The 112,662-nt window shown below is 72.0% G+C and carries 100 protein-coding genes, 1 tRNA gene and 6 pseudogenes (2 of these 107 running past the window's edge); 43 read left to right on the top strand and 64 right to left on the bottom strand.

Annotated elements, in window-relative coordinates; genetic code table 11:
• The 4 genes from ACIHEJ_RS13455 to ACIHEJ_RS13440 all read right to left on the bottom strand — a co-directional run.
• Positions 1–764: the beginning of a TerD family protein gene (locus ACIHEJ_RS13455; RefSeq protein WP_400134940.1), read on the bottom strand. Its footprint begins 1,228 nt before the window's first position; 764 of the gene's 1,992 nt are visible here — the first part of the coding sequence; the start codon lies at positions 762–764; the stop codon falls past the left edge of the window.
• 56 nt (positions 765–820) lie between these two features.
• Positions 821–1,399, bottom strand: coding sequence for a TerD family protein (locus tag ACIHEJ_RS13450; RefSeq protein WP_400134939.1), 579 nt, complete (start codon positions 1,397–1,399; stop codon positions 821–823).
• A 156-nt stretch (positions 1,400–1,555) separates the two neighbouring features.
• The gene (uvrB, locus tag ACIHEJ_RS13445) at positions 1,556–3,694 is read right to left on the bottom strand and encodes an excinuclease ABC subunit UvrB (RefSeq protein ID WP_400134938.1); all 2,139 of its coding nucleotides are present in this window, start codon (positions 3,692–3,694) and stop codon (positions 1,556–1,558) included.
• Positions 3,695–3,734: 40 nt separating this feature from the next.
• Entirely contained in the window at positions 3,735–4,613 is an 879-nt protein-coding gene (locus ACIHEJ_RS13440) for an MHYT domain-containing protein (protein WP_400134937.1), read from the bottom strand.
• Positions 4,614–4,892: 279 nt separating this feature from the next.
• On the opposite strand from ACIHEJ_RS13440, the gene ACIHEJ_RS13435 reads away from it, so the two are divergent.
• Both ACIHEJ_RS13435 and ACIHEJ_RS13430 read left to right on the top strand, forming a co-directional pair.
• Positions 4,893–5,765 carry a glycerophosphodiester phosphodiesterase gene (locus ACIHEJ_RS13435; protein WP_400134936.1) on the top strand — a complete coding sequence of 291 codons (873 nt, stop codon included), beginning with the start codon at positions 4,893–4,895 and terminating at the stop codon, positions 5,763–5,765.
• Between the two features lie 41 nt (positions 5,766–5,806).
• The gene (locus ACIHEJ_RS13430) at positions 5,807–6,361 is read left to right on the top strand and encodes a methylated-DNA--[protein]-cysteine S-methyltransferase (RefSeq protein WP_400134935.1); all 555 of its coding nucleotides are present in this window, start codon (positions 5,807–5,809) and stop codon (positions 6,359–6,361) included.
• 10 nt (positions 6,362–6,371) lie between these two features.
• Here the strand turns inward: ACIHEJ_RS13430 and ACIHEJ_RS13425 are convergent, their stop codons facing one another.
• Positions 6,372–6,803, bottom strand: coding sequence for a VOC family protein (locus ACIHEJ_RS13425; RefSeq protein WP_400134934.1), 432 nt, complete (start codon positions 6,801–6,803; stop codon positions 6,372–6,374).
• A gap of 101 nt (positions 6,804–6,904) precedes the next feature.
• Here ACIHEJ_RS13425 and ACIHEJ_RS13420 point away from each other — a divergent pair, with 101 nt between their 5' ends.
• Positions 6,905–7,813 (top strand): pseudouridine-5'-phosphate glycosidase, encoded by a 909-nt coding sequence (locus ACIHEJ_RS13420; protein WP_400134933.1) that lies wholly within the window; start codon positions 6,905–6,907, stop codon positions 7,811–7,813.
• Complete coding sequence (locus ACIHEJ_RS13415; RefSeq protein WP_400134932.1) at positions 7,810–8,874, top strand: carbohydrate kinase family protein; 1,065 nt, start codon at positions 7,810–7,812, stop codon at positions 8,872–8,874. Before ACIHEJ_RS13420 ends, ACIHEJ_RS13415 begins: the two co-directional genes overlap by 4 nt.
• A 157-nt stretch (positions 8,875–9,031) precedes the next feature.
• Here the strand turns inward: ACIHEJ_RS13415 and ACIHEJ_RS13410 are convergent, their stop codons facing one another.
• Entirely contained in the window at positions 9,032–9,826 is a 795-nt protein-coding gene (locus tag ACIHEJ_RS13410) for a methyltransferase domain-containing protein (protein WP_400134931.1), read from the bottom strand.
• Between the two features lie 177 nt (positions 9,827–10,003).
• On the opposite strand from ACIHEJ_RS13410, the gene corA reads away from it, so the two are divergent.
• On the top strand, positions 10,004–11,131 hold the full coding sequence (corA, locus tag ACIHEJ_RS13405) for a magnesium/cobalt transporter CorA (protein ID WP_400134930.1): 1,128 nt from the start codon (positions 10,004–10,006) through the stop codon (positions 11,129–11,131).
• Between the two features lie 75 nt (positions 11,132–11,206).
• Here corA and ACIHEJ_RS13400 read toward each other — a convergent pair whose 3' ends face one another.
• The gene (locus ACIHEJ_RS13400) at positions 11,207–11,839 is read right to left on the bottom strand and encodes a uridine kinase (protein ID WP_400134929.1); all 633 of its coding nucleotides are present in this window, start codon (positions 11,837–11,839) and stop codon (positions 11,207–11,209) included.
• Positions 11,840–11,847: 8 nt separating this feature from the next.
• On the bottom strand, positions 11,848–11,979 hold the full coding sequence (locus tag ACIHEJ_RS13395; protein ID WP_400134928.1) for a hypothetical protein: 132 nt from the start codon (positions 11,977–11,979) through the stop codon (positions 11,848–11,850).
• A gap of 144 nt (positions 11,980–12,123) precedes the next feature.
• Here ACIHEJ_RS13395 and ACIHEJ_RS13390 point away from each other — a divergent pair, with 144 nt between their 5' ends.
• The 3 genes from ACIHEJ_RS13390 (at position 12,124) to ACIHEJ_RS13380 (ending at position 15,263) form a co-directional block, all read left to right on the top strand.
• Complete coding sequence (locus tag ACIHEJ_RS13390) at positions 12,124–12,819, top strand: DUF2293 domain-containing protein (protein WP_400134927.1); 696 nt, start codon at positions 12,124–12,126, stop codon at positions 12,817–12,819.
• 176 nt (positions 12,820–12,995) lie between these two features.
• Positions 12,996–13,475 carry a DUF1772 domain-containing protein gene (locus tag ACIHEJ_RS13385; RefSeq protein WP_400134926.1) on the top strand — a complete coding sequence of 160 codons (480 nt, stop codon included), beginning with the start codon at positions 12,996–12,998 and terminating at the stop codon, positions 13,473–13,475.
• A gap of 300 nt (positions 13,476–13,775) precedes the next feature.
• Positions 13,776–15,263, top strand: a complete 1,488-nt coding sequence (locus tag ACIHEJ_RS13380; protein WP_400134925.1) for a glutamate synthase subunit beta — start codon at positions 13,776–13,778, stop codon at positions 15,261–15,263.
• A gap of 315 nt (positions 15,264–15,578) precedes the next feature.
• Here the strand turns inward: ACIHEJ_RS13380 and ACIHEJ_RS13375 are convergent, their stop codons facing one another.
• Positions 15,579–16,094, bottom strand: coding sequence for a carboxymuconolactone decarboxylase family protein (locus ACIHEJ_RS13375; protein ID WP_400134924.1), 516 nt, complete (start codon positions 16,092–16,094; stop codon positions 15,579–15,581).
• Between the two features lie 46 nt (positions 16,095–16,140).
• On the opposite strand from ACIHEJ_RS13375, the gene ACIHEJ_RS13370 reads away from it, so the two are divergent.
• Positions 16,141–17,562, top strand: coding sequence for a PLP-dependent aminotransferase family protein (locus tag ACIHEJ_RS13370; RefSeq protein WP_400134923.1), 1,422 nt, complete (start codon positions 16,141–16,143; stop codon positions 17,560–17,562).
• Between the two features lie 176 nt (positions 17,563–17,738).
• Here ACIHEJ_RS13370 and ACIHEJ_RS13365 read toward each other — a convergent pair.
• The 3 genes and pseudogenes from ACIHEJ_RS13365 to ACIHEJ_RS13355 all read right to left on the bottom strand — a co-directional run bounded on the left by ACIHEJ_RS13365 (position 17,739) and on the right by ACIHEJ_RS13355 (position 19,758).
• Positions 17,739–18,547, bottom strand: a pseudogene (locus ACIHEJ_RS13365) (SAM-dependent methyltransferase).
• Between the two features lie 95 nt (positions 18,548–18,642).
• Complete coding sequence (locus ACIHEJ_RS13360; protein ID WP_400134922.1) at positions 18,643–18,897, bottom strand: DUF397 domain-containing protein; 255 nt, start codon at positions 18,895–18,897, stop codon at positions 18,643–18,645.
• Positions 18,898–19,758 (bottom strand): helix-turn-helix domain-containing protein, encoded by an 861-nt coding sequence (locus ACIHEJ_RS13355; RefSeq protein WP_400134921.1) that lies wholly within the window; start codon positions 19,756–19,758, stop codon positions 18,898–18,900. It lies immediately after the preceding gene.
• 199 nt (positions 19,759–19,957) lie between these two features.
• On the opposite strand from ACIHEJ_RS13355, the gene ACIHEJ_RS13350 reads away from it, so the two are divergent.
• The 3 genes and pseudogenes from ACIHEJ_RS13350 (at position 19,958) to ACIHEJ_RS13340 (ending at position 22,843) form a co-directional block, all read left to right on the top strand.
• Positions 19,958–20,665 carry an ATP-binding protein gene (locus tag ACIHEJ_RS13350; protein ID WP_400134920.1) on the top strand — a complete coding sequence of 236 codons (708 nt, stop codon included), beginning with the start codon at positions 19,958–19,960 and terminating at the stop codon, positions 20,663–20,665.
• A 356-nt stretch (positions 20,666–21,021) separates the two neighbouring features.
• A complete protein-coding gene (locus ACIHEJ_RS13345) occupies positions 21,022–21,423 on the top strand; it encodes a hypothetical protein (protein ID WP_400135144.1) in 402 nt (133 codons plus the stop codon).
• A 245-nt stretch (positions 21,424–21,668) separates the two neighbouring features.
• A pseudogene (locus ACIHEJ_RS13340) lies at positions 21,669–22,843 on the top strand (ATP-binding cassette domain-containing protein).
• A gap of 53 nt (positions 22,844–22,896) precedes the next feature.
• On the opposite strand, the gene ACIHEJ_RS13335 reads toward ACIHEJ_RS13340, so the two are convergent.
• From ACIHEJ_RS13335 to ACIHEJ_RS13310, 6 genes and pseudogenes are all read right to left on the bottom strand, one after another.
• Positions 22,897–23,073: a hypothetical protein gene (locus ACIHEJ_RS13335; RefSeq protein ID WP_400134919.1), complete on the bottom strand. Its 177-nt coding sequence runs from the start codon at positions 23,071–23,073 to the stop codon at positions 22,897–22,899.
• Positions 23,074–23,225: 152 nt separating this feature from the next.
• A pseudogene (locus ACIHEJ_RS13330) lies at positions 23,226–23,913 on the bottom strand (DUF899 domain-containing protein).
• 89 nt (positions 23,914–24,002) lie between these two features.
• Positions 24,003–25,169 carry a cytochrome P450 gene (locus tag ACIHEJ_RS13325; protein ID WP_400134918.1) on the bottom strand — a complete coding sequence of 389 codons (1,167 nt, stop codon included), beginning with the start codon at positions 25,167–25,169 and terminating at the stop codon, positions 24,003–24,005.
• 20 nt (positions 25,170–25,189) lie between these two features.
• On the bottom strand, positions 25,190–26,542 hold the full coding sequence (locus tag ACIHEJ_RS13320; protein ID WP_400134917.1) for an amidohydrolase: 1,353 nt from the start codon (positions 26,540–26,542) through the stop codon (positions 25,190–25,192).
• Between the two features lie 15 nt (positions 26,543–26,557).
• Positions 26,558–28,321, bottom strand: a complete 1,764-nt coding sequence (locus ACIHEJ_RS13315) for an FUSC family protein (protein WP_400135143.1) — start codon at positions 28,319–28,321, stop codon at positions 26,558–26,560.
• 219 nt (positions 28,322–28,540) lie between these two features.
• Complete coding sequence (locus ACIHEJ_RS13310; protein WP_400134916.1) at positions 28,541–29,305, bottom strand: nucleotidyltransferase family protein; 765 nt, start codon at positions 29,303–29,305, stop codon at positions 28,541–28,543.
• A 237-nt stretch (positions 29,306–29,542) separates the two neighbouring features.
• Here ACIHEJ_RS13310 and ACIHEJ_RS13305 point away from each other — a divergent pair, with 237 nt between their 5' ends.
• On the top strand, positions 29,543–29,998 hold the full coding sequence (locus ACIHEJ_RS13305) for a GNAT family N-acetyltransferase (protein WP_400134913.1): 456 nt from the start codon (positions 29,543–29,545) through the stop codon (positions 29,996–29,998).
• Between the two features lie 102 nt (positions 29,999–30,100).
• On the opposite strand, the gene ACIHEJ_RS13300 is transcribed toward ACIHEJ_RS13305, so the two are convergent.
• From ACIHEJ_RS13300 to ACIHEJ_RS13280, 5 genes are all read right to left on the bottom strand, one after another.
• Positions 30,101–30,796, bottom strand: coding sequence for a uracil-DNA glycosylase (locus tag ACIHEJ_RS13300; RefSeq protein ID WP_400134911.1), 696 nt, complete (start codon positions 30,794–30,796; stop codon positions 30,101–30,103).
• 135 nt (positions 30,797–30,931) lie between these two features.
• Positions 30,932–31,570, bottom strand: a complete 639-nt coding sequence (locus ACIHEJ_RS13295) for an RNA-binding S4 domain-containing protein (protein ID WP_400134909.1) — start codon at positions 31,568–31,570, stop codon at positions 30,932–30,934.
• A 149-nt stretch (positions 31,571–31,719) separates the two neighbouring features.
• On the bottom strand, positions 31,720–32,169 hold the full coding sequence (locus ACIHEJ_RS13290; protein ID WP_400134907.1) for a DoxX family protein: 450 nt from the start codon (positions 32,167–32,169) through the stop codon (positions 31,720–31,722).
• Between the two features lie 102 nt (positions 32,170–32,271).
• Complete coding sequence (locus tag ACIHEJ_RS13285) at positions 32,272–32,964, bottom strand: class I SAM-dependent methyltransferase (RefSeq protein WP_400134905.1); 693 nt, start codon at positions 32,962–32,964, stop codon at positions 32,272–32,274.
• A gap of 62 nt (positions 32,965–33,026) precedes the next feature.
• Positions 33,027–33,938: an acyltransferase domain-containing protein gene (locus ACIHEJ_RS13280; protein WP_400134903.1), complete on the bottom strand. Its 912-nt coding sequence runs from the start codon at positions 33,936–33,938 to the stop codon at positions 33,027–33,029.
• Between the two features lie 86 nt (positions 33,939–34,024).
• On the opposite strand from ACIHEJ_RS13280, the gene ACIHEJ_RS13275 reads away from it, so the two are divergent.
• Complete coding sequence (locus ACIHEJ_RS13275) at positions 34,025–34,348, top strand: DUF6343 family protein (protein ID WP_400134901.1); 324 nt, start codon at positions 34,025–34,027, stop codon at positions 34,346–34,348.
• Positions 34,349–34,386: 38 nt separating this feature from the next.
• On the opposite strand, the gene ACIHEJ_RS13270 is transcribed toward ACIHEJ_RS13275, so the two are convergent.
• The 3 genes from ACIHEJ_RS13270 to ACIHEJ_RS13260 are packed head-to-tail and all read right to left on the bottom strand — an operon-like array spanning position 34,387 to position 36,413.
• Positions 34,387–34,767, bottom strand: coding sequence for a tetratricopeptide repeat protein (locus tag ACIHEJ_RS13270; protein ID WP_400134899.1), 381 nt, complete (start codon positions 34,765–34,767; stop codon positions 34,387–34,389).
• 50 nt (positions 34,768–34,817) lie between these two features.
• Complete coding sequence (gene coaE, locus ACIHEJ_RS13265; RefSeq protein WP_400134897.1) at positions 34,818–35,429, bottom strand: dephospho-CoA kinase; 612 nt, start codon at positions 35,427–35,429, stop codon at positions 34,818–34,820.
• Positions 35,430–35,474: 45 nt separating this feature from the next.
• A complete protein-coding gene (locus ACIHEJ_RS13260; protein ID WP_400134895.1) occupies positions 35,475–36,413 on the bottom strand; it encodes a PAC2 family protein in 939 nt (312 codons plus the stop codon).
• Positions 36,414–36,616: 203 nt separating this feature from the next.
• On the opposite strand from ACIHEJ_RS13260, the gene ACIHEJ_RS13255 reads away from it, so the two are divergent.
• Positions 36,617–37,579, top strand: coding sequence for a right-handed parallel beta-helix repeat-containing protein (locus ACIHEJ_RS13255; RefSeq protein WP_400134893.1), 963 nt, complete (start codon positions 36,617–36,619; stop codon positions 37,577–37,579).
• Between the two features lie 158 nt (positions 37,580–37,737).
• Here the strand turns inward: ACIHEJ_RS13255 and rpsA are convergent, their stop codons facing one another.
• Complete coding sequence (gene rpsA / locus ACIHEJ_RS13250) at positions 37,738–39,228, bottom strand: 30S ribosomal protein S1 (RefSeq protein WP_071375501.1); 1,491 nt, start codon at positions 39,226–39,228, stop codon at positions 37,738–37,740.
• Positions 39,229–39,530: 302 nt separating this feature from the next.
• On the opposite strand from rpsA, the gene ACIHEJ_RS13245 reads away from it, so the two are divergent.
• Both ACIHEJ_RS13245 and hrpB read left to right on the top strand, forming a co-directional pair.
• A complete protein-coding gene (locus ACIHEJ_RS13245; RefSeq protein ID WP_400134890.1) occupies positions 39,531–40,418 on the top strand; it encodes a class I SAM-dependent methyltransferase in 888 nt (295 codons plus the stop codon).
• Between the two features lie 138 nt (positions 40,419–40,556).
• A complete protein-coding gene (gene hrpB, locus ACIHEJ_RS13240) occupies positions 40,557–43,082 on the top strand; it encodes an ATP-dependent helicase HrpB (RefSeq protein ID WP_400134888.1) in 2,526 nt (841 codons plus the stop codon).
• Here the strand turns inward: hrpB and ACIHEJ_RS13235 are convergent.
• The 3 genes from ACIHEJ_RS13235 to ACIHEJ_RS13225 all read right to left on the bottom strand — a co-directional run bounded on the left by ACIHEJ_RS13235 (position 43,072) and on the right by ACIHEJ_RS13225 (position 46,153).
• Complete coding sequence (locus tag ACIHEJ_RS13235) at positions 43,072–44,064, bottom strand: DUF3068 domain-containing protein (protein ID WP_400134886.1); 993 nt, start codon at positions 44,062–44,064, stop codon at positions 43,072–43,074. The two genes, hrpB and ACIHEJ_RS13235, sit on opposite strands and share 11 nt — an antisense overlap.
• A 28-nt stretch (positions 44,065–44,092) precedes the next feature.
• The gene (locus ACIHEJ_RS13230; RefSeq protein WP_400134884.1) at positions 44,093–44,227 is read right to left on the bottom strand and encodes an SPW_0924 family protein; all 135 of its coding nucleotides are present in this window, start codon (positions 44,225–44,227) and stop codon (positions 44,093–44,095) included.
• Positions 44,228–44,401: 174 nt separating this feature from the next.
• The gene (locus ACIHEJ_RS13225; protein WP_400134882.1) at positions 44,402–46,153 is read right to left on the bottom strand and encodes a lytic murein transglycosylase; all 1,752 of its coding nucleotides are present in this window, start codon (positions 46,151–46,153) and stop codon (positions 44,402–44,404) included.
• Between the two features lie 315 nt (positions 46,154–46,468).
• On the opposite strand from ACIHEJ_RS13225, the gene ACIHEJ_RS13220 reads away from it, so the two are divergent.
• Complete coding sequence (locus ACIHEJ_RS13220) at positions 46,469–47,359, top strand: DUF4184 family protein (RefSeq protein ID WP_400134881.1); 891 nt, start codon at positions 46,469–46,471, stop codon at positions 47,357–47,359.
• Positions 47,360–48,121: 762 nt separating this feature from the next.
• Here ACIHEJ_RS13220 and polA read toward each other — a convergent pair.
• Positions 48,122–50,848, bottom strand: coding sequence for a DNA polymerase I (polA, locus tag ACIHEJ_RS13215; RefSeq protein WP_400134879.1), 2,727 nt, complete (start codon positions 50,846–50,848; stop codon positions 48,122–48,124).
• A gap of 222 nt (positions 50,849–51,070) precedes the next feature.
• Between polA and ACIHEJ_RS13210 the strand changes: the two genes are divergently transcribed.
• The 7 genes from ACIHEJ_RS13210 to ACIHEJ_RS13180 all read left to right on the top strand — a co-directional run bounded on the left by ACIHEJ_RS13210 (position 51,071) and on the right by ACIHEJ_RS13180 (position 60,592).
• Positions 51,071–53,395, top strand: a complete 2,325-nt coding sequence (locus tag ACIHEJ_RS13210) for an FdhF/YdeP family oxidoreductase (protein WP_400134877.1) — start codon at positions 51,071–51,073, stop codon at positions 53,393–53,395.
• Positions 53,396–53,443: 48 nt separating this feature from the next.
• Entirely contained in the window at positions 53,444–53,935 is a 492-nt protein-coding gene (locus ACIHEJ_RS13205) for a hotdog fold thioesterase (protein WP_400134875.1), read from the top strand.
• A gap of 782 nt (positions 53,936–54,717) precedes the next feature.
• The gene (locus tag ACIHEJ_RS13200) at positions 54,718–55,941 is read left to right on the top strand and encodes a branched-chain amino acid ABC transporter substrate-binding protein (protein WP_400134873.1); all 1,224 of its coding nucleotides are present in this window, start codon (positions 54,718–54,720) and stop codon (positions 55,939–55,941) included.
• Between the two features lie 111 nt (positions 55,942–56,052).
• A complete protein-coding gene (locus ACIHEJ_RS13195; RefSeq protein ID WP_400134871.1) occupies positions 56,053–56,991 on the top strand; it encodes a branched-chain amino acid ABC transporter permease in 939 nt (312 codons plus the stop codon).
• A 5-nt stretch (positions 56,992–56,996) separates the two neighbouring features.
• Positions 56,997–58,787 carry a branched-chain amino acid ABC transporter permease gene (locus ACIHEJ_RS13190; RefSeq protein ID WP_400135142.1) on the top strand — a complete coding sequence of 597 codons (1,791 nt, stop codon included), beginning with the start codon at positions 56,997–56,999 and terminating at the stop codon, positions 58,785–58,787.
• Between the two features lie 6 nt (positions 58,788–58,793).
• Positions 58,794–59,879, top strand: a complete 1,086-nt coding sequence (locus tag ACIHEJ_RS13185) for an ABC transporter ATP-binding protein (protein ID WP_400134869.1) — start codon at positions 58,794–58,796, stop codon at positions 59,877–59,879.
• Positions 59,876–60,592, top strand: coding sequence for an ABC transporter ATP-binding protein (locus ACIHEJ_RS13180; RefSeq protein WP_400134867.1), 717 nt, complete (start codon positions 59,876–59,878; stop codon positions 60,590–60,592). Before ACIHEJ_RS13185 ends, ACIHEJ_RS13180 begins: the two co-directional genes overlap by 4 nt.
• 65 nt (positions 60,593–60,657) lie before the next feature.
• Here the strand turns inward: ACIHEJ_RS13180 and ACIHEJ_RS13175 are convergent, their stop codons facing one another.
• Complete coding sequence (locus ACIHEJ_RS13175) at positions 60,658–61,314, bottom strand: ANTAR domain-containing response regulator (RefSeq protein ID WP_400134865.1); 657 nt, start codon at positions 61,312–61,314, stop codon at positions 60,658–60,660.
• A gap of 101 nt (positions 61,315–61,415) precedes the next feature.
• Between ACIHEJ_RS13175 and ACIHEJ_RS13170 the strand changes: the two genes are divergently transcribed.
• Both ACIHEJ_RS13170 and ACIHEJ_RS13165 read left to right on the top strand, forming a co-directional pair.
• Positions 61,416–61,490, top strand: a tRNA-Leu gene (locus ACIHEJ_RS13170).
• A gap of 106 nt (positions 61,491–61,596) precedes the next feature.
• Positions 61,597–62,372, top strand: a pseudogene (locus tag ACIHEJ_RS13165) (transcriptional regulator).
• Between the two features lie 34 nt (positions 62,373–62,406).
• Here the strand turns inward: ACIHEJ_RS13165 and pyk are convergent.
• The 6 genes and pseudogenes from pyk to ACIHEJ_RS13135 form a co-directional block, all read right to left on the bottom strand.
• Complete coding sequence (pyk, locus tag ACIHEJ_RS13160) at positions 62,407–63,843, bottom strand: pyruvate kinase (protein ID WP_400134862.1); 1,437 nt, start codon at positions 63,841–63,843, stop codon at positions 62,407–62,409.
• 134 nt (positions 63,844–63,977) lie between these two features.
• Positions 63,978–65,381, bottom strand: a complete 1,404-nt coding sequence (locus ACIHEJ_RS13155) for a lysine N(6)-hydroxylase/L-ornithine N(5)-oxygenase family protein (protein WP_400134860.1) — start codon at positions 65,379–65,381, stop codon at positions 63,978–63,980.
• Positions 65,378–66,796 (bottom strand): pyridoxal phosphate-dependent decarboxylase family protein, encoded by a 1,419-nt coding sequence (locus ACIHEJ_RS13150; RefSeq protein ID WP_400134858.1) that lies wholly within the window; start codon positions 66,794–66,796, stop codon positions 65,378–65,380. Before ACIHEJ_RS13150 ends, ACIHEJ_RS13155 begins: the two co-directional genes overlap by 4 nt.
• A gap of 753 nt (positions 66,797–67,549) precedes the next feature.
• Positions 67,550–70,078 carry an aminopeptidase N gene (pepN, locus tag ACIHEJ_RS13145; protein WP_400134856.1) on the bottom strand — a complete coding sequence of 843 codons (2,529 nt, stop codon included), beginning with the start codon at positions 70,076–70,078 and terminating at the stop codon, positions 67,550–67,552.
• Between the two features lie 126 nt (positions 70,079–70,204).
• Positions 70,205–70,552 (bottom strand): chorismate mutase, encoded by a 348-nt coding sequence (locus ACIHEJ_RS13140; RefSeq protein ID WP_400135141.1) that lies wholly within the window; start codon positions 70,550–70,552, stop codon positions 70,205–70,207.
• 45 nt (positions 70,553–70,597) lie between these two features.
• Positions 70,598–71,476: pseudogene (locus ACIHEJ_RS13135) on the bottom strand (helix-turn-helix domain-containing protein); the annotation flags it as partial.
• 99 nt (positions 71,477–71,575) lie between these two features.
• On the opposite strand from ACIHEJ_RS13135, the gene ACIHEJ_RS13130 reads away from it, so the two are divergent.
• The 3 genes from ACIHEJ_RS13130 to ACIHEJ_RS13120 all read left to right on the top strand — a co-directional run bounded on the left by ACIHEJ_RS13130 (position 71,576) and on the right by ACIHEJ_RS13120 (position 74,880).
• Positions 71,576–73,333 carry a beta-galactosidase family protein gene (locus ACIHEJ_RS13130; protein WP_400134854.1) on the top strand — a complete coding sequence of 586 codons (1,758 nt, stop codon included), beginning with the start codon at positions 71,576–71,578 and terminating at the stop codon, positions 73,331–73,333.
• A 58-nt stretch (positions 73,334–73,391) separates the two neighbouring features.
• On the top strand, positions 73,392–74,273 hold the full coding sequence (locus ACIHEJ_RS13125; RefSeq protein WP_400134852.1) for a hypothetical protein: 882 nt from the start codon (positions 73,392–73,394) through the stop codon (positions 74,271–74,273).
• A gap of 139 nt (positions 74,274–74,412) precedes the next feature.
• Positions 74,413–74,880, top strand: a complete 468-nt coding sequence (locus ACIHEJ_RS13120) for a MarR family winged helix-turn-helix transcriptional regulator (protein ID WP_400134849.1) — start codon at positions 74,413–74,415, stop codon at positions 74,878–74,880.
• A gap of 32 nt (positions 74,881–74,912) precedes the next feature.
• Here the strand turns inward: ACIHEJ_RS13120 and ACIHEJ_RS13115 are convergent, their stop codons facing one another.
• From ACIHEJ_RS13115 to ACIHEJ_RS13100, 4 genes are all read right to left on the bottom strand, one after another.
• Positions 74,913–75,638 carry a vWA domain-containing protein gene (locus ACIHEJ_RS13115; protein ID WP_400134847.1) on the bottom strand — a complete coding sequence of 242 codons (726 nt, stop codon included), beginning with the start codon at positions 75,636–75,638 and terminating at the stop codon, positions 74,913–74,915.
• Between the two features lie 112 nt (positions 75,639–75,750).
• A complete protein-coding gene (locus ACIHEJ_RS13110) occupies positions 75,751–77,214 on the bottom strand; it encodes a glutamate synthase subunit beta (RefSeq protein WP_400134845.1) in 1,464 nt (487 codons plus the stop codon).
• Positions 77,207–81,805 carry a glutamate synthase large subunit gene (gltB, locus tag ACIHEJ_RS13105; protein WP_400134843.1) on the bottom strand — a complete coding sequence of 1,533 codons (4,599 nt, stop codon included), beginning with the start codon at positions 81,803–81,805 and terminating at the stop codon, positions 77,207–77,209. Before gltB ends, ACIHEJ_RS13110 begins: the two co-directional genes overlap by 8 nt.
• Positions 81,806–82,274: 469 nt before the next feature.
• Entirely contained in the window at positions 82,275–83,006 is a 732-nt protein-coding gene (locus ACIHEJ_RS13100) for a VIT1/CCC1 transporter family protein (RefSeq protein WP_400134841.1), read from the bottom strand.
• Positions 83,007–83,268: 262 nt separating this feature from the next.
• Here ACIHEJ_RS13100 and ACIHEJ_RS13095 point away from each other — a divergent pair, with 262 nt between their 5' ends.
• The 7 genes from ACIHEJ_RS13095 to ACIHEJ_RS13065 are packed head-to-tail and all read left to right on the top strand — an operon-like array spanning position 83,269 to position 91,169.
• A complete protein-coding gene (locus ACIHEJ_RS13095; RefSeq protein ID WP_400134839.1) occupies positions 83,269–84,522 on the top strand; it encodes an ADP-ribosylglycohydrolase family protein in 1,254 nt (417 codons plus the stop codon).
• Positions 84,519–85,652, top strand: a complete 1,134-nt coding sequence (locus tag ACIHEJ_RS13090; RefSeq protein WP_400134837.1) for an ADP-ribosylglycohydrolase family protein — start codon at positions 84,519–84,521, stop codon at positions 85,650–85,652. Before ACIHEJ_RS13095 ends, ACIHEJ_RS13090 begins: the two co-directional genes overlap by 4 nt.
• A gap of 8 nt (positions 85,653–85,660) precedes the next feature.
• Complete coding sequence (locus ACIHEJ_RS13085; RefSeq protein WP_400134835.1) at positions 85,661–86,866, top strand: ADP-ribosylglycohydrolase family protein; 1,206 nt, start codon at positions 85,661–85,663, stop codon at positions 86,864–86,866.
• Positions 86,854–88,224, top strand: a complete 1,371-nt coding sequence (locus ACIHEJ_RS13080; RefSeq protein WP_400134833.1) for an ADP-ribosylglycohydrolase family protein — start codon at positions 86,854–86,856, stop codon at positions 88,222–88,224. Before ACIHEJ_RS13085 ends, ACIHEJ_RS13080 begins: the two co-directional genes overlap by 13 nt.
• A 31-nt stretch (positions 88,225–88,255) precedes the next feature.
• Positions 88,256–89,149 carry a ribokinase gene (gene rbsK / locus ACIHEJ_RS13075; protein ID WP_400134831.1) on the top strand — a complete coding sequence of 298 codons (894 nt, stop codon included), beginning with the start codon at positions 88,256–88,258 and terminating at the stop codon, positions 89,147–89,149.
• Complete coding sequence (locus ACIHEJ_RS13070; RefSeq protein ID WP_400134829.1) at positions 89,146–90,360, top strand: CaiB/BaiF CoA transferase family protein; 1,215 nt, start codon at positions 89,146–89,148, stop codon at positions 90,358–90,360. The genes rbsK and ACIHEJ_RS13070 overlap by 4 nt, the downstream gene beginning before the upstream one ends.
• Entirely contained in the window at positions 90,357–91,169 is an 813-nt protein-coding gene (locus ACIHEJ_RS13065) for an HpcH/HpaI aldolase/citrate lyase family protein (RefSeq protein ID WP_400134827.1), read from the top strand. Before ACIHEJ_RS13070 ends, ACIHEJ_RS13065 begins: the two co-directional genes overlap by 4 nt.
• 87 nt (positions 91,170–91,256) lie before the next feature.
• Here ACIHEJ_RS13065 and lgt read toward each other — a convergent pair whose 3' ends face one another.
• From lgt to hisI, 11 genes are all read right to left on the bottom strand, one after another.
• A complete protein-coding gene (lgt, locus tag ACIHEJ_RS13060) occupies positions 91,257–92,252 on the bottom strand; it encodes a prolipoprotein diacylglyceryl transferase (RefSeq protein WP_400134824.1) in 996 nt (331 codons plus the stop codon).
• 82 nt (positions 92,253–92,334) lie between these two features.
• Entirely contained in the window at positions 92,335–93,117 is a 783-nt protein-coding gene (locus ACIHEJ_RS13055; RefSeq protein ID WP_400134822.1) for a thioredoxin domain-containing protein, read from the bottom strand.
• Between the two features lie 97 nt (positions 93,118–93,214).
• On the bottom strand, positions 93,215–94,033 hold the full coding sequence (gene trpA, locus ACIHEJ_RS13050; protein ID WP_400134820.1) for a tryptophan synthase subunit alpha: 819 nt from the start codon (positions 94,031–94,033) through the stop codon (positions 93,215–93,217).
• A complete protein-coding gene (gene trpB / locus ACIHEJ_RS13045) occupies positions 94,030–95,313 on the bottom strand; it encodes a tryptophan synthase subunit beta (protein WP_400134817.1) in 1,284 nt (427 codons plus the stop codon). The genes trpA and trpB overlap by 4 nt, the downstream gene beginning before the upstream one ends.
• 162 nt (positions 95,314–95,475) lie before the next feature.
• Positions 95,476–95,667: a tryptophan biosynthesis modulator TrpM gene (gene trpM, locus ACIHEJ_RS13040; protein WP_400135140.1), complete on the bottom strand. Its 192-nt coding sequence runs from the start codon at positions 95,665–95,667 to the stop codon at positions 95,476–95,478.
• A gap of 25 nt (positions 95,668–95,692) precedes the next feature.
• On the bottom strand, positions 95,693–96,502 hold the full coding sequence (trpC, locus tag ACIHEJ_RS13035; RefSeq protein ID WP_400134815.1) for an indole-3-glycerol phosphate synthase TrpC: 810 nt from the start codon (positions 96,500–96,502) through the stop codon (positions 95,693–95,695).
• Between the two features lie 134 nt (positions 96,503–96,636).
• Positions 96,637–97,113, bottom strand: coding sequence for a DUF2752 domain-containing protein (locus tag ACIHEJ_RS13030; RefSeq protein WP_400134813.1), 477 nt, complete (start codon positions 97,111–97,113; stop codon positions 96,637–96,639).
• 120 nt (positions 97,114–97,233) lie between these two features.
• Entirely contained in the window at positions 97,234–97,497 is a 264-nt protein-coding gene (locus ACIHEJ_RS13025; protein ID WP_400134811.1) for an HGxxPAAW family protein, read from the bottom strand.
• A 179-nt stretch (positions 97,498–97,676) separates the two neighbouring features.
• Positions 97,677–98,315 (bottom strand): TIGR02234 family membrane protein, encoded by a 639-nt coding sequence (locus tag ACIHEJ_RS13020; protein WP_400134809.1) that lies wholly within the window; start codon positions 98,313–98,315, stop codon positions 97,677–97,679.
• A 71-nt stretch (positions 98,316–98,386) separates the two neighbouring features.
• Complete coding sequence (locus tag ACIHEJ_RS13015; protein WP_400134807.1) at positions 98,387–99,865, bottom strand: anthranilate synthase component I; 1,479 nt, start codon at positions 99,863–99,865, stop codon at positions 98,387–98,389.
• 11 nt (positions 99,866–99,876) lie between these two features.
• Positions 99,877–100,329, bottom strand: a complete 453-nt coding sequence (gene hisI, locus ACIHEJ_RS13010) for a phosphoribosyl-AMP cyclohydrolase (RefSeq protein ID WP_400134804.1) — start codon at positions 100,327–100,329, stop codon at positions 99,877–99,879.
• A gap of 83 nt (positions 100,330–100,412) precedes the next feature.
• On the opposite strand from hisI, the gene ACIHEJ_RS13005 reads away from it, so the two are divergent.
• The gene (locus tag ACIHEJ_RS13005; RefSeq protein ID WP_400134802.1) at positions 100,413–101,048 is read left to right on the top strand and encodes a TIGR03085 family metal-binding protein; all 636 of its coding nucleotides are present in this window, start codon (positions 100,413–100,415) and stop codon (positions 101,046–101,048) included.
• Positions 101,049–101,059: 11 nt separating this feature from the next.
• Complete coding sequence (locus ACIHEJ_RS13000; protein ID WP_400134800.1) at positions 101,060–101,458, top strand: VOC family protein; 399 nt, start codon at positions 101,060–101,062, stop codon at positions 101,456–101,458.
• Positions 101,459–101,556: 98 nt separating this feature from the next.
• Here ACIHEJ_RS13000 and ACIHEJ_RS12995 read toward each other — a convergent pair.
• The 9 genes and pseudogenes from ACIHEJ_RS12995 to hisD all read right to left on the bottom strand — a co-directional run.
• Positions 101,557–101,718 (bottom strand): annotated as a pseudogene (locus ACIHEJ_RS12995) (winged helix-turn-helix domain-containing protein); the annotation flags it as partial.
• A gap of 76 nt (positions 101,719–101,794) precedes the next feature.
• Positions 101,795–102,550 (bottom strand): imidazole glycerol phosphate synthase subunit HisF, encoded by a 756-nt coding sequence (gene hisF / locus ACIHEJ_RS12990; protein ID WP_400134798.1) that lies wholly within the window; start codon positions 102,548–102,550, stop codon positions 101,795–101,797.
• 6 nt (positions 102,551–102,556) lie between these two features.
• A complete protein-coding gene (locus tag ACIHEJ_RS12985) occupies positions 102,557–102,949 on the bottom strand; it encodes a RidA family protein (protein ID WP_400134796.1) in 393 nt (130 codons plus the stop codon).
• Entirely contained in the window at positions 102,946–103,671 is a 726-nt protein-coding gene (gene priA, locus ACIHEJ_RS12980; RefSeq protein ID WP_400134794.1) for a bifunctional 1-(5-phosphoribosyl)-5-((5-phosphoribosylamino)methylideneamino)imidazole-4-carboxamide isomerase/phosphoribosylanthranilate isomerase PriA, read from the bottom strand. Before priA ends, ACIHEJ_RS12985 begins: the two co-directional genes overlap by 4 nt.
• Positions 103,672–103,674: 3 nt before the next feature.
• Complete coding sequence (gene hisH, locus ACIHEJ_RS12975) at positions 103,675–104,319, bottom strand: imidazole glycerol phosphate synthase subunit HisH (protein ID WP_400134792.1); 645 nt, start codon at positions 104,317–104,319, stop codon at positions 103,675–103,677.
• Positions 104,316–104,480 (bottom strand): hypothetical protein, encoded by a 165-nt coding sequence (locus ACIHEJ_RS12970; RefSeq protein ID WP_400134789.1) that lies wholly within the window; start codon positions 104,478–104,480, stop codon positions 104,316–104,318. Before ACIHEJ_RS12970 ends, hisH begins: the two co-directional genes overlap by 4 nt.
• A complete protein-coding gene (gene hisB, locus ACIHEJ_RS12965; RefSeq protein WP_055710051.1) occupies positions 104,477–105,070 on the bottom strand; it encodes an imidazoleglycerol-phosphate dehydratase HisB in 594 nt (197 codons plus the stop codon). The genes ACIHEJ_RS12970 and hisB overlap by 4 nt, the downstream gene beginning before the upstream one ends.
• Positions 105,067–106,173, bottom strand: coding sequence for a histidinol-phosphate transaminase (locus ACIHEJ_RS12960; RefSeq protein ID WP_400134787.1), 1,107 nt, complete (start codon positions 106,171–106,173; stop codon positions 105,067–105,069). The genes hisB and ACIHEJ_RS12960 overlap by 4 nt, the downstream gene beginning before the upstream one ends.
• A complete protein-coding gene (hisD, locus tag ACIHEJ_RS12955; protein WP_400134786.1) occupies positions 106,170–107,495 on the bottom strand; it encodes a histidinol dehydrogenase in 1,326 nt (441 codons plus the stop codon). Before hisD ends, ACIHEJ_RS12960 begins: the two co-directional genes overlap by 4 nt.
• Before the next feature lie 171 nt (positions 107,496–107,666).
• Here hisD and ACIHEJ_RS12950 point away from each other — a divergent pair, with 171 nt between their 5' ends.
• From ACIHEJ_RS12950 to ybaK, 4 genes are all read left to right on the top strand, one after another.
• Positions 107,667–109,244 carry an oxidoreductase gene (locus tag ACIHEJ_RS12950; protein WP_400134784.1) on the top strand — a complete coding sequence of 526 codons (1,578 nt, stop codon included), beginning with the start codon at positions 107,667–107,669 and terminating at the stop codon, positions 109,242–109,244.
• 136 nt (positions 109,245–109,380) lie between these two features.
• Positions 109,381–110,466, top strand: a complete 1,086-nt coding sequence (locus ACIHEJ_RS12945) for a hypothetical protein (protein WP_400134782.1) — start codon at positions 109,381–109,383, stop codon at positions 110,464–110,466.
• A gap of 11 nt (positions 110,467–110,477) precedes the next feature.
• Positions 110,478–111,218 (top strand): LON peptidase substrate-binding domain-containing protein, encoded by a 741-nt coding sequence (locus tag ACIHEJ_RS12940; RefSeq protein WP_400134780.1) that lies wholly within the window; start codon positions 110,478–110,480, stop codon positions 111,216–111,218.
• Between the two features lie 16 nt (positions 111,219–111,234).
• The gene (gene ybaK, locus ACIHEJ_RS12935; RefSeq protein ID WP_400134778.1) at positions 111,235–111,738 is read left to right on the top strand and encodes a Cys-tRNA(Pro) deacylase; all 504 of its coding nucleotides are present in this window, start codon (positions 111,235–111,237) and stop codon (positions 111,736–111,738) included.
• Positions 111,739–111,820: 82 nt separating this feature from the next.
• On the opposite strand, the gene ACIHEJ_RS12930 is transcribed toward ybaK, so the two are convergent.
• Positions 111,821–112,462, bottom strand: coding sequence for an AAA family ATPase (locus ACIHEJ_RS12930; RefSeq protein WP_400134776.1), 642 nt, complete (start codon positions 112,460–112,462; stop codon positions 111,821–111,823).
• 34 nt (positions 112,463–112,496) lie between these two features.
• On the bottom strand, positions 112,497–112,662 hold the end of the coding sequence (locus ACIHEJ_RS12925; RefSeq protein ID WP_400134773.1) for an ABC transporter permease. It continues 656 nt past the right edge of the window; only the last 166 of its 822 coding nucleotides appear in the window; its start codon lies beyond the right edge, outside the window; its stop codon occupies positions 112,497–112,499.

Here is a 112,662-nt window from a genome sequence, read left to right as displayed (position 1 = left end):
TGCCGGTCGACGCCCGCCGCCTGGGAGTCGTACGGGCTGCGGTCGCCGTACGGGCTCTGTGCGTCGGCGGCTGCCGGCTCCGGGTGCTGGGCGTCGTACGGCGCTGTCGGCTCCGTGTTCAGCGGGGTGTACGAGCGGGTCGGCCCGGCCGTCCCGTGCGGCGGAGCGTCCTGGGGTGCGGGCGCTGTGGGCGGTGCGGGGCGTGCCCGAGCCTGGCTCGGGGCCACGGCCTCCTGCACGGCCGCGGCGAGGTCGGCGGCCTCACGCAGACCCCGGTCGGCGAGGAGCGCGCCGAGTCCGCCCGCGTAGCCCTGGCCCGTCGCGCGCACCTTCCAAGCGCCCTGTCTGCGGTACAGCTCCAGGGCGACCACAGCCGCCTCGGCGTCCAGGCCGGTGAGCGTGTAGCAGGCGAGTTCGGTGCCGTCCGGGCCCTCGACCCTGGTGTGCGGGGCGGCGACGGCACCGAATCGGAGGGGGCCACCGGTCCTGGTGGGCAGGGCGAGGAACACGTCGACGCGGTGCACGTCCTCGGGCAGGGCGCCCAGGTCGACGGCGAGGCGGTGCTCGGCCGAGGCCCGGCGGGGCACCTCGATCCCGGGCAGGGCCGGGGCGCCGGGGTGGGCCACTCCTTGGGGGCCGAGTACCGAGCCGCTCTCGTCGCCGAGCGTGGCCCCGGCCAGGACCGGCACTCCGGCCGAGATCCGGATCACCAGCCGGATCTGGGTCAGCGGGTGGTTCTGTCCCCGCACCAGCTCGGCCGTCATCGCCGTCGCCCCCTGTGTCGTGTCGTCGTGCCTGCCCCGCCCGGCGAATCCGGGATCTACAGGTGCGGCAGGATCGCCGGCATCAGGTCCTGGAAGGTACGGCCGTTGGCCGCCGTGCCCAGAGCGGTCATCGTCCAGCCCGAGCCCGCCCGGTGCACCTTGGCCATGATCTGGGCGGTGTAGTCGCCGCCGCCGTCCAGCGTGTAGCGGGCCAGTTCCTGACCGTTGGTCTCGTCGACGAGGCGGCAGAACGCGTTCTGCACCTCCTGGAAGGTCTGGCCGGTGAAGGAGTTCACGGTGAAGACGATCTGGTCGATGTGGACCGGCACGCGCTGCAGGTCCACCAGGATCGCCTCGTCGTCCCCGCCCTGGCCGACGCCGCCGACCAGGTTGTCACCGGTGTGGCGCACGGAGCCGTCGTCGCTCACCAGGTGGCGGAAGAAGACGACGTCGACCGGCTGCTTCTCGGCGAACAGCACGGCCGAGGCGTCCAGGTCGATCTCCTTGGTGCGCGAGCCGAACAGGCCGCGCCGCTTCGCCGCCTGCCAGCCGAGCCCCATGCGGACCGCGGTCAGGGTGGCCCCGTCCTTCTTCTCCAGGCTGATGGCCTGACCCTTGCTCAAGTTGACGGACACCGCTGATTCCCCTCTCGATGGTCCCCTGTTGCCGCGCACTGCGCGGTTGAAAAGAACCCTACGCAGCGGCACCGACAGGGCCGAACCCCGGCCCGCGCTTTGTGTCGGTGTTGCAACACTTGGCGCATATGCCGAGGTCCGGCGGGTGACGAGGGCTCAGGCGAGGCCGGCCTCCCGCATTTGGCGCAGCTCCTTCTTCATCTCGGAGACCTCGTCGCGCAGCCGGGCCGCGATCTCGAACTGCAGCTCCGCCGCGGCGGCGCGCATACGCTCGGTCATCTCCTCGATCTGCTCGGCGAGTTCGGCTGCCGGGCGGTCGGTGGGCGCCGCCTTGCCCTTGGTCGCCTTGCCGGCCTTCGCGCCCTTGGCCGCCTTGTCGCCCAGCGACGGAACCGGTGCCTTGGCGCCCTTGCCGTCCTTCGTCCTGCGGTAGCCGGAGCCGAGGAGCTGTTCGGTGTCGACCTCCTCGCGGGCGATCTGCGCGACGATGTCGTTGATCTTCTTGCGCAGCGGCTGCGGGTCGATGCCGTTGGCCTTGTTGTAGGCGATCTGCTTCTCCCGGCGGCGGTTGGTCTCCTCGATGGCCTTCTCCATCGCCGGGGTGATCTTGTCGGCATACATGTGGACCTGGCCGGACACGTTACGGGCGGCGCGGCCGATGGTCTGGATCAGTGAGGTGCCGGAGCGCAGGAAGCCCTCCTTGTCGGCGTCCAGGATGGCCACGAGGGACACCTCGGGCAGGTCGAGGCCCTCGCGGAGGAGGTTGATGCCGACCAGGACGTCGTACTCGCCGGCGCGCAGTTCGCGCAGCAGCTCGATGCGGCGCAGGGTGTCGACGTCGCTGTGGAGATAGCGCACCTGGATGCCCAGTTCCAGGAAGTAGTCGGTGAGGTCTTCGGCCATCTTCTTGGTGAGGGTGGTGACGAGGACGCGCTCGTCCTTCTCGGTGCGCTTGCGGATCTCGTGCACCAGGTCGTCGATCTGGCCCTCGGTGGGCTTCACCACGACCTCGGGGTCGACCAGGCCGGTGGGGCGGATGATCTGCTCCACGACGCCGTCGGAGCGCGACATCTCGTAGGTGCCCGGGGTCGCCGAGAGGTAGACGGTCTGGCCGATGCGCTCCTGGAACTCCTCCCACTTCAAGGGGCGGTTGTCCAGGGCGGAGGGCAGGCGGAAGCCGTGGTCCACCAGGGTGCGCTTACGGGAGGCGTCACCCTCGTACATGGCGCCGATCTGCGGGACGGTGACATGCGACTCGTCGATGACGAGCAGGAAGTCGTCCGGGAAGTAGTCCAGCAGGGTGTTGGGCGGGGAGCCGGGCAGACGGCCGTCGAAGTGCATCGAGTAGTTCTCGACGCCGGAACAGGTGCCGATCTGGCGGAGCATCTCGATGTCGTACGTGGTGCGCATCCGCAGGCGCTGGGCCTCCAGGAGCTTGCCCTGCTTCTCCAGCTCGGCGAGGCGCTCCCCCATCTCCTTCTCGATGTCGTTGACGGCCCGCTCCATGCGCTCGGGGCCGGCGACGTAGTGGGAGGCGGGGAAGACGTACAGCTGCCGGTCGTCGCTGATGATCTCGCCGGTGAGCGGGTGCAGCGTGGACAGCGCCTCGATCTCGTCGCCGAACATCTCGATGCGGACGGCCAGCTCCTCGTAGACCGGGAAGATCTCGATGGTGTCGCCGCGGACGCGGAAGGTGCCGCGGCTGAAGGCCATGTCGTTGCGCGTGTACTGGATGTCGACGAAGCGGCGCAGCAGCTCGTCCCGGTCGATCTCGTCGCCGACTCTGAGCGGGACCATCCGGTCCACGTACTCCTGCGGCGTGCCGAGACCGTAGATGCAGGACACCGAGGCGACCACGATGACGTCGCGGCGGGTGAGCAGCGAGTTGGTCGCCGAGTGGCGCAGGCGCTCGACCTCCTCGTTGATCGAGGAGTCCTTCTCGATGTAGGTGTCCGACTGCGGAACGTAGGCCTCGGGCTGGTAGTAGTCGTAGTACGAGACGAAGTACTCGACCGCGTTGTTCGGCAGCAGCTCGCGGAACTCGTTGGCCAGCTGGGCGGCCAGCGTCTTGTTCGGCGCCATCACGAGGGTGGGGCGCTGGAGCTTCTCGATCATCCACGCGGTGGTCGCGGACTTGCCGGTGCCGGTCGCGCCGAGCAGGACGACGTCCTTCTCACCGGCCTCGATGCGCTTGGCCAGGTCGGCGATGGCCGTCGGCTGGTCGCCGCTGGGCTGGTAGGGGCTGACGACCTCGAAGGGCGCCACCGTGCGTTCGATGTGGGAAACGGGCCGCATGCCATCAACCGTACGACCCCCCACTGACAACGGGTCCGGGTCAGCGGTTCTGCGGGGTCCGGGCAGCGTGGTGCTCGGGTCGGAGGACCGGACGGCGCTCCTGGTGGAGGGCGGGTCGGCGCTCGGTGCGGGGGGCGACGGCAGCGGCCGGGACTCCGGGTTTGTGTTCGACGGGCCGGAAGCCGGGCCGGCCCGTGACCATCAGCGGATCGAAGATCACCACGACGCCCGCGATGAGCAGGAAGGCGAGCGGCCCGATCAGCATGGGCGCGAGCAGGGACGGCTCCGGAGCGCCTCCGCCGCCGTGGGCTGCGCCGTCGAGGTGGACGCTGAGGGCGGCCATGCCGGTGTAGTGCATACCGCTGACCGCGAGTCCCATGACGAGGCTCGCTCCCACGCTCCACAGGAAGCCGCGGACGCGTCCGGCGGCCCACAGGGCGGCGGTGGCGGCGACGACGCCTATGACGACGGAGGCGCCGACGGTGAGGGTGTTGTACGTGAACCGCCCGTGGAAGCGCATGCCCGCCATGCCGAGGTAGTGCATCGAGGCGACGCCCAGACCGGTGATCGTGCCGCCGGTGAACAAGGAGGTGCCGGTGGCGCCCCGGTAGCCGACGATGAAGACCCCCACGCCGACCATGACGACGGCGAGGGCGAGGCTGGCATAGGTGATCGTCTTGTCGTAGTGGATCGGCGCCTCCTTGATGGAGAAGCCCATCATGGCGACGAAATGCATCGTCCAGATGCCGGAGCCGATCGCCGCCGAGCCGAGGGCCAGCCAGGCGGGGCGCCGGGAGTGGGTGACCAGCAGGGAACGGGTGGTGCAGCGCAGGCCGAGGGCACCGCCGAGGCAGGCCATCGCATAGGCCACCAGTGGGGTGACGGCCCCGTAGCTGAATCCGTCGACCGTGCCTTGCATCCGCGGCTGCCCTTCCGCCCTCTTACGTCCCGGAATACCTGAAATGCGCCCCCGTCCCACGACCGCGGAGGCGGTCGGGGTTTTCGCAGAGAGTATGACCCCCACCGGAATGGTCGAACGATTTTCCGGCAAAGAAACACGGTCTTGCCCCACTTGTGCGGCACCCGTGAGCAGCCTCTGTCGTCCCCGTTCCAGGGATGGCGATCGTGCGCCCGGGTGTCGTCGACTCCCTGCTGTCAGTCTGGTGCTGACCGTATTCGCTCGACGCGAGGAGTCTGCATGCACGCGCGCGTAGTCGCTGCCATCGCCGCCGCGGTCCTGGGGACGGCGGCGATCCTGCTGAGTCCCACCTCCGACGCCCGGGCGGGCGAGGCCGGCGAGGTCACCGTGGTCGCCCACCGAGGTGCCTCGGCATACGCCCCCGAGAACACGCTGGCCTCGATCGACAAGGCGGCCCAGCTGGGCTTCACCTGGGTCGAGAACGACGTCCAGCGCACCAAGGACGGCAAGCTGGTCGTCATCCACGACGACAGTCTGCAGCGCACCACGAACGTGGAGGACGTCTTCCCCGGCCGGGCGCCGTGGAAGGTGAAGGACTTCACCGCCGCCGAGATCGCCCGGCTCGACGCGGGCAGCTGGTTCTCCCCCGCCTGCACGGGCACACGCGTGCCGACGCTGCAGCAGTACATGCGCCGGGTCGAGCACAACCACGAGAAGCTGCTCCTGGAGATCAAGAACCCGGAGCTGTACCCGGGCATCGAGCAGCAGACCCTGAAGCTCCTGGCCAACGAGGGCTGGCTGGACCACGCGCACGTGGGGCGGCTCGTCGTGCAGAGCTTCAGCGCCGACAGCGTGCGCACGGTCCACGAGCTGAAGCCGGCGGTCGTCACCGCCTTCCTCGGCATGCCCAGCATGGCCCAGCTGCAGCGGTACGCATCGTTCGTCGACCTGATCAATCCCTCGTACGGCTCCCTGTCGCAGGGCTACGTGGCGGCCGTGCATGCCTTCGACGGGCCGCACGGCAGGCCGCTCGGCGTGTTCGCGTGGACGGTGAACGACGCGGCCACCGCCCGCAAGGTCGCCGGGCTGGGAGTGGACGGGGTGATCACCAACAAGCCCGACGTGGTGCGGGCGGCACTGGGCTCCGACTGAGCCGGGCGAGCGTTGTCAGTGGCGGGTCGTACCGTGGGCGCATGGACAGCCATGGGCAGGATGAGCAGCGGGTCGTATGGGCCGTCGTCGACAGTGACATCGGCCCGCTGATGCTGGCGGCGACCCGTGAGGGCCTGGTCAACGTCGTCTTCCACGCCACGGACGCGGTGCGCGACCGGGCGCTGGAGCGGCTGGCGGCCCGGCTGGGCGGCGAGCCCGTGGAGGATCAGGACTCACCGCTGCTGGCCGAGGCGATACGTCAGCTGCGGGCCTACTTCGCGGGCGAGCGGCACGACTTCGACCTGCCGCTGGACTGGTCGCTGATCTCCGGGTTCAACCGGCAGGTGCTGCGCGAGCTGGCGTCCGGCGTGCCGTACGGCGCGGTGGTCGGATACGGCGATCTCGCGGGGCGGGTCGGGCAGCCCGGGGGCGCCCAGGCGGTGGGTGCCGCGATGGGCGCCAATCCGTTGCCGGTCGTCGTGCCGTGTCACCGGGTGGTGGAGAGCGACGGCGGTATCGGCGGTTTCGGGGGCGGGCTGGAGACGAAGCGCAAGCTGCTCGCCCTGGAGGGCGTTCTGCCCGAACCGCTGTTCTGAGCCGGCTCGGCTACGCGTCGTAGTGCCGGGCCTCGAAGACGTTGCCGTCGGGGTCCCGGAAGTAGAAGCTACGGGTGGCATTGCCCCGGGCGCCGTACGAGTCGTGATCGATGTCGCTGATCGGGACACCGTGCTCGGTCAGCCGGGCACGCAGGGCGTCGAAGGAGCCGGCCGACAGGGACAGGCAGACGTGGTTCACGGGATGACCCGCGCTGTCGGCCGAGCCGGGCAGCATTCTCATGCGCTCCGCGAGCGTGCGCGGGGCGAGGTCGAGGATCGTCTCCTCGTTGACGCGGACGGAGGGGAAGGAGACCTTGCCTCCGGTGAACTCGTCGACCCTCAGGGGCTCCAGCCCGACGATCTCCTCGTAGAAGCCGGCCGCTGCGATCGGATCGGCGACCCACAGGACTACGTGGTCGAGCCGCGTGCTGTTGTTCGTCATGCACCCCAGGCTGGTGGTGTGCCCCACAGGCCGCAAGCGTTTATCCGCGTCTGCGACCCGCCAGAGATGTCAGGAAGGACCGACGGACAGGAGGCGGGCACGTGGTGCTGTTGGTGTCGGAAGAGGTCCGGGAAGCGATCGACGCGCGGCGGCCGGTGGTGGCCCTGGAGTCCACGATCATCGCGCACGGTCTGCCCCGCCCGCGCAATCTCCAGGTGGCGCTCGAGCTGGAGGACGCGGTGCGCCGGGAGGGCGCGGTACCGGCGACCGTCGCGGTGCTCGACGGACGTCCCCAGGTCGGCCTCGACAAGGAGCAGCTGGAGCGGGTGGCCAACGAGGACGGCATCCGAAAGCTGGGCCACCGTGACCTGCCCCTGGCCGTGGCGGCGGGAGCGAGCGGAGCGACCACGGTGTCGGCGACGGCACAGCTGGCCGCGCTGGCCGGTGTCCGGGTGTTCGCCACCGGCGGGCTGGGCGGCGTGCACCGGGAGTGGACGGTGACGCAGGACGAGTCGGCCGATCTGGGACTGCTGGCGCGGACACGGATCACGGTGGTGTGCGCGGGCGTGAAGTCGATCCTGGACGTGCCGGCGACGCTGCAACGGCTGGAGACGCTCGGCGTCGCCGTCGCCGGATACGGCACGGACCGGTTCCCCGGCTTCTACCTGTCCGACTCGGGTCATCCGGTCGACTGGACGCTGCGCAGCCCGGAGCAGGTCGCGGACGTCATGCGGGCCCAGGACGCCCTGGCCGCGCCGGAGACCGCGCTGATCGTCGCCAACCCCGTCCCGGAGGCGGAGCAGCTCGACCCCGAGCTGCACGCACGCGTGCTCGCCGACGCGCTGACCGCCTGCTCGGAGCGGGGCGTCACCGGTCAGGCAGTGACCCCGTTCCTGCTGGACTACCTGGTCCGCCACACGGACGGCGCCTCCCTGAGCGCCAATCTGGCCGCGGTGCGGGGCAATGTGCGGCTGGCGGCGCGGATCGCCACGGCCTGGTCCCGGGGATGACCGGCCGAGGTGTGGCCGGGGGTGCGGACGCGGGGCGGCGGGACGGTGCGCTCCTTGTCGTCGGGGACGTGGTCACGGATGTGGTCGCCCGGCACCGGGGGCCGCTCGCGGCCGGCACCGACACGGCCGCCGCGATCAGGACGCTGCCGGGCGGGGCGGGCGCCAACGTGGCCTGCTGGGCCGCCCATGCGGGCTGTGCGGACGTACGGCTGCTCGGACGGGTGGGCGCGGACGCGGCCGCGTGGCACGAGCGGGAACTGGTCGTGGCCGGGGTGCAGCCCCGGCTGGTGGTGGACCCGGAGGCGACGACGGGCACGGTGATCTGTCTCGTCGACACGGGTGCTGCGGCCGAGCGCACGTTCCTCACCGACAGCGGGGCGTCCCTGCGGCTCGAGCCGGCCGACTGGTCCGACGCGCTGCTCGACGGGGTCGCCGGGCTGCATCTGTCGGGCTATCTGCTGTTCACGGAGCCGAGCCGGGCGCTGGCCCGGGTGGCGCTCGCGGCGGCACGCGCGCGTGGTGTGCCGGTCAGTCTGGATCCGGCGTCGGCGGGGTTCCTGGCGCAGCTCGGGGTGGACCGCTTCCTGGCGTTCGCGGAGGGGCTGGACGTGCTGCTGCCCAGCCGGGACGAGGCGTGTCTGCTGACGGGGCTGGCGAAACCGGCGGACGCGGCGGCCGAGTTGAGCCGTCATGTGCCGCTGGTGGTGGCCAAGGCGGGGGCGGACGGCGCGCTGGTGGCCCGTTCCGGTGCCGTGCTCGCCCGGGTCGCGGCGGCCCCCACGACGCCTCGGGACACCACGGGCGCCGGCGACGCCTTCACCGGCGCGTTCCTCGCCGCCCTGCTCGCGGGCGCGGACCCGGAGGAGGCGGCGGCGCAGGGCTGCCGGGCGGGCGGGGAGGCGGTACGGCGGGTGGGCGGGCGGCCGCCGCATCGGGAGCAGGAGAGGCGAGGGGAAGCCGGCCATCGGGTCGGGAGGGGCGAGCGGACCGCCGTCTCGGGGCGGGGTGGAGCCGCCACCGTATCCGGGGACGGGGGGTCGGCCACCCTGCAGGCGCCGTGAGGAGAAGGCCTACGGCCAACGGGCGCCATGAGAACGAGGCCGACGGCCACCCGGAGGGCACAGGCCGAGGACCACCCGCCGGGCACAGCACCCGGACGGCGACCGCCCGGCGCGCCACCAGCCCTCCCGGCTCCCAGCCCCGGCTCGCGGCTCCCGGCTACGCCTTACGCCCCCACGCCGAGATCATCGGGGCGGTGGTCAGGTCCATGGTGCCCGCCTCGACGCTGACCAGGTGCCGCTCGATCTCCTCGTCGGTGGCCAGGCCGGCGGCGACGAGGCGGTCCCGGATCTGGCGGACCGTCGCCGCCTCCAGGGCGGTGCAGGCGGGTGAGGTCACGGGGAAGTACGCGTCGGCCTCGACCCCCTGCAGTCCGGCCTCGCGCAGCAGACGCGGGAGCTTGCGACCGTACGACAGGTCGGCGCCCCGGTCGGCGAGCAGTCTGCGGAAGCCCTGCCGCAGCCGGTTGGCGAGCCGCTGTTCGGGGCCGTGCTCGTCGGGACAGATCAGGGGCTGCAGGGCGGGGTCGGCATCCTCGATCAGCAGCAGCCCGCCGGGGCGCAGGGCCTGGATCATGGACCGCAACGCCCTGTCCCGGTCCGGGACATGGACGAGTACCAGCCGGGCGTGGACCAGGTCGAAGCCGTCCCCTGGCGGCTCATCGGCGCCCACGTCGTGGACGCGGACCTCGACCGGCGGCCGGGCCACCGCGCCGAGCAGCGAGGCGTCGATGTCGGTGGCGACGACCTTGCCGGTCGGGCCCACCTTCTCGGCGAGCCAGGACACCACGGAGGTGCCGCCGGCCCCGACTTCCCAGCAGCGCCAGCCGGGCGCGACACCGAGATCCTCGAGGTGCCGGAACGTGGTGGGATCGAAGAGGGTGGCGAAGGCGTCGAAGCGCTGACCGGCCTCGTTCTGCCGGTTGTCCAAGAGGTAGCCGTCGGATCGCGTCATACCGGAATCGTCCCAGCGACCCGGATCGCACGGATCGACCGACGCCTTGTCCACAGGCGGGAACCAAGCGGAAGGCGCTGTTCCCACAGGCTTGCCCGCGCCTTGCTCCCGGCTGGCAGACTTGCGGAGCAAGACGCGGAAGCGTTGAGCACGGAGGTCCACGCGAGGGGGATCCAGATGTCCATGGCAGGGAATCTGCGCAAGGTCACAGGGTTGGGCAGGGTTGGTGGTCTGCGCAAAGTGGCGCGGCTGACCCGGCGGCGACCGCGCGTCGACCTGAGTCACCCCGCCAGGTCTCCGCTGGGTTCGTCGGTGGTGAACTGCGTCACCTACCAGGACGGCGCGCGCGTACCGGAGTGCACGGATCTGGTGGACGCCGTGCGGCTGGTACGCAAGAGCGGCGAGGGCTTCGTCTGGCTGGGACTGCACGAGCCGACGGACACGGAGTTCGCGGGCATAGCGGAGCTTTTCGACCTGCACCCGCTGGCGGTGGAGGACGCGGTCGAGGCCCATCAGCGCCCGAAGCTGGAGCACTACGGGGACACGCTCTTCGCGGTCTTCAAGACCGTCTGTTACGTGGAGCACGAACGGCTCACGGCGACCAGCGAGGTGGTGGACACCGGCGAGATCATGGTGTTCGTCGGCGAGGACTTCGTGATCACGGTCCGGCACGGCCGGCACGGCTCGCTCGGGCCGCTGCGCGAGGAGTTGGAGGCGGATCCGCAACAGCTCGCCAAGGGGCCGGCGGCGGTGCTGCACGCGATCGCCGACCATGTCGTGGACGACTACCTCAACGTCACTGACGCGGTGCAGGCCGACATCGACCAGGTCGAGACAGAGGTGTTCTCGGAGGGAGGCGCACAACTCGATCCCGGCCGCATCTATCAGATGAAGCGTGAACTGCTGGAGCTGAAGCGGGCGGTGGTGCCGCTGGGCCGCCCGGTGGAGGACCTGGCCACCCGGCCCATACGGGTCGTCGCCCCGGAGATACAGGCCTACTTCCGGGACGTGCTCGACCATCTGATCCGGGCGAAGGAACAGATCGCCGCGTTCGACGAACTGCTCAACTCCATCCTGCAGGCCCATCTGGCGCAGGTGACCGTCGCGCAGAACGAGGACATGCGGAAGATCACGGCCTGGGCCGCGGTGATCGCCGTGCCGACGATGGTGTGCGGGGTGTACGGCATGAACTTCGACCACATGCCGGAGCTCCACTGGCAGTTCGGGTATCCGCTGGTCATGACGGTGATGGGGGCGGCCTGTCTGGCGCTGTACCGGGGCTTCAGGCGCAACGGCTGGCTCTGAGCGACGGCCACACCGGCGACGGCGGCGGTCAGCTGGGGGGATCTTCCCGCCACCCCGCCTGGACCGGCTGCCCGGTCAGCCGCTCCAGGCGGGGTGGCGGGGGTCGTCGGCACGAACCAGCACGTCCGCCGTCCCGGCGGGATCGGCCTCGGACTCGTAGCGCTCGAAGGCGGGGAGCGTCCAGTGGTCCGCCTCCGGAGTACGGCGGCGCAGGGCACCTGCGGAGAGGAGGACGTGCACGCTCAGATCGAAGGGGAACCAGTGGCGCAGCAGAAGGGGGCCATGGAGCAACAGAACGGCGCCCGCCGGGAGTTGGACGTAGGGGCTGCGGGTGGCCCGGTCGGTGGCCGGATCCCACAGGTCGGGTAGGACGCGCCCGCTGCCTCCTGGATCGAGCGGGCCGAAGACCTCGCGCCACAGGGCGCCCGTGTCGAACCATCCGCCGTAGTACGACTCGGCGTCCCGCCGCCCGTGCTCCAGGCGCAGCGAGGCGGGCCGCAGAAAGCCCTCGGCGCCGACCACCAGCGAGGGCCTACCGCGCACCCGCAGCGCCTCCCCGACGCGCTCGGCGAGGTCGCCGGGGCGGGCGGCCGGTGCCCCGTCGAAGCCGACGCGCACCCAAGCGCCCGCGTCGGCCGTCCGCAGCCCCGCCAGCCGGTCGGCGAGCAGCTCGGCGAGCCGGTCCCAGGTGATCGCTTCGAGTCGCACAGGCCCCATCATGCCGGGTCGGCGGGGAGCGGCTGCCCGGTGGTCACGATGCCGGTGGTGGCGGCACCGGCGAGCCGTGGCTGTCGTACGCCGATCTCGCCGTAGGGATGGCGGACGAGATCCAGGCCCCCGTGCGGCACCGTACGCGCGTGTCGGTGCCAGCCGGCGAGGAGAAGGAGGGGGCGTCCGGCCGCCGGATCAGGAGGAGGAGCAGGAGGAGCAGGAGCTGGAGCAGGAACAGGCCGACAGGGGAGCCGTGGGCGGGGAAGGGGAAAGTACCGCGTATGGCGCTTCCCTCGACTCCCCACTCCCCCGGCCGACTTGTCGTGATCCAGTCCTTGAAGCGCAAGCGGTGCAGCGCCTGCCGACGTGGGCCGCTGTCACTGCTGGTGCTGGAGAACGGGGCACCGCGCTGCCTGGACTGTGCCGATCTGGGGCACCTGGTGTTCCTGCCGCGCGGTGACACGGCTCTGACCCGCAGATCGCGGGAGGAGAGCACGCTGTCGGTGGTGGTGGTGCGGTTCAACCGGCGCAAGAGCCGCTACGAACGGCAGGGCGTGCTCGTGGAGGAGGCCGCGCTGGCCCGGGCCGAGGCCCGTTGTCTGGCGGACGCGGAGGCGAGGCGTCGGCGGCGGGCACGGGACGCGCGGCGCAGGACCGCTGAGGACGAGCGGTTCGCGGCCGCGTTCGGGGCCGAGATCCTCCGGCTGTTTCCCGGCTGCCCCGCCGAGCGGGCCCGGGCCATCGCGGCGCACGCGTCGGTGCGGGGCAGCGGACGGGTCGGGCGCAGCGCGGCCGGGCGGGCGCTGACCGAGGGGGCGGTGATCTCGGCGGTGGTGGCGGCCGTACGGCATATGGACACGCCGTACGACCAGCTGCTGATGGCCGGGGTGGCGCGCTACGAGGCCCGGCGCCGGATCGCCCCGGCCGTGGAGGGCGTGCTCCGGGACTGGCAGGGGGCCGCGGAGGACGCCGGGTGAGAGGGGCGGGAAGGGCGAGAGGGAGAGGGGGCAGGGGAAGGCGAACACGGACGGACGGCGAGGGCACGGGCGCGGCGCGGTGTCACGGTGCGGCCGGAGGAATCCCGAGGAGCATGGGAGTGACGGTGGTGTCCCGGGCGGCGGCCCGGGACCAGTGTGAGAGAGGGGGGCGTGGCGTGATCGACGGTCCGTACTTCGTACTGGTCGTGCTCGGGGTCCTCGGCACCGGGCTGGTGGCCGGGGTCTTCTGCGGGTTCTCGACCTTCGTGATGCGGGGGCTCGCCGCGTTGCCGCCCGCGCAGGGCGTCGCGGCGATGAACGCGATCAACGTCGCCGCGGTCCGGCCCGCCTTCATGGCGGTGTTCACCGGTTCGGCGGTGCTGAGCGCGATGATCGCGGTGGTGACGTTCGTGGTGTGGCCGGACGCGGGGAAGATACAGCTGTTGCTGGGCAGCGCGCTGTACCTGTTCGGGGCGTTCGGATCGACGATGGTCGCCCATGTGCCCCGCAACGACCGGCTGGCGCAGCTGACCCCGGGCACCGCGGAGGCAGCCGCGTACTGGCCGGCGTACGTGCGTGAGTGGACGTTCTGGAACCACGTCCGCACCGCCGCCTCCGCCGCGGCCGCCCTCGGCTACGTCCTCGCGCTCGCCTGAGCATGCCCCTGGGCGGCGTCCCGGAGCGTCTCGAAGGGGCCTCGGAGAGCCTCGGAGAGCATCGCTGAACCTCCCCGAGGACGCACCTGAGCACCCCCGGAGCTCAGATGCGGAGCCGTCCGGGAGCATGCTGGGAGAGGCCCGTCAGCAAGCGCTGTCCGCCACCCTGCGCGGCCGTCGGCGGGGACGTATCGTGGCCGGAAGAGTGCCGAGATCAGCAGTGCGGACAGGTGCCGCCCGATGACGCACGGCCCGTCGTACACCCGGTGCCTCCGGCGCCCGTACGCGAGGGAGTCGACCATGGCCGATCCCAAGGGGTTCATGACCACGCCGCGCCAGGAGTGGCCGCGGCGGCCCGTCGAGGAGCGGGTGCGGGACTGGGACGAGGTGTACGTCCCTGGCGCTCTGCTGCCCATCATCAGCAAGCAGGCCGATCGCTGCATGGACTGCGGCATCCCGTTCTGCCACCAGGCCTGTCCGCTGGGCAACCTCATCCCCGAGTGGAACGACCTGGTGTCACGGGAGGACTGGCGGGCTGCGAGCGACCGGCTGCACGCCACCAACAACTTTCCCGAGTTCACCGGGAGATTGTGTCCGGCACCGTGCGAGGCGGGATGTGTGCTGGCGATCAACCAGCCGGCGGTGACCATCAAGAACGTCGAGTGCGCGATCGCCGACCGGGCCTGGGAGGAGGGCTTCACCCCTGCGCGGCCCCCCGAGCGGCTGTCGGGGAAGACGGTGGCCGTCATCGGCTCCGGGCCGACCGGACTCGCCGCGGCCCAGCAGCTGACCCGGGCCGGGCACACGGTCGCCGTGTACGAGAAGGACGACCGGATCGGCGGCCTGATGCGGTACGGCATCCCCGAGTTCAAGATGGAGAAGCGGCATCTGGAGCGGCGGATCGAGCAGATGCGGGCCGAGGGGACGAAGTTCCGTACGTCGACGGTGGTCGGGCGTGATGTCGGGGCGGTGGAGTTGCGGGGGCGCTACGACGCCGTCGTCCTCGCCACGGGCGCCACGGCATGGCGGGAACTTCCGGTGCCCGGTCGGGAGTTGAACGGGATACACCAGGCGATGGAGTATCTGCCGCTGTCCAATCGGGTGTGCGAGGGGGATCTGGCGGTCTCGCCGATGTCGGCGGCCGGCAAGCATGTGGTGATCGTGGGCGGTGGGGACACCGGGGCGGACTGTCTGGGGACGGCGGTGCGCGAGGGGGCCGCGTCCGTGACCCAGCTGGACATCTACGCCCAGCCGGGTGCCGAGCGTGACGAGGACACCGAGCCGTGGCCGACGTACCCCAAGGTCTACCGGCTGTCGGCCGCGCACGAGGAGGCGCGTGACCTGCGTACGGCACCGGCCGCGGACGCGGACGCGCGGCTGTTCGCGGCGTCCACGCTGCACTTCGCCGGGGACGGGAGCGGGCACGTACGGTCGCTGCACCTGGTGGAGGTCGACGAGCGGCGGGAGCCGGTGCCGGGCACCGGCCGGACGCTCCCCGCCGACTTCGTGCTGCTCGCACTCGGGTTCTCCGGGCCCGATCAGGGGGACGGGCTGATGGAGCAGCTAGGGCTGGCGCTGAATCCGCGGGGCACGATTGCCCGGGACGACGGGTTCGCGACGAACGTCCCCGGGGTGTTCGCCGCCGGGGACGCGGCGCGCGGGCAGTCACTCATCGTCTGGGCGATCGCGGAGGGGCGGGCGGTGGCGGCGGCGGTCGACCGCTACCTGACGGGGAGTTCACGGCTGCCGGCGCCGGTCTCTCCGAGGGATCGGCCGATGCGGGTGTGAGAGCGTCGCCGGTCTCTCCGAGGGGTCGGCCGTCGGAGGTCTGAGAGCGGCGCCCTGGCCGGGCGGTTCCGAGCGGTTCGACACCGCCCGGCCAGGGCGCCCGGTCGGACGCCGTCGCAGTCGGTCGCCGTCGTGGTCGGTCGCCGTCGCAGTCGGTTCCCCGTCGTGGTCGACCGCCCTCGCGATCGGTCGCCGTCGCAGTCGGTCGCCGTCGCAGTCGGTTCCCCGTCGTCGTCGACCGCCCTCGCGATCGGTCGCCGTCGTAGTCGGTCGCCGTTGCGAGGGAGTGAAGCGAGGGGGCCGGGAGCAGCGGGCTCAGCGCCGCTCGTCCGTGCCCGCCACCTTCCCCGTGGACAGGGCCACGCGGTTCCATGTGTTGATGGTGAGGATCAGGGCGAGGACATGGGCCAGTTCCTCCTCCTCGAAGTGGGCGGCGGCCTCGGCGTACACCGCGTCGGGGACGCCGGCGTCGGCGACCAGGGTCACCGCCTCCGTCAGAGCGAGGGCCGCCTGCTCCTTCGCGGTGAAGAAGTGGCGGGCCTCGCGCCAGACGGCGACCATGTGCAGCCGGTCCTCGCTCTCGCCGGCCTTGCGGGCGTCATTGGTGTGCATGTGCAGGCAGTAGGCGCAGTGGTTCAGGTGCGAGGCACGGATCTGGATCAGTTCGACCAGTGCGGGGTCGAGGCCCGCGCGGGCGGCGGCGTCGAAGCCGACGAGGGCGCGGAAGACCTTGGGAGCCGCCTTCGCGAAGTCCAGGCGGGTGCGGGCGGCGTCGGCCGCGGCGATCCGGGTGGTGGTGCCGGCCGCCGTGGTGGTCGTGTTCGTCGTCATGGCTTCACGTTATGGTCCCGAAAGACCCGCTGTAGGGTGCATTTCCATGACGGAATCGTGGGTCAATTCCGCGGAGCGCATCGGCGCCGATCTGCATCTGGAGCTGTCCGGCCCGGGCGGTCGGCGGGCTGCGTTGATCCGGGCGCTGCGGGAGGCCGTGCGCGGCGGACGCCTGGCACCCGGCACCCGCCTGCCGCCCTACCGCTCGCTCGCCGCCGACCTGGGCGTGGCGCGTAACACCGTGGCGGACGCGTATGCCGAGCTGGTCGCGGAGGGCTGGCTGACCGCTCGGCAGGGTTCGGGGACCCGGGTCGCGGAGCGCGCGGAACCGCTGCGCCGCACCGTACGGACGCCCGTGAAGGCACCCGCACGCGCGCGTGGGCCGCGGCACGATCTGCGGCAGGGCACGCCGGACGCGTCGGCGTTCCCCCGGGCGGCCTGGGCGGCGTCGTACCGGCGGGCGCTGCAGGCGGCGCCGAACGAGGCGTTTGGGCCGGGAGATCCTGCCGGGCGCAGGGAGCTCAGGGAGGCGCTGACGGAATACCTGGCACGCGCGCGTGGCGTGCGGACCGAGCCCGACCGGATCGTCGTCTGCTCGGGCTTCGCGCACGCGCTGCGCCTGCTGTTCGGTCAGGGAGCGGGCGGGATGCTGCGCGGGCCGCTGGGCGTGGAGGCGTACGGGCTGGACTTCCACCGGGGGCTGCTCGCGACGGCCGGAGTGCGCACCGTGCCGCTGCCGCTGGACGAGCACGGCGCCCGGGTGGACCTGCTGGGGCGGGAGCGGGCCGTGCTGCTCACGCCCGCGCACCAGTTCCCGACCGGCGGCCCGCTGCAGCCCGAGCGCCGGTCGGCCGTGGTCGACTGGGCACGCGCGCGCGGGACGGTGGTGCTGGAGGACGATTACGACGGCGAGTTCCGCTACGACCGCAAGCCCGTCGGCGCGCTCCAGGGCCTCGACCCGGAACGGGTGATCCACGTCGGTTCGGTCAGCAAGAGCCTGTCACCGGCGCTGCGACTGGGCTGGATGGTGCTGCCGGAGCGGTACGTCGGGCCCGTGCTCGCGGCGAAGGGCGAGCGGGAGGGGTGGGCTAGCGTGCTGGACCAGCTGGCGCTCGCGGACTTCGTGGTCTCGGGGTCGTACGACCGTCATGTGCGGCGGATGCGGCAGCGGTACCGGCACCGGCGCGACCGGCTCGTCACCGCGCTCGCCGCGCACGCGCCGCACATCGAGGTGACGGGCATCGCTGCCGGGCTGCACGCCGTACTGCGGCTGCCGCCCGGCAGCGAGCGGTCCACGGTGAAGGCTGCCGCGTGGCAGGGCGTCGCCCTCGACGGCCTCGCCGCGTTCCGGCACCCGGAGGCGGCCGCCACGGCGGGCGACGGCCTGGTGGTGGGGTACGCGGCCGCCGCCGAGCACGCCTACGGCGCAGCGGTCGAGGCGCTGTGCGGGGTGCTGCCGCCGGGGTGACGGACGCCGGAGCGTCGTCATCGCGAGCACCGTACGGGCCACCGGGCCACAGCCACGGGTCTACCACTGGGGTACCACCGGGCCACCGGGCCACGGCCACGGGTCTACCACTGGCGGGCCACCGGGCCGCACCCGGGGATCTACCGCTCGCGGGCCACCGCGCCACGGCCACGGATCTACCGCTCGCGGGCCACCGCGCCGCACCCGGGGATCACGCCGTCGTCCTGGCCCGGTACCGGTTCGCCCAGTTCGGGGTGCCACTTGTGGACGATCTCGACGCCGGGCTCCACCAGGTCGAGGCCGGTGAAGAAGCGGGCGAACTCCTCGCGGGAGCGCAGGGCGAGGGTGATGCCGGCCGCCTTGAGTTTCCCGGTGGCCGCCGCCGACTCCTCGGGTGTGAGGTCGGCCGTGGCGTGGGTCATCATCAGGTAGCTGCCGGAGGGCAGTTCGCGAGCTGGCGGGCGACGAGGTCGTGTGCGCCGTCCTCGTAGGGGACGAAGTGCAGCAGGGCGACGAGGGAGAGGGCGACCGGGCGGCCGGGGTCCAGGACGCGCCGGGCGCCGGCGATGATCGCGTCCGGGTCGCGCACGTCGGCCTGCAGGTACTAGGTGGCGCCCTCCGGCGTGCTGCGCAGCAGAGCCGCCGCGTGGGCCGGCACGATCGGGTCGTTGTCGCAGTAGACGACCCGGGCGTCGGGGGCGACCTGCTGGGCGACCTGGTGCAGGTTCGGCTCCGTGGGTATGCCGGTGCCGACGTCCAGGAACTGCCGTACGCCCCGATGGGCGAGCCAGCGCGTGGCCCGGTGCATGAACGCGCGGTTGACCCGGGCCATCACCGGCACCCGGGGGTCGACGGCCAGCATCTGCCGGCCCATCCCTTCGTCGACGGGGCGGTTGTCCTTGCCGTCGAGGTACCGGTCGTACATCCGCGCGGGATGGGGCTTGCTGGTGTCGATCGCCCCGGCCGTCGGGCCCTCCCCTGTCATGCGGCACTCCATGAGTGTCATGGGCGTCTGACGCAATGAATGATCAAGTCGGTACCACGATGAGGAAGTTGAGAAAAAACAACACACGGTCCGGATCAGGACAGCAGGAAGTCGGCCACCCCCGCCTTGGCGCCCTCGATGAACGCGGTCATCTCGTCCGTGGTGCAGATCAGCGCCGGGCCGTCCGGGTCGGTCGACTGGCGCACGGCGATCCGGCCGTCGGCGAGCTTCATCGCCTCCAGGCAGTTTCCGCCGTTGCCGCCGCTCCAGGGCTTGTGCCAGCCCTCGCTGCCCAACTCCCGCGCGGGCATGCCGTTGTAGACGCGTCCGCGCGGCTTGATGCGGTCCATTCACAGCTCCTTGCGGAGATCCCGCAGGATCTCCTTCGTGCGTTGTGCCGTCGCGGCCTGTGCCGCCATGCGGTCCATGACCTCGAGATGGGTCGCCACCTCGGTGCGCGCGTCGAGATAGACGGCCCCGGTCAGGTACTCGCTGTAGACCATGTCCGGCAGTTCTGACATGGCAAATCGGAACAGCACGAAGGGCCCGTACGTCCCCGGGTGCGGCCCGCTCGCGAACGGGGCGACCTGGAGCGTCACATGGGACAGCTTCGTGGCCTCGAGCAACTTGTCGATCTGCGCGCGCATCACCTCCTGTCCGCCGACCGGGCGGCGCAGGGCGGTCTCGTCCATCACCGCCCAGAAACGGGGGGCGTCGGAACGGGTGAGCAGGTCCTGACGTTGCATGCGCAGGGCGACGTGCCGCTCGATGTCCTCCGGGCTCGTCTGGCCGACGGCGCCCGACCTGAGCACCGCGCGCGCGTAGTCCTCGGTCTGCAGCAGGCCAGGGACGAAGTGGGGCTCGTAGGAACGGATGAGGCTTGCCGCGCCCTCCAGGCTCACGTACATCGAGAACCAGTTCGGCAGGATGTCGTGGAACCGCTGCCACCAGCCCGGCCTGTTGGCCTCCTCGGCCAGCTGGACGAAGACCTCGGCCTCTTCGTCGGGGACGCCGTAGGCCTTCAGCAACAGCTGCATGTACGGGATTTTGAGGGCGACCTCGGCCATCTCCATGCGGCGGACGGTGGCGGGGGCGACGCGCAGGACGCGGGCGGCGTCCTCGCGCTTCAGTCCGGCGCGTTCCCGCAGGTCCAGCAGGCGCCGGCCGAGGACCACCTGGCCCACCGTCGGCGCGGACCGCGGTTCGCTCACGCTCCCACCTCCAAATGAATCCCGACAGCCCTGCGGCGCCATTCGAAGGTGCATTCGAAGACCGACTCGGTCTCCGAGGACTTCAATTGGCGCCGCGCGTGGTGCTGTTGCGAGCAGTGTGCCACGGCCCTTCACCGAGTCACACCGCACTCTGCAATTTTCAGAGTGACGCTTGCCAAGTGTTCACGGCGGGGAGATAGTGGCAAGCGTGATTCCGTCCGTGCCCTTAGGAACAGACGCCGCAGACCGTCCCGGTCTCGGTGCCGTACCGGAAGCAGCCCCTCGGTGGGATGCTTCCGGGCGCCGGTTCCGGTTCGAGCTGGCCGCGCATCCGGGTTCCGTCGCTCGGGCAAGACGCCTGGCGCACGCCCGGCTGAGCGGTTGGTCGGTGTCCGCGGATACCTGCGACAGCGCGGCTCTGGTCATCTCCGAGCTGGTCACCAACGCGGTCGTGCACACGGCGAGCAGCCGGGTCGTGTGCGAGCTGCACGACCACGACGACATGGTGCGTATCGCCGTACGTGACGAGGGCTGTGCCCCCGGCGAACCCCATCCGTCCCCGCAGCGGCCCGACGAGGAGCACGGGAGGGGATTGTTCCTCGTCGACGCGCTGTGCAGGGCCTGGGGGGTGCAGGAGCACGGTCCCGGGCTGCTGGTCTGGGCCGAGCTGGCCCGTCAGACCGACGCGGCCCACGACACCGCCGAGCCCCGTAACGACCTGGGCTGGGGCGCGCGCCCCAAGCCCGGCCGCCCCGACGACCCGGACGAGGGCGACGGAACGGAAGCGCACCGCCGCGGGGGGCCCGGGCGGTACGGGGCCGGGGAGCAGCACCCGGCCGACGATCAGCACCGCGCCGGGGACCGGCGCCGCATCGGCGAGCAGCGCCGTGCCGGAGAGCGGCCGTGACCGGCGACACCGGCTCCGACCGGCAGCGTGGCGACAGCTACGACCGCCGGGACGGGAGCACCACCGGTCCACAGGACCCGAACCGCCTCGACCGACCGGACACCGGCACCTCACGGCGGCAGCAGCCCAGCCACCCCGGCCGACCGGACACCAGCCCCGCCGGGCAGCAGGACCCCGGCCTCCCCGCCCCACGGGCCGCCGGCCGCCGTCGGCACAGCATCAGCGGCTGCGGCCGCTACGACACGACCGGCGCCGGCCGGTCCCCCGCACCCGCATCCGGCCGATCCGCCGCCTCCGCACCCGGCCCCGCCGCTGCTCCCGTCCTCGGCCCCAGTCCCCGCAGCAGCCCCGAGCAGGTGATCGGTCTCGACACCCTGGTGCGGTTGCAGCGTCGGCGGTCCGTCCAGGGCACGGCCCAGCGGCTGCCCGTACCCGACGGCATGACCGCCCCGCTCGGTTGTGACGCCGTGGCCGTGCCCGACCGCCTCGGCCCTCTCGTCGTGCCGCTGCTGCCACGGCTGGGATGTGTGTACACCGACGGCGCTCAGTGGTGGTGGATCGTCCCGTCGGACTCCGACTACGCCCTACCCTGGCCCTCCCCCGCCCACTACGTCCCCGGAGCCTTGGTCACCGGCACCGCCCGGCTCATCCACCGGCCGGAGGGGACGGTCCCGTACACCCCGCCGATCCCGCTGTACCTGGCCCTGTGCCGGGTGACCGGGACGGCCCCGGACTGGTCCCGGGCCGTGCCGGCGTAGCGCCGGGGCCGCCCGGCGGCACGCCCGCTCGGGCGACACCAGGGACGGCACCGGCCGGCACCGGCTGACACCACCCGGCACCGGAGCAGTCCGCCCGCCCCCTCTCCGGTCCCTCCTCGCCCTCTCCCTCCTCCCCGACCCGCACCGCGCCCCTTCTACGCCCCCTCCGACTTCGCTCGCGCCCTGCCCAGAGGGTGCCCTCCGCCCGCGACAGTGGCCGTTCCGTCGTGGTGCGGGAGGTCGCGGTGAGCAAGAGGCGGGGGGCGGCCGAGCCCGTGGTGTCCGGTTCGGAGCGGCTGCTGTTCGGGGGGCCGCTGCGCTACGACGTGGGCTGGAACGAGCGCGCGGACGCCTTCCTGGAGCTGAGCTTCCGGGCGATCGTCGTCCGGCTGCCCGGCATGCCGGCCTTCAGCCTCCGGCTGGCCCGGCAGGCCGACGCCGGGGCCGCGCGGACCGTGCCGGCCGCCGAGGTGGGCCGGGGCATGGCCCAGGCGGTCGGCCTGCTGGCCGTGCACAGCGCGCGCGGCAGGCTGCTCACCGGCCCCGGCATCGGCCGTCCTGCATCCGGTGCTGCTGCCACTGCTGGTCACCATGACCCTGCCCAGCGCCTGGGGTGCGCTGACCAACGCCCGGCGCCGCTACGAGTCGTTCCACACCTGGGTCCAGCACGCCCGGGCCGGCCGGCTGATCAGCGGCCTGCTCACCGAGCCCGCCGCCGCCCCGGAGATCCGGGTGCACCGGGTCGGCCCGTTCCTGCTGCGCCACTTCCGGTCCATGTCGGAGACCGCGGAGTCGGAGCAGGCCCGGCTGTCCCGGCTGGCCGCCCGTACCGGTCTGGTCGCGGGGACCTGGACGGGCCTCGCCACCCTGGCGACGTACGCCACGCTCGGCGCACTGCTGCTGGCCGGTGCGATGGCCCTGTCGGTGGCGGGTACGGCGGCGATCGCGGTCCGTACCGGCGCGTCCAGCCTGGACACACTGGTGCTGGAGATCACCAGTTGCACGGGAGGCCCTTTTCGTGGGGGATCTGCAACGGCTGTACATGGAGGCGGCCGAGCGCGGCGGGTACGAGCTGTCCGGCGGGCAGTGGCAGCGGCTCGGCATCGCCCGGGCCGCGTACCGGCGCGGGCGCGTCCTGATCGTGGACGAGCCGACGGCGGCGCTGGACGCGCGGGCCGAGCTGGAGGTGTTCGAGAAGATCCGGGCACTGGCGGGCAGCGGGCAGACGGTCGTCCTGATCACCCACCGGCCGGCCTCGGTCCGCCACGCCGGCCTGGTGCATGTGCTGGAGCACGGGCGGCTGGTGGAGTCCGGTACCCCGGAGGAGCTGCCGGCCGGGGGCGGTGTGTACGCCGAGTTGTACAGGCTTCAGGCGGAGCGGTTCACCGCGCCGAAGGTGCCGGCGGCGAAGCCGGCCTGAGCCGGCTCACCCGGCATCCGCGCGTCCCGCACACCGCGCACCGCGCACGCGGCTCACTCGGCGGCCTCGCCCCCGCGCACGATCACCAGGAACGTGTCCGTCGCGAGGTCCATGACGACCTCCGCGGGCAGGCCTTCCAGTCGCCGTGCGTGCGCGAACTCCTCGGCGGGCCAGGAACCCCGCGGGTTACCGGCGGGAAAGCGCTCGAGCACCGTTCGCCCGTTCACCATCTCGCACCTCCAGAAACGTCGTACCTAGGGGAGTTAACGCCCTGGAGGAGGGAATCGCCTCGCTCAGTCACCCGACTGAGACATTGTCGACACCGAGTCGGCGCGGACCGTGAGAATCCGTTCACGTTGTGACACGAACCGCACGGTCCGTGTCAGTACTCGTACTCGTCGTGCAGGCGGAGCCGCTCGCCGCCGACGGGGCTGCGACCGAGCGCGGTCGAGCAGACCGGCGAGGGTGCCGAGTCCGTCCAGCGCGTCGTCGTACGCCGAGTAGGTGTGGAAGACCCGGTCGTGGTCACGCAGGAAGCAGCTGATGCCCGGCCGCTCGACCAGTTCCCCGCCCGGTTCCGCACCGGCTTCCCCGCCCGGCTCCCCGTCGGCCTCCCCGCCCGGCCTCGCGGTCGCCTCGAAGTCGCGGTTGAAGTCGCAGTGGGACGAGGAGTACCAGGGCACCGCCCAGCCCATCCGCGCCTTGAACGGCAGGATGCGGGTGAAGGGCGCCCTGGAGACCGCCGCGAAGGAGGTGTTGCGGGCGCGCAGATGGGCGAGGTGGCCGACCTGGTCGAGGAAGGCCGAGCAGCAGGGGCAGCCGGTCTCCCACTCCGGAGCGAACATGAAGTGGTGCACGACGAGCTGGGCCCGCCCCTCGAAGAGGTCGAGCAGGGTGGCCTTGCCGTCGCCGCCCTCGAAGACGTAGTCCGGGTCGACCTCGACCATCGGCAGCCGCCGCCGCTCGGCGCCCAGTGCCTCGCGCGCCCGTCTGACCGCCTCCTCCTTGCGCAGCAACTCCTCGCGCGCCGCGCGCCACCGCTCAGGCGAGACGATCTCGGGAAGCGACATGAGCCCTCCTGTCCGACGGTCGGTTCGGGGTGGTGACCGTCGGCGGGAGCGGAACTCATCGCTGAGCCGGGATTTTTTTCGGTACGTCGTCAGTACGTCACCGGGAGCTCCACCAGGCCCCGCGCGCGCAGCGAGGGACGCCACCGCAACGCGCCCTCCGCGAGCGCCAGATCGGGGAACCGCTCCAGCAGGGCCGCGAGGGCGATCTCGGTCTCGGCGCGGGCCAGGGGTGCGCCGAGGCAGTAGTGGATGCCGTGGCCGAGGGCGAGATGGCCTCCGGCGTCGCGGGAGAGGTCGAGGCGGTCGGGGTCGGGGAAGCGGGCGGGGTCGCGGTCTGCGGCGGACAGCGACACCCAGACGGTCTCACCGGCCGGGACCGTCACCCCGGCGATCGTCACGTCCTCGACCGGGAAGCGGCGCATGGCGAGCAGCATGGGTCCCTCGTAGCGGGCGAACTCCTCGACGGCGGCGGGGAGTCGTCCCGGGTCCTTGCGCAGGGCGGCGAGCTGGTCGGGGTGACGGAGCAGGGCGAGTACGGCGTTACCGATGAGCTGGACCGTGTTCTCGTACCCGGCGAAGAGGATCAGGAAGGCCAGTGACATCAGCTCGTCCTCGCCGAGCCGGTCACCCTCGTCGCGTACGGCGATCAGGTCGGAGAGGAGGTCGTCGGCGGGGGCTTCCCGCTTGGCGGCGAGGAGGCGGGTGAGGAAGCCCAGCATGGCCCGCATCGCCTCCTTCGAGGCGTCCGGGCGGGCCGGGTCGGGGGCCGTGAGGCTGTCCGTCCACACCCGGAAGTCGAGCCGGTCCTCCTCCGGGATGCCGAGCAGGTCGCAGATGACGGTGATCGGCAGCGGGGCGGTGTAGGAGGCGACCAGGTCGGTCCTGCCGTGCGGGCCGAGCGCGTCCAGCAGGCGGTCGGCGGTACGGCGGATGGGCTCGCGGAGCTGCTGGATGCGACGCGGGGTGAAGGCGCGGCCGACCAGGCGCCGGATGCGGGCGTGGTCGGGCGGGTCCATGTTGAGGAGGTTGGCGTCGAGGGCGGGCGGCAGGGACAGACCCTTGTACGTTCCCGGCGTGCCGTGTCGCTTGTCCAGGGAGAGCCGGGGGTCGGCGAGGGCGGCACGGACGTCCTCGTACCGGGTCACGAGCCAGGCGGGGGTGCCGTCGGGGCCGGTGATGCGGTGCACGGGCGCGGTGTCGCGCAGGCGCCGGTAGACGTCGTAGGGGTGGTCGATGAGGCCGCGCGCGAGGTCCATGGCCGGCAGCCTACGCGGGATCAGGTGTCGTAATCCTGGATGCGCCGCCCGTGGCCGCGGTCGGTGACGGCGGCCAGCCGGCCCGTCAATTCCCGTACCACGGACGGGAGATCGAGGGTGAGCAGACGGCGGTCCCGCATCAGGATCCGTCCGTCCACGACGGTGGTGCGGACGTCGCAGGAGCGGGCGCTGTGCACGAGGGTGGCTGCGAGGTCGTGGACCGGCTGGGTGTGCGGTCCTGTGAGGTCGACCAGGACGAAGTCGGCGCGCCGGCCGGGCGCCAGGATTCCCACGCTGTCTCCCAGGCCGACCGCGCGGGCGCTCTGCACCGTGGCGTGGTGCAGGGCCTGGCGGGCCGTGAGCCAGCGGGGATCGCCTTCGGCGGACTTCTGGACGAGGGAGGTGAGTGCCATCGACTCCCACACGTCGAGGGAGTTGTTGGAGGCGGCGCCGTCCGTGGCGAGGCCGACGGGGACACCGGCCGCGCGCAGGGCCCGTACCGGGGTGGTGGTCGGCCAGGCGAACTTGAGGTAGCCGCGGGGCGCGGTCGCGACCGCCGTACGTCCGCCGGTGCGCTCCAGCAGGGGAAGGTCGCGCTCGACGATGCCCGTGCCGTGGGCGATGAGCAGGTCGGTGCCGAGGAGGCCGGTGCGGTCCAGGACCTCGACGGGGGTGAGGCCGTGGCGGGCGACGCTGATGTCGGTCTGGGCGCGGTTCTCGGCGGCGTGGATGTGGACGGGGAGGCCGTGGGCGCGGGCGAGGTCGGCGGTGGCGGTGAGGTCGGCGTCGGTGACGGTGTAGGGGGCGTGCGGGGCGAGGGCGGTGGTGATCCGGCCGTCGGCGGTGCCCCGGTGCCGCAGCGCGAACTCCAGTGCCCCCTCCCGTCCTCGCGGTCCCTGGCTGGAGAAGTAGGCCTCGCCGAGGTGGGCGCGCAGCCCGCACTCGGCGACGACGGCGGCCACCCGGTCCATGTGGAAGTAGTGGTCGGCGAAGCAGGTCACCCCGGCGCGGATCATCTCGGCGCAGGCGAGCCGGGCGCCCAGCTCCACGTCCCGCGCGGTGAGGCTGGACTCGGCGGGCCAGACGACGTCGTTGAACCACTCCTCGGTCGGCAGGTCCTCGGCAAGGCCGCGCAGGGCCACCATCGGGGCGTGCGTGTGGCAGTTGATCAGTCCCGGCATCGCGACCTGCCCGCGCGCCTCGATGCGCTCGCGGGCCGGCAGGTCCCGCGCGGACGCGGCACCGGTGACCGACTCGATGACCCGGTCGCGTACGACGATCGCCGCGTCCGGGCGGAAGGCGACCTGTTCCCGCTCGTCGTGGACGAGCACGGTGCAGCCGGTGACGACGAGGTCGGCGGGGGTGGCACGCATGGGCCCACCGTACGGCTACGCGTCTGCGGGCAACGGCACCTCGCCCTCCTGGAGCCGCAACTCGGCCAGGGCGTCCCGCAGTTGGTCTACGTGCCGGGGCGTGAGGCGACCTGTGTCATCGAGGTGGACGGCGCACGCCGTGGTCGTGTCGACAAGTCGCTCCAGAACCTCCGCGACGGCGTCCGTGCCCTCGGTGTGCCGGGCCAGTGCGGGCAGTTCGGCGGAGGCGACCGCGATGGCGGCACGGGCCTCGGCGAGGGTGCGGTAGGCCTCGCGGCGCAGCGCCCAGCGCTCGGCGCGGTCGGCGGACTCGCCGAGGACGTGGACCAGGTAGGCGTGCGCGGCGCCACCGGCGGCGGCGAGCCGGGCCCGTACCCCGCCGCCGCGCCCGCCCGGCATCGGCAGGTGCCCGACGATCAGCACGAGGGCGCAGGCGAGCAGCGTCTCGCCGATCCGGCCGGCGGAGGCCTGCGGCTCCCCGCCGGCCATGACCAGGGCGAGGACGAGCACGGTGACGACGGCGGTCAGTGCGGCGAAGTGCCGGGTGGCGACCGGGACGAGCGCCCCGCAGACCGCCACGAGCGCGATCAGCCCCGCGGGCCGGGGCAGCAGTGGGGCGAGCCCGGCGAACACCACGGCTCCCAGCACGGTTCCGGCGGCCCGGCACAGCACGCGGGAGGCGAGCGGGCCGAGGTCGGGTTTGACGAGGAAGACGGCGGTGGCGGGCAGCCAGTACCAGTGCTGGTGCTGGCCGTGCCAACGGGAGTGGTGCAGGGCCTGGGCGATGGCGGCGCCGGTCCCGAAGCAGAGGGCGACACGCAGCCCGTACTCGCGTCCGCCGCTGCCGAACGCGGCCCGCACGGCGTCCTGGGCACCGCGGCGCCGGGTGAGCAGCCGCCGCTGGGCACCCTCGGCCCGGTCGAAGGCCTCGGCGGCGCGCAGCAGGGCGTCGTCGAGGGCCCGCAGGGCGGGCGCCGACCGGTGCGGTGCGGGCAGGGGGCCGGTGCCGGTGTCACCGCGCACGGCCGCGGCCAGCCGGCGCGGCCCCTCGGCGGCCCGTGCCGGGACGGGCTCCGCCGTCCAGAAGAGGGCGGTGGCGGCCTCGGCCAGGGGCAGCGCGGCGGCGAACCGGGCGTGCAGCCGGCGCTCGGCGGCGGAGCCTGAGTGCCGGCGCAGCCGGGGTCCGGCGAGTGCGTCCTGGGCGTGGTCGAGGGCGGCGGTGAGGGCGGCCCGCCGGGCGGTGGCGTGCGGAGTGCCCACGGCATCGAGGAGCGCGGCGACGGCGTCGTACACGTCGGCGACCGCTTCCCGCTCCCCGTCGAACCGGAAGTCCCCGGTGAGCGCGCCGGGCGTGGGCAGCACCAGCCGCAGCAGGAGCAGCCAGCCGGCCCCTGCGAGGAAGGCGAGGGCTCGCTGCCAGCCGCTCTCGGCCGCCGGCATCCCGGCGCCGACGGCGGCGGTGACCAGCAGTTGCGTGCCCGCGGCGGAAGCGACGGGCCCTACGGCGCTGACGCCCCCGGCGACGAGCCCGAGCAGGGTGAGCACCAGGGTGAGCGGTACGGCTTCGAGCAGCTGCCCGGCGTACGACCCCACGGCCAGCCCGAGCGCCCCGGCCAGCGCGGGCACTCCGAGCCGCTGGACGGAGGCGCGCCGGCTGCCGGGCCGGTCGTTGATGCCGGCGAGCATCGCGGCGATGGCGGCGAGGACGCCGGAGGCGAGCCGGCCGGCCGCGAGACCGGCGAGCAGCAACGGGCCGGCCGCGAGCGCGCCCCGGGTCATCGCGCTCCAGGGAACGGGACCGCGCTGGGCACGGAGGGCATGGGCGAGCCAGGGCGGCGCGGCGGGCCGGGACACGGGGCTCCTGTCCGTTCGAGGGCGGGGGTGGGCCTTCGGACGACTGTGGCCGGTGGACCGTGTGTCCACGGTAGGTGGCGTTCCCGGTGGGAGCGGGACGATCACGTTTCACGCAGGTGAAACCTGCCGGGGACGGCGGCTTCTTTATGAACGCAATGCCCCGAGGAGCCCTTCGGCCTCGGTGACGGCTCGCACCAGGACACGGGGCTCGGCCCGCAACGCGCCCACGATCGCGTCGACACCCCGCAGCCCGGCCCGCTCCAGCAGCCGCTTCTCGTTCGTCACCCACTCCCCGCGGGCCGCCAGCACTCCGTGCGCCGCCTGCACGGCGGCCACGGCTAGGGCGCCGGCGGTCTCGGTGAGGCGGCCGTGCGGAGCGTGGTTGACCTTGGCGTAGGAGAGGGTGGCGCGGGCGGTGCCGTGCCAGTGCTCGGCGGCGGCGTGGCGGAGCTTGTCCGGGTAGGCGGCCGGGCGGGGCAGTGCACCGCGGAGCACCTGGTTGACGGCCAGCTCGGCCACGATCAGGTAGGTGGGGATGCCGGCCAGATGGAAGAGCAGCGACTCGACCCGGAACCGTCCCTCCCGCGCCTGCGCCAGCTCGTGCTCGACCACGTCGAGGTCCCGGTAGTGCACGTCGACCCGTCGTCCGTCGACCGTGAGCCAGGCGCCGCCGTTGAAGACACCGCCGCCCCAGCCACCGACCTCGGACACCTCGCCCTCCCAGCCGACGGCCCGCAGATCGTCCGGGTCGAAGGGGCCCCGGTAGTAGACCGCCATGTCCCAGTCGCTGTCGGGCCGCTGCGTCCCCTGCGCCCGCGAGCCACCGAGGGCCACCGCCCGGACGGTGGGGAGGGCGGCGAGGCGGTCGGCGGTGGCGTTGAGGAAGTCGGCGTCGGACAGGTCGGGCATGGGCGCTGCTCCCAGGGTCGCTTCCGGGTGGCTCATGGGTGCGGGCGGAAAGCCTAGGGCGTGGGCGGGTGGGCGGCGAACGGTTTGCCGCGCCCGGCAGGGGCCGCGCCTTTCGCGTCGCCCGGTGTCTCCGTCGCCCGGTGTCTCCGTTGCCCGCTGTCTCCTGTCCCGGGTATACCGGGCAGTCGGAGGAGTTCGCGGCCACGGCCGTGGTGCCGTGAGTGGGGGGAGAAGCCGGTGACGGACGAGGTCGTGCTGCGCCGGGCCGTGGCGGTGGACGCGGGGGCCGCCGCCGATGTGTATCTGCGGTCCTTCGACGCCGCCCTGCCCACGGTCGTCCGGCCGCGCACCGACGACGACGTGCGGGACCACATCCGGGACGTCGTGGTGCCGTCGCGCGAGACCTGGGTGGCGGAGGCGGCCGGCGCCGGGATCGTCGGGCTGATGGTCCTGCGGGACGATCTGCTCTCCCAGCTGTACCTCGCCCCCGAGTGGCGGGGGCGAGGCATCGGTGACCGGTTCGTCGCGCTGGCCAAGGAGCGCAGCCCGGGCGGGCTGACCCTGTGGACGTTCCAGGTCAACAGGCCCGCCCACCGCTTCTACGAGCGCCACGGGTTCGTCGCCGTCGAGTACACCGACGGCAGCGGCAACGAGGAGCGGGAGCCGGACGTCCGGTACGTCTGGCGGCCCTGAGGGAGGCGGCGGCATCACCGACTGAGCGGGGCGCCTGCCGGGTTGCGCCGAGACCTGTCGCGCACGGCGCCTGCTCGGAGCCGACCGGGCTGTGGCGGCTCGCTACGGCAGCCCCGCCGCATCCGCCGCCGCGCGCAGCACCTCGCGCAGCATCTCGGCGGTGAGCCGGCCGGTGAAGGTGTTGCGCTGGCTGACGTGGAAACAGCCGAAGAGGTCCAGGCCGTCGAGGGCGACCCGAGTGCCGTGCGCGAAGGCCGGGCGGGGCCGGGGCACCGCCCAGCCCGCCTCGCCGAACGCGGGCAGTGCGGCCTGCCAGCCGAAGGCCCCGAGGACGACCGCGGCCTTCAACGTGGGGCGCAGCAGCTTCAGCTCCTGGACCAGCCATGCGCGGCAGGTGTCACGCTCACCGGGGGTCGGCTTGTTCGCGGGCGGGGCGCAGTGCACGGGCGCGGTGACGCGGACCCCGTACAGCGCGAGACCGTCGTCGGCGCTGACCGAGGTGGCCTGCGAGGCGAGCCCCACGTCGTACAGCGCCTGGTACAGCACGTCTCCGGAGCGGTCACCGGTGAACATCCGGCCGGTGCGGTTGCCGCCGTGCGCGGCGGGGGCCAGCCCGATGATCGCCAGCCGGGCGTCGGCCGGACCGAAGCCGGGCACCGGCCGGCCCCAGTACGTCCAGTCGGCGAACGCGGCCCGCTTGGTCCGGGCCACCTCCTCACGCCACTCGACCAGCCGAGGGCAGGCCCGGCAGTCCACGATCCGCCGATCGAGCCGCTCGAGGGCGCCGCTGTCGTCCATACGGCCACGGTATGCCCCTGGACGGCCATGCCATGCCTGGCACCTGCCCCGCGGACAAGCGCCGTCCACGGTGATCAATACCGTGGACGGGCGCACGCGATGATCGACGTCCGAGGGTGAGCACCTCCCAGTCGATCAACGCCCGCGGGAGCCTCCGGGCCTCCCGGATCCACCAGGTCCGCCAGGCCTACCAGGGCCGCCCAGCCCACCGAAGCCGCTGAAGCCACCGGGTCCGCCCTGGCCGCCGGCAGCACCGCGCAGGCGTTCCATTTCGCGGCGGTCCCGCTTGGTCGGGCGGCCGGCGCCGCGGTCGCGCAGACCGGCCGGAGCGACGGCCTCGCGGGGCGGGGGCGGGGGCGAGTTGTCGACGTAGCACTGGACGGCCACGGCCGCGCCGACCCGCTTGCGGATCAGCCGCTTGACGATCACGACCCGCTCCCGGCCCTCGTTTCGCAGCCGCACCTCGTCGCCGATGCGCAAGGAGTAGGCGGGCTTGACCCGCTCGCCGTTCACGTGCACATGTCCACCCCGACAGGCGGCGGCACCCAGAGACCGCGTCTTGATCAGGCGTACGGCCCAGATCCAGCTGTCGATCCGGACCGTCTCGCCGTTCCCCGGCCCCGCGGCCTCGGCGGCGGCCACCGCGGCGGCGATCTTGGGGTCGAGCGGCTGGCCGGCGGAGGCACCGGAGCCCTCGGCAGCCGCGGCAGGGCTCGCCCCACCGGATCCGCCGGTCCCACGGTTCACGCCCTCGTCCGCATCCTCGGAAGCCATGTTCCGACCCTAACGCTCCGGGGCGGCGGACCTGGACACGATTCCCCGGGGGGACCGATGCCGTCGGGAGGCAAGGCCGGCAGGCTCCTCAGGAGTGACAGGCTCCCTCACAGCGGCAGGCTCCCCGGAAGCGGCGGTCTCCCCCGAGGTCACCGCCGCAGCGCCCGTCGCAGCAGATCCCCGTTGTGTGCGCGTCGGGTCCAGGCGATCAGGAGCAGCGGTGCCATCAGGATCAGTGGTGTCGCCGCGTTCTGCCCGTCGAAGGCGGTGAGCTGAACGACGAACGCCCCCACCATGAGCGCGCTGAGCGCCAGGGCCGCCACCGACTGCAGCACCGGGATCAACAAGGCCGCCGCCCCGGCGAGTTCGAGCACACCGATGGTGTACATGGCGCCGCTGCCCCAGCCGATCCTGTCGAAGGACTCGACGGCCGAGGGGTGCGCGATGAGCTTGGGAAGGGCGCTCGCGACGCCGTAGAACAACGCGAGCAGCACCTGCACCGAGCGCAGGGCGATCCTGGCCGGTCGCCTGCAGCCGCTGAGGAGGCCGTCGGAGGCGGCCGGAGGGGTGGAGGTGGCGGGAACAGTGGTCTCGGACATCGGGAACTCCCGGGTGTTGCGCGCCGGTTGCTTTCACCGAGGTAGACCGGTCATGGTCCGGGAACTCATCGCTCTCGGGCGATCCAGTGCGCTCCGGTGCCGCTATGCCTTGGGCACTGCCCGCACCCACACCGCGTCCGGTGTCAGACAGGCGTCCACCTCCAGTCCCGCTTCCGCGAGCGCCGACTCGAACTGCTCTTCGGTCAGGGGCCGGGCCAGGAACGTCTGCGTCCAGGTCGCGTCCGGGAAGAGGTACTCGACGTGGACCGAGTTCACCCCGCCCCCGACCGGCTCCGACGAGGCGATCCGGACGGTGAAGCCGCCCGGGTTCACCCGCTCCCGGGGTACGTCGGTGTGGTAGTCCGCCCCCTCCCGCTGGATGAGCACGCAGCCGTCCTCGGCCACATGCCGGGCACAGGTGCGCAGCATCCCTCTGCGCACCTCCTCGTCACCGGCGTGGACGAGGAACGACGCGAGCATGACCACGTCGAATTTCTCACCCAGGTCCAGGGCCTCGATGGCGCCGCATATCGTGCGCGCCCCGCGGACCCGGGACAGCATGTCGGCGGACTCGTCGACCGCCGTGACCGTGAAGCCACGCTCCAGCAGGGGGTGCGTCACCCGGCCCACTCCGCTGCCCAGCTCCAGGATGTGCGCCCCGGCCGGTACCGCCGCGGCGATGATCTCCGGTTCGTCACCCACCGGCAGCCGCTCGTACAGCTCGACCGCGCAGCCGTCCGGGGTGATCGCACCGGGCCCCGTACCCTCGTGTCCCTCGCGCATTCCGATCGTCATGCCCGAACAACGGATCGTCCCCGTACCGCCGTTCCCGTTCGACGCCAGTCCACCCGTTCGAGTCATTCGGCCCGGAACGGGAACCATCCGTGCCCGATGTACCAGTGTCCGCCCGCTCGCAGATGGTCCCCCACGGCCCGCTCCACGGACGTTCGCCGGGGCAGCTGTGCGAGCGGCAGGCCGGGGTCACCGAAGACGAACTGGACGGGTTCGGTGTCGGCCGGCTCGGTGTCCTCTCGGACGGTGCGGAAGCGCTCCTGGAAGCGGACGATGTGGGAGTCGGCCGTCAGGTACCGCTTCAACTGCGGGTCGAGCAGCCAGGAGTGACACAGCGCCGCCACCGGATGTTCCTCGGGGAAGTGCCGGGCGAAGAACCCGCGGGCGAGGGCCAGGGAGCGGTCGCAGGCCGCCGGGGTGAGGGGGCCGTGGAAGTCGGGAATGTGCAGGTTCAGGCAGCGCGTACCGGGAACGGCGTCCAGTCCGGCCGCCGCGATCACCGGTGCCGAGCGCAGGCCGAGCCGCGCCCGCTCGAACTGCAGCCGGCCCAGCTGGTACAGCTCGCCCCGGAAGTGCCGGACGAGCCAGCCCCGCGCCTGCACGCCGGTCGTACCGTGCCGTCGCCGGTGCACCGCCATCTGACGGCCCAGGTCGGCCAGGGTGCGCCGGGAGATCTCGGCCGGAATGCCGCGTTCCCGGTGCCGGGCGCGGGTGTGCGGGAGCGCGGCGACGAAGACGTACACGGGGAAGGCGGCGGCCATCTCCGGCGGCACCTCGTCGAAGAGTTCGGCGAGGCCGGGTGGGTGGCCGGACCCCTCCGGGCCGCGGAACAACGCCTCGACGCACTCCTCCAGGAGCCTCAGCGCGCCCGGGTCCCCGGTCACCCCGCCGCGGAGGGCGACCAGTTCGTTGACGTCCTCGTGCGGCACGGCCAGGTCGAGGAGCACTTCGGGCAGGTCGTCGGCGTCCGGCAGCAAGAGATCCCCCTTCGACGAGCGACGCTCGGGTGCCGCTGGTGAACGTCGTCGTCGAAGAGTACGTTGCAAGGAGGAGTGGTGATCCGATGCGTACGGGCAGTGAACCGGCGACCGCGCGCAGTGCTCTGCGGGCGCGCTTCTGGCTGAGCGTGTGGGGGCTGGTCTGGGCGGTCTTCGGCACGGCGGCGTTCGCGCTGGCCGGGCGTCCCGGCTGGGCGGCGGCGTGCGGGGTGCTGTGGCTGGTGGTCACCGTCGACATGGCAGTGATCGTCAGACACATCCGCCAGGGCCCGCACTACCAGCCGGGCCGCGACGTGCCGCCGTACCGGCCGGTGGACGACGAACTGTCGTACCGGAGGCCGGCGAGGCACCGGCCTCCCTGGCACGGAATGCGGCACCGGCACCCGTGACGGAAGGCCCCGGACCCGGCGCCCCGATGCACGAGCCCTCAGTCGTCGAAGCGTGCCGCCTTCAGGTACTCCGGGTTGGGGTCGAGGGCTGCCGCCAGCCGGAAGTGGCGCTTGGCCTGGGCCGGGCGGCCCTGGCGCTCGTAGGTGCGGGCCAGGGCGAAGTGCGCGAACGCGTTGTCCGGCTCGCGTTCCAGCACGATGGTGAACTCAAGCTCTGCGGGCCGCAGTTGCGCCGCGGCGAAGAAGGCACGGGCGCGGAGCAGACGGGCGGCGGTGTTCTCGGGGTGCACGGCGATCACCTCGTCGAGCAGCTTCACCGCGCCCCGCGGGTCCCGCGCGTTGAGCAGCTGCTCGGCGGCACGGAAGTCGATGACATGCGTTTCCGGAGTACGTCCGGCGGAACCGCTGGTCTCGGGCACGGCTGAGTCCTTCCCTCACTGGGTCCGTTCAACGCCCGGTCGGCGGCCCGCTATTCCGGCGAAACCGCGCGGGCCCGCCGTGCGAGGTCGTCCCACACCTCGGCGACGCGCTTCTCCAGCGCGTCCAGCGGTACGTCGTTGTCGATCAGGATGTCCGCGATCTCCCGGCGCTGCTCGCGGGTCGCCTGCGCGGCCATGCGCGCGCGTGCGTCCTCCTCGGTCATCCCGCGCAGCCGGACCAGCCGGTCGAGCTGGGTCGCGGGGCTCGCGTCCACGACGACCACGAGGTCGTAGAGCGGCGCGAGGCCGTTCTCGGTGAGGAGGGGGACGTCGTGGACGACCACGGCGTCGCCGGCCGCCGCGCTCTCCAGTTCGCGGGAGCGCGCGCCGACGAGGGGGTGCACGATCGCGTTGAGGACGGCGAGCTTCTCGGGGTCGGCGAACACGATGGCACCGAGCCTGGGCCGGTCCAGGCTGCCGTCGGCGGTGAGGACGTCCGTGCCGAAGGCCTCGACGACGGCCGCGAGGCCGGGGGTGCCGGTCGCCACGACCTCGCGCGCGATGCGGTCCGCGTCGATCAGCACGGCCCCGTGCTCCACGAGCAGCCGCGACACCTCGCTCTTGCCGGCGCCGATCCCACCGGTCAGGCCCACTTTCAGCATGAGCGGTAGCTTAGGCCCTACCGCCGACGGCGGAGGCGGGGCAGGTCAGTTGTCGCCCTCCCGCTCCGCCAGGAACCGCTCGAACTCGAGCCCGATCTCGTCGGCCGAGGGGATGTCCACCGGCTCGGCCAGCATGTTCCCGCGGGTCTCGGCGCCCGCCGCGGCGTCGTACTGGTGCTCCAGGCCCTGGACGAGCGCGGTCAGTTCCTCGTCGCCCTCCTGGATCTGCCGGTCGATCTCGGTCTGCGTGCGGTGCGCGTCCGTGCGCAGGGAGTGCGCGACGCCGGGCAGGACCAGACCGGTGGCGGCCGTGATCGCCTCGAGGACGGTCAGGGCGGCGTCCGGGTACGCGGAACGGGCGATGTAGTGCGGGACGTGCGCGGCGACGCCCAGGACCTCGTGTCCGGCCTCCATGAGGCGGTACTCCACCAGCGACTCGGCGCTGCCCGGCACCTGGGCCTCCTCGAAGGGACTGCGGTGGCCAGGGACGAGGTCGGTGCGGTTGCCGTGCGGGGTGAGGCCCACCGGCCGGGTGTGCGGGACGCCCATGGGGATGCCGTGGAAGTTCACGGACAGGCGGACGCCGAGCCGCTCCACGATCTGCCGCACCGCCGCCGCGAACCGCTCCCACTCCACGTCCGGCTCGGGGCCGGACAGCAGCAGGAAGGGGGCGCCCGTGGCGTCCTGGACGAGGTGGACCTCGATGGCCGGGACCTCGTAGTCGGTCCAGCGGTCGCGCTGGAAGGTCAGCAGGGGGCGCCGGGCCCGGTAGTCCACGAGCCGGTCGTGGTCGAAGCGCGCCACGAGCTGGTGGGGCAGTGAGTCGAGCAGCCGGTCGACGATCTGGTCGCCGGTCTCGCCCGCGTCGATGTATCCGTCGAAGTGGTAGAGCATGACAAGGCCGGCCGACTCCTGGGCGAGCGCCATGTCGACCACGGCGAGACCCTTCGGCTCCCATGCGTACAAACCCTGCGGATCAAGCACTGTGACCGCTCCTCCTCGTGTTCCTCCTCCACAACGCGCCCTGGAGCGTGGGAATTCCCGCGACACGCCGCTGATCAGGGATCTCGCACGGGACACCTTGACGCCCCGTCACCTGGTCCGTACCTTCACGAGCACTGGCGTTCACAAGGACATCCATCGTTCATGTATGAGATCACCCGTCCGTACGACAGGAAGGCACCCCCATGCGCACGCGCACGCTGCTCACCTCCCTGCTCGCCGCGGCCACCGCCACCGGCGGCCTGCTCCTCGCCGCCCCGGTCCCGGCCTCGGCCGCCTCCACCGTCGAGGTGACGACCGCGGCCCAGCTGAAGACCGCTCTCACGGCAGCGAAGCCGGGCGACACGATCCACCTGGCGGACGGCACCTACACCGGGAACTTCAAGGCCACCACGCCGGCGACGTCGTCCGCCCGCATCACCCTCACCGGCTCGGCCGGGGCCGTCCTCACCGCCGGCGGCGGCTACGGCCTGCATCTGGACGGCGCCTCCCACTGGACGGTCAGCGGGCTGACCGTGACCGGCGGCCAGAAGGGCATCGTGATCGACGCGGCGAAGGGCGTGATCGTGGACGGGGTCACCGTGCACGGCCTGGACATGGAGGGCGTGCACTTCCGCAACTCCAGCACGGACGGCGTGATCAGGAATGCGCGGATCTACGACACCGGGAACGACGGCCGCGGCATGGGTGAGGGCGTGTACGTGGGCACCGCGAACACCCTGTCCGACCGGAGCGACCGCATCCAGATCCTGGACAACACGATCGGCCCGGACGTGGGCGGCGAGAACGTCGACATCAAGGAGGGCACCACGGGTGCGCAGATCATCGGCAACACGTTCGACGGCAGCGGCCTGACCGGCGCTAACTACGACGATTCCTGGGTCGACGTGAAGGGCAACGAGGTCCTCGTCCAGGACAACGCCGGCACCCGCACCAGCAACGACGGCTACCAGACCCACACCCAGCAGCCGGGCTGGGGCTGCGGCACGGTCTTCAAGGACAACAAGTCGACTTTGACGGGGGCGACGGGGGCGACGCAGCTGGCGATCGACGTCACCAACTTCAGCAGCGGATGCAGGACCACGGTCACCAGCACCAACACGGTGACGGCCGGCAAGGGGCTGACGAACATCCCGGTCACTTCCTGACCAGGGGCGCGGAGACTCCTCAGGGCGCGCGGAGATTCTTCGACCGGGACCGCCCCGCACCCGGACGACCACCGGGACCACCCCGGAAAACCCTGAGGGGCCGCACCTCGAAAGGTGCGGCCCCTCAGCAGCTATCAGCTACGCCTCAGCGGCAGCGTTCAGCTCTGGCCACCGGCGAGCTTCTCGCGCAGCGCGGCCAGCGCCTCGTCCGAGGCCAGGGCACCGGAGGTGTCCGCGCCCTCGGAGGAGTACGAGCCACCGGTCGCGGCCGGAGCCGCAGCCTCGCCGCCCTCGGCCGCGGCAGCGGCGTCGGCCTCGCGGGACTTGATGACCTGCTGCTGGTGCTGCTCGAAGCGGGCCTGCGCCTCGGCGTACTGGCGCTCCCACTCCTCGCGCTGCTTCTCGTAGCCCTCGAGCCAGTCGTTGGTCTCGGGGTCGAAGCCCTCGGGGTAGATGTAGTTGCCCTGGTCGTCGTAGGACGCGGCCATGCCGTACAGGGTCGGGTCGAACTCGACCGAGGCCGGGTCGGCACCGAAGGACTCGTTGGCCTGCTTCAGCGAGAGGCTGATGCGACGACGCTCGAGGTCGATGTCGATGACCTTGACGAAGATCTCGTCGTTGACCTGGACGACCTGCTCCGGGATCTCCACGTGGCGCTCGGCCAGCTCGGAGATGTGGACCAGACCCTCGATGCCCTCGTCCACGCGGACGAACGCACCGAACGGAACCAGCTTCGTGACCTTACCGGGCACGACCTGGCCGATCTGGTGGGTGCGGGCGAACTGCTGCCACGGGTCTTCCTGGGTCGCCTTCAGCGACAGGGAGACGCGCTCGCGGTCCATGTCGACGTCGAGAACCTCGACGGTGACCTCCTGGCCGACCTCGACGACCTCGGACGGGTGGTCGATGTGCTTCCAGGACAGCTCGGAGACGTGGACCAGACCGTCGACGCCACCCAGGTCCACGAAGGCACCGAAGTTGACGATCGAGGAGACGACACCGGAACGGACCTGACCCTTCTGGAGGGTCGTGAGGAACGTCTGGCGGACCTCGGACTGGGTCTGCTCCAGCCAGGCACGGCGGGACAGGACCACGTTGTTGCGGTTCTTGTCCAGCTCGATGATCTTGGCCTCGAGCTCCTTGCCCACGTAGGGCTGGAGGTCGCGGACGCGGCGCATCTCGACCAGGGAGGCCGGGAGGAAGCCACGGAGGCCGATGTCGAGGATGAGACCACCCTTGACGACCTCGATGACGGTACCGGTGACGATGCCGTCCTCTTCCTTGATCTTCTCGATGGTGCCCCAGGCACGCTCGTACTGGGCGCGCTTCTTCGAGAGGATCAGGCGGCCTTCCTTGTCCTCCTTCTGGAGGACCAGGGCCTCGATCTCGTCACCGACGGCGACGACCTCGTTGGGGTCGACGTCGTGCTTGATCGAGAGCTCGCGGCTCGGGATGACACCTTCGGTCTTGTAACCGATGTCGAGCAGGACCTCGTCCCGGTCGACCTTCACGATGACGCCGTCGACGATGTCGCCGTCGTTGAAGTACTTGATCGTCTCGTCGATCGCGGCGAGGAAGGCTTCCTCGTTACCGATGTCGTTGACCGCAACCTGCGGGGTGGTGGCGGTGGTCTCGGTGCTGCTCGTCATGTGGGAAAGGGCTCCGGTACGGACATTGAAGTCGTAGGTACTGCTACGCCGGGAGCCCGTATCGCTCTGATGAAGCCGGACAGCCAAGGAAGCGCCTCACCAGAAACTGGTGAGGGCGCCTCGAGAACCGAGGGGACATACAACAGATGCGAGCGCAGCCTGCTACGTCTGAGGTGCGCAGGCCCGCAGCGCAACTTGTAGCATACGGGGGCAGCCGGACAGGGTCAATGCGCGAAGGCGCACACCCGGGACAGATCGCCGCACAAAAGGCAGAAGATTCGCCCCAGGAGGCCACGCGGGCCATGGGAACCTTCCGCGGCGGACCCCGGCGGGTTGGACGGAAGAGTACGACGAGGGAGCCGATCATCCAAGAGCCTGGACCGCTCGAACCGGAGGGGTTCGAGCCCGAAGCCACCCGACGTGACGCCGATGTCGCGGAGAGCAGCCGGGCCAACCGGGGCTGGTGGGACCGCAACGCGGACGAGTACCAGATCGAGCACGGCACGTTCCTCGGCGACGACCGCTTCGTGTGGGGTCCGGAGGGCCTGGACGAGGTCGAGGCCGAGCTGCTGGGCCGACCGGAGGAACTGAAGGGGAAGGACGTCCTGGAGATCGGCGCCGGCGCGGCGCAGTGCTCGCGCTGGCTGGCCGCCCAGGGCGCCCGTCCGGTGGCCCTGGACCTCTCGCACCGCCAGCTCCAGCACGCGCTGCGCATCGGCGGATCGTTTCCGCTCGTCTGCGCCGACGCCGGTGCGCTGCCCTTCGGGGACGGCTCCTTCGATCTGGCGTGCTCCGCGTACGGGGCGCTGCCGTTCGTCGCGGACCCGCGGCTGGTGCTGGGCGAGGTGCGTCGGGTGCTGCGACCGGGGGGCCGGTTCGTCTTCTCGGTGACGCACCCGATCCGCTGGGCGTTCCCGGACGAGCCGGGGCCCGAGGGCCTGTCGGTGTCATCCTCCTACTTCGACCGCACGCCGTACGTGGAGCAGGACGAGCAGGGCCGCGCGGTCTACGTGGAGCACCACAGGACGGTCGGCGACCGGGTCCGGGACATCGTGGCCGCGGGCTTCCGGCTGGTGGACCTCGTGGAGCCGGAGTGGCCGGCCTGGAACACCGCGGAGTGGGGAGGCTGGTCGCCGCTGCGCGGGAACCTGATCCCGGGGTCGGCGATCTTCGTCTGCGAGCGGGACTGAGCGGGCACCGGCTCGAAGACTCCGATGGTTCCGTGCGTGCACGCGCGCGCGAGGGGCGTTCCGTACATGCGCGCGAGGGTGATCTGTACGTGCACGCGCGCGTGAGGGCCTCTGTCGCCGTCGTACGACACTAGGGACGTGATCCGTGACGACGCCCTGGACGCGCTGCCCGTACGTTCCGCCCTGCCCGCGCTGACCGAGGCTCTGGAGGGTGCCGGCACCGCCGTGCTCGTGGCGCCGCCCGGCACCGGCAAGACGACGCTGGTGCCGCTCGTGCTGGCGGGGCTCGTGGGCGGCGGGCCGTCGCGGCGGGTCGTGGTGGCCGAGCCGCGCCGGATCGCGGCCCGGGCGGCGGCCCGGCGGATGGCGTGGCTGCTGGGCGAGAGGCCCGGCGACAGCGTCGGCTTCACGGTGCGCGGGGAGCGGGCCGTGGGGCGGCACACGCGCGTGGAGGTCGTGACGACCGGGGTGCTGCTGCAACGGCTGCAGCGCGACCAGGAGCTGGCGGGCGTGGATCTGGTGGTGCTCGACGAGTGCCATGAGCGGCATCTGGACGCCGACACGGTGGCCGCGTTCCTGTGGGACGTGCGGCAGGCGCTGCGGCCGGAGCTGCGGCTGGTGGCCGCGTCGGCGACCACGGACGCGGAGGGGTGGGCGCGGCTGCTGGGCGGGGCTCCGGTGGTCGAAGCGGCGGGGGTGACGCATCCGGTGGAGGTGGTGTGGGCGCCGCCGGCGCGTCCGGTGCGGCCGCCGCACGGGATGCGGGTGGATCCGGTGCTGCTCGCGCACGTGGCGTCGGTGGTGCGGCGGGCGCTGGCCGAGCGGGAGGGGGACGTGCTGTGCTTCCTGCCCGGTGTGGGCGAGATCGCGCGCGTGGCGGGGCAGCTGGGGGGCCTGGGGGCGGTGGACGTGCTCCAGGTGCACGGACGGGCACCGGCCGCCGTGCAGGACGCGGTGCTGGCGCCCGGGGAGCGGCGCCGGGTGGTGCTGGCGACGTCCGTCGCGGAGTCGTCGCTGACGGTGCCCGGGGTGCGGGTGGTGGTCGACTCGGGGCTGGCGCGGGAGCCGCGGGTGGATCACGCGCGCGGGCTGAGCGGCCTGACGACGGTACGGGCGTCGCGGGCGGCCGGGCGGCAGCGGGCGGGGCGGGCCGGGCGTGAGGCGCCGGGTGCGGTGTACCGGTGCTGGTCCGAGGCCGAGGACGTCCGTCTGCCTGCGTTTCCGGCGCCGGAGATCAAGGTGGCCGACCTGACCGCGTTCGCCTTGCAGGCGGCCTGCTGGGGCGACCCGGACGCCTCGGGGCTGGCGTTGCTGGATCCTCCGCCCGGTGGGGCGATGGCGGCGGCGCGGGAGGTGCTGTCGGCCGTGGGCGCGGTGGACTTCGCCGGTCGGGCGACGCCGGTCGGTGCGCGGCTGGCGCGGCTGGGCGTGCATCCTCGGCTGGGGCGGGCGTTGCTGGACACCTCCGGTGCGGGGGCCGAGGTGATCGCCCTGCTCTCCGAGGAGGTGCCGCGGGAGTACGGCGATGATCTCGCCGGGGCGTTGCGTCGGGCCCGGGGAGGGGGTGACGCCTACGCCGCGCGGTGGGCTGCGGAGGTACGGCGGCTGCGGACCGTGTCCTCGGGGTCCTCCCACCCGCCTGCTCGTGAGGCTCGGCCGGGAGGCGCCGGGCAGGCCGGGTCGCACACCGGCGACGACAGACTCGCCGGGCTGGTTGCCGCCCTCGCCTTTCCCGAGCGTGTCGCCAGGCTCGACGGCGGGTCGTACCTCATGGCTTCCGGGACCCGGGCCGAGCTGGGGGACGGGTCCGCGCTGCGGGGCGCCGGCTGGGTCGTCGTCGCCGTCGCCGATCGGGCTGCGGGCAAGGGGCACGCGCGTGTGCTGCTGGGGGCCGCGGTGGACGAGGACGTGGCGCTCGCCGCCGCCGGGGCGCTGCGCGCGGAGCGGGACGAGGTGCACTGGGCCGACGGGGACGTCGTGGCCCGGCGTGTCGAGCGCCTGGGGGCCGTCGAACTGGCGGTGCGGCCCCTGAAGGACGTCGAGCCGGCCCTCGTACGCACCGCCCTCCTCGAAGGGCTGCGGCAGGAAGGGCTCGGGCTGCTGCGGTGGACGGCCGACGGCGAGTCGCTGCGGCAGCGGCTGGCGTTCCTGCGGGCGCGTCTCGGGGAGCCGTGGCCGGACGTGTCCGACGACGCGCTGCACGCGCGCGTGGACGAGTGGCTGGAGCCCGAGCTGAGCAGGGCCCGGCGGCGGGCCGATCTCGGCCGGATCGACGCCGGGCAGGCGCTCACGCGGCTGCTGCCCTGGGCGGGCGGGGAGGCGGGCCGGCTGGACGAGCTGGCGCCCGAGCGGATCTCCGTACCCAGTGGGTCCAGAATCCGGATCGACTATCGGGACCCCGAGCGGCCCGTGCTCGCGGTCAAGCTGCAGGAGATGTTCGGGCTGCGGGAGACACCCGCGGTGGCGGGGGTGCCGTTGCTCGTGCACCTGCTCTCCCCCGCCGGGCGGCCCGCCGCCGTCACGGCCGACCTCGCCTCCTTCTGGCGGGACGGCTACAAGGGCGTACGAGCGGAGCTGCGCGGGCGCTATCCGAAGCATCCGTGGCCGGAGGACCCGGCGGCCGCCGAGCCCACCCGGCACACCAACGCACGGCTCAGGCGCTGATCGGTTCGGGTTCCGGCGTTCCGGTGGCCGCCGGGCCCTCGGGGCGGCGGGCGCGGGCCTCCAGCCACAGGGAGAGGGCGAGGAGCAGCACGCCCACGGTCAGGGAGCCCCAGGGGACGTACGAGGTGAGCATCAGGACCAGGGTGCGGTTGTGCTTGACGAGGGCGACCGTGTGCTCGATGTAGTCCTCGCGCATCTTCACGTCCCCGGCGAACGCCGTGACCTTGGCGCGCCCGCCGAGCAGGGTGCCGCCGCGCAGTTCCTCCCGGTGGGCCTCCTCGCCGTAGACAGGTGCCCCGGTGACCGGTTCGACCCAGAACCTGCGGACGGTGGTGTACCAGCGGGTGGTGCCGGTCCTGGCGACGGACTCCGGGGTGATGCCCTGGACGGGCATGGACTTCGGCATGGGCACCTTGGTCCAGGGGACGGTCTGTTCGAAGTAGTAGACCTTCAGCCCCCGGAAGGTGCGGGTGCCCCGGTAGTGGATGGGGTTGGTGGTGCGGGTCTGGGCGTCGAAGTACTCGTAGTCCCGTTTCTGCGTCAGGAACGGCCACTTGAACTCGATGCCCTTGCGGGTGACCGGGTCGCCGTCGACCGTCTCCCCGGTGGCGTGCACGGGGTCCTGGCTGTGGGCGTCGAAGATGTAGCGCTCGGGGATCTTGGAGACCATCTTGCCGTCGGGGCCTTGCACGTAGGACAGGCCGTCCCAGACGACGACCGGCCGTCCCGCCGTCCGCCCGATGTTCTTCGCGGCCGCCACGTCGCCCTTGAGGGTCTGCACGACGGTGACCTTGGAGACCTTCTTGGCGCGCATGGTGCCGTAGTCGAGGAGGGTGGCGCCCTTGGCCTCAAGGACCATGTCCTGGTACTGGTTCGCGGGGATGCGGGCCAGCCGCGGGAAGGCGTACCAGCGCAGCAGCGGGGACAGCGCCGCGCAGAACACCGCGCAGGCGAGCAGGACCAGGCTTGCCTTGCGGCGCATTCCGACTCTCCCTCCCGGACGGGCGCGGCTAGGGGTGCGCGGGCACCGTCGTCAGCAGTGGTTTGGGGGACGTCCGGCCCGACGGCGAGCCCATCGCGCTGATCGTGAGGACGAGGGCGAGCGCGAGGGCGAGACCGGTCGCGGCGGCGATCAGGGCGCGCATGCGGGGCCTCCCGGGCGGACGGTCGGTGTCCTGACGCATTTCTGATACATCGTCAGGTCGGGCACCGTAGCAACGGGCGGGCGAGATGAGAACAGCGGTGCACGCACGAACGAGGGCGCCCTCCACCGCCGCGGCGGTGGAGGGCGCCCTCGGGTGCGCTCGGCCCGTGCGCTCTCAGGAGGAGGCGGACGGGCTCGGGGACGGGCTCGCCGAGGAGTCGGCGGCGGCGACCTTCAGCTCGACGGTGAGCGTCGCGCCGCCGGTGGTGGTGACGCGGAGCAGGAAGGTGCCGGTGGTGTCGTCCGCGTACAGCTTCGGCAGCGTCAGCAGGCCCTTGTCGTCGGTCTGGAGGCCGGTGAGGGTGCGGACGGTCTTGCCGTCGGCGTCCTTGAAGTAGGGGCCCTTGTCGTTCTCGGCGGCGTCGGTGTCGGACTTGATCAGGGTGGCGGTGGCCGCGACCTTGTCCGCCACGGCACCCTTGTACGTCGCCTTGACCTGGAGCTGCTCGGCGAACTCGCCGCCCGGGGTGCAGGTCAGCGCGGTGTCGCTGGTGCGGGCCAGGGTGTCGGCGGCGCGCGCGGTGACGCTCGCCGTGTAGCCGACGCCCTTGACGGAACGGCCCACGACGGCCGTGGTCACCTTGAAGTCGCCGGTCTTCTCGCCCGCCTGGAGCGCCGGGGCGGTCGCCACGCCCTTGGCGTCGGTGGCGACCGTGGCGACGGTCTCGCCGCCGGCGAAGGTCGCGTCGGTGTCCCCGGTGATCGTGAACCTGATCCTCACCTTGGCGACCGACTTGCCGACCTTGTTCTCCGCGCGAGTGCTGATCCGGGCGGTGAAGGCGTCGCCGGCCATCGCAGTGAGCTCGGCCGTGCCCGCGTCCTGAAGGTGGTCCACGGTGTCGGTGGGGGTCTGCGGGGGCGTCGGCGGGGTCGGCGGCTTCGGCGGGGTCGGTTCGGGGCTCTCGTTGCCGCCGCCGGGCTTGTCGGGCTTGGGGTCCGGCTTGGGGGCCGGCTTGGTCTTCGGCGGGGTCGAGGGCTTGGGGTGCGTCGTGTGCGGCGCGGTGTCGCCGGTGCCGTGGCCCGTGCCGTTGTCGCTGCGGTGGCTCGGCAGGTCGCCGGTGCCGTCGGGCACGGAGTGGGTGCCCTTGCGGTAGTACTCGAGCCAGTTCAGGACCAGGTTCAGGTAGTCCTGCGAGTTGTTGTAGCTGAGGATCGCGCTGTGCAGTCCTGCCTGCTGCGACAGGTCCCAGTCGTTGCGGCACAGGTAGTGGCCGGCGGCGAGGGCGGCGTCGTAGACGTTGTTGGGGTCCTTCTTGCCGTCGCCGTTGCCGTCGCGGCCGGCCCAGGCCCACGTGGACGGGATGAACTGCATGGGGCCGACGGCCTGGTCGTACCGGGTGTTGCCGTCGTACGCGCCGTGGTCGGTGTCCTTGATGAGCGCGAAGCCGTTGCCGTCGAGCGCCGGGCCGAGGATCTGGCTCAGCGTGGTGCCGTCGGCATCGACCCGGCCACCGCGGGCCTGGCCGGACTCGACCTTGCCGATGGCGGCGAGCAGCTGCCAGGGCAGGTTGCAGCCGGGCTTGGCGGAGCGCAGTTCGGCCTCGGCCTTCTTGTAGGCGTCGAGGACCGTCGCCGGGATGGCGGCCTCCGCCGCGCCCTGGGCGACGGGTGTGCCGGCGGTCGACGAGGGGCTGGGCTCGGGGCTGTTCAGCGGCGGCAGGTCCGTGTAATAGGGCGAGTCGCCGGTGGCGTTGCCGTCGGAGGAGGCGTCGGGTACGGGGGTGGAGGTGCCGGCCGTCGTCTGTCTGCCGGGGTCCTCGCCGGTCGCTCCCGGAGCCTGGGACGCGGACAGAGCCGCTACCGCCGCCGCGGCCACGGCGGTGGTCGCCGCCCCCTTGCGCAGCCGCCTGCCGAAATGCGCCGCCATAGAGTGAACCCCTCCCGTGGACGTTGTGCGTCCGTCTCCGTCTGTGTGCCTCGCTGTGGTGTGACGGCTGACCCGGTGTTCTGGTTGCCCCTGTGCCGCTCTTCCGCCTGTGTGACGTGTGTTCGACCGTGCGCTCGGCACGCGCCGCAGGTGACCCTACGACAACTTGCTTGACGTCGGGACCCGTTCACGTCCGTTTTTCACCAGTTGGCCAACTGTCGTTGCCGAGAACGCCCCGGACGGCGGGTCCCGCATACTGAACGGACCTGATCACCGGCTCGTGGCCCTGGCCGACGAGTGCTCGAGGGGGCCCTGTTGCCGTTCACGCTCAGCCATGCGGCGGCCGTACTGCCCGCCGTCCGCCGGGACGGGACCGGCCGGGGCCGCCTGGTGCCGTCGTTGCTCGTCGCGGGCTCCTTCGCACCCGACATGCCGTACTACGCGGCGAGTGTGCTGCCCGGCGGAATGGAATTCGGTGCGGTCACGCACGCGTTCGCCGGGGTGGTCACGGTCGATGTGTTCATCGCGGGGGCGCTGGTGGGGCTGTGGCTGCTCGTCCGGGAGCCGTTGCTCGGGCTGCTGCCCCGGAGGCGGCAGGGCCGGCCGGCCGCCCTGCTGGGCTGCGGAGTGCCACGCGTGCGCGTGCGGGCCGTCTCGGTGCTGCGGTGGTACGTCTCCGCGGTGCTGGGTGCGCTGACGCATGTGCTGTGGGACGCCTTCACGCACCACGACCGGTGGGGGACCCGGCTGATTCCGGCCATCGGGCGGGACCGCCCGGCGGGCATGCCGCTGTACTCGTGGCTCCAGTACGGCTCGTCCGTGACCGGCGCGGTGGTGATCACGGCCTTCCTGGTACGTGCGCTGCGGCGGGCGCCCCGCCGGGAGCCGCTGGGGGTGCCCCTGCTGTCCGCGCGGGACCGGTGCTGGGCCGGGGCCGTGATCGGCGGCTGCGCGCTGGCCGGGGCCGTGCAGCGGGTGGCGCGGTGGTGGGCGTTCGGCGGGGCGCCGGCGCGGCCGTGGGAACTGGTGCCCACGCTGTGCTTCGGGGTGGGCGCCGGGCTGGTCCCGGGGCTGCTGCTGTACGCCGTCGGGGTCAGGGTGTGGCGTCGTCCGGGCCCGGCCGCGGGCGGTCCTGGGGGGCCTGCGGTTCCCGGGGGTCGCGGTGCGGCCGTGGACTCGCGCCGGGAGCGGCCGGTCGGTCGGTGAAGGAGGCGACGAAGACCGTGAGCGTGGGCCGGGGGCGTGAGCTCGGGAGCAGGGTGAGCGCGAGCGCGAGATAGCCGCGGGCCAGGTCGGTCCACTGGCACCAGCCCGGCAAGTGGCCGGTGCGGGTGGTCACGCCGGCGAGCGTGCGCCGCAGGTCCCTGGCGGCCCTGCGGACGGTATCGGTGGCGTCGACGGGGATGCGGGCGGTGCTTGCGTCGGCCGCGAGGGCCGGGACCGGCGAGGCGGGCAGTGCCTGCGCCGAGGCGGTGTCCGCCCAGGCCCGGGTGTCTGCCTCGGGCGTCCGGCGGTGAAGCATGCGTATACCCATGCCCGCAGTTTTGCGGCTGCGGGGGGTGGGGGGCGTTTTGGCGGGGGCCACGTGAGTGACGGGTCCCTCCGTTGGTTCGCCGAACGAGTGTGCGGGGCGGAGGGGGTGGCGGGGGCTGTCGGGTGGGTTGCGGGGGGCCACCGGGCAGGAACCGCCGGAAGGGCGCGGCTGGGCCGGCACCACCGGGGACACACCGTTGGCACACCACCGCCGGGGACACACCGTTGGCACACCACCGCCGGGGACACACCGTTGGCACAGCACCACCAGGGAGGCGCCGTTGGGGCGGCACCGCCGGGCACAGACCGTGGGCAGGTGCCGTTGCGGCGGAGATCCGTGTCGGGCGGGATTTTTCGCGGCTCCTGGCCGGGGCGGTGAGGGGGCGTGGTCGCCGGGCTTCGCCGGGAACGCCCCCTCCGGCCGTGTGCCGTGGGCTAGTGCGCCGCGGACTCCCAGTCCGGGCCCACGCCCACCGAGACGTCCAGGGGGGCGCGGAGCTGGACGGCGCTCGCCATTTCGCGGCGGACGATCTTCTCCACGGCCTCGCGCTCCCCGGGGGCGATCTCCAGGACGATTTCGTCGTGGACCTGCAGCAGCATGCGGGAGGTGAGGTCCGCCTCGCGCAGCGCCCGGTCGACATGGAGCATGGCGATCTTGACGATGTCCGCAGCCGTGCCCTGGATGGGCGCGTTGAGGGCCATGCGCTCGGCCGCCTCGCGGCGCTGGCGGTTGTCGCTGTTGAGGTCGGGGAGGTAGCGGCGGCGGCCGAACAGCGTCGCGGTGTAGCCCGTCGCCCGCGCCTCGTCGACCACCCTGCGCAGATAGTCCCGCACGCCGCCGAAGCGCTCGAAGTAGGTGTCCATCAGGGCGCGCGCCTCGCCTGCCTCGATGTTCAACTGCTGGGAGAGGCCGAACGCCGACAGGCCGTAGGCGAGGCCGTACGACATCGCCTTGATCTTGCGGCGCATCTCCGCGTCCACCGCGGACCGGTCCACCGAGAAGACCTGGGAGGCGACCGTGGTGTGCAGGTCCTCGCCCGAGGTGAACGCCTCGATCAGGCCCTCGTCCTCGGAGAGGTGGGCCATCACGCGCAGCTCGATCTGGCTGTAGTCGGCGGTCATCAGGGACTCGTAGCCCTCGCCGACCACGAAGCCGCGGCGGATGGCCCGGCCCTCGTCCGTGCGGACCGGGATGTTCTGCAGGTTGGGGTCCGTGGAGGAGAGGCGGCCGGTCGCGGCCACCGTCTGGTTGAAGGTGGTGTGGATCCGGCCGTCGCCCGCGATGGTCTTGATCAGGCCCTCGACGGTGACGCGGAGCTTCGCCTGCTCGCGGTGGCGGAGCATGATCACCGGGAGCTCGTTGTCCGTCTGGGCGGCGAGCCACGCCAGGGCGTCGGCGTCCGTGGTGTAGCCGGTCTTGGTCTTCTTGGTCTTCGGCAGCGCCAGCTCGCCGAAGAGGACCTCCTGGAGCTGCTTGGGCGAGCCCAGGTTGAACTCGTGGCCGGCCGCCGCGTGGGCCTCCTTCACGGCCTGCTGCACCGCACCCGCGAACATCTGCTCCATCGCTTCGAGGTGCGCGCGGTCGGCCGCGATGCCGTGGCGCTCCATGCGGGCCAGCAGGGCGGAGGTGGGCAGCTCCATGTCCCGCAGGAGGTCGGCCGCGCCGACCTCCTCCAGACGGCTCGCGAACGCCTCGCCCAGGTCGAGGACGGCACGGGCCTGGATCATCAGGGCCTCGGCCTCGGCGCCCTCGTCCGCGCCGAAGGCCAGCTGACCGTCGGCCGCGGCGGCGGGGGCCAGCTCGCGGTGCAGGTACTCCAGGGACAGCGCGTCCAGGTCGAAGGAGCGGCGGCCCGGCTTGACCAGGTAGGCGGCGAGCGCGGTGTCCATGGCCACCCCCTCGACGGACCAGCCGTGCTCGGCGAAGACGCGCATGGCGCCCTTGGCGTTGTGGAGCACCTTCGGGCGGCCGACATCGGCCAACCAGGCCGAGAACGCGTTCTCGTCGGTCTCGTCCAGCTCCGTGGGGTCGAACCAGGCGGCGGCTCCGTCGGCCGCGGCGAGAGCGATCTCGGCGACCGAGCCCGCACCCAGCGCCCAGGTGTCGACCGTGGCCACGCCCAGGGTCCCGGTGCCGTGCTCGGCGAGCCAGGGGGTCAGCTCGCCGGTGCGCAGGACGGTGCCGTCCACTTCCACGCCCTCGGCGGCGATCGGCGTGCTCTCCGCCTCCTCCCCACCGGGGTCGACGGCGAAGAGACGCTCACGCAGGGACGGGTTGCGGATCTCCAGGGTGTCCAGGACCATCGCGACGGCCTTGCGGTCGTACGGCGCCCGCTCCAGGTCGGTGACCGTCCTCTCCAGCTCGACCTGGCGCTCCAGCTCGGTGAGGACGCGGTTGAGCTTGACCGACTCCAGGTGGTCGCGGAGGTTCTGCCCGGCCTTGCCCTTGACCTCCTCGACGCGCTCGACCAGCTCCGCGAACGAGCCGAACTGGTTGATCCACTTCGCGGCGGTCTTCTCGCCGACCCCGGGGATGCCGGGGAGATTGTCGGACGGATCGCCGCGCAGCGCCGCGAAGTCCGGGTACTGGGCGGGCGTCAGTCCGTACTTCTCGAAAACCTTCTCCGGGGTGAACCGGGTCAGCTCCGAGACGCCCTTCGTCGGGTAGAGCACCGTGGTGTGCTCGGTGACCAGCTGGAAGGAGTCCCGGTCGCCGGTGACGATCAGCACCTCGAAGCCCTCGGCCTCGGCCTGGGTGGCCAGCGTGGCGATGATGTCGTCGGCCTCGAACCCCTCCACGGCGAAGCGCTGGGCGTGCATCGCGTCGAGCAGCTCACCGATCAGCTCGACCTGCCCCTTGAACTCGTCCGGGGTCTTGGAGCGGTTCGCCTTGTACTCGGTGAACTGCTCGGAGCGCCAGGTCTTGCGGGAGACGTCGAAGGCCACCGCGAAGTGGGTCGGCGCCTCGTCACGCAGGGTGTTCGCCAGCATCGACGCGAAGCCGTAGATCGCGTTCGTCGGCTGACCGGTCGCGGTCGTGAAGTTCTCCGCGGGCAGCGCGAAGAACGCGCGGTAGGCCAGCGAGTGCCCGTCCATGAGCATCAGCCGGGGACGGGTGCCGCCGGGGGTCTTGTCGGTCTGCTTCGATGCTGTCTCTGCCACGCCCCCGATCCTGCCACGCCCCACTGACACTCCGGGCCGCGCGCCTCCGCCGGATGTGAGCCCCGGCACAGTGACCGGGGGCCGGGTGATCGCAGCACGGGCCCCGCACCGCACCGCGAGCATTGCTCGCGCTTCCCCCCACCTGCCGGGACTCACGGTTGTCAGCGGCTCATGGGAGGATCGGCGTCGTACTTCTCACACGCAGTCGAAGGGGACCGTGCGATGGCGACGAAGCCGCCCAAGGGTGATCCGGTTCAGGACGCGCCGCAGGTCGCGGAGCCGAAGCACGCGGCGGCGGGGTTGCCGGCCATCGGGCACACCCTGCGCATCGCCCAGCGGCAGATGGGCGTGAAGCGCACCGCACTGACGCTGCTGCGGGTGAACCAGAAGGACGGGTTCGACTGCCCGGGCTGCGCCTGGCCGGAGCCGGACCACCGGCACAAGGCGGAGTTCTGCGAGAACGGCGCGAAGGCGGTCGCCGAGGAGGCCACCCTGCGCCGGGTCACCCCGGAGTTCTTCGTCGAGCACTCCGTCGCCGACCTGGCGACCAGGAGCGGGTACTGGCTGGGACAGCAGGGCCGGCTCACGCACCCCCTGTATCTCCCCGAGGGAGCGGAGCACTACGAGCCGGTCACCTGGGAGCGGGCCTTCGGCATCGTCGCCGAGGAGATCGCCGCGCTCGGCTCCCCCGACGAAGCCGTGTTCTACACCTCCGGCCGGACCAGCAACGAGGCCGCGTTCCTGTACCAGCTCTTCGCGCGCGAGCTGGGCACGAACAACCTGCCGGACTGCTCGAACATGTGCCACGAGTCGTCCGGCTCGGCGCTCAGCGAGACCATCGGCATCGGCAAGGGCAGCGTCCTGCTGGAGGACCTGTACCGGGCGGACCTGATCATCGTCGCGGGCCAGAACCCCGGGACGAACCATCCGCGCATGCTCTCCGCGCTGGAGAAGGCGAAGGCGAACGGCGCGAAGGTGATCAGCGTCAATCCGCTGCCCGAGGCCGGTCTGGAGAGGTTCAAGAACCCGCAGACCCCGCAGGGCATGCTGAAGGGCGCCGCGCTCACCGACCTGTTCCTGCAGATCCGCATCGGCGGCGACCAGGCCCTCTTCCGCCTCCTCAACAAGCTCGTCCTCGAGACGGACGGGGCGGTCGACGAGGACTTCGTCCGCGAACACACCCACGGCTTCGAGGAGTTCGCCGACGCGGCCCGGGCGGCCGACTGGGACGAGACGCTGCGGGCGACCGGTCTGACGCGCGGGGAGATAGAGGAAGCCCTGCGCATGGTGCTCGCCTCGAAGCGGACCATCGTCTGCTGGGCGATGGGTCTCACCCAGCACAAGCACGCCGTCCCGACCATCCGCGAGGTGGTCAACTTCCTCCTGCTGCGCGGCAACATCGGCCGGCCGGGCGCGGGCGTGTGCCCGGTCCGCGGTCACTCCAACGTGCAGGGCGACCGCACGATGGGCATCTTCGAGCGGCCCGCCCCGGCCTTCCTGGACGCGCTGGAGAAGGAGTTCGGGTTCGCACCGCCGCGCGAGCACGGCTTCGACGTCGTACGGGCGATCCGCGCGCTGCGCGACGGCGAGGCGAAGGTGTTCTTCGCCATGGGCGGCAACTTCGTCGCCGCCTCCCCCGACACCGAGGTCACCGAGGCCGCGATACGGCGCGCGCGGCTGACCGTGCACGTGTCGACCAAGCTCAACCGCTCGCACGTCGTCACGGGCGCGCGTGCCCTGATCCTGCCCACGCTGGGGCGGACCGAGCGCGATCTGCAGGACGGCGGCGAGCAGTTCGTGACCGTCGAGGACTCGATGGGCATGGTGCACGCCTCGCGCGGACGGCTCGCGCCGGCGAGCCCGCACCTGCTGTCGGAGCCGGCGATCGTGTGCCGGATGGCGCGCCGGGTGCTCGGCGACAACAGCGTCGTGCCGTGGGAGGAGTTCGAGAAGGACTACGCGACGATCCGGGACCGCATCGCACGCGTGGTCCCCGGCTTCGACGACTTCAACGCGCGCGTGGCCCGCCCCGGCGGCTTCACGCTGCCGCACGCCCCGCGCGACGAGCGCCGCTTCCCGACCGCCACGGGCAAGGCGAACTTCACGGCCGCACCGGTGGAGTACCCCGAACTGCCCGAGGGCCGGTTGCTGTTGCAGACCCTGCGCTCGCACGACCAGTACAACACCACGATCTACGGCCTCGACGACCGCTACCGCGGCATCACGGGCGGACGCCGGGTGGTGCTGGTGAACCCCGAGGACGCACGGGCGCTCGGCACCGCCGAGGGCTCCTACGTCGACCTGGTGAGCGAGTGGAGGGACGGCGTGGAGCGGCGGGCACCCGGCTTCCGGGTGGTGCTCTACCCGACGGCCCGGGGGTGCGCGGCGGCGTACTACCCCGAGACGAACGTACTGGTCCCGCTGGACGCCACCGCCGACACCAGCAACACCCCGGCCAGCAAGTCCGTCGTCGTACGTCTCGAAGAGCACCTCCAGGACCACGAGGACCGCGCTCAGGACCGTCTGGAACAATCGGCAGCCGACTGAGCGTTCGCTCAGCGAAGAGACAGCTGGACGATGAACGGAGCCGGGCCGATGGGCGAGCAGCAGCGAGTGAAGTTCCCGCAGGAGATCATCGACGAGTACGCGGCGCTCGGTGTCGATTTGCCCGCCCTGTTCTCGGCCGGACACCTGGGCACGCGCATGGGTGTGCAGATCCTGGAGGCCTCCGCGGAGAAGGTCGTCGGGACCATGCCGGTGGAGGGCAACACCCAGCCGTACGGTCTGCTGCACGGCGGTGCCTCGGCGGTGCTGGCGGAGACCCTGGGCTCGGTCGGCTCCATGCTGCACGGCGGCAGCTCGAAGATCGCGGTCGGTGTGGACCTCAACTGCACGCACCACCGCGGGGTCCGCTCGGGGCTGGTGACCGGCGTGGCCACCCCCGTGCACCGGGGCCGGTCTACGGCGACGTACGAGATCGTGATCAGCGACGAGGAGGGCCGCCGGGTGTGCAGCGCCCGGCTGACCTGCCTGCTGCGGGACGTGAACAAGGACGACGCGGCCCGCGTCCAGGGCGAGCGCGCCTGACGGCGATGCGGCGGGGCCGCCCGGCCCCGCCGACCAACCGGCCGCTAGCCGCGGGCAGTTGGCACCCCGCCAGGACGCGCGGGGCTCTCATCTGGCCCGCCCGGCACACGGACACCCGGCCCCTGCCCCTCCCCCGTCCCGACGAGCGCGCCACTCTTCGCGCCCCCATGCGCCTCCCACCCCCGTGTGCACCCCCGCGTCCCGCACCCCCCGGCTCCCCCGCCCCGCCGTGCCCTTCGCGCCCCCGCCTCGCCGGCGCCCCGCCCCTCCGGCCCCGCCGCCGCACGCCTCCGGGGGGTCTCTCCCGGGCGGCACCCCTGCGGCGCGCGCCCCCATGCGGAAACGCGAGGGAGCTCCAAGGACTTGACTTCCTTTCCTCCGCGTAACTCAGCGTAATACGCGTGCAATATACATTCGTCGTTTCACCCCCTCCCTCCTGCTGCGTACAACTCCCCCCGGAGGGCCCGGAAGTAGCCCGCAGCAACGGTGAGGCGTAATCACCAAAACCCCCGAGACGCCTGAACGCATTGTCGTGAGTCCTGCAGGTTCTCAGAATGCGGACGGGGTGAATCGGCCTGAATTCCTGTTTTCCCCCCACGCTGCACCGCTCTGCATTACCGCGTGTCATAACAAGAGCGTCACAGCCTTGGTCAAGCACTCCTCCACGTTCCCCACACACGCTTAGAGTCACGGCCAGTCACCGCTCCATCGGGAGTTCGGTACCGGCGCGGCACCCGTCGTTCCCCACAGGGGGGCGAACGTGCCTGCGGAAAGGATCGATTGTGCGACAGCGTTCTCTGGTGATTCTTACCTCCGTGCTGACCACCGGAGCTCTGACCCTCACCGCGTGTGGCTCCCGCGACAAGGACAACAAGGGCGGCGACAGCGGCAACGTGACGGTCACGATCGGCGTCGATGCCCCGCTGACCGGCCAGAACTCCGCGACGGGCCTGGGCATTCAGTACGGCGCCCAGATCGCCGTCGACGATGCCAACAAGAACAAGACCGTCCCGGGCGTCACCTTCAAGATCAAGGCGCTGGACGACAAGGCGATCCCCGCCACCGGCCAGCAGAACGCCACCCAGCTCGTCCAGAACCCGAGCGTCCTCGGCGTCGTCGGCCCGCTCAACTCCGGTGTGGCCACACAGATGCAGCAGGTCTTCGCCACCGCGAACCTGGTGCAGATCTCCCCGTCCAACACCGCCCCCGAGCTGACCCAGGGCAAGAACTGGCAGACCAGCAAGTCCCGCCCGTTCAAGACCTACTTCCGCACCGCGACCACCGACGCCCTGCAGGGCGCCTACGCGGCGGACTACGCCTTCAACGGCATCCACAAGAAGAAGGCTTTCGTCGTCGACGACAAGCAGACCTACGGCGCGGGCCTCTCCAAGATCTTCAAGGAGCAGTTCGTCAAGCAGGGCGGCAAGATCGCCGGCACCGACCACGTCAACACCGGTGACCGCGACTTCTCCACGCTGGCCACCAAGATCAAGAACTCGGGCGCCGACATCCTCTACTACGGCGGCCAGTACGACGAGTCCGAGGTGCTGACCAAGCAGCTCAAGGACGCCGGCGCCAAGATCCCGCTCTTCGGCGGCGACGGCATGTTCACCCCGACCTACATCAAGACCGCCGGCAAGGCCGCCGAGGGCGACCTCGTGACCTCCATCGGCGTCCCGGTCGACACCCTGCCCGCCGCCAAGAACTTCGTGGACACCTACAAGGCCAAGAAGTACCCCGGCGACTACGGCACCTACGGCTCGTACTCCTACGACGCCACCACCGCCATCATCAAGGCCGTCGGCCAGATCGTGAAGGACGGCAAGCTCCCCGACGACGCCCGCGCCCAGGTCGTCGACGGCGTCCAGAAGACCTCCTTCGACGGCATCTCCGGCAAGATCTCGTTCGACGAGTACGGCGACACCACCAACAAGCAGCTGACCGTCTACCAGGTCACCAAGGGTGAGTGGAAGTCCGTCAAGAGCGGTACGGCCAACCCGAAGTAGACCCATCGCAGCACATCGCACCACCAGGGCCGCGCGGCGCAGACCACCGTCACCGCGCGGCCCGCTCTCTACCGCCCACCTTGACTCTCCCCACCACATGGAGGCCACGCGGTGAACACCTTGCCGCAGCAGCTGGCCAACGGGCTGTTCCTCGGCTCGATGTACGGGCTGATCGCCATCGGCTACACGATGGTGTACGGCATCGTCCAGCTCATCAACTTCGCCCACGGCGAGATCTTCATGACCGGAGGTTTCGGCGCCCTCACGGTCTACCTCGTCCTGCCGGACGGCATATCCATGTGGATAGCCCTGCCGGCGATGCTCATCGGCGGTGCACTGGTCGCCGTACTCATCGCCGTCGGCGCCGAGCGATTCGCCTACCGCCCCCTGCGCGGCGCGCCACGCCTCGCCCCGCTGATCACCGCGATCGGCCTGTCACTCGCCCTGCAGCAGGCCGTCTTCAACTGGTACCAGGTCGACGGCGACGCCAAGTCCGCCCGCGTCTTCCCGCAGCTGCCGTTCGGCCCGCTGCACCTCGGATCCGTGACCGTGCAGAGCGGTGACGTCTTCCTGATCATCGCCGCCCCCCTGTGCATGGCGGTCCTCGCCTTCTTCGTCCGCCTCTCCCGCACCGGCCGCGCCATGCAGGCCACCGCCCAGGACCCGGACACCGCCCAGCTGATGGGCATCGACACCAACCGCATCATCGTCATCGCCTTCGCCATCGGCGGCTTCTTCGCAGCCGTCGCCGGTGTCTCCTACGGCCTCAAGTACGGCTCGGTCTCCTACGACATGGGCTTCATCGCCGGCCTGAAGGCATTCACCGCGGCCGTCCTCGGCGGCATCGGCAACATCTACGGCGCCATGCTCGGCGGTCTCGTCCTCGGCGTCGCCGAGGCCATGGCCACCGCCTACATCTCCGACATCCCCGGCATGCACCAGCTCGGCGGCGGCAGCTGGGCCCCGGTGTGGGCCTTCGTCCTCCTCATCCTCGTACTCCTCTTCAGGCCACAAGGCCTGCTCGGCGAACGCGTCGCGGACAGGGCGTGAGCAGCATGACCGACACCACCACCGAGACGACCGCCACGTCCCCGGAACCAGCCGCACACGGGCCCGTCCCGCTCCCGCAGGCCGCCGCCCGCCTGCTCATCGTGACCGGCGCCATCGGCACCATCGCCAGCGCCTTCCTCAGCTGGACCTGGACCCCCGACTTCCCCGGCGACCTGACCGTCTACGGCTACCCCGCGGGCCTGCAGACCATCGCCCTCGTCGCCGGCGCCCTCACCCTGGTCTTCGGGCTCGGCCTGTGGAACGTACCCGGGCTGGGCTGGATCAACCCGGGCAGAGCCACCACCCCGGTGTTCCTGATCGCCCTCTCGGCCTTCGCCGTCTGCTGGTTCACCGGCATCGCCATCGCCGTGGACCTCGGCGGCCTGGTGAACCTGGACCCCGGCGCCTTCGTGGCCATGGCGGCCTCCGCACTCCCCGTCGTCGGCGCACTCGCGCTGCCCCACCCGGCCCCCGGCGCGGGCCTGCGCGGCTACCTCACCAAGCCCGACCAGCCACGCCCCGGCACCCTCTCACCGCTCGCCGAGCGCCTCGTCATCACCGTCGCCACCGCACTTGCCCTCGTCGTCTTCAGCTACGGCATCGGCATCAACGACGACGACAGCGAAACCTTCATCGGCTTCCTCCTCGTCCTCGTCTTCGGCGCCTGGGGCCTGCTCCACACCGGCCTCCTCGACCGGTACACGACGATGTCCACCCGGCACAAGGGCTTCGCGACCACCCTCGCCTTCGTCGCCGCCGCCCTCTTCCCCTTCACCCAGAACGACGACCACAACGCCAACATCGGCGTGAACATCCTCATCTTCGCCACCGTCGCCCTCGGCCTGAACATCGTCGTCGGCCTCACCGGCCTCCTCGACCTCGGATACGTCGCCTTCCTCGGCGTCGGTGCCTACGCGGCCGCCCTCGTCTCCGGATCCGAATACTCGCCCTACAACGTCCACTTCCCCTTCTGGGCCGCCGCCCTCACCGGCATGGCCGCCTCGCTGGTGTTCGGCGTCCTCATCGGCGGCCCCACACTGCGCCTGCGCGGCGACTACCTGGCCATCGTCACCCTCGGCTTCGGAGAGATCTTCCGCATCACCGTCAACAGCCTGGACGGCGACTCCGGACCCAACGTCACCCGCGGCCCCAACGGCATCACCCAGATCCCCGACATCCAGCTCTTCGGGTTCAACCTCGGCAACGCCCACGACGTGGCCGGATTCAGCCTCGGCCGCTTCGCCAACTACCTCATCCTGATGCTCGTCATCACGGCGATCGTCGTACTCGTCTTCACCCGCGCCGCCGACTCCCGCATCGGCCGCTCCTGGATCGCCATCCGCGAGGACGAGACCGCCGCCACCGCCATGGGCATCAACGGCTTCCGCGTCAAGCTGATCGCCTTCGCCCTCGGCGCCTCCCTCGCCGGCCTCGCCGGCACCGTGATGGCCCACGTCAACTACAGCGTCAACCCCCAGCCCTACCAGTTCGCCGGCGCCGCCCCGCCCAACTCCGCCTTCCTGCTCGCCGCCGTCGTCCTCGGCGGCATGGGCACCGTCAGCGGCCCGCTGCTCGGCGCGAGCGTCCTCTACCTGGTCCCCGAAAAGCTCCAGTTCCTGCAGAACTACGAGCTCTTCGCCTTCGGCCTCGCACTGATCCTGCTGATGCGCTTCCGGCCGGAGGGCATCATCGCCAACCGCCGCCGCCAGCTGGAATTCCACGAGACCGACCAGCTCGACGTACCGGCACAGAAAACGCTCACCGACGAACCGGCCGTCACCAAGGCAGGGGCGTAAGGAACCATGACGACACCTGTACTCGAAGCCCGTGACGTCACGATGCGCTTCGGCGGCCTGACCGCCGTCCGGTCCGTCGACTTCACCGTCAACAGCGGCGAGATCGTCGGTCTCATCGGCCCGAACGGCGCCGGCAAGACCACCTTCTTCAACTGCCTCACCGGCCTGTACGTCCCCACCGAGGGCACCGTCTCCTACCAGGGCAAGGTACTGCCGCCCAAGCCGCACCTGGTGACGCAGGCAGGCATCGCCCGCACCTTCCAGAACATCCGGCTCTTCGCCAACATGACCGTCCTGGAGAACGTCCTCGTGGGCCGCCACACGCGGACCAAGGAGGGCCTGTGGTCCGCGCTGCTGCGCGGCCCCGGCTTCCGCAAGGCCGAGAAGGAGTCCGAGGCGAAGGCCATGGAACTCCTGGAGTTCGTCGGCCTCGCCGCCAAGCGCGACCACCTCGCGCGCAACCTGCCCTACGGCGAGCAGCGCAAGCTGGAGATCGCCCGGGCACTGGCGAGCGAACCGGGTCTGCTGCTGCTCGACGAGCCGACGGCCGGCATGAACCCGCAGGAGACCCGGACCACCGAGGAACTGGTCTTCGCCATCCGGGACAAGGGCATCGCCGTCCTCGTCATCGAGCACGACATGCGCTTCATCTTCAACCTCTGCGACCGCGTCGCCGTACTCGTCCAGGGCGAGAAGCTCGTCGAGGGCACCTCCGAGGTCGTCCAGGCCGATGAGCGTGTCGTCGCCGCCTACCTCGGCGAGCCCTTCGAGGGCGACCCCGGCGAGGCGGAGGTCGCGGAGGTCGAGGCAGCGGAGGCCGCCGCCGAGGTCGCAGCCGACGCCGAGGCCGCCGCAGAGACCGCACCGGCCGCGGAGACGCAGCCCGCCACGGAGACGCAGCGCGCCACGGAGACGCAGCCCGCCGCGGAGACGGAGGCGGCCGACGAGACCGAGCCCGCCGCCGAGACCGAACCGGCCGCCGAGACCGAGCCCGCCGACGCGGAAAGCACCAGCGACTCGGAGACCCCCAGCGACCCGGAAGGCACCGCGGACGCGGAGAGCACCAGCACCACCAAGGGAGAGGCCCAGTGACCGCACTGCTGGAGGTCGAAGACCTCAGGGTCGCCTACGGCAAGATCGAAGCCGTCAAGGGCATCTCGTTCAGCGTCGAAGCCGGCCAGGTCGTCACCCTCATCGGCACCAACGGCGCCGGCAAGACGACGACCCTGCGCACCCTCTCGGGCCTGCTCAAGCCCACCTCCGGGAAGATCACCTTCGACGGCAAGCCACTCACCGGCGTCCCGGCACACAAGATCGTCGCCCTCGGACTCGCCCACTCCCCCGAAGGCCGGCACATCTTCCCGCGCCTCTCCATCGCCGAGAACCTCCAGCTCGGAGCCTTCCTCCGCAAGGACAAAGAAGGCATCGAGAAGGACATCCAGCGCGCCTACGACCTCTTCCCCATCCTCGGGGAACGCAGGAAGCAGGCCGCCGGCACCCTCTCCGGCGGCGAACAGCAGATGCTGGCCATGGGCAGAGCCCTCATGTCCCAGCCGAAGCTGCTGATGCTCGACGAGCCCTCGATGGGCCTCTCGCCGATCATGATGCAGAAGATCATGGCGACGATCGTCGAACTGAAGTCCCAGGGCACGACCATCCTGCTCGTCGAACAGAACGCCCAGGCGGCACTCTCCCTCGCCGACCAGGGCCACGTCATGGAGATCGGATCCATCGTCCTCTCCGGCAGCGGACAGGACCTGCTGCACGACGAGTCGGTACGCAAGGCCTACCTCGGCGAGGACTGAGCGCGGCTACGACAAGGCCCGCGCCCCCTTCTCCGGGGCGCGGGCCTCTCGTACACCTGCGGCACTCAGTCCTTCTTGGCCGCCTTCTTCTCCTCGCTGTCCGCGATGACCGCCTCCGCGACCTGCTGCATCGACATCCGGCGGTCCATCGACGTCTTCTGGATCCACCGGAACGCCGCCGGCTCGGTCAGCCCGTACTCCGTCTGCAGGATCGACTTCGCACGATCCACCAGCTTGCGGGTCTCCAGCCGCAGAGTGAGGTCGGCGACCTCCTTCTCCAGCTGCTTCAGCTCCGTGAAACGGGAGACGGCCATCTCGATCGCCGGAACCACGTCGCTCTTGCTGAACGGCTTCACCAGGTACGCCATGGCACCGGCGTCCCGGGCACGCTCGACGAGGTCGCGCTGCGAGAAGGCGGTCAGCATCAGGACCGGCGCGATGGACTCCTCGGCGATCTTCTCGGCCGCGGAGATGCCGTCCAGCTTGGGCATCTTCACATCGAGGATGACGAGGTCCGGGCGGTGCTCGCGGGCCAGCTCGACGGCCTGCTCACCGTCACCGGCCTCGCCGACGACGGAGTACCCCTCCTCCTCCAGCATCTCTTTGAGGTCGAGCCGGATCAGGGCCTCGTCCTCGGCGATGACGACACGGGTCGTCAGCGGAGGCACGTGCGACTTGTCGTCGTCGGGCGCGTCTACGGGCTGGGGCGACTCGGGGGTCACGGGGGGCTCCTCGTTCAGGGCAGGGGTACTGCTGACAAGAGCCTACCTAGCTGCGGTAAGGTGGACGCGCGGAGGGTCAGGGGAAACCTTTGATTCTGCGAGCCCCGGTAGCCCAATTGGCAGCAGGCAATGGATTCAAAACCCATACAGTGTCGGTTCGAGTCCGACCCGGGGCACTTTTCCTTGGATTCCAAGGTCGCGAGATGCAAGCGGAGGATCACGTTCGCGTGGTTCTCCGCTTTTTGCTGCGCGTAGCGCGAGTCAGCGGCTCAGAGTGACCACATATACGACATCAGCACGCGCAAGCGAGCGGTGGCGCTGGTAGCGCAGGGGCGCAGCCTGAGATCGGTGAGCCGGGAGACGGGGATATCCCGGTACGCGATCCGCTCGTGGCAGGCACGTATCGAGCCTGTCGAAGGCGCCGGTAAGCCCTGCCCTCGCTGCCAAGAGGACCCCGGTCCTCCTCAGAAAGCTCCCGGCTATGCCTACCTCCTCGGGTTGTACCTCGGCGACGGCTGCATCAATGCTCACCGCAGAGGCGTCTATTTCATGCGCGTCGTCTTGGACGCCGCCTGGCCAGGAATCATCGATGCGTGTGAGGCGGCACACTTCGCGCGGTGCGCCCGGACAACAGCGTCTTCCGCGTCCGGAGACAGGGTTGTGTAGTGGTCAGCAGCACCAGCAAACACTGGCCCTGCCTCTTCCCCCAGCACGGCCCCGGCAAGAAGCACGAGCGACCCATCGTCCTCGAGCCCTGGCAGCGAGCCATCGTCGACACCCACCCCTGGGAGTTCGTCCGAGGCCTCATCCACTCCGACGGGTGCCGCATCACGAACTGGACGACCCGCATGGTCGCCGGTGAGCGGAAGCGGTACGAGTATCCGCGTTACTTCTTCTCCAACAAGTCGGACGACATCCGGAAGCTCTTCACGGACGCCCTCGACCTGGTCGGTGTCGAGTGGACCACCCTGGCCCGCGGCAGCGACCCGTTCAACGTCTCCATCGCCCGCAAAGCCTCCGTAGCCCTCATGGACACCCACGTAGGCCCCAAGCACTGAACCGAAATGGGCCCCCAAGAGGGGCCCGTGGCCTTTACTTCGGGCTGTCGTCCTCGCCGATGTGGTGGACCCGGACCATGTTGGTCGAGCCGGAGACACCGGGGGGCGAGCCGGCGGTGATCACCACGACGTCGCCCTTCCGGCAGCGGCCGTACTTCAGCAGCAGTTCGTCCACCTGGTCGACCATCGCGTCCGTGGAGTCCACGTGCGGTCCGAGGAAGGTCTCGGCGCCCCAGGTGAGGCTGAGCTGGGAGCGGGTGGCCGGCTCCGGGGTGAAGGCGAGGAGGGGGATCGGGGAGCGGTAGCGCGAGAGGCGGCGGGCGGTGTCTCCCGACTGGGTGAACGCGACCAGGAACTTCGCGCCGAGGAAGTCGCCCATCTCTGCGGCGGCCCGGGCGACCGCGCCACCCTGGGTGCGGGGCTTGTTCCGTTCGGTCAGTGGCGGCAGCCCCTTGGCCAGCATGTCCTCCTCGGCGGCGGCGACGATCTTCGCCATGGTGCGCACGGTCTCGACCGGGTATTTGCCGACGCTGGTCTCGCCGGAGAGCATCACCGCGTCGGTGCCGTCGAGGACGGCGTTGGCCACGTCGGAGGCCTCGGCGCGGGTGGGCCGGGAGTTGTCGATCATGGAGTCGAGCATCTGGGTGGCGACGATGACGGGCTTGGCGTTGCGCTTGGCGAGCTTGACGGCGCGTTTCTGCACGATCGGCACCTGTTCGAGGGGCATCTCGACGCCGAGGTCGCCGCGGGCGACCATGAGGCCGTCGAAGGCGGCGACGATGTCGTCGAGGTTGGCGACGGCCTGGGGTTTTTCGATTTTGGCGATGACGGGGAGGCGGCGCCCTTCCTCGGCCATGATGCGGTGGACGGTTCTGGCGTCGTCGGCGCTGCGGACGAAGGAGAGGGCGATCACGTCGAAGCCGGTGTGCAGGGCCCAGCGGAGGTCGTCCTCGTCCTTCTCGGAGAGGGCGGGGACGGAGACGGCGACGCCGGGGAGGTTGAGGCCTTTGTGGTCGGAGACGACGCCGCCTTCGACGACCTCGGTGCGGACGCGGGGGCCGTCGACTTCGGTGACCTGCAGGCAGACCTTGCCGTCGTCGACGAGGATGCGTTCGCCGGGGCTCACGTCGGCGGCGAGGCCGGCGTAGGTGGTGCCGCAGCCGTGGCGGTCGCCTTGGGCGCCGTCCTCGACGGTGATGGTGAAGGTGTCTCCTCGTTCAAGGAGTACGGGGCCTTCGGCGAAGCGGCCGAGCCGGATCTTCGGGCCTTGAAGGTCGGCGAGGATTCCGACGCTGCGGCCGGTTGCGTCCGCGGCCTTTCGCACGTGCCGATATCGCTCCTCGTGTTCGGCGTGGGTGCCGTGGCTGAGATTGAATCGGGCGACGTCCATTCCGGCTTCGACCAGTGCTTTGATCTGGTCGTACGAGTCGGTGGCGGGTCCCAATGTACAGACGATCTTTGCTCGGCGCATGGGTCGAGCCTAGGGCTTACCCGCGGGTAGAGAATTGGCCGCCCATGACTACTCAACACACTTTGGGTGAAGGCTTATTAACAAGTGTTGAATTGTGCGACCACTCGCTCCGATGAGCGAATTCCCTTATTGATCTACGAGAGCGGGGTCAGTCGCTTCGCCTCGCGGGCTTGGGGCAGCCGGGTGCGGGGGTCGTCGAGGCCGAAGGTCGTGAAGGCTGTCCGGGCGGCGAGGGGGTACGTCTCCTTGCCGGTGAGCGAGTTGAGGATGGTGGCGCTGCGCCAGGCGGCGAGGCCGAGGTCGGGGGCGCCGATGCCGTGGGTGTGGAGCTCGGCGTTCTGGACGTAGATCGAGCCGGTGACGGAGGGGTCGAGGACGTACCGGAACTCTTCGTCGATGCGTGGGCGTTCGCTGCTGTCGCGGCGCAGGTAGGGGTCGAGTCCGGCGAGGAGGGGGCCGAGGGGGCGTTCGCGGTAGCCGGTGGCGAGGATGACGGCGTCGGTGATGAGGCGGGAGCGGCTGTCCTGCTGGAGGTGTTCGATGTGGAGTTCGACTCGGGTGGTGGCGATGCGGCCGGCGGTGCGGACCCGGACGCCGGGGGTGAGGACGACGTCGGGCCAGCCACCGTGCAGGGTGCGGCGGTAGAGCTCGTCGTGGATGGCGGCGAGGGTGTCGGCGTCGATGCCTTTGTGCAGCTGCCACTGGGTGGCGACGAGCCGGTCGCGGACGGGTTCGGTGAGGGCGTGGAAGTAGCGGGTGTAGTCGGGGGTGAAGTGTTCGAGGCCGAGTTTGGAGTACTCCATGGGGGCGAATGCCTCGGTGCGGCCGATCCAGTGGAGTTTTTCGCGGCCGGCCGGGCGGTGGCGCAGCAGGTCGAGGAAGACTTCGGCGCCGGACTGTCCGGAGCCGACGACGGTGACGTGGTCGGCGGTGAGGACGGTGGCGCGGTGGTCGAGGTAGTCGGCGGCGTGGATGACGGGTACGCCGGGGGTGTCGACCAGTGGTTGGAGGGGGCCGGGCACGTGGGGGACGGTGCCGACGCCGAGGACGATGTTGCGGGTGTAGGTGCGGCCGAGGGCTTCGGCTTCGCCTTCTGTGTCGAGTTGGGTGTAGTCGACTTCGAACACGTCGCGTTCGGGGTTCCAGCGGACGGCGTCGACCTGGTGGCGGAAGTGCAGTCCGGGCAGGTTCTGGGCGACCCAGCGGCAGTAGGCGTCGTATTCGGTGCGCTGGATGTGGAAGCGCTCGGAGAAGTAGAAGGGGAAGAGTCGCTCGGAGTTCTTGAGGTGGTTGAGGAAGCTCCAGGGGCTGGTGGGGTCGGCGAGGGTGACGAGGTCGGCGAGGAAGGGCACTTGGATGGTGGCGCCTTCGATGAGGAGGCCGGGGTGCCAGTCGAAGCCGGGGCGCTGTTCGTAGAAGACGGTGTCGAGTTCGGCGAGGGGGTGGGCGAGGGCGGCGAGGGAGAGGTTGGAGGGGCCGATGCCGATGCCGACCAGGTCGCGGGGGGTCTGGGGTTCGTGGTGTGGGGGGATGGTCATGCGGGGGTGCCTTCTTCTGCGAGTTTCAGGAGTCGGGCCAGGTCGTCGGGCCCGGTGTGGGGGTTGAGCAGGGTGGCTTTGAGCCAGAGGCGGCCGTCGAGTCGTGCTCGGCCGAGGACGGCGCGGCCTTCGTGCAGGAGCCTGCGGCGTACGGCGGCCACGGTGGTGTCGTCGGCGTCGGTGGGCCGGAACAGGACGGTGCTGATGACGGGTCGGTCGTACAGCTCGAAGCGGGGGTGTTCCTGGACCAGTGCGGCGAACTGCTGGGCGTGTGCGCAGACTTGGTCGACGAGGCTGCCGAGTCCGTTGCGGCCGAGGGTTTTGAGGGTGACGGCGGTCTTGAGGATGTCGGGGCGGCGGGTGGTGCGCAGGGAGCGGCCGAGCAGGTCGGGGAGGCCGGCTTCGGTGTCGTCGTCGGCGTTGAGGTAGTCGGCGTGTTGGTGGAGGACGGCGAGTTCGTGGGGGTGGGCGACGGCGAGGAGGCCGGCGGGTACCGGTTGCCAGCCGAGTTTGTGCAGGTCGAGGGTGACGGTGTGGGCGGCTTGGAGTCCGGTGAGTTTGGCGCGGTGGCGGTCGCTGAGGAGGAGGGCTCCGCCGTAGGCGGCGTCGATGTGCAGGCGGGTGCCGTGGGCGGTGCACAGTGCGGTGATGTCGGGGAGTGGGTCGATGAGTCCGGCGTCGGTGGTGCCTGCGGTGGCGGCGACCAGCAGGGGGCCGGTGAAGGTGGTGAGGACTTCGTCGAGGGCGGCGGGGTCGAGGGTGCCGCCGGGGGCGGGGACGACGATGGGGTCGGGGAGGCCGAGCAGCCAGGCGGCGCGGGGCAGGGAGTGGTGGGCGTTGGCTCCGCAGACGAGTTGGACGCTGCCGCCGTGGGCTTCGCGGGCGAGGAGGAGGGCGAGTTGGTTGGATTCGGTGCCGCCGGTGGTGACGAGGGCGTCGGCGAGGCCTGCGGTGTGGGCGAGTGCCCGGGTGACGGTGGCTTCGAGGGCGGAGGCGGCGGGGGCCTGGTCCCAGGAGTCGAGGGAGGGGTTGAGGGTGGTGACGGCGAGGTCGGCGGCGGTGGCCACGGCGAGTGGGGGGCAGTGCAGGTGGGCTGCGCAGAGCGGGTCGGCGGGGTCGGCGGCGCCTTCGGCGAGGGCGTGTACGAGGGTGCGGAGGGCGTCGGGGTCGCCGTCGGCGGGGAGTACGTCTCCGAGGGCGGCGGTGACCCGTGCGGCGACGTGTTCCGGCCCGCCGGCGGGCAGTGGTCCTCCGCGGGCTCTGCCGCCGGTGTCGAGGGCGTCGAGCACGGTGTCGATCAGTGGTCGCAGGGCGCGGGTTCCTGCGGGGCCGGAGGCGAGGGGTGGGCGTGCGGTGCCCGTGGGTTGTTCGCCGTTCGTGGGCGGGCGACCGGGGGTGGCTGATGCCTCGGTCATGGGCTCTCCTCCACTCATGGCTCTCCTCCGGGCGCGGGGCGGGCGGGTGCGGCGGGATTCCGGGGTGTGGATCTCCGGGCCGGTGCGTTCCGGCTGGGGGGGGTGGAGTTCCAGCTTGTACGGGAAGGGGGCCGTGTGTCCCGAAAGCCCAACGATCGGAACCCGAAAGTGGGTACTGCCGTGCGAGGGAGAGGTGGGGGTGGCCGGGTTGGCGTCGGCCAGGGCCGTTTCTCGACGGTGTCGGTGATCTCGGCTGGTACGCCGACGGTTTCCGCGAAGCTCTGCAGCAGGCGTCCGGGCATCTGTGGGGGCGCGTGCGGGAAAAGAACGGTGCCGGCGTCGTGCGGGTCGATCCCGGAGAAGGGCAGGTCCCTGCCGAGTGCCGCGCCGATCGCCGTGCTCCGGAGGAGGGCGGCGGGGTCGTCCGCCCGGAGGGTCACGGCCTCGGCTCGTTCGGGTAGCGCGGCCCGCCGTGGGTCGCGGGTCAGCGCCCGTCGTGTCTGACCGTTCGAGCCTGGGAAGGCCGGTGTCCCCGCCGCGTCATCGGCGGGGATGAGCCGCCGCGCCCTGCGTCGGCGGGCCGGGTCCGCCAGGGGGTTTCGTTCGGATCAGGTCGGATCGGGCCGCGGCGTCCGGTGCGGTGCATCGCACGGCGGAGGACCATCCGGGTGCCGGGCGTACTCGGGTGGTCCGACGACGCGGCGAGGTGCCGCGCCGGGCGTCGCGGACCCGGGCTGATCCGAACGAAGCCCCCTAGGCGTCCGGCCGGTCCTCGCGGACGCGCAGGGCACGGGAGAGGTCGTCCAGCCGGTCGGCCAGTGTGCGGCGCAGGGCAGGGGTGGGGTCGGCGTCGCTCAGGCAGGCCTCGCCGAGGCGCAGGTTCTCGGTGTCGACGGCATGGGCCGGGAAGGCCCAGCGGCCGGCGGCCTGGGCGATGGCGGGGCCGCGGCGGGCGGCTGTGGGGACCGCGTCCGCGTAGAACCGGGGCACGTACTCCCGTAGCAGGTCGGCCTGTTCCGGCTGCCAGAAGCCCTGTGCGGTGGCCGTGAACAGGTAGTTGGACAGGTCGTCGCCGGTGAACATGGCTTCCCAGGCTGCCCGCTTGGCCTCCGGGTCGGGCAGGGCGGCGCGGCAGCGGGCGGCGCCTTCCTGGCCGCTGGCGCTGGGGTCGCGTTCCAGTTCGGCGGCGATGGCCCTCTCGTCGGTGGCGCCGAGTACGGCGAGCCGGCCGAGGATGCGCCAGCGCAGCTCGGGGTCGAGTTCGGGGCCGCCGGGCACCGTGCCGTCGGCGAGCCAGGCGGCGATGGTGTCGGGGTGGGCGGCGACGCCGATCAGGTGGCGTACGGCGATCAGGCGGAGGCCGGGGTGGTCGCCGTCCTCGGTGCGGCGCAGCAGGTCGCGGCAGAGGGAGGTGAGGGTGGCCAGGGCGGCCGGGCGGTCCTGTGGCGGCAGGTACTGGTCGGCGATCTGGCCGGAGGCGAAGGCGAGGACGCCTTGGGTGACGGCGAGGTCGGTTTCGTGCGGGAGGTGGGTGCGGGCGGTGTCCAGGTAGGCGGCGGGCGGGAGTTCGCCGTCGCGTACGGCATCCCTGAGGGCGTTCCAGACGACCGCGCGGGTGAGCGGGTCGGGCAGGCCGGACAGCCGGGTGCGGACCGCCTCGGTGGAGCCGGCGTCGAAGCGGATCTTGGCGTAGGTGAGGTCGCCGTCGTTGAGGAGGACGAACGCGGGGCGGGGCCCGGTGGCGTTCAGCTCGGCGTCTGCGTCGGCGGGGATGTCCACCTCCACGCGGTCGCGTGGCATCAGTGCGCGTTCGTCGTGCAGGTCGTGGTCGTAGATGCCGACGTTGATGCGGTGCGGGCGGCCGGTCGTGGCCGCGGCGCCGCCTTCGTGCCGGATGTCGAGGTGCCAGGTGCCGTTGTCGGCCCGGATCTCGGGGCGGAGGGTGTCGACGCCGGTGGTGCGCAGCCAGCTGTCGGCCCAGGCGGGCACGTCGCGGTCGGTGGCGGAGGCGAGGGAGTCGATGAAGTCGGCGAGGGTGGCGTTGGCGAACCGGTGCCGTTTGAAGTGGGTGTTGATGCCGGCGAGGAAGTCCTTCTCGCCGAGCCAGGCGGCCAGCTGGCGCAGGGCGGAGGCGCCCTTGGCGTAGGAGATGCCGTCGAAGTTGAGCAGGGCGGAGGCGGTGTCGTCGACGTTCTCGGGGGCGACGGGGTGGGTGGTGGGGCGCTGGTCGGCGTCGTAGCCCCAGGCTTTGCGGGTGACGCCGAACTCGGTCCAGGGGTCGGTGAAGCGGGTGGCTTCGGCGGTGGTCCGGTAACCCATGTATTCGGCGAAGGACTCGTTCAGCCAGATGTCGTCCCACCACTTGAGGGTGACGAGGTCGCCGAACCACATGTGGGCCATCTCGTGTGCGATGACCATGGCACGGGTCTGCCGCTCGGTGTCGGTGACGGCGGAGCGGTAGACGAACTCGTCGCGGAAGGTGACCAGGCCCGGGTTCTCCATGGCGCCCGCGTTGAATTCGGGGACGAACGCCTGGTCGTAGGAGTCGAAGGGGTAGGGCTCCTCGAACTTCTCGTGGTAGCGGTCGAAGCACGCGCGCGTGATGTCGAAGATCTCCTCGGCGTCGGTGTCGAGGTGGGGCGCGAGGGAGCGGCGGCAGTGGATGCCGAAGGGCAGTCCGCGGTGTTCGGTGCGCACCGAGTGCCAGGGGCCGGCGGCGACGGCGACGAGGTAGGTGGAGATCAGCGGGGTGGGCGCGGCCTGCCAGCGGCCGTCGCCGCGGTGCTCGGTGACGCCGTTGGCGAGGACGGTCCAGCCTTCGGGGGCCCGTACGGAGACCTCGAAGACGGCCTTCAGGTCGGGCTGGTCGAAGGCGGCGAAGACACGCTGGACGTCGTCCATGAACATCTGCGTGTAGACGTACGTCTCGTCGTCGCTGGGGTCGGTGAAGCGGTGCATGCCCTCGCCGGTGCGGGAGTAGCGCATGACCGCGTCCACGTGCAGTTCGTGTTCGCCGGCGGTGAGGTTCTTCAGCGGCAGCCGGCCGTCGTGCAGCGACTCGGGGTCGAGGGGCTGTCCGTCGAGCGTGACGGTGCGCAGCTCGGCGGGCTTCAGCTCGACGAACGTGTCCCCCGTGGTACGGGCGGTGAACCGGATCACGGTGCGGGAGTCGAAGGTCTCGTCCCCGGTGGTGAGGTCCAGTTCGACCGTGTAGCGGTGGACGTCGAGGAGCTGTGCTCGGTGCTGCGCTTCGTCGCGCGTGAGTACGGACATGCAGGCCATGCTGCCTGATGGGACCGACAGCGCACAGGGGCGGATCGGTACACGGCTTATGTCCGGTACGGCGCGGGGTCTCGGGTGCGCGCCCCTGGCGCCCTCTTGACGCCGGTCGTCCGCCGCTGCCCGGCGTCAGTCCTCGGCCGGTTGTCCGTTGGCGGTGTCCTCGGCGATGCGCTCGTGGTGCCGGATCACCTCGGCGATGATGAAGTTCAGGAATTTCTCGGCGAAGGCCGGGTCGAGTTTGGCGTTCTCGGCGAGGCGGCGCAGCCGGTCGATCTGGCGGCCCTCGCGCGCGGGGTCGGCGGGCGGCAGCTGGTGCACCGCCTTGAGCCGGCCGACCTGCTGGGTGGCCTTGAAACGCTCGGCGAGCATGTGGACGACGGCCGCGTCGATGTTGTCGATGCTGTCGCGCAGCCGCTCCAGTTCCTGGCGGACCTCGGGGTCCACGTCACCGGTGCCGGTGTTGCTGGTGCTCATGGGGGTCAAGCCTATGTGTTCGCGGGGCGGCGTCCACGCGGTGTCCGGAGAGTGGATCATCGGTGGATCGTGGGGGTCGGGGACGCGGTCGCTCCAGCCGCCGGGGACGGTGCGGCCCTGCTGGGCGCGGAAGCGGACCGGGGCGAGTCCGACGCGGCGGGTGAACAGCCGGGAGAAGTAGGCGGGGTCTTCGTAGCCGACGCGCCGGGCGACGGCCGCGACGGGCAGTTCGGTGCCGGCGAGGAGTTCCTTGGCGCGGCCGAGGCGGATGCCGAGGAGGTAGTCCTTGGGGCTGCATCCGGCGGCCCGGCGGACGGCGCCGCGCAGTTCGGCGGGGGTCATGCCGTGCACGCGCGCGTGGTCGGCGACGCTCATCGGGGTGCAGGCGTCTCGCGCGAGCGCCTCGAGGACCTGGTCGCCGTCCGGGGCGAGGTCGGCGCGGGCACGGCGCAGGGCGACCAGGAGTTCGTGCACGGCGGCGCCGGTCTCCACCTCCAGCAGGGGGTTGCCGCGGCGGGCGGCTCGGGCGATGCGGGCGATGACCGCCCGGGGTGCGGAGGCGTCGGAGAGCGGGACGACGGGCCGCTCGGGCTCGATGTAGCCGAGTTCGGTGTAGGTGCCGGCGGCGGGCCCGGCGAAGTCGACGAATCCCTCGTCCCAGCCGGTGCCGGTGTCGGGCGCGTAGTGGTGGGGGACGTCCGGGGTGAGCCACAGCAGTGCGGGCGCGGTGACGGTCGTACGGCGGCCGTCGGCGCCCCGGTACCAGCCGCCGCCCGCGCTGATCACGACGGCCACGTGGTGGTCGAGGGTGCGCGGGCCGACCGTGGGCAGCGCACCGTGCTGGAGGCCGACGCCGAGGCAGACCAGGCCGAGGCGGTGGTGGGCGGGGCCGGGGCTGAAGAACCGCATCCAGGTCTGGTACATCGTCGCTCCTGACGGGCCTGCTCCACGGCGGACTTCTGTCCAAGCAGCGCCGATCTTCGTCCATGGTGCTGATCACCGGAAGAGGCGAGGCTGGGGCGCATGAGTGAGTTCACGGTGGGGGAATCCGACTTCTTGCTGGACGGCCGGCCGGTGCGGCTGCTGTCCGGGGCGCTGCACTACTTCCGGGTGCACGAGGGTCACTGGCGGCACCGGCTGGCGATGCTGCGGGCGATGGGCCTGAACTGCGTGGAGACGTACGTGCCGTGGAACCTGCACCGGCCGGCCCCGGGTGGCAACCGGGACGTGCAGGCGCTCGGCCGTTTCCTGGACGCGGTCCGGGAGGCCGGTCTGTGGGCGATCGTGCGGCCGGGCCCGTACATCTGCGCCGAGTGGGAGAACGGCGGTCTGCCGCCCTGGGTGACGGGTGAGGCGGGCACGCGTGTGCGTACGCGTGACGAGCGCTATCTGTCGCCCGTGCGCAGCTGGTTCCACCACCTGATGCACGAGGTCGTGCCCCGGCAGGTCGACCGCGGTGGTCCGGTGGTCCTGGTGCAGGTCGAGAACGAGTACGGCAGTTACGGCAGCGACACCGGCTATCTGCAGGAGCTGGCCGGTCTGCTGCGCGCCGAGGGGGTCACGGTCCCGTTGTGCACCTCGGACGGCCCCGAGGACCACATGCTGACCGGCGGCTCGCTGCCCGGCGTGCTCGCCACGGTGAACTTCGGCTCGCACGCGCGTGAGGCGTTCGCCACGCTGCGCCGGCACCGCCCCCAGGGCCCGCTGATGTGCATGGAGTTCTGGTGCGGCTGGTTCGACCACTGGGCCGGTGAGCACGTCGTACGAGACCCCGAGGAGGCGGCGGGGGCGCTGCGCGAGATCCTGGAGTGCGGGGCGTCGGTGAACCTCTACATGGCGCACGGCGGCACCAGTTTCGGCGGCTGGGCGGGCGCCAACCGGGGCGGCGGCGAGCTGCACGAGGGCCCGCTGGAGCCGGACGTGACGTCGTACGACTACGACGCCCCGGTGGACGAGTACGGCCGTCCCACGGAGAAGTTCTGGCGCTTCCGCGAGGTGCTGGCCGAGTACCACGCCGAGCCGCTGCCCGGACTGCCGCCGCCGCCCGCCCGGTTGAGCGTCCCGGCGGAGGTGGCCTTCGACGGCTGGTCGTCCCTGGGGGAGGTTCTGGAGGCGCTGGGCGGCGAGGAGAGGGCCGCCCCGGTGCCGCCCACCTTCGAGGACCTGCACGTCACCCGGGGCCTGGTGCGCTACGAGGTGGACGTCCCAGGACCGCGGCAGCCGTACCCGCTGACGCTGCGCGGCCTGCGCGACCTCGCGGTGGTGTACGTCGACGGCGAGCGGGCCGGGGTGGTCACCGAGGAGGAGCCGCGTCTGAAGGAGCCCGTCGGGGGGCCCGCGCGCGTGGAGGTGTGGGTGGAATCCCTCGGCCGGGTGAACTACGGGCCGCGTTTCGGCGAGACCAAGGGGATCACCGGCGGCATCCTGCACGAGCGGCAGTATCTGCACGGAGTACGCGCGCGTGGGCTGGATCTGGACGCCTTGCCCGAGGGCGGGTCCGCGGTGCCGTTCGGTGAGCTGCCCGGGGAGGGCGCGCCCGGCCTGTACCGGGGCGCCGTCGTGGTCCGCGGGGCGGGGGACGCGCGGCTGGAGCTGCCCGGCTGGACCCGCGGCTTCGTCTGGGTCAACGGCTTCGGACTGGGCCGCTACTGGTCGGTGGGCCCCCAGCGGTCCCTGTACGTGCCCGGCCCGGTGCTGCGGGAGGGGCGGAACGAGGTGTGGGTGCTGGAGCTGCAGGAGACGGACCGGGACCGCCCTGCGCCCCGTCTCCTGCCCGTGTGACGGGTGGCCCGCCGCGCCTACAGTGGAGAGGAGTTCCGGCGTCTTTGGGGGTGCGGACGTGGCGAACGGCGGACCGGTCCAGCACGGCTTCCCGCACCTGGAGACGGTGCGGGCGGCCGTCACCGCGCTCTACAAGCGTCTGTCCCGCGACACCGTCCAGACGTTCGCGACCAGCGTGGCCCCCGCCGACGTGGCCTTCTGCGACACCGACGACCTGCATCTGGGCGCGCAGCGGGTGGCCCACGAGATCGTGCGGCACTTCCGGCTGCCGGACGCGCGGCTGATCGTCGGCTTCCGGGAGATGACCCATGCGGCGAACGTCGAACTGGCGGCGGGACCCGAGTACTTCGTCGAACTGAACGACCGTTTTCGCACCCATCGCAGGGACATCGGCGCGGCGCTCGCCCACGAGGTGGCCCATGTCTATCTGCACCGCCTCGACCTCGCTTTCCCGACGACGGCGGAGAACGAGATCCTCACGGACACCGTGACCACCTATCTCGGCGCCGGGTGGCTGCTCCTGGACGCCTACCGGGAGGACGCGGTCTCCTCCCAGAAGCTCGGCTATCTCACCCCGGAGGAGTTCGGCTACGTCCTCGCCAAGCGTGCCCTGCTGTTCGGTGAAGACCCGTCGGTGTGGTTCACCAGCCCGCAGGCCCATCCCGCCTACGTCAAGGGGATGGCCCAGGCCCGCCGGGACGAGCAGCAGCCCCCACTGACCGCGGCCGGCTGGGCGGGGCGGCGCCGCTACGCCCACGACCGCCGGCACGCGCCCGCTGTGCAGCCGGCGGCCCCCTACACCTTCAGCCCCGACCCCTCCGGTCACCTCCGTGTCTCCTTCCCCTGCCCCACCTGCCACCAGCGGATCAGGGTGCCGGTACGGGGGCGCGTCCGCGCGCGGTGCGGGTTGTGCCGGAGGGTGCTGGAGTGCGACACGTAGGTTCACGGCGCGGCGCCGGGGGCTCCGGCCCCAGGGGGGCCGGCGGGTCGGCCGAGCTGGTCGGCCGCCCCCCTCGAGACGTCCCGGCGACCGCAAGTCCTTAGTTCGATCGAACGAAACATTTCGGTAGTCTGAGCCCATGGCCGAGGACGATCCACAGCGCGCCGAGAGCGTGCAGCAGCTCATGGAGGTGGTCCGGGCCCACAGCGCAGTCACGGTGATGTTCCACGCGGCGGTCGCCGCCAGGCAGGGGCTGAACGCGACGGAGGAGAAGACCCTCGACCACCTCCAGCGGCAGGGCCCGCTCACCGCGAAGGACCTCGCCGAACTGACCGGCCTCGCCCCCGCCTCCGTCACCGGCCTGCTCGACCGGCTGGAGAACAAGGGCTTCGTGCGCCGGGTCAAGCACCCGACGGACAAGCGCCGGGTGCTGGTCGAGCTGAACGAGGAGAAGCTCGCCGAACTGACCGTGTTCTTCGACGACTGGGCGCGCGACGTCATGGAGGCCTGCGAGGAGTTCGGCACGGCGGAGCTGAGCACCGTGATCCGCTTCCTGACCGTCGTGGGTGAGCGGCAGCGCGCGGCCGCCGCCCGCCTGTCGTCGTAGGACACCCCTCACGACGCGGGCGGCCCTCCCGATCAGGACGGGCGCACGATGCCCGCGGCGCGCGCGGCCGCCAGCCACTGCGGGAACTCGGCGACGAGACGGTCGTACAGCTCGGTGTCGGAGACCCGGCGCGGGTCCTCGCCGGCATGGAAGAAGCCGGCGTTGTCCACGATCCGCTTGCCGGGCACGGCCAGGTCGTCCAGTTTGCGCAGGAACTCGAACTGCCGGCTGTGCGGGTCGCCGAAGCCGACGAACTGCCAGAACAACGGGAGTTTCGCCGCCTTGCACAGATAGCGCTCCGCGGCGAGCTTGTTGATCGGACCGCCGTCGGTCTGGAAGACGACCAGGGCGGGGGCGGTGGCGCCGCTGTCCAGGTAGTGGTCGATGACGGCGTCCATGGCCAGGTGGTAGCTGGTTCTTCCCATGTGCCCGAGCCCGGCCACGATCCGCTCGATGCGGCCCTCGTGACCGTCGAGGGCGATGTCGGTGACCGCGTCGACGTCCGTGGAGAAGAAGACCACGGGCACGCGTCCGTCGTCGTCCAGGTGAGCGGACAGGCCCAGCACCCGGTCGGCGAGCGCCTGCACACTGCCGTCCCGGTAGTAGGGCTTCATCGAGCCGGAGTGGTCGACCACCAGGTAGACGGCGGCGCGCAGCCCGTCCAGGCCGTGCTTGGTGAGCGACACCCCGGCCGACCGGTAGGCGCCGACCAGCGCGGGCGCGGTCTCCTCCATCTTGCGCAGACTGATCGCGGCCATGGCTCCCCCTCGACGTGCGGACATGCAACGACGCCTGCCCGGGTCCGGTCGGGGACGGGGCAGGCGTCGTCAGTGTTCCGTACGCCGTTGTACGGGACGTTCTCGGGTGCCGTCAGACCGCCAGGGCGCGGTCCGTCGGGCGGATCGGGGCCGGCAGTTCGCTGGCACCGGTCAGGAACCGGTCGACGCCGCGGGCGGCCGAGCGCCCCTCTGCGATCGCCCACACGATGAGCGACTGGCCGCGGCCGGCGTCACCGGCGACGAACACACCCGGCACGTTGGTCTGGAAGTCGGCGTCGCGGGCGATGTTACCGCGTTCGTCGAGGTCCAGGCCGAACTGCTCCACCAGGCCGTTGTCCCGGTCGGTGCCGGTGAAGCCCATGGCGAGGGTGACCAGCTGGGCCGGGATCTTGCGCTCGGTGCCCGGCTTGGAGGTCAACTTGCCGTCGACGAACTCCACTTCGGCCAGGTGCAGCCACTGGACGTTGCCGTCCTCGTCGCCCTCGAAGTGGGTGGTGGAGGCGGAGTAGATCCGCTCGCCGCCCTCCTCGTGGGCCGAGGTGACCTTGTACAGGACCGGGAAGGTCGGCCAGGGCTGGCTGGTCGGGTGCCGCTCGTCGTTCGGGCGGGGCATGATCTCCAGCTGGGTGACGGAGGCCGCGCCCTGGCGGTGGGCGGTGCCCACGCAGTCCGCGCCGGTGTCGCCGCCGCCGATGACGACGACGTGCTTGCCCTCGGCCGAGATCGGGGGCGCCACGTAGTCGCCCTCCTGGACCTTGTTGGCCAGCGGCAGGTACTCCATCGCCTGGTAGACGCCCTTGAGCTCGCGGCCGGGGACCGGCAGGTCACGGGCGGTCGTCGCACCGGCGGCGACGACGATCGCGTCGTAGCGCTTCTTCAGGTCGCGGGCGCCCAGGTCGCGGCCGATCTCGATGCCGGTGCGGAAGCGGGTGCCCTCCGCGCGCATCTGCTCGATACGGCGGTTGATGTGCCGCTTCTCCATCTTGAACTCGGGGATGCCGTACCGCAGGAGGCCTCCGATGCGGTCCGCGCGCTCGTAGACGGCGACCGTGTGGCCGGCCCGGGTCAGCTGCTGGGCGGCGGCGAGACCCGCCGGGCCCGAGCCGATGACCGCGACCGTCTTGCCGGACAGGCGCTCGGGGACCTGCGGGGCGACGTCCCCGGTCTCCCACGCCTTGTCGATGATCGAGACCTCGACGTTCTTGATGGTGACCGGCTGCTGGTTGATGCCGAGCACGCACGCCGACTCGCAGGGGGCCGGGCAGAGGCGACCGGTGAACTCCGGGAAGTTGTTGGTCGCGTGCAGGCGCTCCTGGGCGGCCGCCCAGTCCTCGCGGTAGGCGTAGTCGTTCCACTCGGGGATCAGGTTCCCCAGCGGACAGCCGTTGTGGCAGAACGGGATGCCGCAGTCCATGCACCGGCTGGCCTGCTTGCTGATGATCGGCAGCAGGGAGCCGGGGACGTAGACCTCGTTCCAGTCCTTGACGCGCTCACCGACGGGACGGGACTTGGCGACCTCACGGCCGTGGTTCAGGAAGCCCTTCGGGTCAGCCATTGATCGCCGCCTCCATCATCTTCTCGGTGATCTCGGTCTCGGTCAGACCGGCTCGCTCGGCGGCGTCCTTGGCGGCGAGCACTGCCTTGTACGTGCTGGGGATGATCTTGCTGAACCGCTGCACGGCCGCGTCCCAGTCGGCGAGCAGCTTCTCGGCGACCGTCGAGCCGGTCTCCTCGGCGTGGCGGCGTACCACGTCGTGCAGCCACTGCTTGTCCGTGTCGTCCAGCGCCTCGACCGCGCCGGCGTTGCCGGCGTTGACGTTGTCGCGGTCGAGGTCGATGACGTAGGCGATGCCGCCGGACATGCCCGCCGCGAAGTTGCGGCCGGTCGGGCCGAGGACGACCGCGTGACCGCCGGTCATGTACTCGCAGCCGTGGTCGCCCACGCCCTCGGAGACGACCAGCGCGCCGGAGTTGCGGACGCAGAACCGCTCACCGGTACGGCCGCGCAGGAACAGCTCGCCGCCGGTGGCGCCGTAGCCGATGGTGTTGCCCGCGATGGTCGAGTACTCGGCGAGGTGGTCTGCCGCGCGGTCCGGGCGGACGACGATCCGGCCGCCGGACAGGCCCTTGCCGACGTAGTCGTTGGCGTCGCCCTCCAGGCGCAGCGTGACACCGCGCGGCAGGAACGCGCCGAAGGACTGGCCGGCGGAGCCGGTGAAGGTGATGTCGATGGTGTCGTCGGGCAGGCCCGCGCCACCGAACTTCTTCGTCACCTCGTGGCCGAGCATGGTGCCGACCGTGCGGTTGATGTTGCGGATGGCGACCTGGGCGCGCACCGGCTGGGCCTCGGTCGCGTCGTTCGCGGCCAGGGCGTCGGCGGCGAGCTTGACCAGCTCGTTGTCCAGGGCCTTCTCCAGGCCGTGGTCCTGGGCGATCAGCTGGTGGCGGACGGCGCCCTCGGGCAGGTCCGGCACGTGGAACAGCGGCTCCAGGTCCAGGCCCTGCGCCTTCCAGTGGTCCACCGCGCGCTCGACGTCCAGCACCTCGGCGTGGCCGACGGCCTCCTCGATGGAGCGGAAGCCCAGCTCGGCCAGCAGCTCGCGGACCTCTTCGGCGATGAACTGGAAGAAGTTCACCACGTACTCGGCCTTGCCCGCGAAGCGCTCGCGCAGGACCGGGTTCTGGGTGGCGATGCCGACCGGGCAGGTGTCCAGGTGGCAGACGCGCATCATGATGCAGCCGGAGACGACGAGCGGCGCGGTCGCGAAACCGAACTCCTCGGCACCGAGCAGCGCGGCGATGATCACGTCGCGGCCGGTCTTCAGCTGGCCGTCGGTCTGCACGACGATGCGGTCGCGCAGGCCGTTGAGCAGCAGGGTCTGCTGGGTCTCGGCGAGACCCAGCTCCCAGGGGCCGCCGGCGTGCTTCAGCGAGGTGAGCGGCGAGGCGCCCGTACCGCCGTCGTGACCGGAGATCAGGACGACGTCCGCGTGCGCCTTGGAGACACCCGCTGCGACCGTGCCGACGCCGACCTCGGAGACCAGCTTGACGTGGATCCGCGCCTGCGGGTTCGCGTTCTTGAGGTCGTGGATCAGCTGGGCCAGGTCTTCGATGGAGTAGATGTCGTGGTGCGGCGGCGGGGAGATCAGGCCGACACCCGGCGTCGAGTGACGCGTCTTCGCGACCCACGGGTAGACCTTGTGGCCGGGCAGCTGGCCGCCCTCGCCGGGCTTGGCGCCCTGGGCCATCTTGATCTGGATGTCGTCCGCGTTGACGAGGTATTCGCTCGTCACACCGAAGCGGCCGGACGCGACCTGCTTGATGGCGGACCGGCGGGCCGGGTCGTACAGGCGGTCCGGGTCCTCACCGCCCTCACCGGTGTTGGACTTGCCGCCCAGCTGGTTCATGGCGATGGCGAGGGTCTCGTGCGCCTCCTTGGAGATGGAGCCGTACGACATGGCGCCCGTCGAGAAGCGCTTGACGATCTCGCTCGCCGGCTCGACCTCGTCGATGGAGATCGGGGCACGGCCGGACTTGAAGCCGAACAGGCCGCGCAGCGTCATCAGGCGCTCGGACTGCTCGTTCACACGGGACGTGTACTTCTTGAAGATGTCGTAGCGGCCGGTGCGCGTGGAGTGCTGCAGGCGGAAGACCGTGTCCGGGTCGAACAGGTGCGGCTCGCCCTCGCGGCGCCACTGGTACTCGCCGCCGATCTCCAGCGCGCGGTGCGCCGGGGCGATGCCGGAGGCCGGGTAGGCCTTGGCGTGGCGGGCGGCGACCTCCTCGGCGATGACGTCGATGCCGACGCCGCCGATCTTGGTGGCGGTGCCGTTGAAGTACTTCTCGACGAAGGCCTCGTCCAGGCCGACGGCCTCGAAGACCTGGGCGCCGCGGTAGGAGGCGACGGTGGAGATGCCCATCTTGGACATGACCTTCAGCACGCCCTTGCCGAGGGCGTAGATCAGGTTGCGGATGGCCTTCTCGGGCTCCATGCCCGGCAGGAAGGTGCCCGCGCGGACCAGGTCCTCGACGGACTCCATCGCCAGGTACGGGTTGACGGCCGCGGCGCCGAAGCCGATGAGCAGGGCGACGTGGTGGACCTCGCGGACGTCACCGGCCTCGACCAGCAGACCCACCTGGGTGCGCTGCTTGGTGCGGATGAGGTGGTGGTGGACGGCCGCGGTGAGCAGCAGCGACGGGATCGGCGCGTGCTCGGCGTCCGAGTGGCGGTCCGACAGGACGATCAGGCGGGCGCCGTTCTCGATGGCCGCGTCGGCCTCGGCGCAGATCTCGTCGATGCGCGCGGCGAGGGCGTCGCCGCCGCCGGAGACCCGGTACAGGCCGGAGAGGGTCGCGGCCTTGAAGCCGGGCATGTCGCCGTCGGCGTTGATGTGGATGAGCTTGGCCAGCTCGTCGTTGTCGATCACCGGGAAGGGCAGGGTGACCGAGCGGCAGGAGGCGGCCGTCGGCTCCAGCAGGTTGCCCTCGGGGCCCAGCGAGCTGCGCAGGGAGGTCACCAGCTCCTCGCGGATCGCGTCCAGCGGCGGGTTGGTGACCTGCGCGAACAGCTGGGTGAAGTAGTCGAAGAGCAGCCGCGGGCGCTCGGACAGGGCCGCGATCGGCGAGTCGGTGCCCATGGAGCCGATCGGCTCGGCGCCGGCCTTGGCCATCGGCGCCAGGATGATGCGCAGCTCTTCCTCGGTGTAGCCGAAGGTCTGCTGGCGGCGGGTGACCGAGGCGTGGGTGTGGACGATGTGCTCGCGCTCGGGCAGGTCGCCCAGCTCGATCTCGCCGGCCTCCAGCCATTCGGCGTACGGCTGCTCGGCGGCGAGGGACGCCTTGATCTCGTCGTCCTCGATGATGCGGTGCTCGGCGGTGTCGACGAGGAACATCTTGCCGGGCTGGAGGCGGCCCTTGCGGACGACCTTGGCCGGGTCGATGTCGAGGACGCCGACCTCGGAGCCGAGGACGACGAGACCGTCGTCGGTGACCCAGTAGCGGCCCGGGCGCAGGCCGTTGCGGTCGAGCACGGCGCCGACCTGGGTGCCGTCGGTGAAGGTGACGCAGGCGGGGCCGTCCCAGGGCTCCATCATCGTGGAGTGGAACTGGTAGAAGGCGCGCCGGGCCGGGTCCATGGACTCGTGGTTCTCCCACGCCTCCGGGATCATCATCAGCACCGAGTGCGGCAGGGAACGGCCGCCCAGGTGCAGCAGCTCCAGCACCTCGTCGAAGGACGCCGAGTCGGAGGCGTCGGGCGTGCACACCGGGAAGATGCGCTCCAGCGCCTTGTCCTCGGAGCCGAACAGGTCGGAGACCAGCTGGGACTCGCGGGCGACCATCCAGTTGCGGTTGCCCTTGACGGTGTTGATCTCGCCGTTGTGCGCGACGAACCGGTACGGGTGCGCGAGCGGCCACGACGGGAAGGTGTTCGTGGAGAACCGGGAGTGCACGAGCGCGACCGCGGAGGCGAAGCGGCGGTCGGACAGGTCCGGGAAGAAGGGCTCGAGCTGGCCGGTGGTCAGCATGCCCTTGTACACGATCGTGCGCGCGGAGAGCGACGGGAAGTAGACACCGGCCTCGCGCTCGGCGCGCTTGCGCAGCACGAAGGCCTTGCGGTCCAGCGCGATGCCCTCGCTGGCGCCGTCGGTCACGAAGATCTGCCGGAACACCGGCATGGTGGAGCGGGCGGTGGCGCCGAGCAGCTCGGGCGCGACCGGCACCTCACGCCAGCCGAGGAGCGTGAGGTCCTCCTCGGCGGCGATCGTCTCGATCTTCGAGACGGCGTCGGCGGTCTCGTCCTCCGGCAGGAAGGCGATACCGACGGCGTACGAACCCGCGGCGGGGAGTTCGAATCCGGCCACCTCGCGGAGGAAGGCGTCGGGCACCTGACAGAGCAGACCCGCACCGTCACCCGAGTCCGGCTCGGAGCCGGTGGCACCGCGGTGCTCCAGGTTACGCAGCACGGTGAGCGCCTGCTCGACCAGCGTGTGGGACGCCTCGCCGGTAAGGGTGGCGACGAAACCGACGCCACAGGCGTCGTGTTCGTTGCGGGGGTCGTACATACCCTGCGCAGCAGGGCGAGCATCCATGAACGACCAGTTCTGGCCATTCGCGGAATGCTGGGACGGCTGGCGCGGCGTACGCATCGGCTCTCCCGTCGTCGTCATGAGGCATGTGGCAGGTGCCGAGGGACGACGTTGGCCCTCTGCGAATGTGGCGAAATTTCGTGCAGGTTACATGATGGAGGGATTCCCGGGAAGCGGATACTCCGTTCCAACATGCGGACGCCACGGGGTCCGTGGCAACGGTGCCGCACGGTCCGCGGCGGGGTGCCGCACGGGGCGGCGGGGTGCCGCACGGGGCGGCGGAGGTGCCACGCGAGGGCGGCGGGTGCCGCGCCCGGCGGCAGACGTGTGTGCGGGGCCGTCGCGGACAAGATCGGTCGGATCGGCGTCCGGCGGCCCGAAGGGGGCGGGAAGAGTGTCTTCCACTCTCCCCGAGGGGTGCGGCAGGCGTCATTGCCTGCGGCGCTTACGGCTCATGCCCGGTGGTCACGCATCTGAAACCAGCGAGTAACGGCTACTTATGCGGCCCGTCGCATAAGTACCGGCGGCGCTATCCTACGGCCGTTCCGAACAGAGTGCCCAGGGCGTACGTCACACCGGCCGCCGCGCCACCGAGAGCGAGCTGCCGGAGGCCGCTGAACCACCAGCTCCGCGCGGTCACCTTGGCCACCACGGCGCCGCAGCCGAAGAGCCCGGCGAGGGCGAGCAGCACGGCGGGCCACAGGGCGGTCGCGCCGAGCAGGTACGGCAGCAGGGGCAGAAGGGCTCCGAGGGCGAAGGACCCGAACGACGACACGGCCGCGACCAGCGGCGACGGCAGATCGCCGGGGTCGATGCCCAGCTCTTCGCGGGCGTGGATCTCCAGGGCCTGCTCGGGGTCCCGGGACAGCTGCCGGGCGACTTCGCGGGCCAGGTCGGGTTCGACCCCGCGGGCCACGTAAAGTGCCGCCAGCTCGTTCTCCTCGTCCTGCGGGTGCTTGCGCAGCTCCCTCCGCTCGACGTCGAGCTCGGCCTCGACGAGTTCGCGCTGGGAGGCGACGGAGGTGTACTCGCCGGCCGCCATGGAGAAGGCACCGGCGGCGAGCCCCGCCAGGCCGGTGATCACCATGGTCTGGTGGCTGACCGACCCGCCGGCCACACCGGTCATCAGGGCGAGGTTGGAGACCAGGCCGTCCATCGCACCGAAGACGGCGGGGCGCAGCCAGCCGCCGTTGACGTCGCGGTGCGTGTGGTTGTCACGGTGCGCCTCGTGCAGCGCGGCCTCGGTTTCGATGATGGCCATGCGGGCCCCCCGGATAGCTTAGCCAAAGCTAACTTTGGACGAGATCTACTTTTCGACACCACTGAACCTACGCTCATCATTTCTTCTCCGCCAGCAAGGAAAGGCTGGGCTAACCTGCGGTTTTCGGTTGTGTCGCTCCTTCGTGCGAATGCCCGCTCAGTTGCCGAGCGGGTGACTCCGCAGCGGGGCAGGCTCCCGTCGGCGCTTCCCGTGGGACACATCAGGTCTCGCCGCATTCGTGCTCCGCCGAAGGAGGCCGCCCATGGCATCGATCGCCTGCACTCCCCCGGTCCCGGCGGCCGCAGGCGCCGGCGGACTCCGCGACCGGGCCCGTGGCGCGCTGCTGGGCCTCGCCGTCGGCGACGCGCTGGGAGCCCCCGCCGAGAACCTGAAGCCCTCCGAGATCCGCGCCCGCTGGGGCCGCATCACGGGCTACCTCACCGAGCGTCCCTCCGGCACGGACGACACGGAATACGCGATCTTCTCCGGTCTGCTGCTGGCCCGGCACGGATCGGCGCTGACCCCGGCCCACGTCGAGACGGCCTGGCACGAGTGGATCGCGGACCGGGCGGAGGGCCCCTTCCGGGGCGCGGGCTTCAGTGAACGCGGCACCCTGGAGAACCTCCGCCGGGGCCTGGCCGCGCCCATCTCCGCGCAGCACCGGCACGCCTGGAGCGACGGTCTGGCGATGCGGGCGGCGCCCTTCGGGGTCTTCGCGGCGGGCAGGCCGGCCGAGGCGGCCCGCCTGGTGGCGATCGACGGCTCGGTCAGCCACGAGGGCGAGGGCATCTACGGCGGCCAGGCGGTCGCGGCCGGGGTGGCGGCCGCGATGAGCGGAGCGGCACCGCCGGTGGTGATCGCCTCCGCCCTCGCGGTCGTCCCCGAGGACTCCTGGACGGCCCGCTCCCTGCGCCGCGCGGTGACCGTGGCCCACCGGGGCGAACGCGCGGTCCGCTCCGCGGTCGTCATCGGCGGCTATCCCTGGACCGACCTGGCCCCGGAGGCGGTCGCCCTCGCCTTCGGCGCGTACGCGGCGGCGGACGGCGACTTCAAGGACGCCGTTCTGACGGCCGTCAACATGGGCCGCGACGCCGACACGACGGCGGCGGTGGCGGGCGCCCTGGCCGGCGCCACCCAGGGCATCTCCGCCATCCCGGCCGCCTGGGCCTCGGCCATCGGCCCGGCCCGCGGCCGCTGCCTGCCGTCCATGGCGGGCCACCACGTCCTGGACGTGGCCGAACTCCTGGTACCGGAGGAGGGCGGGAAGTGGGGGGCGGGGGTGGTGCTGCCCGGCGTCGTACCGGAGCCGTTGCGGGAGCTTCCGCCGGCGCTTCACCAGGAACTCACCGGGCGGGTCGTATCGAAGACGACGGCGCCGGCGGTCGTCCCGGCGGAGCCGTCCCCGCCGGTCCCGTCCACCTCCGGGCCCGCCGAGCCGACCGGGCCCACGGATGAGCCGAACCCCCTGGTCGGGGCCGGGAACACCGGGCATCAGCACAGCGAGGGGCGCCCGTGACGCGGCACAACACCCCGGCGCGCCGGATCGAGGGGCTCCTGCTCGGCCTCGCCGCGGGCGACGCCGCCGGCTGGCCCGCCGCACGGCACCGTGCCGCCCGGATGCCCGAGTGGACCCGCCGGCTGACCCGGGAGCTGGACACCTTCGCGGAGCAGAACGCCACCACCACCCTCCCCGTCCCCATCGCCCTCAACCAGCCCCCCGAGCCGCTCCGCCTCGGCCCCTCCGACGACGCCGAGTGGGCCGTCTTCGCCGCGGAGGCGGTGCTGCGGGCCGGCGACGACGACGCCCTCGGCGACCTCAGCCGGGACCGCCGTATGCGCGCCGCCATCGACCTCACCTGGACCGCCGTGGCCGTCGAGGTCGCCGCGGCGGCGGAGCGGGCACCGGAGATCGAGTCCGCCGTACTCCCCCTGCGCGCCCGCATCTCGGTCCGCGCCGGCCTCGGCAACCTCGCCGCCGGCCTGCGGCCGCCCGCCACCGGCCACGACAACCCGCACTACTTCGACGACGCGGCCTGCGTCCGCGCCTGCGTCCTCGCCGTGGCCCACCCGGGCGAGCCCGAACGCGCCGCGGCCCTCGCCGAGTTCGACGCCCGCTACACCCAGGACGGTGACGGCGTGCACGGCGCGCGGGCCATGGCGGCGGCCCTGTCCCTCGCCCTCGCGGACGCGGACCCCGACGCCTGCGTACAGGCCGCCCTCGCCCAGCTCCCCGCCGACACGGAGATCGGCCGCAACACCCGCCACGCCCTCGCCCTCACCGAGGGCGGCGAGTCCGCCTTCGCCCTGGTCCCGCTGCTCGAGCACCAGATCGTCGACCACGTCTACAGCTACGGCATCGCCGCCGCCGAGACCGTACCCGTCGCCCTCGCCCTGGCCACGGCCGCCCGGGGCCGGATCGCCGAGGCCGTGCCCGCCGCCGTCTGTCTGTCCCGGGTCGCCGACTCCGCCCCCGCCCTGGTGGGCGCCCTCACCGGGGCCCTCGGCGGCGGCGCCGCCGTCCCGCGGACCTGGCGGGACGCCTGCCGCACGCTGCCCGGCTGCGCCCTGCCCCGCCTCACCGGCACCGACCTGGTGGAACTCGCCGGACTCCTGGAATCCGCACAACCGGCCCCTGCGGGGGGATGATTCGGGACATGACGCCCGAAGAACCCAACCGACCTGAAGCCCCCGAGCAGTCCGGGGAACCGGGTCCGCACACCCTCGACGAACGGATCACCGGCGCCCTGGTCGGCGCCGCCGTCGGTGACGCCCTCGGCGGCCCGGTCGAGGGCTACTCCCCCGACCAGATCGCCGAGCGCCACGGCGGCCGGGTCCACGGTGTCGTCGGCCCCTGGCACGGCGACGCCTGGCGCACCGCCCGCCCCATCGCGCCGTACCACAAGGGCGACGGCCACGTCACCGACGACACCCTGATGACCCACGCCCTGGTCCGGGTGTACGCCCGGGTCCGCGACCACCTCGACGCGTACGCCGTCGCCGACCACCTGGTCCCGGACCTGATGACCCGGCCCCGCTGGATCCCGGAACTGGAGGCCGAGGCGCTGCCCCTGCAGCGCCTCTTCCTCGCCGAGAAGTGGCTGGTGGCCCGGCTGGCCTACGGCCATGCCGATCCCCGGGAGGCGGGCGTCGGCAACATCGTCAACTGTGGTGCGGCGATGTACATGGCCCCCGTCGGCCTGGTCAACGCCGCCCATCCGGCCGCCGCGTACGCCGAGGCGCTGGACGTCGCGGGCGCGCACCAGTCGTCGTACGGCCGGGAGGCGGCCGGCGTCCTCGCCGCGGCCGTCGCCGCCGCCACCGCCCCGGGCGCGACCCCGGACTCCGTCGTCACCGCCTGTCTGTCCCTGGCCAAGGACGGCACCCGCACGGCGATCGAGAAGGTCTGCGAAGTGGCTTCACGGTACCGGGACTTCGAGTCGGCGCTCGGCCCGCTGCGCGCGGCGGTCGCGCCGTACGACACGGTCGGCCCGGACTACCGCGCCCCCTCGCTGGGCGCCCGCCGCCCCTCCCGCCTGCACTCGATCGAGGAACTGCCCGTAGCCCTGGGCATGGTGCTGCTCGCCGGCGGCGACTACCGGCACGCCGTCCTCGGCTCGGTCAACTACGGCCGCGACTGCGACTCGATCGCCACGATGGCCGGCGCCGTCACCGGCGCCCTCGGCTCGCCCGTCCCCGAGGACTGGTCGAAGACGGTCGCGGAGGCCAGCCGCCTCGACCTGTGGGAACCGGCCCGCACGCTCGCCGGGGTCGCGCGCGAGGTGTTCGCAGGGGACGTGGACCGCCGCCGCGCGCACGAGCAGGCGTTCACCGCGCTCGGAGGCACCGCATGCTCCGCCTGACCTGGGTGCAGCCGGAGGACCTGCTCGGCCACGAGCTGCGCCAGGCCCGCCTCGACGGCCGGGAACCGTCGGCGATCGAGGCGCGCTGGCGGGTGGCGGGCGGCCCGGACGCCCCGGAGCGGGCGGGGGCCTCCCCGCACCCGGTGTCCCGCTATCTGCGGCTGCTGGCGGAGGACCTGCTGGACGAACTCGCGGACCTGCCCAGCGCCCTGTCCGAGGACGAGCCGACCGGCCTGGCCCGCATCACGTCCCTGTGCGGGGACTGGCCGGCGCCGCCGGGCCGCGGGCAGCGGGCGTCGTGCCCCCCGGCCGCCCTGGAAGCGGCCTGGCTGGGCCGGGCCGTCGGCTGCCTCCTCGGCAAACCCGTGGAGAAACTGCCCCTCGACGGCATCCGCGCCCTGGCCGGGGCGGCCGGGAACTGGCCGCTGAGCACCTGGTTCACCGCCAGGGGAGTCCCGGCGGACCTCCTCGCCGCACATCCCTGGAACCGCCGCTCGGCCCCCACCTCCCTCGCCGAGAACATCGACGGGATGCCCGAGGACGACGACCTCGACTACCCCCTGCTCAACCTGCTCCTGCTGCAGCGTCACGGACGGTCGTTCAGCACCACGGACGTGGCCCGGCTCTGGCTGGACGAGCTCCCGCCCGGCCGCACCTTCACCGCCGAGCGCATCGCCTGCCGCAACCTCCTCACCGGCATCGAACCCCCGCGGACGGCCCGCCACCGCAACCCCTTCCGCGAGTGGATCGGCGCCCTGATCCGCGCCGACATGCACGGCTGGACCAACCCGGGCGACCCGGCCGCCGCCGCCGGACAGGCGCACCGCGACGCGGTCCTCACCCACACCGCCAACGGCGTCTACGCGGCGATGTTCACGGCCGCCGCGATCGCCACCGCCGCCACCGGGACCCACGACGTGCACGCCTGCCTCGACGCCGGACGCCGGGTGATCCCGCCCCGCTCCCGCCTCGCGAGGGCGATCGACCACGCCCGCGAACTGGCCGCGCACCACCAGGACTTCGACGACGTCGTGGACGCGCTCCACGCCGTCCACGCCCCCGCCCACCACTGGGTCCACGCCATCCCCAACACCGCGCTGATCGCCGCCGCCCTCGCCCACGCGGACGGCGACTTCACCGGCTCCGTCTGCCGTGCCGTGTCGGGCGGCTGGGACACCGACTCGAACGGCGCCACCGCCGGAAGCATCGCCGGGCTGCTCGCGGGCACCCCGGACGCGCTCCCCGAGCGCTGGCGGGCCCCGCTGAAGAACCGGCTGGCCACCACCGTCGCCGACTTCGACGGCATCGGCTTCGACACCCTCGCCCACCTCACCCACCGGGAGACGACCCGCCCATGATCCCCCTCAGCCCCGTGGAGGCGACCCGACCATGACCCATATCGCCGTCCTCGGCAGCACGAACATGGATCTCGTCACCTATGTCGCGAAGGCCCCGCAGCGCGGGGAGACCGTGACGGGCCGGGAGTTCCGTACGATCCCCGGCGGCAAGGGCGCCAACCAGGCGATCGCCGCGGCCCGTGCCGGCGCCACCGTCTCGATGATCGGCGCGGTCGGCAACGACGCCTTCGGCGTGCGCCAGCGCGACGCCCTCGAACACTCCGGGGTGGACACCGACTCGCTGCGCACGGTCGACGGCCCGTCCGGCACCGCGCACATCGTGGTCGACGACGAGGGCGGCAACTCCATCGTCGTCGTCCCCGGCGCGAACGGCACCGTCGACCACCTCTCCCCCGGTGACGAAGGGGTGATCGCCTCCGCCGACGCCCTGCTGCTGCAACTGGAGATCCCGACGGCCGCGGTCCTCGCGGGCGCGCAGGCCGCCCACCGGCACGGTGTCCGTACGGTCCTCACCCCGTCCCCCGCCCAGCCGCTGCCCCCCGAACTCCTCGCCGCCGTAGACCTGTTGGTGCCCAACGAGTACGAGGCGGTCACCCTGTCCGGCCGCACCGACCCCCGGGAGGCCGCCGCCGCCCTGCTCGATCTGGTGCCCGAGGTCGCCGTCACCCTGGGCGCGGCGGGCATCCTGTACCTGGCCCGGGGTGCCGAGCCGCTCGTGGTGGCCGCCCCCCAGGTGACCGCGGTGGACACCACCGGCGCGGGCGACACCTTCGTCGGCGCGCTCGCCGTGGCCCTGGCCGAGGAGAAACCGGTGCGCGAGGCCCTGTCCTGGGCCGCCGCCGCGGCGGCGATCTCCGTACAGCGGGAAGGGGCGTCGGCGTCGATGCCGTACCGCCCGGAGATCGACGCCCAGTGCACCGCATGAGCACGGCGCACCGCATGAGCACGACGACACCGCCGCTGTCGGGTCTGCGCGTGCTGGACCTGGCGACCCTGTTCGCCGGGCCGATGGCCGCCACGCTGCTCGGTGACTTCGGCGCCGAAGTGATCAAGGTCGAGCATCCGCGGCGCCCGGACCCGTCCCGGGGTCACGGCCCGGCCAAGCACGGCATCGGCCTGTGGTGGAAGGTGCTCGGCCGCAACAAGCGGACCGTCACCCTCGATCTGTCGGCGCCCGGCGGCCGCGCCACCCTGCTCCGGCTCGCCGCCACCGCCGACGTGGTGGTCGAGAACTTCCGCCCCGGCACGCTGGAGAAGTGGGAGCTGGGCTGGCCGGAGCTGTCCGCGGCCAACCCGCAGCTGGTCCTCGCCCGGGTCACCGCCTTCGGACAGTTCGGCCCGTCCGCGCACCGCCCGGGCTTCGGCACCCTCGCCGAGGCGCTGAGCGGCTTCGCCGCGATCACCGGCGAACCGGACGCACCCCCGACGCTGCCCCCGTTCGGGCTCGCGGACTCGATCGCGGGACTGGCGACCGCGTACGCCGTGCTGACGGCGCTGGCCGCACGCGAGCGCACCGGTGCCGGGCAGGTCGTGGACATGGCCATCATCGAGCCGATCCTGTCGGTGCTCGGCCCGCATCCGACCTGGTACGACCAGCTCGACTACGTGCAGGAACGCACCGGGAACCGGTCCGCGAACAACGCCCCCCGCAACACCTACCGCACCGCCGACGGCGCCTGGGTGGCCGTCTCCACCTCCGCGCAGTCGGTCGCGGAGCGGGTGATGCGCCTGGTGGGCCGCCCCGATCTGATCGCCGAACCCTGGTTCGCCACGGGCGCCGACCGGGCCGCGCACGCCGACGTGCTGGACGCGGCGGTCGGCTCCTGGATCGCCGCCCGCCCGCGCACCGAGGTGCTGGCGGCGTTCGAGAAGGCGGAGGCCGCGGCGGCCCCCGTCCAGGACGTCCGGGACGTCCTGGAGGACCCCCAGTACCAGGCCCTGGACACGATCACCACGGTCCCCGACCCCGAGCTGGGCCCGCTGCGCATGCAGAACGTCCTCTTCCGCCTCTCGGAGACCCCCGGCGCGATCCGCTGGGCCGGCCGCCCGCACGGTGCCGACACGGACGCCGTGCTCACCGAGCTGGGCCTCACCGCGGCCGACATCGCGGCCCTGCGCGCGGAGGGCGCCCTGTGACCGGCACCCCGCTCACCTGGCTCTACGTCCCCGGCGACCGCCCGCCCGTGGTCGCCAAGGCGCTGGCCGCGGGCGCCGACGTCGTGGTGATCGACCTGGAGGACGCGGTCGCCCCGGCTCGCAAGGAGTACGCCCGCGCGGCCACCGCCGAGCTGCTCCGCACCCGCCAGCCGGTCCCGGTGCACGTCCGGATCAACGCCCTGGAAAGCCCCTGGGCCGCCGCCGACCTGACCGCCCTGGCCACGCTGCCGGGCCTGTCGGGCCTGCGCCTGCCGAAGGTCACGGCCCCGGGCACGATCAGGCAGGTCGCCGCGGTCACCCCGCTGCCCCTGTACGCCCTGCTGGAGACGGCCCTCGCCGTCGAGCACGCCCACGCCATCGCCACCGCCCACCCCGCCCTGCGGGGCATCTCCCTCGGCGAGGCGGACCTCCGGGCCGACCTGGGGGTACGGGCCGACGCGGGCCTCGACTGGCCGCGCTCCCGGGTGGTCGTCGCCGCCCGCGCGGCCGGCCTCGCCCCACCGCCCCAGTCGGTCCACCCCGACATCCGCGACCTGGACGGCCTCGCCGCCTCCTGCACCCACGGCCGCGCCCTGGGCTTCCTGGGCCGCGCGGCCATCCATCCCCGCCAGCTCCCGGTGATCGAACGGGCCTACCTCCCGACCCCTGCGGAGATCGAACACGCCGAGACGATCATCAAGGCGGCGGCTACGGAGGAAGGCGCCCAGGCCCTCCCCGACGGCCGCTTCATCGACGCGGCGGTGGTGGCGACAGCCCGGCGGATCCTGTCGTTGGCGAGCCGGAACTGACGGCTCCGTACCGCCGTGGTCGCCCCCACGCACCGCGAGGGCGCCCGGAAGAGTCTCCGGGCGCCCTCGGTGCCGTACAGCCGGCCGTCAGCTCTTCTTCGTCGCCGACTCGGGCTCGTCCTTCGCCTCGACGGCATCCGCCTCGGCCTCGTCCCCGGCCCGGTCCTCGGCCTGGAGTCCGGCCTTGCCCTCGGGCTCGCCGTCGGCCTTGTCCTCCGCCTCGGCAGCCGCGCCGGCACCCTGCTCGTCACCGGGTGCCTCGTCCGCGGCCCCGGGCTCGACGACGGCTTCACGTCCGGGCCGCTTCTTCGACGACACCACGATGTACGCCACGGCCAGCAGGAAGACGATCAGCGCGGTCCAGTCGTTGAGACGGAGACCGAGGATGTGGTGGGCGTCGTCCACGCGCATGTACTCGATCCAGCCGCGGCCCACGCAGTAGGCGGCGACGTACAGGGCGAACGCCCGGCCGTGGCCCAGCGTGAAGCGGCGGTCGGCCCAGATGACCAGCAGGCCCACGCCGAGGCACCACAGCGACTCGTACAGGAAGGTCGGGTGGTAGTAGCCCGGCACCCGGCCGCCCTCGGCGGAGGTGATGTGCAGCGCCCACGGAACGTGCGTCTCGCGGCCGTACAGCTCCTGGTTGAACCAGTTGCCCCAGCGGCCGATGGCCTGGGCGAAGGCGATGCCGGGCGCGACGGCGTCGGCGTACGCGGGCATCGGGATGCCCCGGCGCCGCGCGCCGATCCACGCACCGAGCGCGCCCAGCGCGATCGCGCCCCAGATGCCGAGACCGCCCTCCCACACCTTGAAGGCGTCCACCCAGTCACGGCCCGGGCTGAAGTACAGCTCGTAGTCCGTGATCACGTGGTAGAGCCGCCCGCCGACCAGGCCGAACGGGACGGCCCAGACGGCGATGTCGGCGACCGTGCCGGCCCGCCCGCCGCGGGCGACCCAGCGCCTGTTGCCGAGCCAGACGGCGACGAAGACGCCGATGATGATGCAGAAGGCATAGCCGCGCAGCGGGATGGGGCCGAGGTACAGCACCCCGCGCGACGGGCTGGGAATGTAGGCAAGTTCCATGGCAGGTCCGACGCTACCGTGCCGGGCCGTGGGGACGGCAAGCAGCCCGGCTACGGGTCCATAACAGGGGCGTGAGAAATGCCTACCCCTGGTTCGCCGCCTCCACCATCTGCTTGAGCTTGGCCGGGGTCATCGTCTGGTCCTCGTAGATGTTCTTGCCGCCCAGCAGGACCGTGGGCGTGCCGCTGAAGCTGCCGCTCTGGAAGGCCTTGTGGGACTTGTTCACCCAGCTGTCGTGGGTGCCGTCGTCGACGCACTTGCGGAAGGCGGGGGTGTCCAGGCCGTTGACCTTGCCGGCCAGCGCGATCAGCTTGGCGTTGTCGCCGAAGGCGTCGTCGGTCTCCTTCGGCTGGTTCCCGTACAGCACGTCGTGGAAGTCGCGGAACTTTCCGGCGTCCTGGGCACAGGCCGCGGCGTTGGCCGCGCGCAGGGAGCCGCTGCCGCCCAGATTGCCGTCGATCAGGCGGACCAGGTGGTACTCGATTCTGAGCTTGCCGGCATCGACCAGTTCGTGCAGCGTCGGCCGGTACGCCGCCTCGAAGGCCTGACAGGCCGGGCAGCGGAAGTCCTCCCAGACGGTGAGCGTCGACTTCGCGCCGTCCTTGCCGACCGGGATCGCGAGGCTGTCCTTGCCCTGCGCGCCCGAGGGCGCGACGACCGGGCCCGCGCTCTGGCTGCTCTTGCCCTTGTTCTTGCCGGAGTTCGCGGCAAGGACGCCGATCACCGCCGCCAGGGCGAGGACGCAGACGACGCTCCCGCCCACGATCAACGTGCGCCGTCGCTTCTCCGCGGCCTTCTGCTTGTCGCGCTCGACCGCCAGCCGCTCCCGGGCCGTGCGCTTTCCGTCACGGTTCTTCTCGCTCACACCCCAGAAACGAACCGGGGAGGCGCAGCGCGCCTCCCCGGCCCGAGGTCCACCCGTTCGAGTGACCGAGTGTTCTGATACGGAAAGTGACCTGCGGTTACGCCTGTCCGCGCACGCCCTTCGCCAGCTCGCCCGCCAGCTCACGGACCGCCTCGAGGCCTGAGGCGTGGTCCGGGGCCTCCAGCATCCGCTTCACGAAGGCCGAGCCGACGATCACGCCGTCGGCGAAGCCCGCGACCTCGGCGGCCTGGGTCGCGTCGGAGACGCCGAGCCCGACGCAGACGGGCAGGCCGGTGCCGGTGGCGCGGGTGCGCTCGACCAGGTTCTGGGCCTGCGCCCCGACGGACTCGCGGGTGCCGGTGACGCCCATCAGGGAGGCCGCGTAGACGAAGCCGCTGCCCGCCGCGGTGATCTGGGCGAGCCGCTCGTCCTTGCTGCTGGGCGCCACGACGAAGACCGTTGCGAGGCCGTGCTTCTCGGCGTGCTCCCGCCACAGGGCCGACTCCTGGACCGGCAGGTCGGGCAGGATGCAGCCCGCGCCGCCCGCCTCGGCCAGCTCGGCGGTGAACCGCTCCACGCCGTACCGGTCGATCGGGTTCCAGTACGTCATGACCAGCACGGGCTTGCCGGTGGCCGCGAAGGCCTCCTTGACCGTGCGCATGACGTCGGCGATCTTCACACCGCCGCGCAGGGCGATGTCGTCGGCGGTCTGGATGACGGGGCCGTCGAGGACCGGGTCGCTGTGCGGCAGCCCCACCTCGACGACGTCCGCCCCGCCGTCGAACACGGCCCTGATCGCCTCGATGCCGCCGTCCACGGTCGGGAAGCCGGCCGGGAGGTAGGCGATGAGCGCGGAGCGTCCTTCGGCCTTCACGGCGGCGAGGGTGTCCGACAGCAACTGGATCTTCCCGCTCACTTGGCGTCCCCCTCGATCTCGGCGGTGTCGGCCGCGTCGGCGGCGACCTCGGCGTCGGTGTCGTACAGGCCGAAGTAGCGGGCGGCGGTGTCCATGTCCTTGTCGCCCCGGCCGGACAGGTTGACGACGATCAGGCCGTCCCCGCCCAGTTCCCGGCCGACCTCCAGGGCGCCGGCGAGGGCGTGGGCGCTCTCGATGGCCGGGATGATCCCTTCGGTCTGCGACAGCAGGCGCAGGGCCTGCATGGCGGCGTCGTCGGTGACCGCGCGGTACTCGCCGCGGCCCGAGTCCTTCAGGTAGGAGTGCTCGGGGCCGATGCCCGGGTAGTCCAGACCGGCCGAGATCGAGTACGGCTCGGTGATCTGGCCCTCCTCGTCCTGCAGGACGTACGACCGGGAGCCGTGCAGGATGCCCGGCTCGCCCGCGGTCAGGGTGGCCGCGTGCTCACCGGTCTCGATGCCGTGCCCCGCGGGCTCGCATCCGATGAGCCGGACGCCCTCGTCGGGGATGAAGGCGTGGAAGAGGCCGATGGCGTTGGAGCCGCCGCCGACGCAGGCGACGGCGGCGTCGGGGAGCCGTCCGGCGCGCTCCAGCAGCTGGCGCCGGGCCTCCACGCCGATCACCCGGTGGAAGTCGCGCACCATCGCCGGGAAGGGGTGCGGCCCGGCGACGGTGCCGAAGAGGTAGTGGGTGTGGTCGACGTTGGCGACCCAGTCGCGGAACGCCTCGTTGATGGCGTCCTTCAGGGTGCGGCTGCCGGACTTCACGGCGACGACCTCGGCGCCGAGCATGCGCATGCGGGCCACGTTCAGGGCCTGGCGCCGGGTGTCGATCTCGCCCATGTAGATGGTGCAGTCGAGGCCGAAGAGGGCGCAGGCGGTGGCGGTCGCGACGCCGTGCTGGCCGGCGCCGGTCTCGGCGATGACCCGGGTCTTGCCCATGCGCTTGGTGAGCAGGGCCTGACCGAGCACGTTGTTGATCTTGTGGGAGCCGGTGTGGTTGAGGTCTTCCCGCTTGAGGAAGATCCTCGCGCCGCCGGCGTGCTCGGCGAACCTCGGCACCTCGGTCAGCGCGCTGGGCCGGCCGGTGTAGTGGACGAGCAGGTCGTCGAGTTCGCGGGCGAACTCGGGGTCGGCCTTGGCCTTGTCGTACTCGACGGCGACCTCGTCCACGGCGGCGACGAGGGCCTCCGGGATGAACTTGCCGCCGAACGCGCCGAAGTAGCCCTCGGCACTGGGCACCTGGCCGGTGGGGTCAGGGATGAAGAACTCGCTGGGCATACGAATACCTCGCAGGGGCTCGGGCCCCGGATAGCTGGTCTTGGGGTACGGATACGCGTGCGCTGCCCTCGAGGGTGTTTCCGGCCCGCCGTCACGCCGGCAGGAGCGGCCCGCGGAAGACGGGACCGCGGAACGACCGGCGCTCACGAAGGGAACGTCGGTTCAGCTCACCGCAGGTGTCGCGCACGCAGGGCGACGCCATCGCATGCCGTTCACCTGACCGGGCTCGTCACCGATCACATAGCGGACCCGCCGCCCGTGCACCCGTCGGGCGGGCGCACGGCAGCCTCGGGGTCGGCAGCCACGGGCGAGGCGGGCATACGGGTCCCGCGTCGCCGGGGTGATCGGAAGCATCATCGTGCCTCAGCTTAGCGGGGGATCAGCCGCGCCCGTGCCGCAGAGCGGGGTGTTCGCCCGCGGCGACCAGGTCGGAGACGGCGGCCTTCGGGTCCCGCCCGGTGACGAGGGACTCGCCGACCAGCACCGCGTCGGCACCGGCGTTGGCGTAGGCGATCAGGTCGTGCGGGCCACGGACGCCGGACTCGGCGACCTTCACGAGGTGGTCGGGGATCTCCGGGGCGATCCGCTCGAACGTGCCGCGGTCGACCTCCAGGGTCTTCAGGTTGCGCGCGTTGACGCCGATGATCTTGGCGCCCGCGTCCACGGCCCGCTCCACCTCGTCCTCGTCGTGCACCTCGACGAGGGGCGTCAGACCGATGGAGACCGCGCGCTCGATCAGGGACTCCAGGGCCGACTGCTCCAGGGCGGCCACGATCAGCAGCGCGAGGTCGGCGCCGTACGCGCGGGCCTCCCACAGCTGGTACGACGTGACGATGAAGTCCTTGCGCAGGACCGGGATGTCCACGCGCGCCCGGACGGCCTCCAGGTCGGCCAGCGAGCCGCCGAAGCGGCGCTGTTCGGTGAGGACGGAGATGACGGCCGCGCCGCCCGCCTCGTAGTCCGCCGCGAGCCCGGCCGGGTCGGCGATCGCGGCCAGCGCGCCCTTGGAGGGGCTGGAGCGCTTGACCTCGCAGATCACCTTGACGCCTTCGCCCTTGAGTGCGGCGACCCCGTCCTTGGCGGCGGGGGCCTTGGCCGCACGCTCCTTGAGCTCGTCGAGGCTGACGCGCGCCTGCCGCTCCGCGAGGTCGGCACGGACTCCGTCGATGATCTCGTCGAGCACACTCACGCGAGCGGCCCCCTTCCTGCCGGTGGTTCCTTCAGGTTTTGAAAACCCGTGGTCATTGCGATGGTATCCGGAGGAACGCGCAGGTCTCGCATCCGGTGGAAGGCGGTCCCACTACCTGGACGTTCACCCCGTGATCAAGGATGCAGCCAGCCTCCGAACGGCAGGTTCCGGACAACGGTGAACACCAGCAGCAGCGCGCCGATCCCGTACAGCTGCGCCGGCCCGAGGTCGAGCCGGAGCGGTCGGCCCCGTACGGCGCGGACCGTCCATACGGTCCACAGGAGGACGAAGCCCAGGTAGGCGGCCACGGCCGGGGCGTTGTCGTGCAGGGCGGTGAGGAGGTCACCGTGGACGAAGGCGTGCGCACTGCGCAGTCCGCCGCAGCCCGGGCAGTACAGGCCGGTGATCCGGTACAGGGGGCAGACCGGGTAGTGCCCGGGCTCGTCGGGGTCGACGGCACCGACGTACGCGAAGGCCCCGGCGACACCGGCCAGCACCCCGGCGGGAACGGCGAGCCGCCGCCACGGCGGGACGGCGGCGGGGCCGGGCTCGGCCGCGTACGGGACGGCCCGGGGGGGCGTCGGCGGGGCCGGGTGGCTGTCGGCGTTCACACGAACATTCTCTCCCGAGAACCGGCCGGACCGCGCGCCCGTGGGTACGGCCGCGTACGGCGAGGGGCGGCCGGCACCCTCTCGGGATGCCCGGCCGCCCCTCGCACGGAAACGGTCGGCTCAGCCCTCGACGCTCGCCGGCTCGCGGGTCGCGGCCGAGACGGAGGGCTGGAAGGCGTGGGTCTGCTTCGGCTGGCCGAGGCCCATGGCGCGCATGATGCCGCCGACGACCGCGCCGCCGAGGATCAGGACCATGCCGGCCCAGAAGCCGACGGGCTCGGCCATCACCATGAAGGCGCCCGCGACGCAGAAACCGATGAAGGAAATGATGACACCGGTCCAGGCGGCCGGGGTGTGACCGTGGCCGTGGCTGCTGCCCGCCATGTCTGTGCTCCTCGTTGCTGTATACGTGTCCCAGGAGAGCGGCGTACGAGTCGTACGCTCTCCGCGCCCGCCCGTCACTGTCCGAGCCGGCCGCTCATCGTCCATTGTCCCGTACGCACACGCGTGCCGGACGCGGGGGTGGCGTCTGGTTCGCCACACCGCCGCGCAGGAATACGGCGTCAGGTTCCCGTCGGATCCTCGCCCCTGTCCAGGGCCTTCCAGATCTCCTCGGGCCGCTCCGGGTCGACCGGCCGGGCCTTGCGCCGCGGGCGGTCGGTGCCGCGCTCGTAGCGGCCGGACATGGCGGGCCACAGGCTGCCGTAACGCAGGGCCAGCAGACCGGCGAGCAGGATGAGGACGCCGCCGGCGGCCGCGACGTAGGGCCAGCCGGTGTGACTGAGCGCGGCGACCGTGGCGGAGGTGTCGCCGCTGGCCTGGGCGGCCTTCTCGTCCAGCGCGGAGCTGTCGGAGGCGGTCACCAGGGCGGCGGCCACGATGCCGGCGCCGGAGAGCGCGAGCAGAGCGGCGACGACGACGCGGCCGGCCCTGCGGACGGCGAAGACGGCGACGAGCGCGGCCAGGCCCACTATGGCGAGGGCCGCGGGGACACCCGTGACGTCGCTGCCCTTGGCGGTCATCGGGAAGGCGCCGCCGGCCACCGTCGCGGTGCCCTCCGCCCAGCGCTGCCGGGTCGCGAGCAGCGCCACGGCCGCGCCGAGCGCACCGCACAGGAGGGCCACGGCGAGGCTCCGCCGGCCGGACCGGGCGGGTGCGGCGGCTTCGGAAAGAGGGTGAGGTGCAGCAGTCACGTACTCCACTATCGCCTGAACCCCGGGCGAACCGTCACCCGGGGCTCATATGACGAGCGACCCACAGGCCGGGAAGCGCCCTATCCGCCCAGTCGGTTGGCCGTGTGCACCGCCCGCAGGACCGCCGCCGCCTTGTTGCGGCACTCCTGGTCCTCCGCCACCGGGTCGGAGTCGGCGACGATGCCGGCGCCCGCCTGGACGTAGGCCGTGCCGTCCCGCAGCAGGGCCGTACGGATGGCGATGGCGGTGTCGGAGTCGCCCGCGAAGTCCAGATAGCCGACGCAACCGCCGTACAGGCCGCGGCGGGACGGCTCCAGTTCGTCGATGATCTGCATCGCGCGCGGCTTGGGGGCGCCGGAGAGCGTGCCCGCCGGGAAGCACGCCGTGAGCACGTCGAAGGCCGTGCGGCCCTCGGCCACCTTGCCGGTGACCGTGGAGACGATGTGCATCACGTGCGAGTAGCGCTCGATGGACATGAAGTCGACCACCTCGACCGAGCCGGGTTCGCAGACCCGGCCCAGGTCGTTGCGCCCGAGGTCGACCAGCATCAGGTGCTCGGCGCGCTCCTTGGGGTCGGCGAGCAGTTCGTCGGCGAGCGCCTGGTCCTCCTGCGGGGTGGCGCCGCGGTGCCGGGTGCCGGCGATGGGGTGCACCATGGCCCGGCCGTCCTCGACCTTCACCAGGGCTTCCGGGGAGGAGCCGACGACGTCGAAGCCGTCGAAGCGGAACAGGTACATGTACGGGGACGGGTTGGTCGCCCTGAGGACCCGGTAGACGTCGAGCGCGCTCGCCGTGCACGGCGTCTCGAAGCGCTGGGAGGGTACGACCTGGAAGGCCTCGCCCGCGCGGATGCGCTCCTTGATGTCCTCGACGGCCCCCCGGAAGTCCGGGCCGCCCCACAGCGCGGTGTACTCGGGCAGCTCGGAGGGCGGCAGCACGGCCGGGGGCTGGGCCACCGCGCGCGTGAGGTCGGCCTCCATGGCGTCGAGGCGGGCCACGGCGTCCGCGTAGGCCTCGTCCACGCCCGTGTCGAGGTCGTTGTGGTTGATCGCGTTGGCGATCAGCAGGACCGAGCCCTCCCAGTGGTCCATCACGGCGAGGTCGCTGGTCAGGAGCATGGTCAGCTCGGGCAGCCGCAGGTCGTCGCGCTCGCCGGGGCCGATCTTCTCCAGACGGCGGACGATGTCGTAGCCGAGGTAGCCGACCATGCCGCCGGTGAAGGGCGGCAGACCCTCCTGGTGGGGGGTGTGCAGGGCCTGGATGGTGGCGCGCAGGGCCTTCAGGGGGTCGCCGTCGGCCGGGACGCCGACCGGCGGGGTGCCGAGCCAGTGGGCCTGCCCGTCCCGCGCGGTGAGCGTGGCGGCGCTGCGGACGCCGACGAAGGAGTAACGGGACCAGGAGCGGCCGTTCTCCGCGGACTCCAGCAGGAAGGTGCCGGGGCGCTCGGCGGCGAGCTTGCGGTAGAGCGCGACCGGGGTGTCGCCGTCGGCGAGGAGCTTGCGCGTGACCGGGATGACGCGCCGGTCGGTGGCCAGCTTGCGGAAGGTCTCGAGGTCCATGGCGGCAGACCTTACTGATCGGAGGCCGGAGCGGCGGAATCGGCGTCCTCGAGGAGCACGTCCTCGTCGAAGCAGGTGCGCGCGCCGGTGTGGCAGGCGGCGCCCACCTGGTCGACCTTGACCAGGACGGTGTCGGCGTCGCAGTCGAGCGCGACGGACTTCACCCACTGGAAGTGGCCCGAGGTGTCGCCCTTGACCCAGTACTCCTGGCGGCTGCGCGACCAGTAGGTGCAGCGGCCGGTGGTCAGCGTGCGGTGCAGCGCCTCGTCGTCCATCCAGCCGAGCATGAGTACCTCGCCGGTGTCGAACTGCTGGGCGATGGCGGGCACGAGGCCGTCTGCGCTGCGCCTGAGGCGCGCGGCGATCTCCGGGTCGAGGCTGCTGGGGGGAACGCTGTGGTGCGAAGCGCCTCGATCAGGGGCGGTGCTCGGGTGGCGGGCGGGAGTACCGGTCGTCCTGGTCATGGGTGCCATTGTGCCGCGCGGGACCGACGGCGCCGGTGCCGTGTCCACTGCGCGGACTGGGCGGCTGGTCGTAGGCTGACCCCATGTCGACCTTCGCCAAGCGTGAACGGCTCCTGCTCGCCGACCTCTTGGAAACCGTGGGTCCGGACGCCGAGACCCTCTGCGAGGGCTGGCGGACCCGGGACCTGGCCGCGCACGTGGTGGTGCGCGAGCGCCGGCCGGACGCCGCCGGGGGCGCGCTGCTCAAACCCCTCGCGCCGCGCCTCGAGAAGGTGATGGCCGAGTACACCGCGAAGCCGTACGAGGAGCTGATCCAGCTGATCCGTACCGGCCCCCCGCGCTTCTCGCCCTTCCAGCTCAAGCAGATCGACGAGGCCGCCAACGTCGTGGAGTTCTACATCCACACGGAGGACGTCCGCCGCGCCCAGCCGGACTGGACCTCGCGGGAGCTGGACCCCGTCTTCCAGGACGCGCTGTGGTCCCGGCTGGAGCGCACCGCGCGGCTGGTGGGCCGGGGTGTGCCGACGGGTCTGGTGCTGCGCCGCCCGGACGGTCAGACGGCGGTGGCGCACCGGGGCGCTCCGGTGGTGACGGTGACGGGTGAGCCGTCCGAGCTGCTGATGTTCGCCTTCGGCCGACAGGACGCGGCCGAGGTGGAGGTGGACGGCGAGACGGACGCGATCGCCACGCTGCACGAGTCCAGGCAACTGGGCATCTGAGAGGGGCGCTCGTGATCAAGGTCGCCATGACCGGGGTGTACGTGGACGACGTGGCGCGCGCCCACGCCTTCTACACGGACGTCCTCGGCTTCGAGACTCGCCTGCACATGGACCTGGGCGACGACACGCTGTTCGTCACGGTGGGCGCGCCCGACGGCGCGCAGCCGGACCTCCAGCTCCTGCTGGAGCCCGGCCAGGGGCCCATCGCGGAGCCGTACCGCCGGGCGCTGTACGAGGCGGGCATCCCGTGCATCGTCTTCTCGGTGGACGACCTCCCGGCGGAGTACGAGCGCCTGACCGGCCTCGGCGTCCGCTTCACGCACGAACCGCGGGAACAGGGCCCCGTCCTGGCGGCGGTGTTCGACGACACGGTCGGCAATCTCGTGCAGCTGGTCCAGCCGAAGGAGTGAGGCGTGGTCAGCCGGGGAGTTCCGCGCGGCGCCGGGCCGGTACGGCGAGGGCGACGACCCCGCCCAGGCCGCAGACGGCCGCCGGCCTGATCAGCCTCGTAGCTGACCAGGGAGACCGCCTCGTCGACCTGTTCGGCGAGCTGGGAGGCGGTGGCCGCCTCGGCGACGAACAGCAGCCGGTAGAGCTTCATGCGCAGGGGATGCGCGAGCGCCTTCAGGGTGCCCACGTCCGTGATCCGGCGCTCCTCGTCGCGAGCCATGCCCCGAACCCAGATGCGAAAGAAAAATTGCACAACAGATTTTGCGCAACTTTCCTTTCGCATCTCGTCACGTGCGTCAGCGCACCGGGTGGCCCGCCTCGCGCAGGGTCTGCTTCACCTCGCCGATGCGCAGGTCGCCGAAGTGGAAGACCGAGGCGGCCAGGACCGCGTCCGCGCCGGCGGCGATCGCCGGGGGGAAGTCGTGCAGCTTGCCCGCGCCGCCCGAGGCGATCACCGGGACCGTCACGTGCTTGCGGACGGCGGCGATCATCTCCAGGTCGTAGCCGTCCTTGGTGCCGTCCGCGTCCATGGAGTTCAGCAGGATCTCACCCGCCCCCAGCTCGGCCGCCCGGTGCGCCCACTCCACGGCGTCGATGCCGGTGCCGTGCCGGCCGCCGTGCGTGGTCACCTCGAAGGAGCCCGACTCGGTGCGGCGCGCGTCCACCGACAGCACCAGCACCTGCCGGCCGAACCGCTCGGCGATCTCACGGATCAGCTCGGGACGGGCGATCGCGGCGGTGTTCACGCCCACCTTGTCGGCGCCCGCCCGCAGCAGCTTGTCCACGTCCTCGGCCGTACGGACGCCACCGCCGACGGTCAGCGGGATGAACACCTGCTCGGCGGTGCGGCGCACCACGTCGTACGTCGTCTCCCGGTTGCCCGAGGACGCGGTGATGTCCAGGAACGTCAGCTCGTCCGCGCCCTCGGCGTCGTACACCTTCGCCATCTCGACGGGGTCACCCGCGTCGCGCAGGTTCTGGAAGTTGACGCCCTTGACGACCCGGCCGTTGTCCACGTCCAGGCAGGGGATGACTCGGACCGCCAGGGTCATGACTGCTCAGGCTCCTCTGAATGCTTCGAGTTCCACTTCGACCAGGATGCGCGGATCGACGAATCCCTCCACCACCAGGAGGGTCGAGACCGGGCGCACGGAGTCGAAGATCTCCTTGTGGGCCCGGCCCACGGCGTCCACGTCCCGCACATGGGTCAGGTACATCCGCGTGACGATCACGGACCCGATGCCGAGCCCGAACTCGCCGATCGCCTCGACGGCGCTGGTGAAGGCCACCTTGGCCTGTTCGTACGGGTCGCCCTCGCCGTAGAGCACATCGCCCCGGAAGGACGTCGTCCCCGCCACCAGCACACGGTCGCCCGCCGCGACGGCGCGCGCGAAACCGAAACTCTCTTCCCAGGGACTTCCGCTCTGCACGCGCCGCACGGCATCGCTCATGACGACACAGCCTCCAAGGCCTCTTCCAGGGTGAACGCCTTCGCGTACAGGGCCTTCCCGACGATGGAGCCCTCGACACCGAGGGGTACCAGCTCGGCGATGGCACGGAGGTCGTCCAGGGACGACACGCCGCCGGAGGCCACGACCGGGCGGTCGGTGGCCGCGCACACGTTCCGCAGCAGCTCCAGGTTCGGACCCTGCAGGGTGCCGTCCTTGGCGATGTCGGTGACGACGTAACGGGCGCAGCCCTCCTTGTCGAGGCGCGCCAGCGTCTCGTAGAGGTCGCCGCCGTCGCGGGTCCAGCCGCGGCCGCGCAGGGTGGTGCCGCGCACGTCCAGGCCGACGGCGATCTTGTCACCGTGCTCGGCGATGACCTTGGCGACCCACTCGGGGGTCTCCAGGGCGGCCGTGCCGAGGTTGACCCGGGTGCAGCCGGTGGCGAGGGCGGCGGCGAGGGTGTCGTCGTCGCGGATGCCGCCGGACAGCTCCACCTTGATGTCCATGGCCTTGGCGACCTCGGCGATCAGCTCCCGGTTGTCGCCCGTGCCGAAGGCGGCGTCGAGGTCGACCAGGTGCAGCCACTCGGCGCCGGAACGCTGCCAGGCGAGGGCCGCCTCCAGCGGGGAGCCGTAGGACGTCTCGGTCCCGGACTCGCCGTGCACGAGGCGTACGGCCTGGCCGTCGCGGACGTCGACGGCGGGGAGGAGTTCGAGCTTGGCCATGGTCTACAGGCTTCCGATCCAGTTGGTGAGGAGCTGGGCGCCGGCGTCGCCGGACTTCTCGGGGTGGAACTGGGTGGCCCACAGGGCGCCGTTCTCCACGGCGGCCACGAAGGGCTTGCCGTGCGTCGACCAGGTCACCTTGGGGGCGGCGATCAATGGGTTGTGGCTCTCCAGGGTCCAGTCGTGGACGGCGTAGGAGTGCACGAAGTAGAAGCGGGCGTCGGCGTCGAGGCCGGCGAACAGCTCCGAGTCGGCGGGGGCCTCGACGGTGTTCCAGCCCATGTGGGGTACGACGTCGGCCTGCAGCGGCGCCACCGTGCCGGGCCACTCGTCCAGCCCCTCGGCCTCCACGCCGTGCTCGATGCCGCGCGCGAACAGGATCTGCATGCCCACGCAGATGCCCATGACCGGGCGCCCGCCGGACAGCCGGCGGTCGACGACCCAGTCACCCCGGGCGTCACGCAGGCCCTGCATGCAGGCGGCGAAGGCGCCGACGCCCGGCACGAGCAGGCCGTCGGCGTTCATGGCCTTGTCGAAGTCGCGCGTGATCTCGACCTCGGCACCCACGCGCGCGAGGGCACGTTCGGCGGAGCGGACGTTGCCGAAGCCGTAGTCGAAGACGACGACCTTCTTCGCAGCAGCGCTCAATTCCACACCTCCAGCCGCATGACACCCGCGACGAGGCACAGGCCCGCGCCGATCGAGAGCAGCACGACGAGGCTCGTGGGCATCTTCTGCTTGACGAAGGAGATGATGCCGCCGACCAGGAACAGACCGACGACGATCAGCAGGGTGGACAGGCTGTTCACAGGGCGCCCTTCGTGGAGGGAAGAATGCCGGCCGCGCGCGGGTCGCGCTCGGAGGCGTAACGGAGCGCCCGGGCCAGCGCCTTGAACTGGCACTCCACGATGTGGTGCGCGTTGCGCCCGTACGGCACGTGCACGTGCAGCGCGATCTGCGCCTGGGCGACGAAGGACTCCAGGATGTGCCGGGTCATCGTCGTGTCGTACTCGCCGATCATCGGCGCCATGTTCTCGGGCTCGGTGTGCACGAGGTAGGGGCGGCCGGAGAGGTCGACGGTGACCTGGGCGAGGGACTCGTCCAGCGGGACCGTGCAGTTGCCGAAGCGGTAGATGCCCACCTTGTCGCCGAGCGCCTGCTTGAAGGCGGCGCCGAGCGCGAGGGCGGTGTCCTCGATGGTGTGGTGGGAGTCGATGTGCAGGTCGCCGTCGGTCTTCACGGTCAGGTCGAACAGGCCGTGCCGGCCGAGCTGGTCGAGCATGTGGTCGTAGAAGCCGACGCCGGTGGCGATGTCGGTCCGTCCGGTGCCGTCGAGATCGATCTCGACCAGCACCGAGGTCTCCTTCGTGGTGCGCTCTATGCGTCCAACGCGGCTCATGCCTCAAGCTCCTTCTTCACTTCACGTACCGCGTCCAGGAACGCGTCGTTCTCCTCCGGGGTACCGGCGGACACCCGCAGCCACCCCGGTACGCCGTTGTCCCGGACCAGGACGCCCCGGTCGAGGATCCTCTGCCACGCGGTGTGGGCGTCCGCGAACCGGCCGAACTGCACGAAGTTCGCGTCGGACTCCGTGACCTCGTAGCCGATCGCGCGCAGCTCGGCGACCAGCCGGTCGCGCTCCGACTTCAGCTGCTCGACGTAGCCCAGCAGCGTGTCCGTGTGCTCCAGGGCGGCCAGGGCGGTCGCCTGGGTGATCGCCGACAGGTGGTACGGCAGCCGGACGAGCTGGACGGCGTCCACGACCGCCGGGTCGGCGGCGAGGTAGCCGAGACGCAGGCCCGCCGCGCCGAACGCCTTCGACATGGTGCGGGAGATCACCAGGCGCGGGCGGCCCGCCAGCAGCGGCAGCAGCGACTCGCCGTGGCTGAACTCGACATAGGCCTCGTCCACGACGACCATCGACGGCCTGGCCGCCTGCGCGGCCTCGTACAGCGCGAGGACCGTCTCGGGCGGGACCGCGTTGCCCGTGGGGTTGTTGGGGGTGGTGATGAAGACGACGTCCGGCCTGTGCTCCGCGATCGCCCGCCCGGCGGCGGCGAGGTCGATCGTGAAGTCCTCGGTGCGCGGCCCGGAGATCCAGCCCGTGCCGGTGCCGCGCGCGATGAGCGCGTGCATCGAGTACGACGGCTCGAAGCCGATCGCGGTACGGCCCGGTCCGCCGAAGGTCTGCAGCAGCTGCTGGATGACCTCGTTGGAGCCGTTCGCCGCCCACACGTTCTCGATGCCGAGCGGGTACTTGCCGGTCCTCGTCAGGTACTTGGCCAGCTCGGTGCGCAGCTGGACCGCGTCCCGGTCGGGGTAGCGGTTCAGGTCACGGGCGGCCTCCCGCACCCGCTCCGTGATCCGCTCGACCAGCGGCTCGGGCAGCGGGTAGGGGTTCTCGTTCGTGTTCAGCCGCACGGGCACGTCCAACTGGGGCGCGCCGTAAGGGGACTTGCCGCGCAGCTCGTCCCGTACGGGGAGATCGTCGATGCCGGTCACTTGCTCGTCGGAACCTTCCACCCGAAACGTGCCTTGATCGCCGCGCCGTGCGCGGGCAGGTCCTCCGCCTCCGCCAGCGTCACCACGTGGTGCGCGACCTCGGCCAGCGCGTCCTTCGTGTAGTCGACGATGTGGATCCCGCGCAGGAAGGACTGCACGGACAGGCCCGAGGAGTGGCAGGCGCAGCCGCCGGTGGGCAGGACGTGGTTGGACCCGGCCGCGTAGTCGCCGAGCGAGACGGGGGCCCAGGGGCCGATGAAGATCGCGCCCGCGTTCTTCACCCGGTCCGCCACGGCCGCCGCGTCGGCGGTCTGGATCTCCAGGTGCTCGGCGCCGTAGGCGTCGACGACCCGCAGGCCCTCCTCGACACCGTCGACCAGCACGATCGCGGACTGCCGGCCCCTGAGGGCGGGCACGATCCGGTCCTCGATGTGCTTGGTGGCCGTGACCTGCGGCTCCAGCTCCTTCTCCACCGCCTCCGCCAGCTCGACGGAGTCGGTGACCAGGACGGCCGCCGCGAGCGGGTCGTGCTCGGCCTGACTGATCAGGTCCGAGGCCACGTGCACCGGGTCGGCGGTGGAGTCCGCGAGGATCGCGATCTCGGTCGGGCCGGCCTCGGCGTCGATGCCGATCCGGCCGGTGAAGAAGCGCTTGGCGGCGGCGACCCAGATGTTGCCGGGGCCGGTGACCATGTTGGCGGGCGGGCAGGACTCGGTGCCGTAGGCGAACATCGCGACGGCGGTGGCACCACCGGCCGCGTAGACCTCGTCGACGCCGAGCAGCGCGCAGGCGGCGAGGATCGTCGGGTGCGGGAGCCCGCCGAACTCGGCCTGCGGCGGGGAGGCGAGCGCGATCGACTCGACCCCGGCCTCCTGCGCCGGCACCGCGTTCATGATCACGGACGAGGGGTAGACGGACCGGCCGCCCGGGGCGTACAGCCCGACGCGCTCGACCGGCACCCACTTCTCGGTCACCGAGCCGCCGGGCACCACCTGGGTGGTGTGCGTGCCGCGACGCTGCTCGCGGTGGACCAGGCGGGCGCGGCGGATGGACTCCTCCAGCGCGGCGCGCACGGCCGGGTCGAGGGCGTCCAGCGCGTCGGCGAGCGCCTGGGCCGGCACACGGACGGATTCCAGCCGTACTCCGTCGAACTTCTCCGCGAAGTCGATCAGCGCCGCGTCGCCACGATGATGCACGGCCTCGCAGATCGGACGCACCTTCTCCAGGGCGGCCGAGACGTCGAAGTCGGCTCGGGGCAGCAGGTCGCGCAGGGCGGGGCCCTCGGGAAGGGCGTCGCCGCGCAGATCGATTCGGGAAATCACAGTCCCAATTCTCTCAGACCTCTCACGGGAGCCGTCCGCGCGTATCAATGGCTGATACAGAACGTGGCCGGAACCCGGAAGATCGCGTTCACCTCTAGTGTTCCAGCAGTCACTCAGCGGGCATGAACGGCCGTACGAACGTCCTGGACAGCGTAGGGAGAAGGAACAGCGGTGACCGAGGTGACCGGCATCCTCGCAGGGGACCTGCCGGACGACCTGACCGCGGCCGAGGCGGGCATGTGGCAGGCCTTCCGCAACGGCAGCGTGTACGACCTGAGCAGCGGGGACGCCGCGGTGGACGATCCGCACGGCGGGCACCCCTGGGGTCCCGAGCGGGCCGTGCGGGCCCGCATCGTGTGCTGGCTGCTGCTGGACGGCCCGCCCGCGCTCGCCGGCCGGGTGTCCGCGCTGAAGCTCACCGGCGTCCGGATCACCGGGACGCTGGACCTCGCGGGCGGCACGGTGACGCCGTACGTCGAGCTGCGCGGCTGCCGCTTCGACGACGAGGTGCGGCTGCCGGAGGCCCGGTTCACCACCGTGCGCCTGGTGGACTGCGCGCTCCCCCGTCTGGAGGCGGCCCGGGTGAACACCGAGGGCGACCTGCATCTGCCGCGCTGCCGCATCCAGAACGGCGTCCGGCTGACCGACGCGCACATCGGCACCGATCTGCTGCTCAACCAGGCGATCGTGTACCGCGACCGCAGCGGGCGGTCCATCGCGGCGGACGGCATGACCGTCGGCCAGGACCTCCAGGCGGAGTTGCTGGAGTCGCACGGCGAGCTGAGTCTGCGCGGCGCGCAGATCGGGGTCTCGCTCAGTCTGCGCGGCGCGCGGCTCGCCAACCCCTACTCCCGGTACGCCCTGAACGCCCCCCAGCTGACCGTCAACCGCACCCTGTACCTGACCCCGGCGGGCGTCGGCAGCCCGTTGCTGAGCGGCACCACGCCGGCGCGCGGCACCCGCATCCAGCGCTTCGAGTGCCGGGGCGGGGTACGGCTGGACGACGGGCGGTTCGGCGACGCCGTGGACCTGGAGCGGGCCCGGTACGACCTCACCGACGACCAGGAGCTGTCGCTGCGCCGGGTGCAGACGCCCGAGCTGCGCTTCCTCGGCGACAAGCCGCAGCGCGGCCGGGTGGTGCTGTCCGGCGCGCGGATCGTCAACCTGGTGGACCGGGCGACCAGTTGGCCGGACGCCGGCCGGCTGCACATGGCCGGGTTCGCCTACGAGAACCTGGTCCCGCAGGGTCCCTTCCCGCTCACCCGGCGCCTGGACTGGGTGGCGGCGGCCACCGCCGAGTACGCCCCTGAGCCGTACGAGCGGCTGGCGGCCGTGCTGCGCTCGGCCGGGGAGGACGAGGACGCGCGCGAGGCGCTGCTGGCCAAGCAGCGCCGGCGCCGCGAGACGCTGCCGCCGGCCGCCAAGGTCTGGGGGTTCGTGCAGGACTGGACCGTGGCCTACGGCTACCGGCCGGGGCGGGCCGCGGTGTGGATGGCGGTGCTGTGGGCGGCGGGCACGCTCGCGTTCGCGCACGCCGACCATCCGCCGATGAACCACGACGGGCATCCGTACTGGAGTCCGGCCCTGTTCACCCTGGACCTGCTGCTGCCGGTGATCGACCTCGGCCAGGTGGGCGAGTGGCAGCTGCGCGGCGGCTGGCAGTGGCTGGCGGCGGCCATGGTCCTGCTGGGCTGGATCCTGGCGACGACCGTGGCGGCGGGGGCGACGCGCCTGCTGCGGCGGAACTGACCGCCGAAGCGTGCCCCGATCACCCCATCGGCCACAAAGGCCGCACCCATGCCTTTACTGGTCCTTGACCGTCGGCCGTACAACTTTCCATGACTTGCCCGAACCCTCTGGCGCACTCCCGACCTGCGGACTTTCAATGGTCGACACCATGGCTCTGCTGCCCTCGTTCATCCGCCCCACTCGGATGACCAGACGCTCCGCACGCCTCGCCGGCCGGCCGCCGGCCGGGGACGAGGTCGTGCTCGACGCGCCCGACGACCGTCTCTCCCCGGCGCTGGTCGCGGCCGGCCGGGGCGAGTACGCCACCGCGGCCGGTCTGCTGGCCGCCACGCGCGCCGCCGCCGCGTGGGAGAACCACGACCGGTACGTGCGGCGCCTGGCCGGCTTCGCCCGCTCCCGCCCCGAGTGGTTCGAGGCGTGGCGTGCCGCCGCGCCGGAGGATCCCGGCGCCCTGCTGGTCGGGGCGCAGCTGGCGGTGGACCGCGCCTGGCCGTCGCCGGGCCGCACCGAGTTGCTGCGCGAGGCGAGCCCGCTCGTCACCGCCGCCGCCCGCGCCGACGACCGCGACCCGGTGCCCTGGCGGATCGCGCTCGACCACGCGCGCGGCTCCCGGGCCGGGCACCGGTACTTCGGGGAGCTGTGGGAGGCGGCCGTCCGCCGCGCCCCGCACCACTACGGCTGCCATGTGGCCGCCCTGCGCTATCTGGCCGCCTTCTGCTGTGTCGTGTGGGGGGACACCCCGCACACCTCGGACGGCTCGCACCGCGAGTGCTTCGACTTCGCCGAGCGGGCCGCGCAGGACGCGCCCGCCGACTCGCTCGTCCAGGCGCTGCCGGCCCGGGCGGCCTTCGGCTATCTGACCGACGGCTGCGGCCCCGAGATGCCCCGCGAGCGGCTGCACGCGGCGGCCGACCGGGCGATCGCCCTGTCCGCGCGCTTCCCGGCCGCGGACGCCTGGCCCGCCGAGGTGCGCAACAAGCTGCTCTACGTCCTCATGCGGTTGGACCGCTGGGAGGAGGCCCGCACCCAGCTGCGCCTGATCGGCCCGTACGCCACGTCCTTCCCCTGGGACCGGTTCTCGGACGATCCGCTCGGCCACTTCCTCGGCCTGCGCGAGCACCTGCTGGCGGCGGGCCCGCGGCCCCTCCCGGCGGGGCTGGCCCCGGCCCCCGCGGGCCCTCTCGGCGAGCACCGCGGACACGTCCGCGCCGGCGACCACTAGGCTGGGGCGTCGTGACCACCGCCCGCCTCCCGCTCTTCCCGCTGAACACGGTGCTGTTCCCGGGGCTCGTGCTGCCGCTGAACGTCTTCGAGGAGCGGTATCGCGCCATGATGCGCGAGCTGCTGAAGACCCCGGAGGACGAGCCGCGCCGGTTCGCCGTCGTCGCCATCCGCGACGGCCACGAGGTCGCGCCGAGCGCCCCGGGCATGCCCGATCCCACGGCACAGCCCGAGCGGGGCCCGGCCGCCGGCTTCGGCCCGGATCCCGTCAAGGCCTTCCACGGGGTGGCCTGTGTGGCGGACGCGGCGACGATCCGCGAGCGCGCCGACGGCACGTTCGAGGTGCTGGCGACGGGCACGACCCGGGTCCGCCTGGTGTCGGTCGACGCCTCGGGCCCTTTTCTGACGGCGGAGCTGGAGGAGCTGTCGGAGGAGCCCGGCGACGAGGCCGGCGCGCTGGCCGAGGGGGTGCTGCGGTCCTTCCGTCAGTACCAGAAGCGCCTCGCGGGCGCCCGCGAGCGCTCGCTGTCCACGGGCGCGGAGCTGCCGGACGACCCGAGCGTGGTGTCGTACCTGGTGGCCGCGGCGATGGTGCACGACACACCCACCAAGCAGCGTCTGCTGCAGGCTCCCGACACCGCCTCCCGCCTGCGGGACGAGCTGAAACTGCTTCGCTCCGAGACGGCCATCATCCGTAGTCTGCCGTCGTTGCCCGCGTTCGAGCTGACGCGGACGCCGACGAGTCTGAACTGAGGAACCCACACCCCTGATGGCGAAGAAGCCGAAGAAGCAGCAGCAGTCCGGGGGCACGCCCGCGACGGTGGCCCTGACCGCGGCGGGCGTGGACTTCACCGTCCACTCCTACGACCACGACCCGAACCACCCCTCCTACGGCGAGGAGGCTGCCCAGGCGATGGGCGTATCCCCCGACCGCGTCTTCAAGACCCTGGTGGCCGACGTCGACGGCTCCCTGGTGGTCGGCGTGGTCCCGGTGGCGGGCTCGCTGGACCTGAAGGCGCTGGCGGCGGCGGTCGGCGGCAAGCGGGCGGCCATGGCCGACCCGGCCCTCGCCGAGCGCACCACCGGCTACGTCCGGGGCGGCATCTCCCCGCTCGGCCAGCGCAAGAGGCTCCCGACGGTCCTGGACGACTCGGCCGGGGGCCACGCGACGATCTGCGTCTCGGCGGGGCGACGGGGGCTGGAGGTGGAGCTGGCGCCGGTGGACCTGGCGAAGCTGACGGGGGCGGTGCTGGCGCCGATCGGCAGGGGCTGAGACGGCGGCCTGTCTCCCGGCCGCCCCGTTTCCCAGCCGCCCCGCTGCTCACCGCCTCCCGGTCGGCCGCTCCGCGTGGGCGCTACGGCTGCTGCGGATACGCCGTCTCGGGATCCCGGGGCCCGAACAGCGCGGTCAGCCCCAGATGCACCAGCAATGCGGCGAGCGGCCAGGCCAGCAGAGCGCCTCGCGCCGAGAGCTTCAGCGGCGCCGAGAAGGTGACGCCCTTGCCCACGGCCTTCGCGTGCGCCAGCACGTCGGACTCCGGTCCGAGCCACACCCCGAGCCGCCACGCCAGCAGGGACCCGAGCAGCCCGCCGACGCCGAGCGCCACCACCAGCGGCACGCCCCCGCGCCGACGCAGCAGGAAGACGGCGACCGCGCTGACGAGACCGAAGGCCAGCGCCAGCAGAGTGAACGTTCCGTCCACCCCGATGGCCTGTTCTCCCTCGCTGTCCTTCAGATAGACGACCCAGCTCTTGTCGACCTCGTCGCCGACCAGCGGCACATGCGGTGCCAGCCACCACCACAGCAGCCCCAGCAGCACCCCGCCCAGCGCCACGGCCACCGTGATCACAGCGGCCTCCCGCACTTCGGTCTTCATCCCGGGGCCGTCCTGTTCGTCTGCACCCCCGGCCGGCCCCTCGGCGGGCGGCGGAGCCTGCCAGACCTGGTGCGAGGAGTCGTTGTGCGGTGGCGTCGGTGGCGTCAGCGGTGCGGTCACCCTGCCATCGTGCCAGGTCGCGCCGTGCGCCGCGTCACCGGACGGCGGCCCTGCGGTACGCCCAGGTCGCCACGGCCAGTGAGACGACTCCGACACCGGCACACACCCCCAGGTCAACGAGAACGACGGCCCAGTCCGGGTGTGCCCCGAACGTCCCGGCGTACGCCTCCACGCCGTAGGTCGACGGCAGCAGGTCCCGG

It is taken from the genome of Streptomyces sp. NPDC052301 (assembly GCF_044593395.1).
GTDB lineage: Bacteria > Actinomycetota > Actinomycetes > Streptomycetales > Streptomycetaceae > Streptomyces.
The sequence above is the reverse complement of the archived record's forward strand: the minus strand, read 5'-3'. Positions and strand labels throughout refer to the sequence as shown.

Coding starts and splice junctions, on each gene's coding strand:
- uvrB (WP_400134938.1), bottom strand. CDS start 3,694: ATGCGGCCCGTTTCCCACATCGAACGCACGGTGGCGCCCTTCGAGGTC.
- ACIHEJ_RS13440 (WP_400134937.1), bottom strand. CDS start 4,613: ATGCAAGGCACGGTCGACGGATTCAGCTACGGGGCCGTCACCCCACTG.
- ACIHEJ_RS13435 (WP_400134936.1), top strand. CDS start 4,893: ATGCACGCGCGCGTAGTCGCTGCCATCGCCGCCGCGGTCCTGGGGACG.
- ACIHEJ_RS13430 (WP_400134935.1), top strand. CDS start 5,807: ATGGACAGCCATGGGCAGGATGAGCAGCGGGTCGTATGGGCCGTCGTC.
- ACIHEJ_RS13425 (WP_400134934.1), bottom strand. CDS start 6,803: ATGACGAACAACAGCACGCGGCTCGACCACGTAGTCCTGTGGGTCGCC.
- ACIHEJ_RS13415 (WP_400134932.1), top strand. CDS start 7,810: ATGACCGGCCGAGGTGTGGCCGGGGGTGCGGACGCGGGGCGGCGGGAC.
- ACIHEJ_RS13410 (WP_400134931.1), bottom strand. CDS start 9,826: ATGACGCGATCCGACGGCTACCTCTTGGACAACCGGCAGAACGAGGCC.
- corA (WP_400134930.1), top strand. CDS start 10,004: ATGTCCATGGCAGGGAATCTGCGCAAGGTCACAGGGTTGGGCAGGGTT.
- ACIHEJ_RS13390 (WP_400134927.1), top strand. CDS start 12,124: ATGGCGCTTCCCTCGACTCCCCACTCCCCCGGCCGACTTGTCGTGATC.
- ACIHEJ_RS13380 (WP_400134925.1), top strand. CDS start 13,776: ATGGCCGATCCCAAGGGGTTCATGACCACGCCGCGCCAGGAGTGGCCG.
- ACIHEJ_RS13375 (WP_400134924.1), bottom strand. CDS start 16,094: ATGACGACGAACACGACCACCACGGCGGCCGGCACCACCACCCGGATC.
- ACIHEJ_RS13370 (WP_400134923.1), top strand. CDS start 16,141: ATGACGGAATCGTGGGTCAATTCCGCGGAGCGCATCGGCGCCGATCTG.
- ACIHEJ_RS13360 (WP_400134922.1), bottom strand. CDS start 18,897: ATGGACCGCATCAAGCCGCGCGGACGCGTCTACAACGGCATGCCCGCG.
- ACIHEJ_RS13335 (WP_400134919.1), bottom strand. CDS start 23,073: ATGGTGAACGGGCGAACGGTGCTCGAGCGCTTTCCCGCCGGTAACCCG.
- ACIHEJ_RS13325 (WP_400134918.1), bottom strand. CDS start 25,169: ATGGACCTCGCGCGCGGCCTCATCGACCACCCCTACGACGTCTACCGG.
- ACIHEJ_RS13320 (WP_400134917.1), bottom strand. CDS start 26,542: ATGCGTGCCACCCCCGCCGACCTCGTCGTCACCGGCTGCACCGTGCTC.
- ACIHEJ_RS13315 (WP_400135143.1), bottom strand. CDS start 28,321: ATGACCCGGGGCGCGCTCGCGGCCGGCCCGTTGCTGCTCGCCGGTCTC.
- ACIHEJ_RS13310 (WP_400134916.1), bottom strand. CDS start 29,305: ATGCCCGACCTGTCCGACGCCGACTTCCTCAACGCCACCGCCGACCGC.
- ACIHEJ_RS13300 (WP_400134911.1), bottom strand. CDS start 30,796: ATGGACGACAGCGGCGCCCTCGAGCGGCTCGATCGGCGGATCGTGGAC.
- ACIHEJ_RS13295 (WP_400134909.1), bottom strand. CDS start 31,570: ATGGCTTCCGAGGATGCGGACGAGGGCGTGAACCGTGGGACCGGCGGA.
- ACIHEJ_RS13290 (WP_400134907.1), bottom strand. CDS start 32,169: ATGTCCGAGACCACTGTTCCCGCCACCTCCACCCCTCCGGCCGCCTCC.
- ACIHEJ_RS13285 (WP_400134905.1), bottom strand. CDS start 32,964: ATGACGATCGGAATGCGCGAGGGACACGAGGGTACGGGGCCCGGTGCG.
- ACIHEJ_RS13275 (WP_400134901.1), top strand. CDS start 34,025: ATGCGTACGGGCAGTGAACCGGCGACCGCGCGCAGTGCTCTGCGGGCG.
- coaE (WP_400134897.1), bottom strand. CDS start 35,429: ATGCTGAAAGTGGGCCTGACCGGTGGGATCGGCGCCGGCAAGAGCGAG.
- ACIHEJ_RS13255 (WP_400134893.1), top strand. CDS start 36,617: ATGCGCACGCGCACGCTGCTCACCTCCCTGCTCGCCGCGGCCACCGCC.
- rpsA (WP_071375501.1), bottom strand. CDS start 39,228: ATGACGAGCAGCACCGAGACCACCGCCACCACCCCGCAGGTTGCGGTC.
- ACIHEJ_RS13245 (WP_400134890.1), top strand. CDS start 39,531: ATGGGAACCTTCCGCGGCGGACCCCGGCGGGTTGGACGGAAGAGTACG.
- ACIHEJ_RS13235 (WP_400134886.1), bottom strand. CDS start 44,064: ATGCGCCGCAAGGCAAGCCTGGTCCTGCTCGCCTGCGCGGTGTTCTGC.
- ACIHEJ_RS13230 (WP_400134884.1), bottom strand. CDS start 44,227: ATGCGCGCCCTGATCGCCGCCGCGACCGGTCTCGCCCTCGCGCTCGCC.
- ACIHEJ_RS13225 (WP_400134882.1), bottom strand. CDS start 46,153: ATGGCGGCGCATTTCGGCAGGCGGCTGCGCAAGGGGGCGGCGACCACC.
- ACIHEJ_RS13210 (WP_400134877.1), top strand. CDS start 51,071: ATGGCGACGAAGCCGCCCAAGGGTGATCCGGTTCAGGACGCGCCGCAG.
- ACIHEJ_RS13205 (WP_400134875.1), top strand. CDS start 53,444: ATGGGCGAGCAGCAGCGAGTGAAGTTCCCGCAGGAGATCATCGACGAG.
- ACIHEJ_RS13190 (WP_400135142.1), top strand. CDS start 56,997: ATGACCGACACCACCACCGAGACGACCGCCACGTCCCCGGAACCAGCC.
- ACIHEJ_RS13185 (WP_400134869.1), top strand. CDS start 58,794: ATGACGACACCTGTACTCGAAGCCCGTGACGTCACGATGCGCTTCGGC.
- pyk (WP_400134862.1), bottom strand. CDS start 63,843: ATGCGCCGAGCAAAGATCGTCTGTACATTGGGACCCGCCACCGACTCG.
- ACIHEJ_RS13155 (WP_400134860.1), bottom strand. CDS start 65,381: ATGACCATCCCCCCACACCACGAACCCCAGACCCCCCGCGACCTGGTC.
- ACIHEJ_RS13150 (WP_400134858.1), bottom strand. CDS start 66,796: ATGACCGAGGCATCAGCCACCCCCGGTCGCCCGCCCACGAACGGCGAA.
- pepN (WP_400134856.1), bottom strand. CDS start 70,078: ATGGCCTGCATGTCCGTACTCACGCGCGACGAAGCGCAGCACCGAGCA.
- ACIHEJ_RS13140 (WP_400135141.1), bottom strand. CDS start 70,552: ATGAGCACCAGCAACACCGGCACCGGTGACGTGGACCCCGAGGTCCGC.
- ACIHEJ_RS13130 (WP_400134854.1), top strand. CDS start 71,576: ATGAGTGAGTTCACGGTGGGGGAATCCGACTTCTTGCTGGACGGCCGG.
- ACIHEJ_RS13120 (WP_400134849.1), top strand. CDS start 74,413: ATGGCCGAGGACGATCCACAGCGCGCCGAGAGCGTGCAGCAGCTCATG.
- ACIHEJ_RS13115 (WP_400134847.1), bottom strand. CDS start 75,638: ATGGCCGCGATCAGTCTGCGCAAGATGGAGGAGACCGCGCCCGCGCTG.
- ACIHEJ_RS13110 (WP_400134845.1), bottom strand. CDS start 77,214: ATGGCTGACCCGAAGGGCTTCCTGAACCACGGCCGTGAGGTCGCCAAG.
- gltB (WP_400134843.1), bottom strand. CDS start 81,805: ATGCGTACGCCGCGCCAGCCGTCCCAGCATTCCGCGAATGGCCAGAAC.
- ACIHEJ_RS13100 (WP_400134841.1), bottom strand. CDS start 83,006: ATGGCCATCATCGAAACCGAGGCCGCGCTGCACGAGGCGCACCGTGAC.
- ACIHEJ_RS13095 (WP_400134839.1), top strand. CDS start 83,269: ATGGCATCGATCGCCTGCACTCCCCCGGTCCCGGCGGCCGCAGGCGCC.
- ACIHEJ_RS13085 (WP_400134835.1), top strand. CDS start 85,661: ATGACGCCCGAAGAACCCAACCGACCTGAAGCCCCCGAGCAGTCCGGG.
- ACIHEJ_RS13080 (WP_400134833.1), top strand. CDS start 86,854: ATGCTCCGCCTGACCTGGGTGCAGCCGGAGGACCTGCTCGGCCACGAG.
- rbsK (WP_400134831.1), top strand. CDS start 88,256: ATGACCCATATCGCCGTCCTCGGCAGCACGAACATGGATCTCGTCACC.
- ACIHEJ_RS13070 (WP_400134829.1), top strand. CDS start 89,146: ATGAGCACGGCGCACCGCATGAGCACGACGACACCGCCGCTGTCGGGT.
- lgt (WP_400134824.1), bottom strand. CDS start 92,252: ATGGAACTTGCCTACATTCCCAGCCCGTCGCGCGGGGTGCTGTACCTC.
- trpB (WP_400134817.1), bottom strand. CDS start 95,313: ATGCCCAGCGAGTTCTTCATCCCTGACCCCACCGGCCAGGTGCCCAGT.
- trpM (WP_400135140.1), bottom strand. CDS start 95,667: ATGCTTCCGATCACCCCGGCGACGCGGGACCCGTATGCCCGCCTCGCC.
- ACIHEJ_RS13025 (WP_400134811.1), bottom strand. CDS start 97,497: ATGGCGGGCAGCAGCCACGGCCACGGTCACACCCCGGCCGCCTGGACC.
- ACIHEJ_RS13015 (WP_400134807.1), bottom strand. CDS start 99,865: ATGGACCTCGAGACCTTCCGCAAGCTGGCCACCGACCGGCGCGTCATC.
- hisI (WP_400134804.1), bottom strand. CDS start 100,329: ATGACCAGGACGACCGGTACTCCCGCCCGCCACCCGAGCACCGCCCCT.
- ACIHEJ_RS13005 (WP_400134802.1), top strand. CDS start 100,413: ATGTCGACCTTCGCCAAGCGTGAACGGCTCCTGCTCGCCGACCTCTTG.
- hisF (WP_400134798.1), bottom strand. CDS start 102,550: ATGACCCTGGCGGTCCGAGTCATCCCCTGCCTGGACGTGGACAACGGC.
- ACIHEJ_RS12985 (WP_400134796.1), bottom strand. CDS start 102,949: ATGAGCGATGCCGTGCGGCGCGTGCAGAGCGGAAGTCCCTGGGAAGAG.
- priA (WP_400134794.1), bottom strand. CDS start 103,671: ATGGCCAAGCTCGAACTCCTCCCCGCCGTCGACGTCCGCGACGGCCAG.
- hisB (WP_055710051.1), bottom strand. CDS start 105,070: ATGAGCCGCGTTGGACGCATAGAGCGCACCACGAAGGAGACCTCGGTG.
- ACIHEJ_RS12945 (WP_400134782.1), top strand. CDS start 109,381: ATGGTCGACACCATGGCTCTGCTGCCCTCGTTCATCCGCCCCACTCGG.
- ybaK (WP_400134778.1), top strand. CDS start 111,235: ATGGCGAAGAAGCCGAAGAAGCAGCAGCAGTCCGGGGGCACGCCCGCG.